The 87583-nt window shown below is 65.6% G+C and carries 88 protein-coding genes (1 of these 88 cut by a window edge); 37 read left to right on the top strand and 51 right to left on the bottom strand.

All coding sequences use genetic code 11. The features are described from left to right. Nucleotides 1-393: 393 nt before the first annotated feature. The 6 genes from DRB17_RS06960 to DRB17_RS06935 all read right to left on the bottom strand — a co-directional run bounded on the left by DRB17_RS06960 (nt 394) and on the right by DRB17_RS06935 (nt 6535). Nucleotides 394-831 (bottom strand): DUF1489 family protein, encoded by a 438-nt coding sequence (locus DRB17_RS06960; RefSeq protein ID WP_114581467.1) that lies wholly within the window; start codon nt 829-831, stop codon nt 394-396. A gap of 40 nt (nt 832-871) precedes the next feature. Continuing rightward, the gene (locus DRB17_RS06955; protein ID WP_114581466.1) at nt 872-1777 is read right to left on the bottom strand and encodes a hydroxymethylglutaryl-CoA lyase; all 906 of its coding nucleotides are present in this window, start codon (nt 1775-1777) and stop codon (nt 872-874) included. Further along, entirely contained in the window at nt 1774-3792 is a 2019-nt protein-coding gene (locus tag DRB17_RS06950) for an acetyl/propionyl/methylcrotonyl-CoA carboxylase subunit alpha (protein WP_114581465.1), read from the bottom strand. The genes DRB17_RS06955 and DRB17_RS06950 overlap by 4 nt, the downstream gene beginning before the upstream one ends. After that, nucleotides 3792-4583 (bottom strand): enoyl-CoA hydratase-related protein, encoded by a 792-nt coding sequence (locus tag DRB17_RS06945; protein ID WP_114581464.1) that lies wholly within the window; start codon nt 4581-4583, stop codon nt 3792-3794. Before DRB17_RS06945 ends, DRB17_RS06950 begins: the two co-directional genes overlap by 1 nt. An 8-nt stretch (nt 4584-4591) precedes the next feature. After that, on the bottom strand, nt 4592-6199 hold the full coding sequence (locus DRB17_RS06940) for a carboxyl transferase domain-containing protein (RefSeq protein ID WP_114581463.1): 1608 nt from the start codon (nt 6197-6199) through the stop codon (nt 4592-4594). Between the two features lie 93 nt (nt 6200-6292). Next, on the bottom strand, nt 6293-6535 hold the full coding sequence (locus DRB17_RS06935; RefSeq protein ID WP_114581462.1) for a helix-turn-helix transcriptional regulator: 243 nt from the start codon (nt 6533-6535) through the stop codon (nt 6293-6295). 187 nt (nt 6536-6722) lie between these two features. On the opposite strand from DRB17_RS06935, the gene DRB17_RS06930 reads away from it, so the two are divergent. Then, a complete protein-coding gene (locus DRB17_RS06930; protein ID WP_114581461.1) occupies nt 6723-7097 on the top strand; it encodes a hypothetical protein in 375 nt (124 codons plus the stop codon). A gap of 83 nt (nt 7098-7180) precedes the next feature. Then, the gene (locus DRB17_RS06925) at nt 7181-8377 is read left to right on the top strand and encodes an ankyrin repeat domain-containing protein (protein WP_114581460.1); all 1197 of its coding nucleotides are present in this window, start codon (nt 7181-7183) and stop codon (nt 8375-8377) included. A gap of 15 nt (nt 8378-8392) precedes the next feature. On the opposite strand, the gene DRB17_RS06920 is transcribed toward DRB17_RS06925, so the two are convergent. The 13 genes from DRB17_RS06920 to DRB17_RS06865 form a co-directional block, all read right to left on the bottom strand. Further along, nucleotides 8393-8860 (bottom strand): flavodoxin family protein, encoded by a 468-nt coding sequence (locus tag DRB17_RS06920; protein WP_114581459.1) that lies wholly within the window; start codon nt 8858-8860, stop codon nt 8393-8395. Nucleotides 8861-8972: 112 nt separating this feature from the next. After that, entirely contained in the window at nt 8973-9098 is a 126-nt protein-coding gene (locus DRB17_RS20825; RefSeq protein WP_277738566.1) for a hypothetical protein, read from the bottom strand. 26 nt (nt 9099-9124) lie between these two features. Further along, nucleotides 9125-10447: a c-type cytochrome gene (locus DRB17_RS06915; protein WP_114581458.1), complete on the bottom strand. Its 1323-nt coding sequence runs from the start codon at nt 10445-10447 to the stop codon at nt 9125-9127. After that, nucleotides 10444-11061, bottom strand: coding sequence for a hypothetical protein (locus DRB17_RS06910; protein ID WP_114581457.1), 618 nt, complete (start codon nt 11059-11061; stop codon nt 10444-10446). Before DRB17_RS06910 ends, DRB17_RS06915 begins: the two co-directional genes overlap by 4 nt. A 28-nt stretch (nt 11062-11089) precedes the next feature. After that, nucleotides 11090-11461 (bottom strand): PepSY domain-containing protein, encoded by a 372-nt coding sequence (locus tag DRB17_RS06905; protein ID WP_114581456.1) that lies wholly within the window; start codon nt 11459-11461, stop codon nt 11090-11092. Nucleotides 11462-11469: 8 nt separating this feature from the next. After that, complete coding sequence (locus tag DRB17_RS06900) at nt 11470-12618, bottom strand: formate dehydrogenase subunit gamma (RefSeq protein ID WP_114581455.1); 1149 nt, start codon at nt 12616-12618, stop codon at nt 11470-11472. Nucleotides 12619-12680: 62 nt separating this feature from the next. Beyond that, complete coding sequence (locus tag DRB17_RS06895) at nt 12681-12875, bottom strand: hypothetical protein (protein WP_114581454.1); 195 nt, start codon at nt 12873-12875, stop codon at nt 12681-12683. 169 nt (nt 12876-13044) lie between these two features. Beyond that, nucleotides 13045-13641: a formate dehydrogenase FDH3 subunit beta gene (gene fdh3B / locus DRB17_RS06890; RefSeq protein WP_114581453.1), complete on the bottom strand. Its 597-nt coding sequence runs from the start codon at nt 13639-13641 to the stop codon at nt 13045-13047. Between the two features lie 21 nt (nt 13642-13662). Beyond that, nucleotides 13663-16533: a formate dehydrogenase subunit alpha gene (locus tag DRB17_RS06885; RefSeq protein WP_114581452.1), complete on the bottom strand. Its 2871-nt coding sequence runs from the start codon at nt 16531-16533 to the stop codon at nt 13663-13665. A 60-nt stretch (nt 16534-16593) separates the two neighbouring features. Beyond that, nucleotides 16594-16797 carry a ubiquinol-cytochrome c reductase iron-sulfur subunit N-terminal domain-containing protein gene (locus tag DRB17_RS06880; RefSeq protein WP_114581451.1) on the bottom strand — a complete coding sequence of 68 codons (204 nt, stop codon included), beginning with the start codon at nt 16795-16797 and terminating at the stop codon, nt 16594-16596. A gap of 77 nt (nt 16798-16874) precedes the next feature. Further along, a complete protein-coding gene (locus tag DRB17_RS06875; protein WP_241503761.1) occupies nt 16875-17480 on the bottom strand; it encodes a TorD/DmsD family molecular chaperone in 606 nt (201 codons plus the stop codon). Nucleotides 17481-17822: 342 nt separating this feature from the next. Then, nucleotides 17823-18467: a DUF3306 domain-containing protein gene (locus tag DRB17_RS06870; protein WP_114581449.1), complete on the bottom strand. Its 645-nt coding sequence runs from the start codon at nt 18465-18467 to the stop codon at nt 17823-17825. After that, nucleotides 18464-19027 carry a DUF3305 domain-containing protein gene (locus DRB17_RS06865; protein ID WP_114581448.1) on the bottom strand — a complete coding sequence of 188 codons (564 nt, stop codon included), beginning with the start codon at nt 19025-19027 and terminating at the stop codon, nt 18464-18466. The genes DRB17_RS06870 and DRB17_RS06865 overlap by 4 nt, the downstream gene beginning before the upstream one ends. A gap of 165 nt (nt 19028-19192) precedes the next feature. Here DRB17_RS06865 and DRB17_RS06860 point away from each other — a divergent pair, with 165 nt between their 5' ends. Next, complete coding sequence (locus DRB17_RS06860) at nt 19193-20161, top strand: DMT family transporter (RefSeq protein ID WP_114581447.1); 969 nt, start codon at nt 19193-19195, stop codon at nt 20159-20161. After that, on the top strand, nt 20115-20639 hold the full coding sequence (gene cdd, locus DRB17_RS06855) for a cytidine deaminase (protein WP_338322690.1): 525 nt from the start codon (nt 20115-20117) through the stop codon (nt 20637-20639). The genes DRB17_RS06860 and cdd overlap by 47 nt, the downstream gene beginning before the upstream one ends. On the opposite strand, the gene DRB17_RS06850 is transcribed toward cdd, so the two are convergent. Together DRB17_RS06850 and DRB17_RS06845 are read right to left on the bottom strand one after the other, a co-directional pair. Then, the gene (locus DRB17_RS06850; protein ID WP_147274832.1) at nt 20636-22474 is read right to left on the bottom strand and encodes a cation:proton antiporter; all 1839 of its coding nucleotides are present in this window, start codon (nt 22472-22474) and stop codon (nt 20636-20638) included. The genes cdd and DRB17_RS06850 overlap by 4 nt on opposite strands. Nucleotides 22475-22592: 118 nt before the next feature. Continuing rightward, nucleotides 22593-23180: a 2OG-Fe(II) oxygenase gene (locus DRB17_RS06845; protein WP_161958729.1), complete on the bottom strand. Its 588-nt coding sequence runs from the start codon at nt 23178-23180 to the stop codon at nt 22593-22595. Between the two features lie 144 nt (nt 23181-23324). Here DRB17_RS06845 and DRB17_RS06840 point away from each other — a divergent pair, with 144 nt between their 5' ends. Then, nucleotides 23325-24086 (top strand): SDR family oxidoreductase, encoded by a 762-nt coding sequence (locus DRB17_RS06840; RefSeq protein WP_241503760.1) that lies wholly within the window; start codon nt 23325-23327, stop codon nt 24084-24086. A gap of 73 nt (nt 24087-24159) precedes the next feature. After that, the gene (recQ, locus tag DRB17_RS06835) at nt 24160-25989 is read left to right on the top strand and encodes a DNA helicase RecQ (RefSeq protein WP_114581442.1); all 1830 of its coding nucleotides are present in this window, start codon (nt 24160-24162) and stop codon (nt 25987-25989) included. Nucleotides 25990-26002: 13 nt separating this feature from the next. Here the strand turns inward: recQ and DRB17_RS06830 are convergent, their stop codons facing one another. Both DRB17_RS06830 and DRB17_RS06825 read right to left on the bottom strand, forming a co-directional pair. Beyond that, complete coding sequence (locus DRB17_RS06830) at nt 26003-26740, bottom strand: CDP-alcohol phosphatidyltransferase family protein (protein WP_114581441.1); 738 nt, start codon at nt 26738-26740, stop codon at nt 26003-26005. A 192-nt stretch (nt 26741-26932) separates the two neighbouring features. After that, nucleotides 26933-28942: a CocE/NonD family hydrolase gene (locus DRB17_RS06825; RefSeq protein WP_114581440.1), complete on the bottom strand. Its 2010-nt coding sequence runs from the start codon at nt 28940-28942 to the stop codon at nt 26933-26935. Between the two features lie 103 nt (nt 28943-29045). On the opposite strand from DRB17_RS06825, the gene DRB17_RS06820 reads away from it, so the two are divergent. Further along, the gene (locus DRB17_RS06820; protein WP_114581439.1) at nt 29046-31079 is read left to right on the top strand and encodes a CocE/NonD family hydrolase; all 2034 of its coding nucleotides are present in this window, start codon (nt 29046-29048) and stop codon (nt 31077-31079) included. Between the two features lie 25 nt (nt 31080-31104). On the opposite strand, the gene DRB17_RS06815 is transcribed toward DRB17_RS06820, so the two are convergent. From DRB17_RS06815 to DRB17_RS06800, 5 genes are all read right to left on the bottom strand, one after another. Continuing rightward, complete coding sequence (locus DRB17_RS06815; RefSeq protein WP_114581438.1) at nt 31105-32130, bottom strand: D-alanine--D-alanine ligase family protein; 1026 nt, start codon at nt 32128-32130, stop codon at nt 31105-31107. Between the two features lie 135 nt (nt 32131-32265). After that, nucleotides 32266-32418 (bottom strand): hypothetical protein, encoded by a 153-nt coding sequence (locus DRB17_RS20175; protein ID WP_153242363.1) that lies wholly within the window; start codon nt 32416-32418, stop codon nt 32266-32268. 129 nt (nt 32419-32547) lie between these two features. Beyond that, complete coding sequence (gene sodC / locus DRB17_RS06810; protein WP_114581437.1) at nt 32548-33102, bottom strand: superoxide dismutase family protein; 555 nt, start codon at nt 33100-33102, stop codon at nt 32548-32550. A 132-nt stretch (nt 33103-33234) separates the two neighbouring features. Next, nucleotides 33235-33513: a GYD domain-containing protein gene (locus DRB17_RS06805; RefSeq protein ID WP_114581436.1), complete on the bottom strand. Its 279-nt coding sequence runs from the start codon at nt 33511-33513 to the stop codon at nt 33235-33237. A gap of 184 nt (nt 33514-33697) precedes the next feature. Beyond that, nucleotides 33698-34657 (bottom strand): SAM-dependent methyltransferase, encoded by a 960-nt coding sequence (locus DRB17_RS06800; RefSeq protein ID WP_114581485.1) that lies wholly within the window; start codon nt 34655-34657, stop codon nt 33698-33700. A gap of 298 nt (nt 34658-34955) precedes the next feature. On the opposite strand from DRB17_RS06800, the gene DRB17_RS06795 reads away from it, so the two are divergent. Both DRB17_RS06795 and DRB17_RS06790 read left to right on the top strand, forming a co-directional pair. Then, entirely contained in the window at nt 34956-35471 is a 516-nt protein-coding gene (locus tag DRB17_RS06795; RefSeq protein WP_161958728.1) for a PAS domain-containing protein, read from the top strand. Between the two features lie 123 nt (nt 35472-35594). Then, on the top strand, nt 35595-36131 hold the full coding sequence (locus DRB17_RS06790; RefSeq protein ID WP_114581434.1) for a glycine cleavage system transcriptional repressor: 537 nt from the start codon (nt 35595-35597) through the stop codon (nt 36129-36131). 86 nt (nt 36132-36217) lie between these two features. On the opposite strand, the gene DRB17_RS06785 is transcribed toward DRB17_RS06790, so the two are convergent. Next, on the bottom strand, nt 36218-36664 hold the full coding sequence (locus DRB17_RS06785) for a pseudoazurin (protein WP_114581433.1): 447 nt from the start codon (nt 36662-36664) through the stop codon (nt 36218-36220). A 460-nt stretch (nt 36665-37124) separates the two neighbouring features. Between DRB17_RS06785 and DRB17_RS06780 the strand changes: the two genes are divergently transcribed. Next, complete coding sequence (locus tag DRB17_RS06780; protein ID WP_114581432.1) at nt 37125-37532, top strand: putative zinc-binding protein; 408 nt, start codon at nt 37125-37127, stop codon at nt 37530-37532. Nucleotides 37533-37632: 100 nt separating this feature from the next. Continuing rightward, nucleotides 37633-38118 (top strand): manganese-binding transcriptional regulator MntR, encoded by a 486-nt coding sequence (mntR, locus tag DRB17_RS06775; protein ID WP_114581431.1) that lies wholly within the window; start codon nt 37633-37635, stop codon nt 38116-38118. Between the two features lie 2 nt (nt 38119-38120). On the opposite strand, the gene DRB17_RS06770 is transcribed toward mntR, so the two are convergent. Together DRB17_RS06770 and argS are read right to left on the bottom strand one after the other, a co-directional pair. Beyond that, the gene (locus DRB17_RS06770) at nt 38121-38426 is read right to left on the bottom strand and encodes a hypothetical protein (protein ID WP_114581430.1); all 306 of its coding nucleotides are present in this window, start codon (nt 38424-38426) and stop codon (nt 38121-38123) included. Between the two features lie 99 nt (nt 38427-38525). Then, nucleotides 38526-40322 (bottom strand): arginine--tRNA ligase, encoded by a 1797-nt coding sequence (gene argS, locus DRB17_RS06765; protein ID WP_114581429.1) that lies wholly within the window; start codon nt 40320-40322, stop codon nt 38526-38528. Between the two features lie 607 nt (nt 40323-40929). Between argS and DRB17_RS06760 the strand changes: the two genes are divergently transcribed. After that, the gene (locus tag DRB17_RS06760; protein WP_114581428.1) at nt 40930-41538 is read left to right on the top strand and encodes a TetR/AcrR family transcriptional regulator; all 609 of its coding nucleotides are present in this window, start codon (nt 40930-40932) and stop codon (nt 41536-41538) included. Between the two features lie 132 nt (nt 41539-41670). On the opposite strand, the gene DRB17_RS06755 is transcribed toward DRB17_RS06760, so the two are convergent. After that, a complete protein-coding gene (locus DRB17_RS06755; RefSeq protein ID WP_161958727.1) occupies nt 41671-42435 on the bottom strand; it encodes a DVU3141 family protein in 765 nt (254 codons plus the stop codon). A 43-nt stretch (nt 42436-42478) separates the two neighbouring features. Then, the gene (locus DRB17_RS19890) at nt 42479-42793 is read right to left on the bottom strand and encodes a hypothetical protein (RefSeq protein ID WP_147274830.1); all 315 of its coding nucleotides are present in this window, start codon (nt 42791-42793) and stop codon (nt 42479-42481) included. Nucleotides 42794-43014: 221 nt separating this feature from the next. Here DRB17_RS19890 and DRB17_RS06750 point away from each other — a divergent pair, with 221 nt between their 5' ends. After that, nucleotides 43015-43419 (top strand): hypothetical protein, encoded by a 405-nt coding sequence (locus DRB17_RS06750; RefSeq protein ID WP_114581426.1) that lies wholly within the window; start codon nt 43015-43017, stop codon nt 43417-43419. Nucleotides 43420-43425: 6 nt separating this feature from the next. On the opposite strand, the gene DRB17_RS06745 is transcribed toward DRB17_RS06750, so the two are convergent. After that, nucleotides 43426-43569, bottom strand: a complete 144-nt coding sequence (locus DRB17_RS06745; RefSeq protein WP_114581425.1) for a DUF3096 domain-containing protein — start codon at nt 43567-43569, stop codon at nt 43426-43428. A gap of 124 nt (nt 43570-43693) precedes the next feature. On the opposite strand from DRB17_RS06745, the gene DRB17_RS06740 reads away from it, so the two are divergent. The 3 genes from DRB17_RS06740 to DRB17_RS06730 are packed head-to-tail and all read left to right on the top strand — an operon-like array spanning nt 43694 to nt 45708. Next, nucleotides 43694-44113, top strand: a complete 420-nt coding sequence (locus DRB17_RS06740) for an SRPBCC family protein (protein WP_114581424.1) — start codon at nt 43694-43696, stop codon at nt 44111-44113. A 30-nt stretch (nt 44114-44143) separates the two neighbouring features. Beyond that, on the top strand, nt 44144-44704 hold the full coding sequence (locus DRB17_RS06735; RefSeq protein WP_114581484.1) for a DUF924 family protein: 561 nt from the start codon (nt 44144-44146) through the stop codon (nt 44702-44704). Between the two features lie 11 nt (nt 44705-44715). After that, nucleotides 44716-45708, top strand: coding sequence for an endonuclease/exonuclease/phosphatase family protein (locus DRB17_RS06730; RefSeq protein ID WP_114581423.1), 993 nt, complete (start codon nt 44716-44718; stop codon nt 45706-45708). Nucleotides 45709-45797: 89 nt separating this feature from the next. Here the strand turns inward: DRB17_RS06730 and DRB17_RS06725 are convergent, their stop codons facing one another. Further along, nucleotides 45798-48788, bottom strand: a complete 2991-nt coding sequence (locus DRB17_RS06725; protein ID WP_114581422.1) for an Rne/Rng family ribonuclease — start codon at nt 48786-48788, stop codon at nt 45798-45800. 606 nt (nt 48789-49394) lie between these two features. Here DRB17_RS06725 and DRB17_RS06720 point away from each other — a divergent pair. From DRB17_RS06720 to DRB17_RS06665, 13 genes are all read left to right on the top strand, one after another. Further along, nucleotides 49395-50609: an N-acetylmuramoyl-L-alanine amidase gene (locus DRB17_RS06720; protein ID WP_114581421.1), complete on the top strand. Its 1215-nt coding sequence runs from the start codon at nt 49395-49397 to the stop codon at nt 50607-50609. A gap of 146 nt (nt 50610-50755) precedes the next feature. Further along, on the top strand, nt 50756-53188 hold the full coding sequence (locus tag DRB17_RS06715; protein ID WP_114581420.1) for a penicillin-binding protein 1A: 2433 nt from the start codon (nt 50756-50758) through the stop codon (nt 53186-53188). Nucleotides 53189-53267: 79 nt separating this feature from the next. Beyond that, nucleotides 53268-54411, top strand: a protein-coding gene (prfB, locus tag DRB17_RS06710) for a peptide chain release factor 2 (protein WP_114581419.1) whose coding sequence is annotated in 2 segments (ribosomal slippage) — nt 53268-53336 and nt 53338-54411 — 1143 coding nt in all. Because the reading frame shifts where the segments join, the coding sequence is not laid out codon by codon here. 57 nt (nt 54412-54468) lie between these two features. Beyond that, complete coding sequence (locus DRB17_RS06705; protein ID WP_114581418.1) at nt 54469-54669, top strand: DUF2905 domain-containing protein; 201 nt, start codon at nt 54469-54471, stop codon at nt 54667-54669. 10 nt (nt 54670-54679) lie between these two features. After that, nucleotides 54680-55600, top strand: coding sequence for a complex I NDUFA9 subunit family protein (locus tag DRB17_RS06700; protein WP_114581417.1), 921 nt, complete (start codon nt 54680-54682; stop codon nt 55598-55600). A gap of 22 nt (nt 55601-55622) precedes the next feature. Continuing rightward, nucleotides 55623-56243, top strand: a complete 621-nt coding sequence (locus DRB17_RS06695; RefSeq protein ID WP_114581416.1) for a glutathione S-transferase family protein — start codon at nt 55623-55625, stop codon at nt 56241-56243. A gap of 152 nt (nt 56244-56395) precedes the next feature. Further along, nucleotides 56396-56863 (top strand): RidA family protein, encoded by a 468-nt coding sequence (locus tag DRB17_RS06690; RefSeq protein ID WP_114581415.1) that lies wholly within the window; start codon nt 56396-56398, stop codon nt 56861-56863. A gap of 154 nt (nt 56864-57017) precedes the next feature. After that, nucleotides 57018-58424: a glutamine synthetase family protein gene (locus DRB17_RS06685; protein WP_114581414.1), complete on the top strand. Its 1407-nt coding sequence runs from the start codon at nt 57018-57020 to the stop codon at nt 58422-58424. 100 nt (nt 58425-58524) lie between these two features. Beyond that, nucleotides 58525-59181: a dienelactone hydrolase family protein gene (locus DRB17_RS06680; protein WP_114581413.1), complete on the top strand. Its 657-nt coding sequence runs from the start codon at nt 58525-58527 to the stop codon at nt 59179-59181. A gap of 76 nt (nt 59182-59257) precedes the next feature. Next, nucleotides 59258-60031, top strand: coding sequence for a DUF427 domain-containing protein (locus DRB17_RS06675; protein WP_114581412.1), 774 nt, complete (start codon nt 59258-59260; stop codon nt 60029-60031). Nucleotides 60032-60303: 272 nt separating this feature from the next. Further along, the gene (locus DRB17_RS20170; protein WP_153242362.1) at nt 60304-60474 is read left to right on the top strand and encodes a hypothetical protein; all 171 of its coding nucleotides are present in this window, start codon (nt 60304-60306) and stop codon (nt 60472-60474) included. 57 nt (nt 60475-60531) lie between these two features. Then, nucleotides 60532-61710, top strand: a complete 1179-nt coding sequence (locus tag DRB17_RS06670; protein ID WP_114581411.1) for a GNAT family N-acetyltransferase — start codon at nt 60532-60534, stop codon at nt 61708-61710. 10 nt (nt 61711-61720) lie between these two features. Further along, entirely contained in the window at nt 61721-62146 is a 426-nt protein-coding gene (locus tag DRB17_RS06665; RefSeq protein WP_161958726.1) for a GFA family protein, read from the top strand. A 43-nt stretch (nt 62147-62189) separates the two neighbouring features. Here DRB17_RS06665 and DRB17_RS06660 read toward each other — a convergent pair whose 3' ends face one another. The 4 genes from DRB17_RS06660 to DRB17_RS06645 form a co-directional block, all read right to left on the bottom strand. Beyond that, the gene (locus tag DRB17_RS06660) at nt 62190-63320 is read right to left on the bottom strand and encodes a CaiB/BaiF CoA transferase family protein (RefSeq protein ID WP_241503759.1); all 1131 of its coding nucleotides are present in this window, start codon (nt 63318-63320) and stop codon (nt 62190-62192) included. Between the two features lie 10 nt (nt 63321-63330). Further along, nucleotides 63331-65724, bottom strand: coding sequence for an ATP-dependent Clp protease ATP-binding subunit ClpA (gene clpA, locus DRB17_RS06655; RefSeq protein ID WP_114581408.1), 2394 nt, complete (start codon nt 65722-65724; stop codon nt 63331-63333). Between the two features lie 7 nt (nt 65725-65731). Further along, nucleotides 65732-66070, bottom strand: a complete 339-nt coding sequence (gene clpS / locus DRB17_RS06650) for an ATP-dependent Clp protease adapter ClpS (protein ID WP_114581407.1) — start codon at nt 66068-66070, stop codon at nt 65732-65734. A 311-nt stretch (nt 66071-66381) separates the two neighbouring features. After that, nucleotides 66382-66918, bottom strand: a complete 537-nt coding sequence (locus DRB17_RS06645; protein WP_114581406.1) for a phasin family protein — start codon at nt 66916-66918, stop codon at nt 66382-66384. Between the two features lie 317 nt (nt 66919-67235). Between DRB17_RS06645 and DRB17_RS06640 the strand changes: the two genes are divergently transcribed. Further along, nucleotides 67236-67997, top strand: a complete 762-nt coding sequence (locus DRB17_RS06640; RefSeq protein ID WP_114581405.1) for a proteasome-type protease — start codon at nt 67236-67238, stop codon at nt 67995-67997. Nucleotides 67998-68022: 25 nt separating this feature from the next. Here DRB17_RS06640 and DRB17_RS06635 read toward each other — a convergent pair whose 3' ends face one another. Continuing rightward, nucleotides 68023-68748 (bottom strand): hypothetical protein, encoded by a 726-nt coding sequence (locus DRB17_RS06635; protein WP_147274829.1) that lies wholly within the window; start codon nt 68746-68748, stop codon nt 68023-68025. Nucleotides 68749-68920: 172 nt separating this feature from the next. On the opposite strand from DRB17_RS06635, the gene DRB17_RS06630 reads away from it, so the two are divergent. Then, nucleotides 68921-70342, top strand: coding sequence for a D-alanyl-D-alanine carboxypeptidase family protein (locus DRB17_RS06630; RefSeq protein ID WP_114581403.1), 1422 nt, complete (start codon nt 68921-68923; stop codon nt 70340-70342). Between the two features lie 81 nt (nt 70343-70423). On the opposite strand, the gene DRB17_RS06625 is transcribed toward DRB17_RS06630, so the two are convergent. The 9 genes from DRB17_RS06625 to DRB17_RS06585 form a co-directional block, all read right to left on the bottom strand. Next, nucleotides 70424-71005 carry a gamma-glutamylcyclotransferase family protein gene (locus DRB17_RS06625; protein WP_114581402.1) on the bottom strand — a complete coding sequence of 194 codons (582 nt, stop codon included), beginning with the start codon at nt 71003-71005 and terminating at the stop codon, nt 70424-70426. Between the two features lie 197 nt (nt 71006-71202). Beyond that, nucleotides 71203-72600 (bottom strand): methyl-accepting chemotaxis protein, encoded by a 1398-nt coding sequence (locus DRB17_RS06620; protein ID WP_114581401.1) that lies wholly within the window; start codon nt 72598-72600, stop codon nt 71203-71205. 112 nt (nt 72601-72712) lie between these two features. Continuing rightward, entirely contained in the window at nt 72713-74107 is a 1395-nt protein-coding gene (pgmG, locus tag DRB17_RS06615) for a phosphoglucomutase/phosphomannomutase PgmG (protein WP_114581400.1), read from the bottom strand. Continuing rightward, nucleotides 74104-75468, bottom strand: coding sequence for a UDP-glucose dehydrogenase family protein (locus DRB17_RS06610; protein ID WP_114581399.1), 1365 nt, complete (start codon nt 75466-75468; stop codon nt 74104-74106). Before DRB17_RS06610 ends, pgmG begins: the two co-directional genes overlap by 4 nt. Before the next feature lie 3 nt (nt 75469-75471). Continuing rightward, complete coding sequence (locus DRB17_RS06605) at nt 75472-76404, bottom strand: UTP--glucose-1-phosphate uridylyltransferase (RefSeq protein ID WP_114581398.1); 933 nt, start codon at nt 76402-76404, stop codon at nt 75472-75474. Nucleotides 76405-76522: 118 nt separating this feature from the next. Further along, on the bottom strand, nt 76523-77581 hold the full coding sequence (locus tag DRB17_RS06600; protein ID WP_114581397.1) for a Leu/Phe/Val dehydrogenase: 1059 nt from the start codon (nt 77579-77581) through the stop codon (nt 76523-76525). 216 nt (nt 77582-77797) lie between these two features. After that, nucleotides 77798-78433 (bottom strand): LysE family translocator, encoded by a 636-nt coding sequence (locus tag DRB17_RS06595; RefSeq protein ID WP_161958725.1) that lies wholly within the window; start codon nt 78431-78433, stop codon nt 77798-77800. Between the two features lie 22 nt (nt 78434-78455). After that, nucleotides 78456-79061 carry a 2-hydroxychromene-2-carboxylate isomerase gene (locus tag DRB17_RS06590; protein WP_114581395.1) on the bottom strand — a complete coding sequence of 202 codons (606 nt, stop codon included), beginning with the start codon at nt 79059-79061 and terminating at the stop codon, nt 78456-78458. Next, nucleotides 79058-80704 (bottom strand): acyl-CoA synthetase, encoded by a 1647-nt coding sequence (locus DRB17_RS06585; RefSeq protein WP_114581483.1) that lies wholly within the window; start codon nt 80702-80704, stop codon nt 79058-79060. The genes DRB17_RS06590 and DRB17_RS06585 overlap by 4 nt, the downstream gene beginning before the upstream one ends. A 102-nt stretch (nt 80705-80806) precedes the next feature. Between DRB17_RS06585 and DRB17_RS06580 the strand changes: the two genes are divergently transcribed. From DRB17_RS06580 to DRB17_RS06570, 3 genes are all read left to right on the top strand, one after another. Then, the gene (locus tag DRB17_RS06580) at nt 80807-81652 is read left to right on the top strand and encodes an SDR family oxidoreductase (protein ID WP_114581394.1); all 846 of its coding nucleotides are present in this window, start codon (nt 80807-80809) and stop codon (nt 81650-81652) included. 10 nt (nt 81653-81662) lie between these two features. Continuing rightward, a complete protein-coding gene (locus DRB17_RS06575) occupies nt 81663-82904 on the top strand; it encodes an MFS transporter (RefSeq protein WP_114581393.1) in 1242 nt (413 codons plus the stop codon). Nucleotides 82905-83000: 96 nt separating this feature from the next. Beyond that, on the top strand, nt 83001-84281 hold the full coding sequence (locus DRB17_RS06570) for an MFS transporter (RefSeq protein ID WP_114581392.1): 1281 nt from the start codon (nt 83001-83003) through the stop codon (nt 84279-84281). A gap of 4 nt (nt 84282-84285) precedes the next feature. Here DRB17_RS06570 and DRB17_RS06565 read toward each other — a convergent pair whose 3' ends face one another. Beyond that, nucleotides 84286-84813, bottom strand: a complete 528-nt coding sequence (locus DRB17_RS06565) for a winged helix-turn-helix domain-containing protein (RefSeq protein WP_114581391.1) — start codon at nt 84811-84813, stop codon at nt 84286-84288. A gap of 26 nt (nt 84814-84839) precedes the next feature. Beyond that, nucleotides 84840-85157 (bottom strand): heat shock protein HspQ, encoded by a 318-nt coding sequence (gene hspQ, locus DRB17_RS06560; RefSeq protein WP_114581390.1) that lies wholly within the window; start codon nt 85155-85157, stop codon nt 84840-84842. A gap of 264 nt (nt 85158-85421) precedes the next feature. On the opposite strand from hspQ, the gene DRB17_RS06555 reads away from it, so the two are divergent. The 3 genes from DRB17_RS06555 to DRB17_RS06545 all read left to right on the top strand — a co-directional run. Then, nucleotides 85422-86315, top strand: coding sequence for a DMT family transporter (locus tag DRB17_RS06555; protein ID WP_161958724.1), 894 nt, complete (start codon nt 85422-85424; stop codon nt 86313-86315). Between the two features lie 49 nt (nt 86316-86364). Further along, nucleotides 86365-87216, top strand: a complete 852-nt coding sequence (locus DRB17_RS06550) for a division plane positioning ATPase MipZ (RefSeq protein WP_114581388.1) — start codon at nt 86365-86367, stop codon at nt 87214-87216. An 89-nt stretch (nt 87217-87305) separates the two neighbouring features. Next, nucleotides 87306-87583 carry the beginning of a vWA domain-containing protein gene (locus DRB17_RS06545; RefSeq protein WP_114581387.1) on the top strand. The gene runs 445 nt beyond the window's last position, so 278 of the gene's 723 nt are visible here — the first part of the coding sequence; the start codon lies at nt 87306-87308; its stop codon lies beyond the right edge, outside the window.

Genomic DNA, 87583 nt, shown 5'->3' with positions numbered 1-87583 from the left:
CTGCAGACAAACAGATCCCAGTCAACACGCCAGACCACCCAACAAAGGCAACCTAGCCAAACCAGGACCGCCGCCCGCGCATCCCTTCCCATAACCACAATGTCAAAGAGCACGGCACACAGCAACCGGGGCTGTATGTGCCCTCACGGAAACCTTACCGGTTTTCGCGAAACCCTAGCGCCGATGCTCGGCGACAAGGGCTGTAGACTATATCGAAGCCGCCGCAGCGTTTCAATCCCGGTAATTCATGTCCGGGATCGTCGCCCGTGGCCTCGTTGTCTGGTGACCGGTGAACGGCGCCGCCGTCCGTCGGTGAGCGGTGATATATGCGATGGACTCAGTTCTGTCCAGACCTGATTTGCATTTTTTGTTACAGCCGGGCTGAGCGGCGCTCTACAGCAGGCCAAGCTCCTTCAGTTCCGCGACCATCCAGTCCGGCATCTCCTCCACGCCTTCGGGTGCGTCGGCAAGGTCGGGCGGCGCCTTCTCCGGCTGCAAATAGCGCCAGCCCTGAAACGGGCGGTGATTGCGCGGCTGCACCCGTACCACCTCGGGGTCGAGTTCGAGGACACAGGCGCGTCGGCCTTCTTCGTCGACGATTTCGCGCACGTCGAGCAGCCGCTCACGCGCGCGGACCTGTCCCTTGATGACCCAATAGAGCGAGCCGCCGTCCAACAGCTCGTCCATGCGCTTGGGCACCATGCGGGTCGTGTGCCAGGCGAATCGCCGGCCCAGTTCCCGCTCGGCCCGGGCGGCCTGCCGACGCTGCGATTCGGTGAGGCTCTCGACCGATTCGCAGCCCACGCAAAGCTTGATGAGGTGCAAGGTCATATCGCGTTGCGAGATAAATCCGCCGGGCGTGTGAGTCGAGTCACCCGCTGCGGGCCGCAAGCGCCTGGGCGACCTTGGACGCAGGCTGCCGCCCCAAACGATCGGAGATGACTCGCCCGGCGGCCGCAACCGAATCGAGGTCGACGCCGGTCTCTATGCCCAGGCCGCGCAGCATGTAGAGCAAATCCTCGGTGGCGAGGTTCCCGCTGGCTCCCTTGGCGTAGGGACAGCCGCCAAGCCCCGCCACGGCCGAATCGACCGTCGCCACGCCCATTTCCAGACAAGCCAGCACGTTCGCTAGCGCCTGCCCGTAAGTGTCGTGGAAATGCACGGCGAGTCGCTCCATCGGAACGTGCCCGGCGACCGTGTCCAGCATCGCGCGCGCCTTGCCCGGCGTACCGACGCCGATGGTATCGCCCAATGAAATCTCGGCGCAGCCCATCTCGAACAGTCGCGCGGACACCTCCGCCACCTTATCTGGTTCCACCGGGCCTTCGTAAGGACAGCCGAGGACGCACGAGACGTAGCCGCGCACGCGCACGCCGTCCGCGCCGGCTTGCTCCGCGACAGGGGCGAAGCGCTCCAGGCTTTCGGCGATGGAGCAGTTGATGTTCCTTTGCGAGAAGGTCTCGGAGGCCGCCCCGAACACCGCGATCTCGTCCGCCCCGGCCGCGCGGGCGCGCTCATACCCCTTCATGTTCGGCACCAGGACCGGATAGCGCACGCCCGGCCGCCGTGTAAGCCGGCCCAGCACCTCGTCGCTGCCGGCCATCTGCGGGACCCACTTTGGCGAGACGAAGGCCCCCGCCTCTACTACCAGCAGCCCGGCGGCAGCCAGCGACTCGATCAGTTCCACCCGATCGTCGACGGAAACCGGCCGCGCCTCGTTCTGCAGACCGTCGCGCGGGCCGACCTCGACCACCGTGACGCGGGACGGGAGGGTCATGCCGCACCCGCCTCCTTTTCCGCCGCCACCTCGAACACCAGAAGCTCCGTGCCCTCCTCCACTTGGTCTCCCATGCGATAACGCACCTCCGCCACCCGGCCCTGCGCCGGGGCCACGATGGTGTGTTCCATCTTCATCGCCTCCAGCACCATCAGGGTTGCGCCCGCATCCACCTCGGCCCCGGCCTCGACGGCGACCTTGGTGATCTTGCCCGGCATCGGCGCCGTCAGCGTGCCATCGACACCCGCATCCGACTCCGCCCCTGCTAGGGGTTGCAGGCGGATCAACCTGTAGGCACGCGGACCCAGTAGGACCGTGAGATCGTGCCCGCGCCTGACCACCGCGCCACGCAGCCTGCGGCCGCCGATCTCGGCATCCAACGTGCCATCGTCCGCCAAGTGCCCGCGCGCGTCCACGCTGCCGGAGGGCAGATCCAGAAGGTAGGCCTCGGGGCGATAGCGCACACGCACGACCTGCTCCACCTCGCGGACCGCGAACCGCAGGTCCAGGTGGGTCTCCACGTTGAGGCGCCAGCCCGTCGTCGTGTGCCAGGGCGAATGCGGGTCGCCCGACTCCGCCGCCTCGACCGCAACCTCCGCCCGCCGGCGCTCAAGCTCCGCCAGCGCCGCGAGTGCCAGCGCACCCTCGGGCAGCGCCTCGCCCGCGGCAATGAGGTCGGCGCGCGCCCGGCCGATGAGGCCGGTATCCGCGCCGCCCGCCCGCACCTCGGGATGGTCCAGCAAGTCGCATAGGAATGCCAGATTGGTCGTCACGCCGCCGACGCCCGTCTGCTCCAGGGCATGGCGCAGCCGCCGTAGCGCCGCCGGGCGGTTGGCACCATGCGCGATGATCTTCGCCAGCATCGGATCGTAGTTCGGCGTTACCGCGTCGCCGGCCTGCACGCCGGAGTCCACCCGCACGCCCGGCAGGCCGTCCGGCAGCCGCAGGTGGTCCAGCCGCCCGGTGGCCGGCAGGAAATCGCGGCCAGGATCCTCCGCGTAAAGCCGCACCTCCACCGCGTGTCCGTCGAGGCTCAGGTCATCCTGCCGCCAGGGCAGCACCTCGCCCGCCGCGACGCGAAGCTGCCACTCGACGAGGTCGAGGCCTGTTACCGCCTCCGTCACCGGATGCTCGACTTGGAGACGCGTATTCATCTCCATGAAATAGAAAGCGTTTCCCTCGGCGATGAACTCCACCGTCCCGGCCCCGACATAGCCGATGGCCTCGGCCGCGGCGACGGCGGCCGCCCCCATTTCCGCGCGCCGGGCCGGGTCCATGCCGGGGGCCGGCGCCTCTTCCACCACCTTCTGGTGGCGGCGTTGCAGGGAGCAGTCGCGCTCGAACATGTGGACGGTGTTGCCATGCGTGTCGGCAAAGACCTGCACCTCGATATGGCGCGGACGCTGAAGATACTTTTCCAGCAGAACACGGGCGTCGCCGAAGCTGGCGCTGGCCTCCCGCTGCGCGCCAGCCAGCGCCTCGGCGAAATCGGCCGGCCGCTCGACCGCGCGCATGCCCTTGCCGCCACCGCCAGCGGAGGCCTTGATGAGCAGCGGATAGCCCACGGCCTCGGCCTCGCGCGCCAGCGTCTCCGTGTCCTGCGCATCGCCGTGGTAGCCGGGGACCAGCGGCACGCCCGCCTTGTGCATCAACGCCTTCGCCGCCGCCTTGGAGCCCATGGCCCGCACGGCGTCCGGCGGCGGCCCGACGAAAACCGAGCCGGCACCGGCGACGGCCTCGGCAAAGTCAGCGTTCTCGGCCAGGAAGCCATAGCCGGGATGCACCGCCTCGGCCCCGCTCGCCTTGATGACGGCCAATAGCGCGTTCTGGTTCAGGTAGCTTTCGACCGCCGGCGCCGGGCCGAGGCGCCAGGCCTCGTCCGCCAACTCGACGTGCAGCGCCTCGCGGTCGGCGTCGGAGTAGACGGCAATCGTACGCAGCCCCATGCGCCGCGCGGTGCGGATGATGCGGCAGGCGATCTCACCCCGGTTGGCGATCAGGAGGCTGGTGAACATCAATCCGCCTGCCACCACGGCTTGCGCTTCTCCAGGAACGCGGCAATGCCCTCCTGCCCCTCGTCACCGACGCGCAGGCGGGCGATGCGGTGGGCGGCGTCCTCCCTGGCCTCCGGCGTTCCCATATAGCCACGCAGGGCGCGAAGTTGGGACTTCGCCTCTCCCTGCGCGTAGGGCCCACCCTTCAAAACCGAGTCGACGATCTTGCGCCCGGCGGCCTGCAAGTCGTCGTCCGGCACCACCTTGTGGACAAGGCCCAGGCGCAGCGCCACCGCCGCCTCGAAGCGCTCGCCGGTCAGCGTATAATAGCGCGTGGCGCGATGGCCGATGGCGGAGACGACATAGGGCTGGATCACCGCCGGGATCAGGCCCAGGCGCACCTCGCTCAACGCGAAGAACGCGCTCTGCGCCGCGACCGCGATGTCGCAGCAGGCGACCAAGCCCATGCCGCCGCCGATGGCCGCGCCTTGCACCAGCGCCACGGTCGGCTTCGAGAAGGCGTCCAGGGTCTCGGCCAATCCCGCCAGCGCGCGGGCGTCATGCAGGTTGTCCTCCTCGCTGGCGTCCGCCATCGACTTCATCCAGGCGAGATCGGCCCCGGCGGAGAACGACTGCCCCTCCGACGTCAGCGCGAGACAGCGCACCCTGGGATCGTCGTCCAGGCCCTGCAGCGCCGAGGTCAGCTCGGCGATCAGCTCGGCATTGAAGGCGTTGTGCTTGTCGGGACGCGTCAACGCGATGTGCGCGACGCCCTCCTCGTCGATCTCCTCAAGAAACAGCGGTCGGTCCATGGCATTCCTCACATCCGAAAGACGGGGCCGCGCGTCGGCTCGACCGGCGCGTTCAGGGCGGCGGATATGCCGAGGGCCAGCGCCATGCGGGTGTCGGCGGGGTCGATGACGCCGTCGTCCCACAGGCGGGCACTGGCATAGGTCGGGTGGCCCTGGTGCTCGTACTGGTCGAGGATCGGCTGCCTGAACGCGGCCTCCTCCTCCTCGGGCCAGCTTTGTCCGCGCGCCTCCATGGCGTCGCGGCGGATGGTCGCCAACACGGTCGCCGCCTGCTCGCCGCCCATGACGGAGATTCGGGCGTTCGGCCACATCCACAGGAAGCGCGGCGCGTAGGCCCGGCCGCACATGGCATAGTTGCCGGCGCCGAAACTGCCGCCCAGCACCACGGTGAACTTCGGCACACTAGCCGTCGCCACTGCCGTCACGAGCTTGGCGCCGTCGCGGGCGATGCCACCGGCCTCGTACTTCTTGCCGACCATGAAGCCGGATATGTTTTGCAGGAAAATCAACGGAATGCCCCGCTGATTTGCCAGCTCAATGAAATGCGCGCCCTTGAGCGCCGATTCCGAGAACAGGATGCCGTTGTTGGCCAGGATGGCGACCGGATAGCCGTGCAGATGCGCGAAGCCACACACCAGGGTGCCGCCGTAATTGTGCTTGAACTCGTCGAACTCGCTGGCGTCCACGAGGCGGGCGATGACCTCGCGCGCGTCGTAGGGCGTCTTCAGGTCGCGCGGGACGATGCCGTAGATCTCCGCCGGGTCGTAGGCCGGCTCGCGCGGGGTGCGCAGTTCCAGCCCGTGCCGCTTCGGCCGGTTCAGGTTGCCGACGATGCGCCGCACGATGGCCAGCGCGTGGGCGTCGTCGTGCGCCATGTGGTCAGCCACGCCGGAAATGCGGGTGTGGACCTCGGCGCCGCCCAGTTCCTCGGCCGAAACCTGCTCCCCCGTTGCCGCCTTCACCAGCGGCGGGCCGCCCAGGAAGATGGTGCCCTGGTTGCGCACGATCACGGCCTCGTCCGACATGGCGGGGACATAGGCGCCGCCGGCGGTGCAGCTTCCCATCACAGAGGCAATCTGCGGGATGCCCTCGGCGGACATGTTGGCCTGATTGTAAAAGATGCGGCCGAAGTGGTCGCGGTCGGGGAATACCTCGTCCTGGTTCGGCAGGTTGGCGCCGCCCGAATCGACCAGATAGATGCACGGCAGGCGGTTCTGCCGCGCCACTTCCTGCGCGCGCAGGTGCTTCTTCACCGTGATGGGATAATAGGTGCCGCCCTTCACCGTCGCGTCGTTGGCGACGATGACGCACTCCCGCCCGGCGACGCGGCCGATGCCGGTGACGATGCCCGCCGAAGGCACCTCGTCGTCGTACATGCCGTAGGCCGCAAGCTGCGAGAGTTCGAGGAACGGCGCGCCTTCGTCCAGCAGCCCGCGCACCCGTTCGCGCGGAAGCATCTTGCCGCGCGCCAGATGCTTTAGCCGCGCCTTCTCGCCGCCGCCTTCTTTGATCCGCGCGACCGTATCGCGAAGGTCGTCGACCAGCGCCTGCATGGCCGCCCGGTTTTCCTGGAACGCCGGTGCGCGGGTGTCGATCGCGCTCTTGAGGACCGTCATCTCCCCCCGGTTTCGCTACGTGCTTACCGTCGTGTCCGGATCATGCGCCGTGACGGTACCGCCGGGCAAGGCGGAATACGGTTCGCGCGCCGCTCAACGTCCGGTCCGCGCGCGTGAGTGCAGGCGCAGCCCCGGCGAATCGCCGTCGAGAAACTCGATGCCGGCGTCTTCCAGGGCGCGCCGCAGGGCGGCGACGGTGGCGCGGACAGGCGTGCGGTCGCCCGCCTCGAAGTGACTGATCGTGCGCACGCTGACACCGGCGGCATCGGCCAGCTGCTTCTGGCTGATCCGCAGAAAGACCCGCGCGGCGCGGCACTGTTCCGGCGTGAGCGACATGGCCGCAGGCTAGACGCGTGCGCGGAAAACGCAACCATGCGCACAACTTGAAGTGCGCATGATCTGCACTTGTGCGCATCAAAAGAATACAATAATGTGTAGGAAGGCTTGGCACACTCAACCGACGCGATGAACGCATCACGCCACGCCGGAGCGGCCCTTCCACCTCGCCTACAGGCGGACCCCAATGTTTCGCTGGCTGACTGGACGCCTTCGACCGAACGACGCGGAATTGCAGCGCCTCTACCGGGCGTGGCGCGAGGCGGGAGAGGCATATCGGCTCCATCGCGAGGAGTTCGACGCCTTCGAAGGCGCACGCAGCGATGTGGCGGACCATCTCCAGCGCGCCTTGGAGGCCGACGAGTCCCGCATGTCGGAGATCGAAAGCCGCATGGCCGCCGTCACGCCCGATTCGCATCACGGCGCACGCCTGCAAGCCCTGGTGCTGCAGCGGGAATTCGAAGCCGCCCCCGGCCGCAGCAACGGTCCATTCGCCAACGAGACGATGGCCCTGTTGGCACAGCGCCTCACGGAGTACATCCTCCGCCGGCGTCGTTGGTAAGGCGCCGCTTCTCTTGGCCCGGAACCATCGCCTGGCATTCGCACTGGTGACGTAGCCGCCCCGTTCGGCGTACCCTCGAAGGCATGAGACGCCTGTCCCTTGCCCTCCTTGCAGCAATCCTCCTGGCCGCGCCCCAGACTCTGGCCGGCACCGAATCGCGGGCCGCGCAGGCTGAAGAACCAGAGGAGGCGGGTCAGGCGCTGTTGCAAGCTGCCCTGTCCGGGAATACGCGCGCCCTCGAAAGCGCGCTCGCGGCTGGCGCCGACACCGAGATCCGGGGGCCGCGCGGGCACACACCGCTGATGCTGGCCACCGGGGCTGGACACGGCGAGGTCGTGGCGCGCCTTCTCGACGCAGGCTCCAAGGTGGGGGCAACGCGCGCCGAGACAGGCTGGACCGCGCTTCATCTCGCGGCCTACGCCAACAAGCCAGACATCGCGGGCAAGCTGCTGGACGCCGGGGCGGAGGTGGATGCGCGCGGTACGCTGCGCGACGCGACGCCGCTGTGGTGGGCCGCACACGAAGGCCATCGCCCCGCGATTGCCGTCCTCCTCGACGCCAAGGCCGATCCGGAGGCCCGTGACAACCGTACTGGCAACACCCCGCTGCTGGCGGCAGCGTCGAATCCGGAAGCGATCGCCGTCGTTTCCGAGCTGATCGTCGCAGGCGCCAAGGTGAACGCGCGCTCGACCCAGGACGGGATGACCGCACTCAGCCTCGCGACCAAGGTCGGCAACATCGCCGCGGTCGACCTGTTGCTGAAAGCCGATGCCGCGCCCGATGCGACCGACGATACGGGCCGCACGCCCCTTCATATCGCCGCCGAGAATGGACAGTCCGAGATTGCGCACCGCCTGATCGACGCCGGCGCGCCGCTCGATCTCCGCAGTGAAAGGGGCGACACGCCGCTGGACCGCGCTGCCGTCCTCGCCCGCGCGGGCTTGGTGAAGCGTCTGCTGGACGAGGGCGCGGATCCGGACCAGCCCGGCCGCGCCGGCCGCCCGCCACTTATCAGCGCGGCGATGACCGGCGACGCCGAGGTGATCCGTACCCTCCTGGACGCCGGTGCGAAGGTGGAGGCGCGCGAGCCGGGCACCGGCAACACCGCCCTGATGCTGGCCGCCAACCGAGGCGCCCTGAATGCCGTCCGCACCCTGGTCAACGCCGGCGCCGACGTGAACGCCAGGGCCAACGACGGCTGGACGGCCCTCCAGGCCGCCGAGATGTTCGGCGCGGGGGAGATTGCGGCGTATCTGAGGGCGAATGGGGCTGGCGACTGAGTTCAGAGAGAAGGTTCAAATCACGCCGGCATCCAGCCCGGCGGCCATATACATCCCCAGTTCCTCGCACTGCTGGACGAAGTCCTCGCGGAACTCGCCGCGACAGATCAGCGGGTCCTGGGCGGCGCGCCAGCGCAGGCCGGTGACGATGCTTTCCACAGCGCGCCTCGTCCCGGTGCCGTCCTGGCCCGCGCGGATGTAAAGCGCGTAGGGAAGGCCCTGGGTGCGTTCCAGGCAGGGGTAGTAGCTGCGGTCGAAGAAGTCCTTCAGCGCGCCGCTCATATAGCCAAGGTTCTCGGTGGTGCCGAGGATGATGGCGTCCGCCGCCAGCACATCCTCGGGCCCCGCTTCCAGCGGCGGGCGATGGACCGTCTCGACATCCTCGATCTCCTCCGCCCGCGCCCCGCGCAACACGGCCTCGCACAGCCGCTGCGTGTTCGGCGACGGCACGTGGGCGATGACGAGCAGGCGTTTCGATGCCATCGACGGACCTCGGTGGACAAGGGTCGGTCGGGGTTCAGGCTCTGCAATTCGCCGCGCGAGGGAAGCGACTGTCGTGTGCTCACCCCCTAAGTCACCATCCCACGCACAAGCCTTAGTTCAGCCGCACCGAGTCGGTGGCGTACTTCTGTCCGGTGGTCCTGTCCGTGGCGTTCAGGATGACCCCGGCCGCCACGGAAATCACGATCACGGCCGCAATGGCCGCCAGGAACGCTCTCATCCGCTTCGTCTCCTCAACTTGCGCATTCACTGCCCGCCCGGCTCGGCATGGCGTTTCAGGTATTGCACCAGCGCGCGGCGGTCATCCGCGTCCGGCATGCGCTGCAACGGCATCTTCGAGCCCGGTGTCAACTCATGCGGGCCAACCTCGAACAATCTCGACACGGTCTCTTCCGTCCAAACGATATCGCTGTCGGCCAATGCCTTCGAATATTTGTAGCCCGGCACGCTGCCGGCCCTGCGGCCGAAAACGTCATGCAGCGTCGGCCCCGCGCGGTTGCCGCCATCCTCGGTCAAGGTATGGCACGCCGCGCACTTGCGGAACAGCCTGGCGCCCCGGCTCCGCGGCTCGGGAATGGACGCGCGCAGCGGCCGGTCGCCAGTTACGCCGATCTCCTGCCCGGTCCTGACATTCCAGACGCGGGCCACCTGATCCGCCCCGCCGGAGACCAGCATCTCTCCCTCCGGCCCAAATGCGAGCGACCATACCGGCCGCGCATGACCCGGCAGGATCAGCTTTTCCTCCCCGGCCTCCAGGTCCCAAAGGCGGATCGTGCCATCGACGCCGCCGGTGGCCGCAAGCCTGCCATCCGGCGCGACGGCGATCGGGCCGACCGGACCGTCATGACCAAGAAAGCTTTCAAGCGTCTCGCCGCTTGCCAGGTTCCAAAGCCGCAACGACTGGTCGACGCCGGTGGTGAGCGCGTAGCGACCATCGGGTGTGAATGCGATGCCGTTGATGCCAAGGCCGTGGCCGGTCAAGCGGCGCAGCTCCTTCCCGTCCGCGACGCGCCACAGCACCGCCGTTCCGTCGTAGCTGCCGCTGAGCAGCTTCGCGCCGTCGGGCGAGAAGGCGATGTCGTTCACCACATCGCTGTGGCCTTCCAGCACACGAAGTTGCGCCCTCTCCGCCAGATTCCAGAGCCGTACCGAACGGTCCCAGCCGGCCGAGGCGGCAAGATTGCCGTCGGGTGAGACCGCCACCGCCGCGACCTTGCCCTGGTGCCCGGTGAACACGCGCAGTTGCTTGCCATAGGCGGCATCCCAGAGGCGCATCGTGCCGTCATCGCCCACCGACACGGCATGCCGACCGTCCGGCAGAAAGGCAACGTCGTTCACCGCCCCCTCGTGCTCGTTCAAGGTCTCCAGCGGCACCTGACGGTCGAGATCCCAGAGCCGCAGGGTGTAGTCGAAACTGGCGGTCAGCACGAGCTTCCCGTCGGGCGAGACATCGACGCCTTTGACGAAACCGCCGTGCCCGGCCATCTCCGCCTGTGCCGCACCGCCGCTGGCCGCAGCAAGTAGACCGGCTGCAAACAGCATCGGGCGCAAGACGCGGAGCGGTGTCATGGCGTTAACGTCACCGTCGTTGCTGTCAGTTTTTCCCCCAGCCGGGCGGCCAGTGCCGGGACGACGCGCATGGCCGCCTCCGCCCGGCCCATGTCGCCAAGCTCGGTCTGCGCCTCGCCGCGCCAAAGGACACGCCGCTCGCCACCCCGCTCGCGCAGCGTGGCCTCAAGCTGGAGGACTGTCGAACGCCGCCCTGCCCGGCCATGAAGGCCGGTCAGCAGACTATCCTCGGTGGATGACCAGACGTTGAACTGCGCCGTCACACCGCCGCCAGAGCCGCCGGATACGCTGCCCAGGGAGGGCTCGGACGCAGCCGGTCCAAGCCGCCGGACCAGGACCTCGAAGCGAAGCAGTAGCGCACCCTCGGCGTCGAGTAGACGGCCCCGCGCTTGCAGGGCTTCCTGGAATGCGCCCCTGATGCGGAGGTTGTCGTGGCTGTCGTCCCAAGGTACGACCGCGATGCCGGCTTCGGTGGGGACAGGGTGATAGGCGAAGGCGCGGACAACAGCCTTGTGGGCTGCATCCACGGCCGGCACGCCGCCGAGCGTGCCAGCGGCTAGCACCAGGACCGCGAGCAGCGTGCGTCGATTCACCGTCGTCCGATTGGTCCGCATAGTCCCGAAGTTTCCAGTGGCCGGCCTCTCAGCGCCACGGGCGGCCGCGCAGCACCTCCGGCCGCTTGTCGATCATCTGCGTGCGCATGCTCTTCACGTTTTCCGCTCCGGGGATCTCACCAATCCGCCCGCGCAGCGGCTCACCGGTTTCGGCGTCGATGGCAACCGTATCAACCTTGAAGGCGGCGTTGTCGTTGCCGCCGTGGCGCATCAGGGTCACCAGCCAAGCCGTGCGACCCGCCACCTTTGCCTCTTCCATCCGAAGCACCTCGGCCCCGAACTCCTCGGCCGTGCGCGATTTGATCTCCTCCTCGGACGGCGCCGCCATGGCACCGCCCGCAAGTGCGACCGCCAGCGCCAGCCCGGCAGCGAGGCACCTTTGCACCCTTATGCCCGCCATGCTCACGCCTACTCCGCCGCCTGGCCGGACGCGCCGCGCCCGGAGCGCCCGGTGAGGCGCGCGTACCAGATGGAGTGGTGCTCTCGCGCCCAGTTCTCGTCCACGCGGCCTGTTCCCATCGCATCGAAGGCGCCCTGCATCCCGATGGAGCCGATGTAGATGTGGGCCAGGATGACCGCGATCATCACGATGGCGACGACGGTGTGCCAGATCTGATTGAGCTGCTGCTCCTGCAGCGGCGCCAGATTGGAGGGCAGGTCCGCGCCCAGCATGTTCAGCGCAGCAAAGGTGCCAGAAAAGAAGGAAAAGCTGTAAGGGAACAGCAAGGCCAGACCGGACAGGCTTACCGAGATACCACCAAGAATGACGACCCAGAAGATGATTTTCTGGCCGGCGTTGAACTTCTCCGCCTCGGGATGGCCTCCGCCGAACAAGCCGCCGCCTTTCGCCAGCCACTTGAGGTCTCGGCCGTTCGGGACGTTGTCCTTCACCCACAGAACGAACATCAGGACAATTCCCAGCATGAAGGCAAAGGCGATGAAGTTGTGCACGTACTTTCCGGCCTGCGTCAGCGCGGCGAACATCTCGGGTCCCAGAACCGGCAGCAGAACATAGCGGCCGTAGAGCACATTGAGGCCCGTCAGCGCCAGCAGGATGAAGCTCACCGCCGTCAGCCAGTGCGCGAAACGATCCACCAGCCCGAATCGCTGCACCGTCCGGCCGCTGACGCCATGGTCGATCTTGACGCGCCCGCGGAGCGCAAAGAACAGCGCCAGCAGGGCGATCACCGCCAGCATCAGCCAGGAGCCGTAAAGAGACAGCGGCCCGTTACGGATGGCGCGCCAGTTCTCGCCCTCCGACTGGATCAGGACGCCCAGCTTCTTGTCGGGAATGGAAACGGTGCCCTCCATGCCCCGGCGGATTTCCCGCCAGAACTGAGAGTCCGAGGTATTGCCGAGCGCCTGTCCGGGAACGTTGCCGCCCGATGCCTCCGGCGGTCGGACGTCCGCGCCCTCGGTCGCCGCGAGTGCATCCAAACCACCGCTCGCGCTCTCGCCCAGGCCCAAGGTCAGGGCCACGAGAATCGCCAGGACCAGCGCCGAAAGCCAGCTCCGGCCACAGCGGCTACTCGTCGCCTGCCGTATCGTTCCGCGCATGCTTGTCCCTGTTTTTCAGTTGTTGCACACCTGCCGTCGGCCGAGGCGGTCGCCGCCAAACGTCAGCCGCGCTGGTTCAGCGCCCGCTGACGAAGCGTGTCGACCGTCTCATCTGCCAGCGGCGAGTCGGGCTCGCCCTGGTAGACTCCTTTATCGTGGTAAAGGACGCGGCCCTGCTCCTGCTCGTTGCAGCCGGCGATCGCCAACATCGCCGCCGACAATGCAACCGCCGTCAACAGTCGTGTCTTGCCACCCATACCGCCTTGCCGTTGCTTGCCCGAAGGAAGGGCCCTCCCCGGTCCGTTCCCGCAGTATGCGTGGTCAGGCCGGGGGAAATCCCCAGTCGAAGCGGGGGCGGCGCAGACCGCCGCCCCCTCGACCTTGGTCATGTCCCGTCAAGCGCGGGACGACGCGTCATGGCGGGTGTCAGGACCCGGCCTTCGAACTGTAGGCCGTGCCCCAACCCCAGGCGCCCGAGCCGAAGCCACGGGCAACGATACGCTCGCGGTAGATGTCGGCCACGGTATCGCCGTCGCCAGCCAGCAGCGCCTTGGTCGAGCACATCTCCGCGCACAGCGGCAGCTTGCCCTCAGCCAGACGGTTCGAGCCGTACTTCTGATACTCGACGGTGGAATTGTCCTCCTCCGGTCCGCCGGCACAGAAGGTGCACTTGTCCATCTTGCCGCGGGAACCGAAATTGCCCGCCTGCGGATACTGCGGCGCCCCGAATGGACAGGCGTAGAAGCAGTAGCCGCAGCCGATGCAGAGGTCCTTCGACCAGAGGACAACACCCTCCGCGGTATCGTAGAAGCAGTCCACCGGGCACACCGCCATGCAGGGTGCGTCCGAGCAGTGCATGCAGGCGACCGAGATCGAGCGCTCGCCGGGCTTGCCGTCGTTGATGGTCACGACGCGCCGCCGGTTCACGCCCCAGGGCACCTCGTGCTCGTTCTTACAGGCCGTGACACAGGCGTTGCACTCGATGCAGCGCTCGGCATCACAGAGGAACTTCATGCGTGCCATGGTTTACTCTCCCTCGGCCGCTTACGCCGCCTCGACGCGGCATAGCGTGGTCTTGGTTTCCTGCATGTTGGTCACCGAGTCATACCCGTAGGTCTGCGCGGTGTTGGACGCCTCGCCGAGGACGTAGGGGTCCGTCCCCTTCGGGTACTTGTCCCGCTGGGACTCGCCCATCCACCAGCCGCCGAAGTGGAACGGCATGAACACGACGCCGCGGCCGACACGTTCGGTCACCAGGGCCTTCACCTTGATGCGCGCGCCCTCAGGGCTGTGCACCCAGACCATCTGGCCGTCCTTGGCGCCCAGCGTGTTCGCATCGTAGGGATGGATCTCGATGAACATGTCCTGCTGCAACTCGGCCAGCCACGGGTTGGACCGGGTTTCCTCGCCGCCGCCCTCGTACTCGACCAGACGGCCCGAGGTGAGGATCAGCGGGAAGTCGCCGCTGTAGTCCTTCTCCTGGATCGAGCGGTAAAGGATCGGCAAGCGATACATCCGGCGGTCCTCGTAGGTCGGATAATCCGCCACCAGATCCCGCTTCGGCGCATAGAGCGGCTCACGGTGAATCGGTACCGGATCCGGGAAGTTCCAGACCACCGCCCGGGCCTTGGCATTGCCGAACGGAGCGCAGCCATGTTTGATCGCGACGCGCTGGATGCCGCCGGAAAGGTCGGTCTTCCAGTTCGTCTTGTCGCCGGCGACGGCCTCGATCGAGGCCCGCTCGTCCTCGGTCAGGTCCTTGTCCCAGCCGAGCTTCTTCAGCATTGCCATCGTGAACTCGGGATAGCCGTCGCGGATCTCCGAGGCCACGGGATAGCTGCCCTCGGCCAGCAGGTTGTCGCCATTGCGCTCCACGCCGAAACGGGCGCGGAAGCACAAACCGCCCTCGGCCACCGGCTTCGAGGTGTCGTAGAGCACCGGCGTACCCGGATGCTTCATCTCGGCATTGCCCCAGCACGGCCACGGCAGGCCGTAGTAGTCGCCATCGGCCGGGCCGCCCAGCGCCCGCAGCGTCGTGCGGTTGAAGGTGTGCTGGTTGACCATGTGCATCTTCAGGCGTTCCGGCGATTGGCCAGTGTAGCCGATGGTCCACATGCCACGGTTGAACTCGCGAGTGAGATCCTCGACCAGCGGCTCCTTGCCGTTGATCTGAATATTCTTGAAGCACTCATCCGCGAAGCCGAGCTTTTCGGCCAGGAGGTACAGAATCTCCTGATCCGGCCTGCTCTCGAACAGCGGCTCGAAGACCTTGTCGCGCCACTGAAGGGAGCGGTTCGAGGCCGTCACGGAGCCGTAGGTCTCGAACTGCGTGGCTGCCGGCAGCAGGTAAACGCCGTCGGTGCGATCCTGCATCACCGCAGTCATCGTCGGATACGGATCGATGACGACGAGAACGTCAAGCTTCTCCATCGCCTTCTTCATGTCCGGCAGGCGCGTCTGCGAGTTCGGCGCATGCCCGTCGAAGATCATGGCGCGGAGATTGTCCGGCTGATCTATGTTGTCCTTGTCCTCGAGTGCAAGGTCAAACCAACGCGATACCGGCACGCCCGCCGATTCCATCAGTTCCTTCGACTGGAAGCGGTTCAGCAGGTACTCGTAGTCGACGTCCCAGACGCGCGCCCAGTGCTTCCAGGCACCCTCGCTGAGGCCGTAGTAGCCCGGCAGGGTATGGCACAGCACGCCCAGGTCGGTTGCGCCCTGCACGTTGTCGTGGCCGCGGAAGATGTTGGCGCCGCCGCCTTCCTGGCCAATAACGCCAAGCGCCAGACCCAGGACGCAATAAGCGCGGGTGTTGTTATTCGCCGAGTGATGCTGCGTACCACCCATACACCAGATGATGGTAAACGGCCGGTTGTTCGCTAGCGTCCTCGCCACGCGCTCGACCTGCGAGCCGGGCACGCCAGTGACCCGCTCACACTCGTCCGGGGTCCATTGCCGCACTTCCTCGCGGATCTGGTCCATGCCCCAGACGCGCTGGCGGATATACGCCTTATCCTCCCAGCCATTCTCGAACACGTGCCAGAGAATGCCCCAGATCAGCGCCACGTCGGTGCCGGGACGGAAGCGCACGTACTCGTCGGCATGCGCGGCCGTGCGCGTGAAGCGCGGGTCGCACACGATAAGCGGCGCATTATTCTGCTCTTTCGCCTTCAGCAGATGCTGCATCGACACCGGGTGCGCCTCGGCGGGGTTGCCGCCGATCAGGAAGATGGCGCGGGAATTGTGGATGTCGTTGTAGCTGTTGGTCATCGCGCCGTAGCCCCAGGTATTGGCCACGCCCGCGACGGTCGTCGAGTGGCAGATGCGCGCCTGGTGATCGACATTGTTCGATCCCCAGAATGCGGCGAACTTGCGGAACAGATAGGACTGTTCGTTGCTGTGCTTGGCCGAGCCAAGCCAGTACACCGAATCCGGTCCCGACTGCTCGCGGATCTCAAGGAGCTTGTCGCCGATCTCGTTGATCGCCTGCTCCCAGGAAACCTGTTTCCACTTGCCGCCTTCCTTCTTTACCGGCGTCTTCAGCCGGCGCTCGCCGTGCGCGTGCTCGCGCACCGAGGCGCCCTTGGCGCAGTGGGTGCCCAGGTTGAACGGGCTGTCCCAGCCCGGCTCCTGTCCCACCCAGACACCGTCGCGCATCTCGGCCAAAACCGTGCAACCCACCGAGCAGTGGGTGCAGACGGACTTGCGAATCTCCACCTTCGCCTCGGCGGTGGCCTGCGCACTGGCTTGGCGCACCATGCCGAAGTCCATCGTGGAGGCCGCCGCCGCGCCGCCGATCGTCAGGCCGGAGCGCTTCAGGAAGCTGCGGCGGTCGAGGGCACCGCCGGCAACCCCGGCAGCCGCCTTCGACAACCGGGAGCTTTTCGCCGCCCCCTTCGCCTTTTTGGTAAGCATCGACCTCTCCTGCGATCTGTATCGTCTGTTATGTCCGCGAAACGGATGGCCGGCTGCGCCCTAGAAGCGCGCCAGCTCGTAGTATTTCTTGACGTGCGCCGTCTCGCGGTAACCCTTCGTCTTCTTGCCCGCCGATCCGTCGATAGCGGCCTCGGCCGACCGGCCGCCCAAGCCGGCCGCCGCGGCGCCCAGCGCACCGGCGCCGAGACCAGCCTTGCGGAAGAAGTCCCGCCTGGCTTTGGACTTGGCTTCCTTGTCCTTCATGACGTCACCTTCCTTCCTTCGCTTCTTGGCCGCTTTCGCCACGTCGGCGCCCGGCCGGGTCCGGAGGCTTCAGGCGGCTAGGCCGCCATGTCGAATGCTTGGTTCTCCACCTCCAGGAACAGCCGGCCGAGCGCGCCGACCGGCATATAGAACGAGGCCCGCTGGGCCGCCTCCAGATCCTCGAAGAACCGCGGCGCCCAGTTGCCGAGATGCTGTTCATAGAAGGCACGCTGCTCGGCCAGGCCCGCCGGTTCGCTGAACGCGCCGGTGATAAGGCCGGCCATCATTTCGCAGACGGCGGCGATGTGATCTTCCGGCTCGTTGATCCCTTCCGCCCGGGCAATACCGAGGCGGCGCATGTCGAGGCGCAGGCGCGCCAGCGGCTTTTCGTTAAGGAAACCCGTCAGGTAATACGAGCCATACGGCTTCAATTCGCTCTCGCCGATGCCGATGAACAGGTCGAAGTATTCCTCCTCCACCGCTTCCGGCGTCGCGGTCTGTGCCACCCGCGCAAGGGTGCGCACGGTCTCTCCGAACTCGCTGTCGTCGCCGTCGAGATTGCGCAGGCGGTCCAGCAGGGCCGCGTCGGGCGCCCTGGCAAGCAACTGCGCCAGGAGTGCGTAGACGTTCGCCCTTAGCGCATCTTCCTCGGGAACATCGTTCGACGGCACCGCACCAGTCACAGAGCGAAGCCTCCTCTCCTGCATAATATCCACCGAGCGCGATTTTTTTCGCGCGGCATACCCCCTTTAGGGGGCTGTTCTTATGCTTCTGCCTCGAATTAGACGCTGCATGAAGGCATCTGTCAACGAATACAAGACCCAGTGCACTGAATGGTGAAAGGCCAAAATCCCTAAATTGAGTCGGGTTACTTGAGCGCAAGGCGCGCTAAACCGCAATCCACATGAAACCAAAAAGAAAAATACAGCGACACCTTATATCTACATGAAATATAACAGGTCCCATAGGGTATATTCAAAATACCAATAAAATTTCCAGGGCCTCGCCCTCAGTGGAATCCACGTTCACCCCCACCGACGGCGTGCGGCCTGCCCGGAGGTCTTTGGACGCGGCCGGTTTTCCGCTGTTGCCTGCGGAGATAATGTTTCTTCCGCCGCACCAGCATCATCGCCGCCGCTCGCAGCATCCGCAGTTTTCAAAGCGTCCGCGCCGGTTTCAGCCCCCCGCTCCGGCAACGGCTCGACAGCGGTTTGCTGATCCGACTCGCCCTCCGATTGTTCTCTGTTTCCCGTTGGCGCAGCCGCCGTGTCGCTCTCGTCTTCCGGCGAAAGATAGCCGCGGCCCACCTGCCACGCGCTCTTCAGATTCTTCACCACCGTCGCGGCGTCGGTATAATCGAGATCGTAGTCGTTCAAGCCGTCCAGGTTCGCGAACACCGGGTTCAACCGCCAAAGCCGGTGCAAGGCCCGCTGACGCAACTCGTCAGGGACACCCTCACGCATGAAGGCGGCGAAGTCCGATTCCTCGCTCAAGCTCTCGACATCGGGCAGCTCATCGACGATCCGCTGCCGCTCCGCATCCGACATCTCTGGGCGCGCGGGCGCGGTGGCGTCCGTATTGGCGGGGCGCTCCGCAGACTCCTGCTCAACCTCGCGCTTGCGCCGAGCCCAACGAGAGAGAAAGCCGTCGCCGCTATCGTCGTCACTCATGACCGGCTCCCTTTCGGTGAAGGCGTGCGCACCGGCGAGTCGGCCGGCGGCTCGAACGGCTGATGCTCCTCACCGACATGAGGCTGGCGCTTGCGCTTCTTGAACGGCTGCTCGACATGATTGCGTTCGACGAAATCGGTGACCCAGCCGACCACGAGTTCGGGCATCGCCACTGCCTCCACCAAATCTTCGCCGTTGTCGAGATAAACCTGCGCCTCGTATGGGCAGGCCGTTACATGAAACGGCCGAAGCTCGTGCGGGCTGTCGGGATCCTCGTCCCGGCGGACGATCACGAAGATGCGCGGCGGATGCTGCGACAGGTTGAGCCGGTAGCCCTCCGTCTCCTTGCGGAAAAGGCTGAGCGTAAGCGTGCCGGCGTGGAAGCGGACGACATCCCCGTCGCGTAACAGTTCCCGCCACGCCACCTTGGGATCGGCCTCCGGCGCCTGCGGGATGACGCCGACAGGGTGCCAGCTATGATCCTGCCAGGGATGGTCGCTCGGCCTGCGTTCCAGCACGATGCCGAGATTCAGCGTTTCTTGTCCTACATAGGTGACCATGCGCGGCCTCCTTCGCCTGCGACGATGCCACAGCGACGCTATTCGTAAAACGCCTTAGTTTCGAGGGTCATTCGGCGGTACGGGCTCTGGTCGGATCCAGACGGCGACAATTCCGCCGATTGTCTCGCTTCCCAGGCCCGACCGGTGCGTGCGAGAAGTCCAGTGATGAAGCAGGATGGACCCGAATCACGCACGCCTCTTGCAAAGGGCCCGGCGAACGGTCTGGCGGCTGGCGACACGCCGCCCGTCACGCCCTATGCCGGCGTCGCCGTGGCGGTGGCGGCGATTTCCAGCTCGGCAATCCTAGTACGCTTGGCGTCGTCGCCGGCGGCGGTTACCGCAACCTACCGGCTGCTGTTCACCGTGGCCCTGATGGCACCATTCATCCTGCTGTTTCATCGCCGGGAACTCCGCCAGGTGCAGGCGCGGGACTGGCTGTTCTGTTTCGTCTCCGGCCTGTTCCTCGCCTTTCATTTCGTCTCTTGGTTCGAGTCACTGGACCTGACCACCGTGGCCAGCTCGACCGTCCTCGCCACGCTGCAGCCGCTGTTCGCCTTCGCCGGGGCCTTCCTCGTCTTCGGCGAGCGGCTGGCGTTGCGTGCTATCGGCGGCGGCCTGCTGGCAATCGCCGGCAGCATGGTGATCGGCTGGGGCGACCTGCAAATCAGCGGCGACGCCTTCCTGGGCGACGCGCTGGCCCTCCTGGCGGCCCTGCTGGCGGTGGGATACTTCATGTTCGGCCAGTCGGTGCGCCAGCGTCTGTCGTTGATGGTCTACACCTTCATCGTCTATGGCATGGCCACCGCCGTACTGCTGATCTACGACGTGGCGAACGGCTATGCGTTGACAGCCTACCCGACCACCGACTGGTTCTATTTCCTGCTGATGGCCATCGGGCCGACACTGCTGGGCCACTCCATGCTGAACTGGAGTGTGAAATGGCTCGGCGTGTCCGTCATCTCGATGGCGGTGCTGCTGGAGCCCATTGGCGCGTCGGTCCTGGCCTACATCATCCTGGACGAGGCGCCGCACCTGACGCAGTACATCGGCGGCGCCATCATCCTGCTGGGAATCTTCGTGTTCCTCTATTACGGCCGCCCGCCGGGGCGCCCGTCCGAAACCCTGGGCGAGTAGAACAGCGAGAGCTATCCTGGCACGGCAGCACGAGGGGTTCGGCATGGACGGCAACACGGGCGGGACCGCCCTGACACAGAAGCACCGGGAGCTTATTGAGGCGGCGCGCGCCGCGACAGCGCAGGCCTATGCCCGCTATTCCGGCTTCCGCGTCGGCGCCGCGCTTTTAAGCGAGCAAGGCAACGTCTACACCGGCTGCAACGTCGAGAACGTCTCCTACCCGGTCGGCGTCTGTGCCGAGCGCAATGCCATCGGCGCCGCCGTCCGGGCCGAAGGCCCCGGCCTGCGCGTCGCGGCCGTCGCCGTCGTGGCCTTCAACCGCCGCGACGAGCCCTCGGCCTGCAGCCCCTGCGGCGAGTGCCGCCAGGCGATCCGCGAGTTCTCTGGTTCCGCCGAGGTCATCTATATGGGTCGGGAAGGCGACATGACGGTACGAACCATCGCGGAACTGCTGCCGGACGCGTTCGGCAGCGGTTAGCCGCCGGCTTCCTCCTTCCGCGCGCGTCGCTTGCGCAGCCGGGCGCAATCCTGAAGCCGTTCGCGCTGCCGGGGCGCGGCGAAAATAAGGACGGCGTCGCCATCGCCCGGCGCGAACTTCGCCTCGGCCGAGCGGAAATGAACCTCGCCGCCCGGCGAGATCCAGGCGACGGCGGTGGCGTCTTCCTCCTTCCAGACCGGCGCCTTGCCCTTGGCGATCCGCTGGCAGCCGAAAGTCCAGCCCTCGGCAAGTCGCGCGTCGAGCTGGTCGCTGTCCAGCTCGGCACTGATCAATTCCCGGCCTCGCGCGCCCTGGCGCAACTCCTGCGGCTCCACCTCGGGATGGGAAGCAAGCTGGAACGTGCGGTTGGTGCCGAGTTCCGGCGCGAACTGTGAGGCCACGAGCGCGTTGTAGGCATCGTTGTCCGTCGCGGCGACCAGATGCTCGAAACGCGTCAGGTCCAGCCGCTGATCGGCAAGTTCCGAGAGGATCTCGCCACAGAAGGTATCGAGCCCCGCCTCCTCGGCAGCGACAAGGTGGTGTGGGTTGGTATCGGCCAGAAGAACCGGAAGCCCCAGGTTGCGGAGCGCCTGCGCAAGATGCGTCGACCACGGCGTGGCGCCGACGATCAGCACGCCATGCTCCGGCCCCGCCGCGAGGCCAAGGCGGCGGCCCAGCCATTTCACGGTGGCGCCGTGCGCGACGACGGTGGCGAAGACCACGGCGAAGGCCAGCGGCACCAGCGCTTCGGCGCCGGCGTAGCCCTGCCTCGCCAGTGCCGGCGCGAACACGCCGGTGACCGCGACAACCACGATCCCGCGCGGCGCGATCCAGCCGACCAGCAGCCTGCGCCGCCAGTCCAGGCCGCCCCCGAGTGTCGCGAGCCAGACCGACAGCGGCCGGATCGCGAACAGCAAGAGCAGCACGAAGCCGGCGATGCCCCAGTCCAGCTCCGCCAGCATCCCGGCTTCCAGCGTTGCCGCCAGGACCACGAACAGCGCGGAGACCAGCAGGACGCCGACATACTCCTTGAAGCGGCGGATCTGCTCGATGCTGGCCAGGCCCTTGTTGGCCAGACACGCGCCCAGCAGCGTCACCGCGATCAGCCCGGCTTCGGCCTGTACGGCGTTCCCCAGCGCGTAGGCCGCCGCCACCAAGCCAATCAGTGCCGGCGCCTTCAAGAACTCCGCGATATGGCCCCGCCGTGTCAGCCACGCGAAGCCAAGCCCGAGACCAAGGCCCACCGCGGCGGCAACCGCAATGCCGACCGCCGCGCCGATCGCGAACCTGGCCGGGGTGTCGGCGTGCGCAGCCGTCAGCGCCTCGAACACCAGCACGGCCAGGATGGCGCCCAGCGGATCGTTGAGGATTCCCTCCCATTTGAGCATCGCGCTGGTGTCGCGCTCCAGCTTCGCCTGGCGGAGCAACGGGCCGATTACGGTGGGCCCGGTGATCACCAGTAATGCGCCAACCAGAATTGCGATGCTCCAGGAAAAGCCGGCGACATAATGCCCCGCCAGCGCGGTCAGGCCCCAGGTGATCGGCGCGGCCAGGAACAATAGACGGGGCACGGCGGTTCCGACGCTGCGAAGCTCGCGCAGCTTCAGGTTCAAGCCGCCCTCGAACAGGATCACGGCGACGCTGAGCCCCACGAACGGCCCCAGCATCGGCCCGAAATCCTCGGCCGGACGCAGCCAACCCAGGACGGGACCGATCAGGATTCCGCCGAGCGCCAGCAGAATAACCGCCGGGGCGTGCAGTCGCCACGCAAGCCATTGCGCACCGACGCCGACGCCAGCGATCAGGGCCAGCTTCGCGACGAGGAGGTGTTCCACTGTTCGCGGCTCCAGCCTTGCATTGGGATGAAACGAGGGCGGAGAGATAAAGGTCCCCGGCGCAAAACGCCATGGGGAAATCAAGGTTCGTTTGCTGGCCGACTCCCGAACGCGCCGCCTAGGTGAAATCGGGGCCGTGCAGCCACGCCGTCAGGGAAAAGCGAATGCCATTGGTCACAGGTGCGACGCGGTGCAGCGCATAGGCCGGAAATGCGATGGCCGTGCCGCGCTGGCGCGGTGCCTCGCGCACGATGCCGTCGACGTTGAGCTCCAGCGCCCCACCCTCGTAGCTGTCCGCGTCCGACAACTGCACGACCAGCGCCAGCTTGCGCCGCCCACCCACGGCGCGGCCGCCGCGATCGACGTGCCAGTCGTAGTGCCCCGCCACCTCCGCGCGGTAGCGGGCAAGCTGGAACTCCTCCTCGAAGCCGTCGAGGGCGAAACGGAAGTTGTCATGGTTCAGCCGGCTGGCCGCCTGCGTCAAGTGCATATAGAGCGCCGCATTATCGGGCGTATCGGCAAGCCAAGTGACGTCGCTGCGCCGCACGCCCGCTTCCCCGCGCCCACCGACAAGGTGACCGGCAAGCGAAACCACGCCGTTCGCCTGCGCGATCAGTGCGTCGCATTCTTCCGGCGAGAGGACTTCCAGCAATGTGGCCCACCGCCGCTGTCGGAACAGTGGGTCCGGGCCCGGCAACACGCGCATCGACGTGTCAACCTCCAAGGCCGCCGACCCCAGCGCCGGCAGCATGCCCTGGCTTATAGTCCAGGGCGACACACACGGCTATCGGTTTGTGAACGATACCAGTGCATGGCCGATGCGCTGCCGACGCAGGGATGACGCAGTGGCTTGCCGCCCTACTTCAATCGCATGATCAGCGATGCCGAATCTGTCACTTACGAAGACCTCGCCTCTTTCCCGGCGGGCGGCGATGCCGTGGTCATCGGTGCCACAGGCGGTCTCGGCACCGCTGTGGCGACGCATCTGTTACGCAGCGACACCTTCAATGCCGTACATCGCTTCGCGCGCGGCACGTCGCGCCCACTCGATCTGGGCGAAGAGGCCAGCATCGCCGCCGCCGCGCAGTGGCTGAAGGACAGCGGACGCGACTTGCGGCTGGTCGTGGACTGCACCGGCTTCCTGCACGGCCGCGGCTTCATGCCCGAGAAAAGCTGGCGGCAGATCGATCCCGCGCACATGGCACACGCCTTCGCCGTCAACGCCATCGGCCCGGCGCTTTTGATGAAGCATTTCCTGCCCCTGCTGCCGCGCGAGGGGAAGTCCGTCTTTGCCACGCTATCGGCGAAGGTCGGCAGCATCGCCGACAACAGCTACGGCGGCTGGTATTCGTACCGTGCATCCAAGGCGGCGTTGAACCAGCTTGTCCACACGGCCGCCATCGAGCTGACCCGCAAGCGCCGGGAGGCGATCTGCGTCGCCCTGCATCCCGGCACCGTTGCGACCGACCTGTCCGAGCCGTTCTCGAAGGACGGTCTGACGGTTCGGCAGCCGGACGCGGCGGCGGCGCGGCTGTTGCGCGTGATTGATGGCCTGACGCCGGAGCAGACCGGCGGCTTCTTCAGCCACGACGGCATGCCGCTGCCCTGGTGAGCTGCCCCTCAACATTGGACATTCAAGCTATCGACGGCTAGTTGGGGCGATCAGCGAACCTACAGTCGATTCGATGCCCGAGGCCGCCACACCGCTCGCCAGCGATACACGTTCCGTCCTGAAGACCGTGTTCGGCCATGCCGATTTCCGACCCGGTCAGGGGGAGATCGTGGATCATGTCGTGGCCGGCGGGGATGCGCTGGTTCTGATGCCCACCGGCGGCGGTAAATCGATCTGCTACCAGGTTCCCGCCCTGGTTCGTCCCGGCCTCGCGGTGGTGGTTTCGCCGCTAATCGCCTTGATGCAGGACCAGGTGGCGCAGTTGCGCCAGATGGGCGTGCCGGCGGCGGCGCTCACTTCCTCGCTGGAGCCGGAGGCGGCGCGCGACGTCCGCCGGGCAATCGACGCGGGCGAGCTGGACCTCCTCTACGTCTCGCCGGAGCGACTGACGGCGGGCAGCCTGCTGGACCAGCTCGCGCGGGTGCCTCTTGCCCTCTTCGCTATCGACGAGGCCCATTGCGTCAGCCAGTGGGGCCATGACTTCCGCCCAGAGTATCGCCGCCTGCCCATGCTGGCCGAGCGCTTCCCCCAAGTGCCGCGCGTGGTGCTTACCGCGACCGCCGACGCGGTGACCCGGCGGGACATCCGCGCGCAGCTATGCCTGGAAGGCGCGCGGGAATTCGTCGCCAGCTTCGACCGGCCGAATATCCGCTACCGCGTGCAGGTGAAGACGAGCGCGAACCGCCAGCTTCTGGACTTCATCAAACGCTCCCACGCGGGAGAAAGCGGCATCGTCTATTGCATGAGCCGCAAGCGCGTCGAGGAAGTGGCGGAGATGCTGCGGCGCGAGGGCATCAAGGCGCTCGGCTACCATGCCGGCATGCCCGCCGAGGAGCGGGCGGACCGCCACCACCGCTTCGTCAACGAAGACGGGCTGGTGATGGTCGCCACCATCGCCTTCGGCATGGGCATCGATAAGCCCGACGTGCGCTTCGTCGCGCACCTCGACATGCCGAAGACCTTCGAGGCCTATTACCAGGAAACCGGCCGTGCCGGGCGCGACTCCCTGCCCGCCGAAGCGCTCATGCTCTACGGCCTGCAGGACGTGGCGCGGCTGCGCCGGCTGGTCGAATCCTCCGACGCGCCCGATGACATCAAGCGCCTGGAGCAGCGCAAGCTCGAGTCCCTGCTGGGGTATTGCGAAACCGCGCGCTGCCGCAGGCAGGTCCTGCTGGAATATTTCGGCGAAACGAGCGAGGCCTGCGGCAACTGCGACACCTGCCTTACACCGGTGGAAACCGAGGACGGCACGCACGAGGCGCGGCTGCTGCTTTCCGCCATCTACCGCTGCGGTCAGTCGTTTGGCGCGGGTCATATCGTCGACGTGCTCACCGGCAAGGAGACCGAGAAGGTCACCCGCCGGGGCCACGACACGCTGGGCGTGTTCGGCGCCGGCAAACACCTTCCAGCGAAGCGCTGGCAAGGCATCGTCCGACAGCTCGCCGCCGCGGGCCTGGTCGTTGTCGACGTCGAGAATCACGGCGTGCTGCGGCTGGCGGATCGCGAGCGGGTGGTCCCGGTCCTGCGCGGAGAGGCTGGCGTCACCCTGCGCAAGGAGCCCGAAGGCGGCGGCCGGCGGCGCGGCCGCGCGGAGACGAGGGCCACGCTGCAATCGCTGTCGCCGGAGCAGGAACAGCTTTTCCAGAAACTGCGCGGCAAGCGGGCGGAGCTTGCCGGTGCCCAGGGGGTGCCGCCCTACGTCGTCTTCACCGACGCCACGCTGATCGAGCTGGTGCGCCAGCGGCCGCGAAACCGCGACGCCTTCGCCGCCATCCCCGGCGTGGGCCGCAGTAAGCTGGACCGTTACGCCGATATCTTCCTGACGGCGTTGAGCGAGGAATAGCAGGGCGGTCGGCCTATCCCAGCCGCCCGCGCAACGAGCGCCAGACACTCAACCCCAGGAAATACAGCGACACGACGATGAAGACCCAGTAGGCCGTTGGGGACGCTGTCGCCGCCTCGGCGGCGCCCCGGCTTTCCAGAACCAGATGCACGGCCAGGGCCGCCCACACGAGGGTCAGGGGAATTGTCACCGGCCGCAGGCGGTGGACCCGGAAGGGGTGCACGAACTTCATCGGCACGAAAATCAGCACGCCACAGACCAGCACGACGATCAGGTTCAGCACGGGGTCGCTGTTCAGGATGTAGAAATAGAGGACCGCGACGTTCCAGGTAGCTGGGAAGCCGGAGAAGAAGTTGTCCCCCGTCTTCATCTCCTTGTTCGCGAAGCAGTAGAGCGAAACCACCATGATGAAGCCGGCGGCGGGAAGCTCGAAACCAGCGGGAACCAGGCCGAAGCGATAAAGGAAAATCGCGGGGATCAGCGTGTAGGTCGTGTAATCGACGACATGATCGAGGATTGCCCCATCGATCCGGGGCAGTACCTCTGTCACCCGGTAACGTCGCGCCAGGGGACCGTCCAGGCTGTCGACCGCCAGGGCGATGCCGAGCCAGATGAGCGCAAGCGGTGCATCGTTCTCGAAAATCGCCGCGAGGGCCATCAGGCCCGGCAGCATTCCGATTGCCGTCAGAATATGAATCGACCAGGCCCGCAGCCGCTCCCGCCCGCCGGCCTCGCCTTGTTGGTTCGCCATAATCGCTCCATGATCCCCTGGGAAAGGCCGCGAGACTGCTACAAAAGGCCCACCCGCGTCGACTCCCGGCTGATTGATTTGTTCGTGAATCTGTCAGGCTTCGCCAAGGGCATTTTGGCTCAAGCGTCGCGTTGGCTCACACGGACCGCCAAATAGCAGGGAATCCCGGGCATCGGGAAGTCTACCGGTGATTCACATATTATCGCGCGCAATCGTCTCGTCCCAGTTCCTTGAGAAGATGCGGTCCTCTCCTTCATACGCATCGACGGCGGCGTGAATCCGGAAGTGAGTCGATGTCGATGTCAGAATCGTGCGCGTCGTCGTCGCAATGCTCCAGTCGCCGCGTTCGAACGAGCGCCTGTTGGTGACCTCACCGCAAACAGTGGTGTAGTCGTCGTTGCAGTAGGCATATCGCTCGTTCACATCGTAGCCGATGGCGAGGCCGATATCGTCGAGCCGCCAGCGGCCATCGTTGTCAATGACCTGTAGCACCGCTTCATTGGTGGCCAAGTTGAAAAGCACCGTCCACTCGCGATGCGCCGGCGTCAGGAGCGTCGTCGGCGGCCCGGCCGCCGTTCTTGGAGCACCCAGGTCGTACATGCCCGCATCCAGCCCGCTTTCCGGCCGCACCGGCAGAACGAGCCCGCTACCGCCGGTATGAATCGTCAGGGTCGCCGGTTCCGGCGAAGGCCAGGCAAGCGGCCAGTACGATGTCGAGACCGCCACCCTGATGCGGTTCCCGGCGGGGAAGCGCTGCCCGACGTTGTTCAGCCGGACAGTGACCCTGTAACGCTCGCCTGGAACGACCGGCTGTGGCTGGGCATGGCCCTCGCGGTGGCTGAGGTTCAGAAGGCCGTAGGTTACCAGCGTGACCGTTCCGTCGGGTCCGATATCGGAAAGACGCACGGCGACCATCGCCTGCGGCCTGTTCGCCGATAACTCAAGTTCAACCAAAGGCTGCCCGAGGATCTCCAGATCCTCGGGCAATGGCGGGCTGTCGAATGTCAACGAGCCCCCATCCTCCAGCCGCTGATCGGTGGGAAGGTCGGTGCTTTCGGAATAGCTGCACCATTTGCCGGCGAACAGACCCACACTGAGGGGGCTCCGAATTGACAGATCTGCGCCGGCTGTCTCACCCGCATCTCGATGCAGTCCGGTGGGCGTCAAAGAATAGGTCTCATTGCCGATCCGAGCGCTGGGCCAATCTTCCTCTGCTACCCAACGGCCTGGACGGTCGTCACTGATCGGGGACACGGTGTCCTGCATCCAGGCGCGCAGCATGGGTTCGTCATCCAGCCCGTTGTCGATCTCCTTCAGCCAGCGATCCCACCAGCGAACGCACTCCGACAGGAAATCGATGGATGGGCCGGGCCCGCCTATGTGCGGATACTTGTGCCCCCACGGCCCGACAAGGCCCTTGCGGGGTACCCGAAGATTCCGGAGTAGCCGGAAGACGGTATTGCAGTAACCGTCCGCCCAGCCGGAAACCGCGAACACCGGACAACGAATGGCCGCGAAGTCCTCACAAACCGAGCCGTGACGCCAGAAGGCGTCGCGGCGCTGATGCTCCAGCCAGTTCTGCAGCCAGAGGCCGCTGCCGTCGAGACGCTGGAGCCACATGTCCCGCCAACGCGCGCCGACGATTTCGGGATCGGGCGGACAGGAATTGTAGGAAAGCATGACCGACGCCCAGGAGAGGTTATCGGTTAACAGGCAACCGCCCATGTAGTGGACGTCGTCCGTATAGCGATCGTCGGAAGAGCAGACGGTGATGACGGCCCGTAGCTCCGGCGACTGCAGAGCAGCAATCTGCAGCCCGTTGAAGCCGCCCCAGGATATTCCGATCATGCCGACGCGGCCGTCGCACCACGGCTGTGTGGCGATCCATCGTATGACCTCGACACCGTCCGCCAGTTCCTGCGGCAAATACTCGTCGCTCAGGACACCCTCGGAATCGCCGCTGCCGCGCAGATCGACGCGAACGGCGGCGTAGCCATGCCGGGCGAAGAAACCGTGGATCTCGCAGTCCCGGATCCGCTTGAAGTCTCGCTTGCGGTAGGGAATATACTCCAGGATCGCGGGAATCGGCCGGTTCGCCGCGTTAACCGGCAGCCAGACCTTGGCGGCCAGGCGGCAGCCGTCCGACATGGCGATCCAAGTATTTTCGATCACCTCGATATCGGCGGCACCACTTTCGTGCATCACGTTTCGACTCCTGACCTTCCGTGCCTCGTGAACGCCAGGGCAAATCAAGGCGTTCCCCTCGTGTAACGGCGCAGACGCCGATGTCGTGACAGGAGATGCCGTGAAGATCGTCAGCGACTTCCCGCGCAAGGTGCGGGTCATCGAGAATGTCTGGATCCCGATGTCGGACGGCTGCCGACTTGCGGCGCGCATCTGGTTGCCCTCCGACGCGGACCAAAGGCCGGTTCCCGCGATCCTGGAGTACATGCCCTATCGCAAACGGGACTTCACGCGCCTGCGCGACGAGCCGCTGCACCGCTATTTCGCCGGACACGGCTATGCCTCGATCCGCCTCGACCTTCGAGGCTCGGGCGATTCCGACGGCCTCCTTCTCGATGAGTACCTGCAACAGGAGCTGGACGACGCGGTCGAGGCCATCGAGTGGATCGTCCAGCAGCCATGGAGCACCGGCGACGTCGGCATGATGGGAATCTCCTGGGGCGGCTTCAACGCGCTGCAGGTCGCTGCCCTCCGCCCGCCTGCGCTCAAGGCCATCATCACGATGTGCTCGACCGACGACCGCTATGGCGACGACGTTCACTACCAGGGCGGATGTCTCCTGAACGAGAACCTGAGCTGGGGGTCGGTGTTTCTCTCCTGCGCGACCTGCCCGCCGGATCCCGACATCGTCGGCCGCGACTGGCGGGCCAAGTGGCGTCACCGGATCGACAACGCCGTGCTCTACCCGCTCGTCTGGATGCGCCATCCGCACCGGGACGACTACTGGAAACACGGATCGGTCGGGGAGGACTACGAATCGATCGCCTGCCCCGTCTACGCGGTCGGCGGCTGGAGCGACGGCTACTCGAACGCCATCCCGCGCCTGATGGAAGGCTTGAAGGTCCCGAGAAAGGCGCTGATTGGGCCGTGGTCTCACGCCTTTCCGCACGCAGCCCTGCCCGGCCCCAGCATCGGGTTTTTCCAGGAAGCGCTGCGCTGGTGGGACCACTGGCTCATGGGCCAGGACACGGGAATCATGGACGAACCGCAGCTTCGCGTGTGGATGGAGGAATACGTCCCGCCGGCCCCGATGTATGAGGAACGGCCCGGCCGATGGGTGGCCGAGGAGGCATGGCCCTCGCCGCGCATCGAATCTCGCCGCTGGTACCTGAACGTCCTTTCGCTGGGCGAGCGGCCCGACAAGGAAGACCGGATGCGCATCGCCTCTCCCCAGACGACCGGTCTGGCGGCGGGCGACTGGTACGGTTTCGGTGCGGAAGGCGAGGCGCCGACCGACCAGCGCGAGGACGACGGCAAGTCCCTGGTCTTCGATTCCGATCCGCTGGACCAGCGCCTGGAGATTCTCGGCTCGCCTGTCGTCTCGCTCGACTTGGCGGTGGACCGTCCCGTTGCTTATGTTATCGTTCGCCTGAACGACGTCGCCCCCGACGGCGCATCAACGCGGGTGAGCTACGGCATCCTCAACCTGACGCAGCGTGAGAGTCGGGAACGGCCGGAACCGCTGGAGCCTGGGCAGCGCTACCGGGTGTCGTTGAAGCTGAACGCGAGCGCCTATGCTTTCAGCCCACACCACACGATCCGCATCTCGGTATCCACCAGCTACTGGCCCGTGATCTGGCCAGCGCCGGAGCCCGTCAATCTGACCGTTTATACAGGTACGAGCTGGTTGGAGCTTCCGCAGCGTCCCCCACGCGAGGCCGACGACAGCTTGCGCCCGTTCGCATTGCCGGAACGCGGCCCCAGGCCCGAGCTGACCACGCTGTCGACGGCGCCCTTCCGCCGCAGGGTGGAACGCGATCTCACGACGAACATGACGGTCTACCGGATCTCCAGCGACGGCGGCGATTTCGGCGGGGCGGCCCTCGCCCGGATCGAGGATATCGACCTTACCGTGGGCTATACGATCTCCAAGACCTATACGATTCACGAATACGATCCCGACTTGGCCGAGGCGGTTATCGAACAGGTGACAACGCACCGCCGCGGGGACTGGTCGACCCGCCTGGAATGCCGAACGCAACTCACGGCGACGGCGCGTACGTTCCGCGTTCGCGGCATCCTGAAGGCTTACGAGGGAACCGACCTCTTTGCCCGTCGGGAATGGGACGAGGAGGTGACGCGCGATCTGCTTTGAGGCGAGAAGGGAATGAACCGTCTCCCTACCGCGCGACGTCCATGCCATAGCGCGCCGCCGCCGCTTCCAGGATAAGCCGCAGCAGTTCGTGGTAGGGGTAACCGGCCCACCCCGCCATCATCGCCAGCTTGCCGTCCCAGTACCATGTCGGGTTCGTGTTGGCATCCAATAGACGCGGCTGGCCGTCATCTCCCTCCCGGTAATCGAAGCGCGCGTAATCCCGCAGCGCCAGCCGGCGGAACAGCCTGACGGAATGATCGACGAGCTGGCTCCACTTCACATCGTCGAGCTCCGCCTGGCGGAAGCGCAGCTTGTTCCAGTAGGGGGACCGCGGGTCGGCTTTCGAACCGTAGGTCAGGATCGGCGGCAGGCCGAAGTCCAGGTCGCTGTAATCGATCTCCAGCGGCGGCAGGACCGTGAAGCCGCCTTGCGGATTGCCGACGAGGCCCACTGTGTATTCCCTCCCGGTCAGGAAATCCTGGATCAGCGCGTCCGGCGTGGTGAGCTTTGCCGCCAGCCAGCGCAGATATTCCTCCGCCTCTGCCGAATCGTGCACCACGCAATCGCGTGTGATGCCAAAGCTGCCGCCACTGCTGTTCGGCTTTATGAGGCAGGGATAGATGCTTGGGAGGACAAGCGGATCAGCGGTGAGGTCGACGTAGGTTTCATTGGGAACAGGCATACCCTGCCCGGCTGCCAGGACGCGCACAAGCGCCTTGTCAGTGCTGATGCTGATCCCCATGGGATCGGCGCCTGTGTATGGAATATCGAGGATTTCCAACAGCGCGGGAATATTGCGCTCTAGTTCCCAGCTATTCCTGAATCCGGTATCGCAGAAGTTCAGGACCAGCCCAGGACGCCGGTTCCGCAGATCGTCGATAAGCGACTTGTGATCGTCGAGGAAAGTGAAACGCCACCCCACAAGCTTTGACAGGGCCGCATTGAGATGCCGGACGGCCTCGATCTCCTCGGTCCCGAACGTCCCGTCGACAGCGTAGGGATAGGGAAGCCGAGGATCGCCGAGCAGCACGCCAACCGTCAGGAGCACCATACCAGGAGCCCTCCTTGACCGCTCAACGGCTCACCATGATCCCAGACGGTGCCGACCGCACCCCGACTACGCGGGGTTGTGCATGAAATGGAATGGCGCAGCCGAGGATACGGCCGCGCCATCGCCTTTGGACGGTCAACCCATGCTGGCCGGCGGCGTCGGTTCTCCCGTAAACCAGAAGTACAGTAGAATGGCCGCGACGGCCGCCGCCATGGCCACGCCGCCAACCCAGTAAGCGGCCTTTTCGTGGCGTTCCAACCAGCCCTTTCCGCCTGTAGTCGTCGTCATCGTCCACCTCCAGCGCGGCACGCGAAGGCCGCGCACCACGCCGGGCACTAGCGCCCAGCGGCTCGGAACTGTCCGGGCACGAAACAAATAAGCAACATTGCGTGCCGCGCAAGAGGCTCATCCGAAAGATCATTCCGGCACGACACCACAGGCAACGCGGGCGCCCCCACCGCCAAGAGGCTCCGGCTCGTCACGGTAATTGTCGCCCTGCGCATGGATCACCAGTGAACGCCCCCTGAGATCCGCCACCTTGAGACGCGGGGCGAGCAGCGGCCGCCGGACCGGCAGGGCGCCATCCTCGTCCACCTCGACATAAATGACCGGCAGATCGCCCAGGTGGCCGGTTCCGCTGGGCCCCATATGCTTGCCGGTCCCTTCCGGATCGAAGTGCCCGCCGGCGGCCAGCCCGGCCACCGGCTCGCCGTCCTTCATGGCGGGCTCGCAGCTTGGGTTTTCATGGACGTGGAACCCATGCGGCCCCGGCGACAACTCGGCGGCGAGGTCCAGCTTCAGCAACAGCCCGTTGTCGGTGTCGGACGCATGCGCAGTGCCGATAGACTTGCCCACGCCCTCCTTGCTGATGAGATGCATCTCGACGGTCAGTTCTTCGGCCACGGCGGGTGTAGCGAACGCAAGCGCCGCAAGTGCCGATCCGACAACAGCAATCTTCAGACCCTGGCTCATTGGCATCCCTCCCATTCGACAGCCCCCAATTCGAGAGCCCCCAATTCGAGAGCGTCGCTGACGCGCCGTCACCTCGATAACGTCGAACGCCCGGCCGCGGATGCCGCAGCCTTCGCACAATCCCGGAAAAGGTCAGATCCTGTCGACCGCGTCGGCCATCGCCGACTCGTCCAGCGCAGGGGATGCCTCGATACGACCGAACTTCTTTTTCAGATACCAGAGGGCAAAGGCCTCGACCACATAAGGGTCGGACGCGCTGATCAGCGCGATGAAGTCATAAGGGCCATGCGTGTAGTAAACGGCCTGGATCTCTATGCCGAGTTCCTTGGCCTTCTCCCGCGCGGCGGAAACCCGCTCGCGCTGACGGCCGGCCCATTCCGGATCGAGCTTGCCCAGCAAAATATAACGCATGAAACCGCTCCGTGCCTCCCTGGTGCCTGCTCCATCGTCCGGGCAGTGGAGAAATCGCGGCTCTCGATATCATAGTGCATGCTGGCCTCGCGCCGCCGCAAGAGCGATGTCTACTGCAAAATCGATTCCTGCAACGCAGCCTGAATATAAAATTTGATAAACGTTTATTTACAGAACCAGCATTTCAGCGCTCACCTTGGTATGCCTGCCCACCTCCTGCATTACCCCGCTCGGCCTGCAGATTTACCCAGGTCAATTCGTGCTTGTTATGGTGCAGGTGCATCAGCCGGCTGCCTGGAATGGCGGCGAAGGCTGCCTGGGTCTCGAAATCCGTCTCGCCCTGGAACTTGATCGTGCAGACGAAGTTGCGAACCGTGCCGGCTTCCAACCAGCGCCGGACCAACTCCAGCAGCTTCGCCGGATAGCAGATGACGTCCGAGCATAGCCAGTCCACTGGCCCGATATGCTGCGGGCGCAGACCGAAGGCGCTATCGCGCCGCGCCTCAACGCGCGGCAGGGCCTCCACCGCCGGATCCAATGGCGCCTTGTCGACGGCAATCACATCGGCGCCAAGACCGTGCAACACCCAGGTCCAGCCGCCAGGCGCCGCGCCCAGGTCGAGACAGAGGTCTCCTGGTCCGGGATGCGTGCCGATCAGCGTAAAAGCTTCCCACAACTTCAGGTAAGCCCGGTTCGGCGGGTTCTCACGATCCTCTACGAAGCTGACCTCGCCATGGGGAAACGGGCTGATCGTTCGCGCCGCCGCCAGCATCCGATCCGGCGCCAGCAGGGTCCAACCGCCCAACGGCGCCTTCGGGACCTCCGCCGGGAACGGCAGCGGCTTCGCCGAAACATGCGGAAGCTGTTCGGCGATCAGCGCGGCGCGGCGGTGGCTCGTCACCGGCAGAAGCGCCCAGTTGCGCTGTATCCCCCGCAGGGTCTGCGCCGCCTTCTTGATCGACGCTACCGGCAGGTCCTCCGGACACTGCCAGACATTCCGCGCCCAGGCGGGACGCTGCTCCGGTCCCTCCGCCAGCACAAGGCGACCATGCGTAGCCACGACACGCACACCCGAAAGGTCCAGTTCATGGCGAAGCTCGGCCTCGAAGCCCTTGCCCGCGATATAGCCCGTCAGTCCGTTCATTTCGGCGGCCCCGGCCTGCGGCGCGGGCGAGGAACAGCTGGAAGCGGACATCATCGATAGTGGCAGGGGTCGTTGCGAAGGATGGCGGGACAATATCGCGTGCGGGCCATGAAGTGTACCCGCCTGGACACGACGGTTTACCTTCAAATGGAACATCACCCCCTGATATTGGCGGACTGCGCGTGCTAGCGTAGCGTCGCGAATTGGACAAGGTAAACAAAGCGTAAGATTTGTGCCATCAGAGGTTGCAGCTGCTTTGACGACGATGTGCCCGCTCAGGTCGGGGGCCCTGCGTACAGTGACGCGCTGGTGGACGCGGGCCTGCGACGAGAAGACCCTGCCGAGCCGCCATCACATCGACCTGAACGAGATCCGGCGCGTCCTCGACCGAGTGTGGCTGGTGGAATACGTGGTCGAGGAGGAGGCCTATCGCTACCGGTTGGCGGGCGAGCATATCAACGCCACCTTCGGCTTCTCGCTGCGCGGAAAGTACCTGCAAGACGTCATCGAGCCGCACATGCTGCCGACGGTGCTGCACCGCTTCGACCACGTCCTGCGGGGCCCGGGCGCGGTCCACGCGACCGGCCGCGTCTACTCGCGTGTTGACCGGCACCGCGAAGGCGAGCGGCTGATCCTGCCGCTTGCCGATGACGAAAGAACGCCCACCCATCTCTTCGGTGTCACCGACTACTGGTCGAGCAACGTCGAAAACACGAACGCGCTCTCCCCGCCGGAGTGGATGGAGGAAAACTTCCTCTCGCTTGACGAGGTGCGGCGCTGGCACGAGGCCCTCGCCGCCGATCCGGTGAGATAGCCTAGGATGCCGGAGCCACCCGATTGCATCCCAATGGCGCTGCGTCCACGATAAGGCCGCAACGGGCGCCGCCGGCGACCCGCCGCCCCAACAGCATGACAGCCGAGCCAGGGAGAACCGCACATGAGCACGAAGTACGTCATCGCCGTCGTCGGTAACGACCGGCCAGGGCTCGTCGAGCTTCTGGCAAGCGCGGTGGCGGACCACCAGGGCAGCTGGCTGGAAAGCCGGATGTCTGTCCTGGCCGGGCAATTTGCCGGCGTCGCGCTGGTACAGGTTCCCGACGAGCAGGCCGCGGCCCTGGAAAAGAAGTTGCACGATCTGAGCGACGAGACCTTGCGGCTCACCCTGGCGAAGGCGGGCGCGCGAGAGCCGGCGCGGCCTCACCGCACGGCCTGCCTCGAACTCGTGGGCCACGACCGACCGGGTATCGTGCAGGAGATTACCCGCGTCCTACGCGAGAAGGGCGTCAACATCGACGACATCGTAACGGAGCGCATGAGCGGCGCCATGTCCGGCGGTCACTTGTTCCGCGCCGTCGTCGAGCTCCAGATTCCCGACACCATCGAGCTGGACAGGCTGCGCGACGACCTGGAGGGCCTCGCGAATGAGTTGATGGTGGATATCCACGTCCGGGAACTCTTGGACGAGGGGGCATAGCCTTCCAAGCGGAAAAGGAAAAGGGCGCTCGTTACGAACGCCCTTTTCCGCGCATCCCCGAGGGAACCGGGGCCGTCGATTGGCCGTCAATCGACCTGACCCAGCATGCGTGCGAAGCGGGTCTTGGCACGGCCAGGGGCCTTCGCCGCCGCCGCCTTTGCTGCATCCAGGTTGACGCTGGCGTCACCCACGACCACCACGCCGGCCATGCCCATGGCGTAGTGCGGCATGCACTTGTAGCCGTAAACCCCTTCGGCATCGAAGGTGATCTCGAAGTCCCGGTTGAACTTGCCCTTGAAGGGCTCGGCACCGTCGGGAAGCATGCCGGGAATGGTCTCGGCGTTATGGCCCTTGTCGGTGGCCACGAAGCGCACGGTGTCGCCCGGATCGATGGTGACGAGCGCCGGCTCGAACACCATCATTTCGCCGTTCGGGCCGCTGTTCAGCATCTCTACCTCGACGGTCTTGGCCATGACTGGCGTCGCGGCGACAAGGGCAGCCGCGGCGCACGCGGCGGTCAGCATCTTACGCATCTGATCTCTCGCTGTCTGACGTGGACGGTGATTCGGGATGTGGGGCGCGCGCCATGCGGCGGTCAGAGCGTGTCCGGAACCTGCCAAGCGATTCCGGTTGTTCTCTTCCGTAAGTGCCTGCATCGCATTTGCCCCTTCATCCCCATCCGGCGGGTTTGCCGCCGTCTGGAAGGACATATGCGTCCGACACCCTAGGGACGGTTTGTTGCAGCGCAAACTCGCGCGACTTTCCGTGGTGCGCCGCGTCTGCTGGGCGCCAGCCTGCCGCTGCGGCTACAAGTCGCATGTTATGCACAGCCCCAGACCAAAATCAGAAGTGTCAGATAGTTGGCGGCTACAATTAAATAGCTCTAACTCTATTCAATTAGACCGGTACAGCTCTCTTCTGGACAACGAAAATCCGTGCATAATAACTGTAATTACTGACACAAACCGTCACAATTGGGGAGATTGGGAGCGTATGGGAACCACTGGCAAAACACCGCCACCGCTCGTCTACTCCTGTTCCGGCTGCTCGAACGCGGCGCAGATGGCGAATACCGTGGCAATATGGCTGGACCGCGCAGGGACGGCCGAGATGTCATGCATCGCCGGAGTCGGGGGCGACGTCCGCTCTCTCGTCCGGGTGGCCCAGTCCGGACGTCCGATTGTCGGTCTCGACGGTTGCCGACTCCACTGCGTGCGCAGTTGCCTGCAACGGCACGGGGTCGATCCCTCGATACACGTGACGCTGTCCGACCTTGGCGTGCGCAAGCGTTACCATCAGGACCCCGACCCCGCCGAGGCGCGCACTGTCTTCGAGCACGTGTCCGCACGTCTGCGGGAAGAGCTTGGCGAAGTCGAGGAAGTGTCCAGCGAAACGGCCTGAACGGCTAGACGATAGCTCAAGGCTTGAGCAGGCTGCCGAGTGTGCGTTTCTTGCTAAATGTGTCGCGGCCAAGTAAATCCGAGCCGGGAGGAGACGGACCATGGCGGCTCGGCGGAAAGGCGCGAACCTGACGCATGTCTCGACCAGCAGTCGGCCGAACGAGATGCTGGAACCGGAGGTGCACGCGCGCCAGCATGCCCATGTCCGCAAGGCGCACGAAACCGAGCTGATCGAGGACTACGTCGAGCTCATCGCGGACCTAAGCGACGCCAAGGGTGAAGCTCGCGCCGTGGAAATCGCCCGCCGCATGGACGTGCGCCAAGCGACGGTCAGCAAGATGCTTCGCCGTCTGCAAGAGCGTGGCCTCGTCACCAGCGAGCCCTATCGCGCCGTCTTCCTGACGGACCAGGGCCGCAGCATGGCCGAGGAATCACGGGCCCGCCACGCCGTCGTCCTGGAATTCCTCCGCGCCATCGGCGTGCCGGAGGAAGCCGCACTGCAGGACGCCGAGGGCGTGGAACACCACGTCAGCGACGAAACCCTCGACGCCATGCGCCGATTCCTGAGGCAGCCCGACACCGACTGAACCTAACCTCCATCACGGCGATTCGCCCGCGGCCCCGGCACATAAGGGGGCCCGCAATTCCTGGAAACACCATAGCCCAGGGCCTCCTGCCCGGCCCGGCGCGGCGGGTCCGCCATCTCGAAAATGGCCGCAAGCGGTGCCGCCATCGCCACCGTCGCCACGCAGGCGGGCACTTTGAAAGCAACCAGAAACGGCGTTCCCACTGCCCTGACCGTCGCGTTGCCGCCTTCATGGCCGCCCGCGCCGCCATCGGCCGCGCAGGCGGCCAGTGCGAGGGCCAGGGCTGGTATCACTGCCTGCCGCAACATGCGCGCACTCCCACGGCTGGTCACGCGCCGCCGACGGTAGTTTACCCGAGCATGCCCGGTCAGCGCATGGGCATTGTTGTGAGCCCCGCCTGCGCTTCCCTACATGCGCGCCGGCACCTCGATGCCTAGGAGCTCCAGCACCAGCGTCAACGCCCGGGCGCTGACGTCCACCAACAGCGTCAGATGGGCCCGGCGGCCAGGATCCGGCTCCTGATTGACCGGCACCTCGTGATAGAAGGCGTTGATCTGCTGAGCCAAGTCATAGGCGAAGTCGCATAGTACGTTGGGCGCTCGCCGCTCCTCCACCCGCTTCAACACCTCGGGCAGCGTGGCGATACGGATCAGCAGGTCGCGTTCCACCTGCGTCGAGAACGCTGTGAAGCGGGCATCCGCCGGCACGCCGCCACCCTTGGCCAAGACGCTGTTCAAGCGCACCACCGTGTAGAGAAGGTACGGCCCTGTCTTGCCCTCGAAGCGCGTAAAGTTGGCGAGGTCGAAAGCATAGTTCGCCGTGCGCTGATGGTTCAGGTCCGCGAACTTGATCGCCGCGAGGCCGACCTTGTGGGCGATGTCGGCCCGCTCCGCTTCGCCGAACTCAAGGCCGAGCCGGTGTTCCGCAAGCCGCTTGCCAGCCTCCTCGTTCGCTTGATCCAGCAGGTCCCCCAGGCGCGGCACACCGCCGGAGCGGGTTTTCAGCGGCTTGCCGTCGGGGCCGTTCACCGTGCCGAAGCCGATGTGCTCCATCCCCATGCCGTCGTTCAGCCCAGCCCGCTGCGCGGCCTCGAACACCTGCCGGAAATGCAGGCCTTGCCGGCTGTCCACGACATAGAGGCTGAGATCCGGCGACAGCCGCGCAACACGATCCTGGATCGTGGCCAGGTCCGTTGCCGCGTAGGTCACGGTGCCGTCCGAGGTGACGAGGATCAGGGGCGTAAGTTCTTCCTCATCCCCTTCCCCTTCTTCCTCGCTCCCGTCGTCTTCCGCCGGCTTGAAGCGGATCAGGATGGCGCCTTGATCCACCTCGGCGATGCCGCGCGCCTGCAGGTCGCGCACTAGCGGCTGCACCAAATCGGCGACGTCGCTTTCCCCGCGCCACAGGTCGAAGCTGACGCCCAGGCGGTCGAAGTCGCCGGCCTGCGAGGCACGCGAGGTCTGCATGAAATGCCGCCATAGCGCGATGTAGCCAGGCCGGCCGTTCTGCAGTTCCGCCGTCTTGCGCCGAGCAGCCTGCATGTCGTCGTCATTCTCGCGGCAGCGCGACACAGCGGCCGGATACATCTCCTCCAGGTCGTCGATTGTGACCGGCGACTCCTCGGGAAAGCCCTCGGTCTTTGCGGCGTCGAAATAGGGAAGACCCGGCTGGCGCAGCGACAGCTCGTGGATCAGCATGCCGATCGGCAGGCCCCAGTCGCCCAGGTGAACGTCGCCGACGACATCGTGCCCGCGGAAGCGCATGATCCGCTTCAGCGCCTCGCCGATGATGCTGGCGCGAAGGTGGCCGACGTGCATCGGCTTCGCAACGTTCGGACCGCCGTAGTCGATCACGACCTTTGCCGGCGCCTCCACCTTCGGGAAGCCGAGGCGCGCGTCGCCGGCCATGTCATTCGCCCGCACCGCCAGAAATTCGTCCGTGAGGTTAAAGTTGACGAAGCCCGGCCCGGCGATTGCCAGGTCGGTGATGAAAGGCACCGCGCCCAGCGCGGCGACCAGACGCTCGGCGATGTCGCGAGGCTTGGTCCGGTGCGTCTTCGCAAGCTGCATGGCGGAGTTACACTGGAACTGTCCCAGTTCCGGCCTGCGCGAGGTTTCGACAATCACCGTTTCCGGGTCGAAGCCGGCCGTTTCGAACGCCCCGCGAAGCGCGTGCCGAAGCGTGGCCAGCAAGCTGGTCGTCACCGTGCAACCTCCGTGAAAATCTTGCTATCCTGGCGTGACCCCGTCGTCGGGGTAGGTCGTTTTATCGACTCATGTCGTGGCTGTCACGGGTGGCGAGACCAAGCGTGCGGCGCGGAGTGGGATCGTCGCTTCGAATGGTACATTGGAGATCCGTTGTGCTAGGCCGCTCGCAGGCTGCGGCGGCGTCATGCACACCCCATCCAAGTCGAAATTGCCTTTAACGCACATGAATGCGCCATATTTTCTATAACTAATCTCGCATTGCTTCTGCTTTCAATAAATGTATTTGGTATAAAGCCTAACATTTATTCCGCATAATAGATATTTTACGGCATATTGTTATTTCACTTTAACTATTTATTAGTAGTTTTTATTTAAAAACAAAACGATTTTTCGATATACGGATAGATTTTTCAGTATCCAAAACAAACTGCTAAGCTCCATCTTAAAGTTCTTTTTAGGAACGTTTGATCTGATACCTTGCCCTGACACGGTCCCGTGACAAATGTCCGACCCCGTGACAAGATTGTGGGGAGAATGACTGGTCTCACTTTTCCCGGGTGCAGCGGGAGATGGTGTTGACCATCAGTTCCAGGAGAACGCGCTTATGACCAACGCTACGCATCGACGCCGCAGCCCCGCCCGCGACCGGCTTGTCGAGGCCGCTTCGCAGCTCTTCTATCAGGAAGGCCTCAATCGCGTCGGTGTCGAGCGAATCATCGAAACGGCCGGCGTCGCGCGTATGACCTTCTACCGGCACTTCCCGTCCAAGACCGATTTGGTCGAAACGGTTCTGGAAGAACGCTCCAAGCGAATCTCCGAGTGGCTGATCGAAGAAACGAACGCATCCGTGGCGGATCCATACCAGCGGCTCCTGGTGATGTTCGACAAGCTGGAGAACCGCCTCGCCGTACCCGGTTTCCGAGGCTGTGCGGCGCTCAATTTCGCCAGTGAGGTTGCGGATTCGGGTTCAAGGGTTTCCGACATCGCGCGCCGCCACAAAGAGACGGAGCGCCAATACATCGAAGATAACGCCCGCGCAGCCGGCCTCGCCAATCCAGCCGAGCTCTCCCATACCCTGATGCTCCTCATGAACGGCGCGCTGAGCCTGGGCCAACTCCAGAATTCTCCGGAGCCCGCCCGTCATGCCCGCCGCACGGCGGAACGGCTGGTCGAGGAAGCAAGACCACCGCAAGTGCGCGAAGAGTCTGCATAAAGCCGAAAGACGCATTGGGCAATTGCGGCTCATGGCTCGCTGGCAACGAAAGATCGGGCCGCCCGAAGGCGGCCCGGTTCGGGGAGAGAGGAGACTGAGACTTAATGGTCGCTCGCCACGCGCGGCGCTGCGCTAATCGACCAGTTCCCATGATCCATCGGGCTGCCGGCAGGCCGTGCCATAGACTTGCTGCGAGCGGCCCGCGACCGTGGCAGTGGTGATATACTCACGACAGTAGCGACCGGCGGCCGTCTGATACGTCCGCTGTGGAATCGCTTCGTAGCGTGCGTCGAAATCCGGATTGCGCCAGACGACGCTCTGGCCCGAGGGCACGTGCTCCAGCGTCTGGTTCACGCAGGACCGGTCGAGGCGATCCATGTGCCGGCCCACTTCGCCACCGGCCAGCACACCGATCAGGGCGCCGCCGGCGACGGCATAGAGTTGCCCGCTACCCTTGCCGATATTAGAGCCCCCGAGCGCCCCCACAGCGCCGCCCACCACCTGGCCGACCAGTTCCCGGTTGCAGGTTAGCGTGCCGTGGTCGGCATAGGCAGGCGCGACAGAGCGCCATTCCGGTGCTTGGCGGCCGTATTCACGATGATGACGGTGCCGCTGGCGGTAAGCATGCTTATGCGAGCCGCCCCTGTAGTGCCCCTGGCGGCCATAGCGGCACTTGCGCTCTTCCTTGTAGCCGTGTGGGCCGCGCTTGATTTCCACCTTGCAGCGCCCATCGCGGTACTCGTACTTCTCATAAGCCCCGCGCCGGTGCCCATGATGCTTGTGGCGATGACCGTGACGGTATCCGTCGTCATCATCGGCCCACGCGGCACCGGTGACCCCAAGTGGCGTGACGAACGCCATCACGGCCGCAAGGCCGAGGGCAAGCCATCTGCGCATGGATCTGCTCCTGCTTGAACCGTCTGCGTTGTGCTGTCGCGCGTCAATGCCGGCCACGGTGTCCGCGATGCCGGCCATACCCCCGGTCGCGGTGCTTATGTTTCCAATATCGGTTGGGGCCATGGAAATGCCGCTTCGAGTAATAGCGGTGGCGGTAGTCCGGTCTGTAGGCGTAGTGCCGCTTCTGGAAGCTGGGATAGCCAAAGAAGAAGCCGAAGTACGGCTTACTGAAATACCCGTGATGGTCGCGGTAACGGCCGCGATCCCCGGCTCCGGCCTCGCTCGGCACCACCGTCGACAGGGTCACGGCGGCGAGGATGGCGAACAGCGATGTCCGGATCGATGGTTTGCGTAACATGGCGATCTGCCTCCCGTCGCCGTGGGTGAAGCCTCGATCATGGGGCTGCTTGGGTAAGATGATATATGCATGCAACTATGCATTCAATAGTGCATATAATTGTCACACCGGCTGGGCTGTTGTCGGCTTCGCGCGCGCGGAGCGAGGCTTGACCCGGACCGCGAGCCAAAGTACACGCAAATGTGAATGCAAATTCAGTCGTAACAGCCGGACGGGCAGGAATGGCGCACGGCCACCGGGCGCGACGCGCCTATCTAGAGATGATCGACCGCGTCACTGGGCGCTGGCTCGAACTCTTCGCGGGCAACACTGAGCTTTATTCCACAGCCTATTGGGACCTGCTGACCGCACTCTGGTCGGCCGACGCCCCCGTGCGCAAGACCGACGCCCTGGCCGCGATCAAGGGGATCAAAAGCGCGCACACGGCCGGCAAGTACGTGGATGCGGCGATTCGCCTCGGCCTGGTCGTGGAAACCGAGAACCCGGCGGACGCGCGCTCCAAGCTGCTGCGCCTCGCACCCGATATGCGCGAGCACCTGGACCGTTTCTTCGACCAGGCGCTCGACGAGGTCGAAGCGACGGCCCAGCGCGTGGCAAGACAGCGCGCGGCCGAGGATCGCCGCTGACGGCGATTAGAAATAGGGCGCCAACCCCAGCACGCCAACCACGATCAGATAGATCGCCACGATGTAGTTCAGAAGCTTTGGCTGGATCAGCACCAGGACTCCGGCGACAAGGGCGATCAGCGGCTGGATCATGCCGGGCGTGATTTGCATGGGATGGGTGCTCCTGTCCTTCTCTCGATTGGCGCCGCCGCACGCCGCGGGGGCAGGTATGGTGGTTCCCGCCGCCCTATGGCACCTTCATGCGATGAGGTAAAGACACGGAAGGACATCGCGGATGACGCTTGTAAGCGAGGCGGCCAAGCTCTATGTCCCCGCTCGCCGGGTTTGGGAGACGATCGGCGACTTTGTGGAGGTCGCCCGCTGGCATCCAAGCGTGCACGAAAGCGAAGAGGACTGGGACGGCGCGCAACGCCTGCGCAAGCTTGACATTCTTGCCGGAGAACCGCTGGTCGAACGGCTGGAGAATCACGATGACGATGCGATGCGTTACAGCTATACGATCGTCAGCGGCCCCCTTCCCGTCCGCGACTACGAATCCACACTCAGCGTTCATCGCGACGACGCGACGAGCTGCACGGTGGAATGGAACGGCCGATTCGCGCCCGATGGCGCACCGGAAGCCGAGGCGGTCGAACTGGTTCGCGGCATCTATCGCAAGGGTCTGGAGCATCTGCGATTCACGCTGGGCGGCTGAACGCGACGCGGTATACCCTGGGGGCCGATGATGGACGAACAAGCACGCGCCGCAATCGACAACATCCTGGCGTTCTGGTTCTCGGACCGCGTCAAGGCGCATTGGTTCGACAGCACACCGGATTTCGATACGGAGGTTGCCGAGCGGATGCTGCCTCTGCACGTCAGCGCCGCCGAGGGCCACCTGGATGCCTGGAAGGACACCGCGCGCGGGTGCCTCGCCCTCGTCATTCTTCTGGATCAGGCGCCGCGTAATATCTTCCGTGATCGCCCCGAAACCTATGCGACGGACGCTCTGGCGCTGCAAGTCTCGAAGCACGCCCTGTCGCGCGGCTTCGACAGTGAACTGGACCAGCCGGAGCGGCTGATGCTCTACCTGCCGCTGGAGCATAGCGAGAACCTGGACGACCAGGAACTCAGCGTGCAGTTGATCGAACAGCTCGACCGCGAGCCGAGCTGGGCCGACTATGCCCGCAAGCACCGCGACGTGATCGCGCGCTTCGGCCGCTTCCCGCATCGCAACGCCCTTCTGGGCCGGACAAGCACGGTCGAGGAAGCGGCCTTCCTCGCCGAGCACGGTACCGGCTGGTAAACGGCGGCGGCATGGGCTCTCGGCTGCGGATCGCCACGTTCAACCTTGAAAACCTGGACGACCGCCCGGACGCCGACCCGCCGCTGGACACCCGCATCGCCGTTCTCCGCCCGCAACTCGAACGTCTCGACGCGGACGTCCTATGCCTGCAGGAGGTCAACGGCCAGCAGCCGGTGGGCGGCGGACCGCGTCAGCTTCGCGCGTTGGACAGCTTGCTGGCGGAGACGCCCTACGCCGGGTTTCACCGGGTTGCCAGCACCAATCCCGCCGGGCCGCAGCGGGGCGTGGCGGACAAGCACAACCTGGTGATCCTCAGCCGCCACCCTTTTAGCGACTGGCACGAAATCCGGCACGACCTCGTCCCGGCTCCGTCCTATCGCCGGATGACGGCGGAGCCGTTGGCGGAAACGGACGAAGCGGTCGGTTGGGAGCGCCCGGTTCTGACGGCCACGGTCGAGCTACCCGGCGGCCAGCGACTGCACATCCTGAACCTGCACCTACGCGCACCGCTGGCTGCACACATCAAGGGACAGAAAGAGGACGCCTTCGCCTGGAAGACGGTCAGCGGCTGGGCGGAAGGGTTCTTCCTGGCGGCCGTCAAGCGGATCGGCCAGGCCTTCGAGGCGCGGCTGGCGGTGGAGCGGATCTTCGACGCGGACCCGAACGCCTGGATCTGCGTTTGCGGCGACTGCAACGCCGAGGAACGGGAAATGCCGCTTCGAGTCCTGCGCGCCGACGTCGGCGATACCGGCAATGCCCGCCTTGCCACTCGCAGCCTGATCTCGCTTGAGCAGGAAATACCGCCCGACCGGCGCTATTCGGTGTTGCATGCGGGTTACAAGGCGATGCTGGACCACCTGCTGGCCTCTCGCGCCCTGCTAACCCACCTGCGCGGGGTCGAGATCCACAACGAGGCACTGGGCGACGAACTGATCGGCTACGCCAGTGCCCACAAGAGCCCCGAGAGCTACCACGCCCCGCTTGTCGCCGAATTCGCGGTGTGAGGACCAGGCATCGCCTCCCTCCATAACAAGCGCAAGGCGCGCGGGTCGATCACGCCAGACTCGCGTGATCGACCCTATACCCTAGAAGCTTAGCTCATCAGCCGTTGCCACCAGCCACGGCGCCTGGGCTGCCGGTCTTCTTCCGTCTGATCACCGCCCTTATCCGCACCTTGTGGCTCGGCAACCTCACCACCCGCGGTGTCCGAAGCGGGCCCCCCAAAACCCTCGCCAGTACTCGAAGCGGCCGTTGCCGGTTCGGGTTGGGGCTGCGATGGCTCGGCCCGCTCCGAGGGTTCCACCGGCGCCGTTTCGGATGCCGGTTCCGCCGTCTTCTCTTCCGCAGCCTTGGCCTTGGACTTCGTCGTGCGCCGGGTCCGGGTTGTGGTCGTCTTGGTGCCCGACTTCGCGGAGGTGCTGCTGGTCGTCGCCTTCTTACGGCCGGTCGTCTTGCGGTCGGTCGTCTTTGCGGTCGACCTTGAACGCGACTTCGGCTTGCTGTCCGCCTCGGTCGCCGCGGATTCGGCGGCCGCCTCACTCTCGGTCCCGGAGACGTCGGCGGCTGCTTGAGGTGCAGCCTCCTGCGCAGCCTCGCCGGTATCGGCTTCCGCGGCAGCGGCCTTGGCCGGCTTGCGCCGCGTCGTCCGCCGGCGTGCCGGTTTGGCCGGTTTGGCCGGTTTGGCGGCCGCCTCCCCCTCGGCCTCCTCGCCGCCGACCGTGGCGGCCTTGGCCGGTTTGTCTGCGTCCTCTGCCGGGGCTTCGGCCATCGCGGGCTCGGGCGACGGTCTTTCGGCGACGCTCTCGGCCTCGGCAGTTGCTGTCGCCGAAGCAACCTCCGCCTCTGTCACCGCCGATTCCGCTTCACCCTCGGCAGGCGCGGCCGCGGCCGCCTCGCCAGGCTCTGCGGCAACGGCATCCTCGCCGCCCGGAGTCGCCTCGGCGGACTCCGTCATCGCGCCCTCGTCCTCGCGACGCTTGGAGCGGCGACGGCCCCCGCGCTTGCCCCGACGACGGCGGCGCTTAGCCTTCTGATCTTCGTCCTCTTCTCCAGCGGCGGCGGGCCCGGCCTCGACGCTTTCCTCCTGAACGGCAGAGTCGGTCGACTCGGCGGCCGCGACGGCGGCGGCTTCTCCATCCTCCTCACTGGCGGGCTGGGCGGCCTCGGCAGCCTCCGCGCCTTCCGCCGTCTTGCGGTTCTTGCGCCCGCCGCGGCGGCCGCGCTTGCGCGACTTCCCGGCAGCTTCCTCCGCATCCTCGCGCTGAGCCGGCGTTTCCCGCTCCACAGCTTCGCCAGCTTCCGCCGGGATCTCTTCTTCGGCAGCGATCTCTTCCTCGGCCGCCACAGTGCTCAAACGGTCCAGGCGGTAGGCAGGCGGCACCAGATGGTCGTCTGTCTGCACGCGCACCCGGAAGTTATAGCGCCGCTCGATCTCGAAAAGACGGCTGCGCTTTTCGTTCAGCGTGTAGAGCGCGACGCCCGCGGGCAGGGTCAGCATGACCTCGCCGCCGCCCCCGCGGATGCCCTCTTCTTCCAGCGCTCGCAGGACATGGAGCGCGGTCGACTCTGGTGAACGGACGAAGCCGCTGCCGCCGCAGCTTCGGCACACCTCGGTCGAAGTCTCGTGCAGGCTGGGACGCAGCCGTTGGCGCGACAGCTCCAGCAGGCCGAAGGGACTGATGCGGCCAAGCTGGATGCGGGCGCGATCCTGACGCATCGCCTCTTTCAGGCGCTGCTCCACCTCGCGGTTGTTCTTGGCCGCGTCCATATCGATGAAATCGATGACGATGAGCCCGGCCAGATCGCGCAGCTTGAGCTGACGGGCCACCTCTTCCGCCGCCTCAAGATTGGTCTTCAGCGCCGTTTCCTCGATATGGCGCTCTTTCGTCGCCTTGCCGGAGTTCACGTCGATGGCAACCAGCGCTTCTGTCTGGTTCATCACGATGTAGCCGCCCGACTTGAGTTGCACCGTCGGGTTATGAATGTTGTCGAGCTGCGACTCGACCTGATAGCGGTGAAACAGCGGCACCTTCGGGTCGTCGTACTTCTGCACCTTCTTGGCGTGCGAGGGCATGAGCGAGCGCATGAACGCCTTGGCCGCCTTGTAACCCTCTTCACCCTCGACCAGGACTTGGTCCATGTCCCGGGTGTAAAGGTCGCGGATGGCCCGCTTGATCAGGTTCGCTTCCTCGTAGATCGCGCAGGGCGCCGTCGATTGCAGCGTGGTTTCGCGGATATGATCCCACGTGCGCAGCAGGTACTCGTAGTCGCGCTTGATCTCCGCCTTGGTGCGGTTGCTGCCCGCTGTGCGCACGATCACGGCAATGCCATCGGGAATATTCAGCTCCGACAGGACGCCCTTCAGCCGCCGCCGGTCCTTGGTGTTGGCGATCTTGCGCGAGATACCTCCGCCCTTGTTGGTGTTGGGCATCAGCACACAGTAGCGTCCCGCCAGGGAGAGATAGGTGGTAAGCGCCGCGCCCTTATTGCCGCGCTCTTCCTTGACGACCTGAACCAGAATGACCTGACGGCGCTTGATCACCTCCTGGATCTTGTAGCGACCCAGAAAAGCCGCCCGGCGGCGCGCAGCATCCTCGATCTCGTCGCCCGCGAGAGTTTCGACCGAGTTGCCGGTTTCGAGCTGCTCCACCTCGGGATCGCTGCTATCGGCCTCGCCGTCGGCCGAGACGCGACGCTTGGCGCCCGCCGCCGCAGCCTCGGCCTCGCCATCCGGCTCGGTCGAGTCGACGCCGTTACCGGCCTCGCCGTCCGCGTCGCCGTCGTCCTCGCGCTTCTGCGCGGCCTGCTCTTCCTCCAGCAGCGCCTCACGGTCGGCGATGGGGAGGCGGTAGTAGTCGGGATGAATCTCGGAGAACGGCAGGAAACCATGACGATTGCCGCCGTAGTCGACGAAGGCGGCCTGCAGCGACGGCTCGACGCGGGTTACCTTAGCCAGATAGATATTACCCTTAAGCTGCTTCTTTTCTTTCGTCTCGGAATCAAATTCGTCCAGGCGGTTGTTCGACAGCACCACCACCCGCGTCTCTTCCGGGTGGCTTGCATCCAAAAGCATGCGTTTCGTCATCGATTGATATCCCTGGTTCGCGTCCTGCGCTACCGGCGCAAAGACCGGCTCGCGGCGCGAGTTCGTTGGCGGCGTCGCGACGTCGCGCGTCGCGAACGCGTGTTCTGAGGCACTCGAGTGCGGTATGCGGGCTGACTGCGTAGACGCCGATAAGGCGCGCCGCCGTACCGGCGTGGCAGCCGGTCAGGTCTTCGTTGACGTTGGCGGTCGGTCGAGCCCGCAATATCCCCTCTCGAACGAGAGTCGGTTCGTGTCTTTTACTCGGTGCGGCATTCAGGCGGCGGCCGATAAGCACACCGTCATCGGTGCCTTCAGCCTGCCGCCGGGCCCGCGCTCGCGGGTCCAACCTCTGCCAGGGCCGCCCAGCGGCACAGGCAGGATCGCCGCACATCCGACCCACCAGGTACGGCAGTCGGACGCCATCCGGCTCAAGACACTATTTAAGCTATTACGTCAAGGGCTTCGACCACAACGGTAAAAATCCATGCGGCGTTTGATGGCTTCCCCGAAATCTGGTCGGGATTTCGGGCATTTGTTATTTAGCTTTAACCCTTTTTGCGATATAAGCTGTGGATAACTCTTGAGGGGCAGCTAGAGTCACATCGCATGCTGGAGCGCGTTACCCGCTGGATCGGGCGCCTCACCGCGGTTGTGCCGGTGCTTCTGGCGCTGGCCGCAACAGCCGCGGCGCAGCCCAGTGTCAGCGCCGTGCGGCTGGGCCAGCATCCCGACAAGACCCGCTTCGTCATGGAGATCGACGAGGCGCCGGCGTACAGGATCTTCACCCTGCCCGACCCCTATCGTGTCGTGATCGATCTGCCGCAGGTCGACTGGCAGGTGCCGGAGGAGACGCTCGGCAAAACGAATACCGGCGTGGTCGAGGCACTGCGCTTCGGCCTCTTCGCGCCTGGAACCAGCCGCGTGGTGCTCGATGCCAAGTCGCCGGTCAAGGTGGAGCAGGCCTTCGTTCTGCCGCCCCGGGGCGACTTTCCGCACCGCCTTGTGGTCGATCTCACGCACGTCAGCCAAAGTGCGTTTCAAAAAACCTCCAGTCGCACCATCAAGTCGGAGAAGAAGCTGCCCACGCCCGGTCCGCGCCGGCGGGACGCCGCACCGGGCAGCGACGGGCGCCCCACCGTGATGATCGATGCCGGCCACGGCGGTGTCGATCCGGGCGCCGTCGGCGTTTCCGGCACGCGAGAGAAGGACATCGTCATCGACTATGCCCGGCACCTGAAGGAGATATTGGAGAGCACCGGGCGCTACCGGGTTGTGATGACGCGCGACAAGGACATTTTCCTGCGCCTGCGCCATCGCGTCGAACTTGCGCAGCAGGCACAGGCCGACCTGTTCATCTCGCTGCACGCGAATACGCACAGTTCGGGCAGGATTCGCGGCGCCTCGGTCTACACGCTCTCGGAGAACTCCTCGGACGCCGAAGCCGCGGCGCTGGCGACGAAGGAGAATAAGGCCGACATCATCGCCGGCGTGGACCTGAACGGCCAGACGGAAGTCGTCAGCCAGATTCTGATCGACCTTGCGCAGCGCGAGACGATGAATGCCTCGAAGAACTTCGCCAACATGCTGGTGAAGGAACTGGACGGCCGGGTCAAGCTGCTCAACAACACGCACCGCTATGCCGGATTCGCAGTGCTGAAATCGCCCAACGTGCCCTCGATCCTTTTCGAGATCGGCTATATGTCGAACCCCAGCGAGGAGCGCCAATTGCGCTCGAATGCGCATAAGCAGAGGGTCAGTGCGGCAATCCACGATGCCGTCGACCGTTTCTTCGAGTGGCAGGAAGCACGCAACCGGCTTTGACGAACGGAATCATAGCGCTTGGCGCGCGGCCACACCCGCGCCAAATTGTGGCGTGATCGTTCACCCGAACCGTAACAGGTCGAATCGAGGCGGCGGGCCGGAGCCAAAGCGGGCCGGCCGCGCAACACCGGGACGGACTTGACGACGTGCGCACACTTGCAGGCATCCTGGCGACGCTTTTGCTGCTTGGCCTGATCGGCATCGGCGGCACGCTCTATGTGTTTTATACCTTCGGCCGGGATCTGCCCGACTACACACAGCTTGCCGACTACGAGCCGGCGACGGTGACGCGCGTGCATGCCGGCGACGGACGGCTGCTGGCGGAGTACGCCAAGGAAAAGCGCGTTTTCGTGCCCATGGAGTCGATCCCGCGCCGGGTGGTCAACGCCTTCCTCTCCGCCGAGGACAAGAACTTCTATAGCCATCCCGGCATCGATTTCCCGTCGATCGCGCGCGCGGTCGTCACGAACCTGGCGAACCTGGGCACCGACCGCCGGCCCGTCGGCGCCTCGACGATCACGCAGCAGGTAGCCAAGAACTTCCTGCTGTCGAACGAGGTCTCGATCGCCCGCAAGGTGAAGGAAGCCATCCTTGCCTTTCGGATCGAGCATACCTTCGGCAAGGACCGCATCCTCGAACTCTATCTGAACGAGATCTACCTTGGCGGCGGCTCGTATGGCGTGGCGGCGGCAGCCCTCAATTACTTCAACAAACCCCTGGACGACTTGACCATTGCCGAGGCCGCCTATCTGGCCGCGCTGCCGAAGGCGCCGAACAATTACCACCCCGAACGCAACCGAGACGCCGCGGTTTCCCGGCGGAACTGGGTGGTTTCGCAGATGGTCGAGAACGGCTACATCACGCCCGAGCAGGCCGAACGCGCACGCGGGGAACCGCTGAAGACGCGCGAGCGCGACCCGGCGGAGGTCGCCGAGGCCGCCTATTTCGCCGAGGAAGTGCGCCGTGAGCTGGAAGAGCTCTACGGCGAAAGGCAACTCTACAAGGGCGGTCTTTCTGTGCGCACCACGTTGGATCCGGCGCTGCAGAACCATGCGGAGGAGGCCTTGCGCGACGGCCTGATCGCCTACGACCACAAGCACGGCTGGCGCGGCCCCCACGCGACAATCGATCCGGAGGCGGACTGGCGCGTCGCGTTGAAACAGGTAAAACCGCCCGAAGGCATGCCCGCCGACTGGCACCTCGCCGCCGTGCTGGAAGTTGACGCGAAGTCGGCGTCCATCGCACTCGCTGATGGCCGCCAGGGCCACATCCCGATGGACCACATGAAGTGGGCGCGCCAGCACCTGCCCAAACAGCGCATCGGTCACCGCCCGCAGAAACCGTCCGACGTCGTTGCTCCAGGGGATGTGGTGGTCGTCTCGGATGCCGGCGACGATGCCGAGGTCTTCGCGCTGGAACAGATGCCGGACGTGTCCGGCGCCATTGTCGCGCTCGATCCCCATACCGGGCGCGTGCTCGCGATGCAGGGTGGCTTCTCCTTCGCGCGCAGCCAGTTCAATCGCGCGACGCAGGCGGCGCGCCAGCCGGGCTCGGCCTTCAAGCCCTTCGTCTACCTGACCGCCCTGCAAAACGGCTTTACGCCATCCACGATGATCCTGGACGCCCCCTTCGTCATCGATCAGGGCGAGGGGTTGGGCAAGTGGAAGCCGGCCAACTACAGCCAGAAATACTACGGCCCCACGCCGATGCGCGTGGGCATCGAACGCTCGCGCAACCTGATGACGGTGCGTTTGGCGCAAACCGTGGGCATGGACAAGATCACGGAGACTGCCGAGGCGTTCGGCATCTACGACGATCTGAAACCCCGCCTCGCCATGGCGCTTGGCGCGGGCGAGACCACGCTGCTGCGCCTGGCATCGGCCTACGGCATGCTGGTGAACGGCGGCAAGAAGATCCAGCCGACGCTGATCGACCGGGTACAGAACCGCCACGGGGAGACCGTGTTCAAGCACGACAAGCGCCCGTGCGAGGGCTGCGACGCCGACCTGTGGCTGGGCCAGGAGCCACCGGAGATCCCCGACACGCGTGAGCGGATCGCCGACCCGCAGTCCGCTTACCAGGTCGTCTCCATGATGCACGGCGTCGTGGAGCGCGGGACAGGCCGGCGGATGCGCTCTATCGGCAAGCCGCTGGCGGGCAAAACCGGCACGACGAACGACAGCTTCGACACCTGGTTCATGGGTTTCACCCCCGATCTGGTCGCCGGCGTCTACGTCGGCTTCGACGACCATCGCACGCTGGGCCCGCGCGACTATGGTTCCAACACCGCCGGCCCGATCTTCAAGGCATTCATGGAAAAGGCGCTGCAGGGCAAGCCAGGTATCCCATTCCGCATCCCGCCGGGCATCCGCTTGGTGCGCATGGACCTCGATACCGGCAAGCGCGCGGGTCCGGGATCGGAAACCGTCATCCTGGAGGCGTTCAAGGCTGGCCAGGGCCCCGGCGACGATCAGGTGGTGATCCGCGGCGGCACGCCCGAGGGCGGCGGCAGCGAGGCCGGTTCGGCCGCGACGAGCACGTCGGCGCCGGCCGTCGGCGGCCCGGAAGGCCTGTACTGACCCTTGCCGTCGGCCGGGACGGAGCTTAGAACACGCCCCGGAACACGGATGGATTCGAAGAGCTTAGGGAGGACCGCCAATGCGTGCGGAAACCGAGAGCTTGGCCAGCGACGTGCGTCAGTCGCTGACCTTGCTGAGGAGGCATCTTTGACTGGGATAACGCGCTACGCCGTCTCGACGAACTGAACGCGCGGGCGGAGGATCCCAACCTCTGGAACGACCCCGACAACGCCCAGAAGCTGATGCGCGAGCGCGAGCATCTAGAGCGCCAGATCCAGGCCGTTCGCGAAATCGAGCAGGAGCTGGACGACGCGCTCACGCTGGAGGAATTGGGCGACGCCGAGGGCGACGACGACACCGTGGGCGAGGCTCAGGGCGCGTTGCGCAAGCTGCGCGAGCGCGTCGCCAAGATGGAGCTGCAATCGCTGCTCTCCGGTGAGGCCGACGCCAATGATGCCTATCTGGAGGTAAACGCCGGCGCCGGCGGCACCGAGGCCCAAGACTGGGCGCAGATGCTGCTTCGCATGTACACCCGCTGGGCGGAGGACCAGGGCTACAAGGTCGAGTTGATCGACGAGAGCCAGGGTGAGGAAGCCGGCATCAAGTCCGCCACGGTCAAGGTGGCCGGCCACAACGCCTATGGCTGGTTGAAAGGAGAAAGCGGCGTGCACCGCCTGGTGCGGATATCCCCGTTCGATAGCCAGGCACGCCGCCACACCTCGTTTGCCAGCGTCTGGGTCTATCCGGTGATCGACGATCGGATCGAGGTGGACATCGAGGAAAAGGACCTGCGCATCGACACCTACCGATCGTCCGGCGCGGGCGGCCAGCACGTCAACACCACCGACTCGGCCGTGCGAATCACGCACATGCCCAGCGGCATCGTGGTGCAGTGCCAGACGGAGCGCTCGCAGCACAAAAACCGGGCGCAGGCGATGTCGATGCTGCGCTCGCGCCTTTACGAGCGCGAGATCAAGAGGCGGGAAGAAGAGGCGCAGGCCACCGCCGACCAGAAGACCGACATCGGCTGGGGCCACCAGCTCCGCTCCTACGTGCTGCAGCCCTACCAGATGGTGAAGGACCTGCGCACGGGCGTGGAACGCGGCGATGCGCAACGCGTGCTGGACGGCGATATCACCGGCTTCCTGGAGGCGGCGCTGGCCCACAAGGTCACCGCCGAGGACAAGAGCGAGGGCGGTCACAGCGAGCTTGCGCGCGGTTAGACTACTTTCGGATGAGGTGGCTTTGTCCGCGCAGAAAGTCAGCCCCACATAGGGTCCATGTCGCGTTTTCTGATCACGCTCGGCCTGATCCTGCTGGTGGCGGGACTGCTCTGGCCGCTGGTGCAGAAGCTTGGGCTGGGCCGCCTTCCGGGCGATATCGTCATCGAGCGGGACAACTTCACCGTCTACATCCCGCTTGGCACGTCCATTCTCATCTCGCTCGCCGTGAGTTTGGTCCTGTGGCTGCTGAGCCGTTGACGGGGAGACGATGATTCCGCGGCGCGTGACGATTCTGGGCGGCACCGGCTTCGTCGGCCGAGCACTCGCCGCGCGGCTGACGGCACATGGCGCCGCTGTCCGCGCCGCCTCCCGCCAAGCGCACATGGCCGACCTGCCGGCTGGCGTTGAGCCTTTCACCGCCAACGTGCGCGATACCGAGCAGGTGCGCAGCGCCGTCTCCGGCGCCGAGGCCGTCGTCTACCTGCCCGGTTTGGTGCAAGCGCGTGGGGCGCATGTGTTCCGGGCACTGCACGTCGAGGCGCCGCGGCAGTGCGCCGAGTTATACCGGCGCGCCGGGGGCCGGCACTTTGTCTTCGTTTCCGCCCTTGGGGTGCGCCGCGACGCGCCGGCAATGGCCGACCGCACCAAGGCCGAGGGTGAGGCCGCCGTTCGCGAGGTCCTTCCAGAGGCGGTGGTCGTCCGGCCAAGCCTGGTATTCGGCGTGGGCGATCATTTCGTCACGGCCACGGCACGGATGCTGCGCACTCTTCCCGTGTACCCGCTCATCGGCGGCGGACGTACGCGGGTGCAGCCGGTGCATGTCGACGATCTGGCGCATGCATTGGCAGCCTTGATCGAGCACTCGGGCGCCGGCGGACAAATCTACGAGATCGGGGGCCCGCAGATCTTCACGCTGCGCGCCATGGTGGAGATGATCCGGGCTGCGGCGGAAACGCGCTGCTGGCTGCCTGCCCTGCCCTATCCGGCCTCGATGCTACTGGCGGCGGCGCTGGAATTGCTCCCGAACCCGCCGCTGATCCGCGATCAGGTGCGGCTGCTCAAGACCGACAAGATTGTCGGCGGGGAGCATTCGACGCTTCGCGACCTTGGCATTTCGCCACACAGGCTGGAAGATGCATTGCCGGAGATCGTGGCGGCGGCGCTGCGCCGGACGGCGAAGACGGGATAGCGTTCAGGGGGAAGGAAGTTTCATGCTTCAGGTCTATGGCCGGGAGAACTCGGTCAACGTCCAGAAGGTCATGTGGACGGTGGGCGAGCTGGGGCTGGCGCACCATCGCCACGACGTCGGACGCGGGTTCGGAGGAAACGACCAGCCTTGGTTCCTGGCGCTAAACCCGAACGGGACAGTGCCGACGATCGACGACGAAGGAACCGTTGTCTGGGAATCCAACGCCATCGTCCGCTACCTTGCGGCGCGATATGCTGCCGGCACTTTGTGGCCGCAGGATCCGGCCGCGCGGGCGGCGGCGGACATCTGGATGGACTGGCAGCAAACAGCCGTGAATCCCGCAATCCATCCGGTATTCTGGAATCTCATCCGCACGCCCGAGGCGCAGCGCGACATGGCCGTCGTCGAGGCCGGGCGGGAAAAGCTGGACCGGCTCTTCGGCATCTTGGACCGGCACTTGGCGGACCGTCGCTATATCGCGGGCGACAGCTTCACGATGGGCGACATTCCGCTGGGCGCCATGACCTACCGCTGGCTCCACCTGCCCATGGAGCGTGAGGAGGCGCCGAACGTCTCGGCGTGGCACGACCGCCTGGCGGAACGGTCGGCTTTCCGCGAGCATGTGATGCTGCCCCTGACGTGAAGGCCGCCAGGGGGTAGTACTGGCGCTCTTGCTCGCCCTGCCGTCGCGGCTGGGCGATTGCGTCCGGCGAGCGTGCCGCTATGCTCCGCACGGGCCGATATCAGACGACAACACCAAGACCAGACATTGTATCTTACACGGAGGAACCGAACATGGCCGGTCAGATCGAGGCGCGCCTCAAGGAAAAGGGCATCGAGCTTCCCGCCGTCTCCAAGCCGCAGGGCAGTTACGTCCCCTACATCATCTCGGGGAACCTGGTGTTCCTGTCCGGCCAGCTTCCCATGGCCGACGGCGAGATCAAGGTGAAGGGCAAGCTGGGCCAGGACGTCAGCCTCGAAGAGGGGCAGAAGGCGGCGCGGCTGTGCGGGCTCAACCTGATCGCTCAAGTGCGCGAGGCCTGCGGCGGCGACCTGGATCGGGTGAAGCGCGTCGTGAAGCTCGGCGGTTTCGTCAACGCGACCCCGGACTACACCGACCAGCCGAAGGTCGTGAACGGCTGCTCCGACCTTATGGCCGAGGTATTCGGCGACCGCGGCCAGCATGCGCGCGCGGCCGTGGGCGTGGGCTCGCTGCCGCTGAACGTCGCGGTAGAGATCGAGGGCATCTTCGAAATCGAGTGACGCTTGGCACCGGGACGGTAAGCCGCCTTCCGCCACCTGCCTCTTGATTACCGCCGCTCGACGCGCTCAAGTAACGGGAAGCGGCGGGAACACGGAGGACGGGGTCGCCCGGAGGCGGCAGCCGTCCCATGCCGCCACGCGAATACGAGGGCTCATGCCGGACAGCCATTCCACTTCCGACGACGATTATCCGAGCGACAGCCGCCTGCCCGAAGTCGCCGCGTTCCTGAGCGATAATCCCGAAGTTCGCGCCGTCGACGCGATCTTCGCCGATCTGAGCGGCGTCGTCCGCGGCAAGCGCTACCCCATCGACGACATCGACAAGATCTTCGAGGAAGGGCTGGCGTTTCCCGGATCGGCCTTCCTGCTCGACGCCAAGGGAGAAAGCCACGATCCGGCCGGACGCGGCTTCTCCGACGGCGATCCCGACGTTCTGGCCCGCGCCATTCCCGGCACGCTCAAGCGGGTTCCCTGGGCGCCGAAGCCGCTGGCCCAGGTGCTGCTGAACTTCCACACGGCCGACGGCGACCTCTACACCTTCGACCCGCGCAACGTCCTGGCCCGTGTGGCCGAGCGCTTCGGCGAGTTGGGCTTGCGGCCGGTCGTGGCGTTCGAGCTGGAGTTCTACCTGATCGACGCGCAGCGGGTGCAGGGCTACATCCCGCAGCCGCCGGTCTCACCCCTGACGGGGCAGCGCGACGACGCCACGCAGGTCTACGGCATGGCGGACGTCGACGCCTTCGACGAGTTCCTCGAAGAGGTGACGCGCGCCTGCGCCATGCAGGACGTCCCGACGGGGGCGATCTCCGCCGAATACGCGCCAGGCCAGTTTGAGATCAACCTCGGCCATGTCGCCGATCCGTTGATGGCCGCCGACCATTGCGTGCTGTTCCAGCGGGCGGTGAAAGGCGTGGCCCGCCGTCACGGCATGCAGGCCACCTTCATGGCGAAGCCCTACCCGGATCTTGCCGGCTCGGGTATGCACATGCATGTCAGCGCCCTGGACGAGAACGGCGATAATGCCTTCGACGGCGGCAAGACGGATCCGGCCAGTCCGCTGTTGAAGCATGCCATCGCCGGCATTCTGGACACCATGCCCGAGGCGATGGCGTTCCTGGCCCCCAACCCCAATTCCTACCGCCGCTTCGTCCCCAATATCTTCGTGCCAATCCGCCGCACCTGGGGATTCGAGAACAGGTCGGCGGCGATGCGCATCCCGCTTGGCAAGGGCAGCGCGCGGCGGATCGAGCATCGCGTCGCGGGCGCGGACGCCAACCCCTACCTGGCCCTGGCGACGATGCTGGCAGGCATGCACCACGGCATGGCGAATAAGTTGGACCCTGGAAAGTCCTTCAAGGGCAATGCGGGCTACGCCTTCGACGAGGATCTGCCTTGGCGGCCGCGCCGGGCCTTCGAGGTGCTGGGCGACGCCGACACACTGCGCGATTACCTCGGCGCCGGCTATGTCGATGCCTATGCTGCCTGCAAGCTGGCGGAAATGGACAAATACGAAGCCGAGTTTCCGCCGCAGGAGTATCGCTGGTATCTGCAGGCCGATTGACCGTCGACACTCCACCGCATTTCACTTCGATGCCGTCGCCATGATGCGACTCTGATCTCGCTCATTGCGGTGCATGCTTGGCGTCTGGTGATCTGCCGGCATGACTGAAACGCCTGCCCCCATCGAGCAACGCGAAGTCGTGCTGCCGCCCGTCGAGTTGCCGGGCATCCTGAGCGTACCCGCCGGCGCGCAGGGCCTGGTCGTGTTCGCACACGGCAGCGGCAGCAGCAGATTGAGCCCGCGCAACACCTACGTAGCCGAGGTTTTGCAGCGTGCCGGACTGGCCACGCTTCTCTTCGACCTGCTTACCGAGACCGAAGGGCTGGATCGGCACAATGTCTTCGATATCCCGCTCTTGGGCGAGCGGCTGGAATCGGCGGCGGGTTGGATCACGCGCCAGCCGGACATCGGCAGCCTTTCCCTTGGCCTTTTCGGGGCCAGCACCGGCGCTGCCGCGGCGCTGGTGGCCGCGGCGCGGCTGGGTACGGCCGTTGGCGCCGTGGTATCCCGGGGTGGCCGGCCCGATCTGGCCGCGGGCCACCTGGAGGATGTAAGAGCGCCCACGCTGCTGATCGTCGGCGGGCGCGACGAGGCGGTCCTGCAACTCAACAGGAATGCTCTGGCGCGGCTGACCTGCGCCAAGGAATTGCGAATCGTCGAGGGCGCGACGCACCTGTTCGAAGAACCGGATACATTGGGTGAGGTTTGCCGCCATGCGCGCGATTGGTTTGTCGAACACCTGAAACCATCGGAATGACCCGGACGGCCTTGCGAAAGGCGTCGGACGCGGCTAACTGCGAAGGTGAATGGAAATATCGGAGTCGAAAAGTGTTATGACTCAAATGATCAGGGAAAGATCGAATCTTTGGCCAGGAAGGCCGGACTACCGCATCGACTTCGTTCCAAGCGAGCGGCGTGTCCGCGCTACCCTGGCCGGGGAAACGGTGTTCGACACCACGCAGGCACGGCTGATGGTGGAAACCGGCTATACCCCCGTCTACTACATACCGCGCGCAAACGTGTGCACGAACCTGCTCCAGTCCAGTGCACGCACGACCTTCTGTCCGTTCAAGGGCGAGGCCCGTTACTGGCATCTGATCGCCGGCGACCGCCGGGTCGAGAATGCCGTCTGGTCCTATGAGGCGCCATTTCCGGAGATCGGCGAGATCAGGGATTGGATGGCTTTCTACTGGAACGCCCTGGACCACTGGTACGAGGAGGACGAGGAAGTCTTCATCCATCCGCGTGATCCCTACGTCCGCATCGACATCCTGCCGTCAAGCCGACAGGTACGTGTGCTGGCCGGGGCCGAGACCGTCGCCGAGACACGGCGGGCATGCTTTCTGTTCGAGACCGGCCACCCGCCGCGCTTTTACATTCCCGCGGAAGATATCCGCACGAATCTGCTGCAGCCCAGCAACACGCGCACCGGCTGTCCGTACAAGGGCTTCGCCCGGTACTGGTCGCTGCACATGGGCGATCAGGTCTGGCCAGACGTTGTCTGGAGCTATCCGAATCCGTTCGACGAAGCAGGACGGATCAAGGATCTGCTTTGCTTCTACGAAGAGCAAGTGGATCGTATCGAGATCGACGGCGAAGCGCGGTAAGCGTTCGCAAGCAAAGGCAGAAGATCGCACCGAAACTCATGGCTTCAGCGCGATTTGGCGCAAGCTTCGCCAGTTACTGGCGTGCTTCGTAACTCAATATCAACTTCTAACATCCATCCTGCTCCTACCTATATAGAACGAGCAATTATAAGTGGAAATATACCTCGCTTGCCCGCAGGCAAATTAACGTTGTGTTAGTGGGTTCACGCTAAATATGGCGTCACTACGATCCTAGACCACGCGATCTTGTGCACAGGATTGGGGAAAAGGCTGTGAACAGTTCTGCTAAACATCTGTACTCCCAGAGAATCAGCCCCTACCTGCTGCGCCGCCGCCGCAGCCTGGAAGAAGCCGAGGCCGAGAAGGGTCATGGCCAATCCTCCGCCCAGATGGAGTCGGAGGAGGAGCCCGAGCGCGTCGACAACCGCGCCTTCCACGAATAGTCCGCCAAAGCCGCGTGCCGCCTTGTTCCGGCGTTGCCGCCGCGCCACCTTAGGGCCATGCCGGAAAGTGCCGACACCACCATCCTGGAAGTCGTCTCGGATATCGCGCAGATCCCCTCCGAGGGGTGGAATGCCTGCGCGGGTAGCGGTGACCCGTTCGTTCGCCACGCTTTCCTGAAGGCGCTGGAAGCAAGCGGTTCGGCGGTGGCAAAGCGCGGATGGCTGCCGCAGCACTTGGTCCTCCGCGGCGACAATGGCGGGGTGCTTGGCGCCGTGCCGCTGTATCTCAAGGGTCACTCCTACGGCGAATACGTGTTCGACTGGGCCTGGGCGGACGCGTATGAACGGGCCGGTGGCGCGTACTATCCCAAGCTGCAAAGCGCCGTGCCGTTCACGCCGGTCACCGGGCCACGCCTCCTCATCCGTAGCGATCTGCCGCCACGGAAGCAGGCGCACGTCGCCGATACCTTGATTGCCGGCCTGATCCGGGCCGTGCAGGAGCACCACGTTTCTTCCCTGCACGTCACCTTCCCGCGCGAATCCGAATGGAACCGCCTGGGTGAGCATGGCTTCCTGCGGCGTCTGGGCATCCAGTACCACTTCGAGAACCCGGGCTACCGCGACTTCCACGATTTCCTCGACGCGCTGAGTTCGCGCAAGCGGAAACAGATCAGGCGCGAGCGGCGGGAGGTGGTGGAGAGCGGCGTCACGATCCGCCGTCTCACGGGCGCCGACATCCAGCCGGGTCACTGGGAAGCGTTTTACGATTTCTATCTGGCGACCGCCGACAAACGCTGGGGATTTCCCTACCTGACGCCAGAGTTCTTCGAGGAGATCGGCGAAACCATGGCCGAGCGGATCCTGCTGGTCATGGCCGAGGATGCCGCCGGCCGCCCTGTGGCCGGGGCGCTCAACCTGATCGGCTCCGAGGCGCTTTACGGACGCAACTGGGGCTGCCTGGACGATCACCGCTTCCTGCATTTCGAAGCCTGCTACTACCAGGCCATCGAGTACGCCATCGAAGCGGGCCTGAAGCGCGTCGAGGCCGGTGCCCAGGGCGAGCACAAGATCCAGCGCGGCTATCTGCCGGTGCTGACCCACTCGGCCCACTGGATTGCCGATCCGGCGCTGGAGCGCGGCGTAGCCGACTTCCTTGAGCGGGAGAGGCCGGCCGTGCGTGCCCAGCTTGCGGCACTCATGGAACACAGTCCCTATCGAGCGCCCGATTATGGTTGAGGCTGAAGGGATGAGAATACGGACGGGCGGCTGCCAGTGCGGCGACATCCGCTACGAGATCCACGGCGATCCGGTCGAGGCGTATGTCTGCCACTGCCGCGAATGCCAGAAGCAGTCGTCTTCGGCGTTCGGGATTTCGGTGATCGTGAATAGCAGTCAGTTGCGACTGTCGTCCGGCACGCCAAGCGTCTGGACTCGCCCGGCGACCATAGGCGGCTCACTCGATTGCGCGTTCTGCCCGCGATGCGGTTCGCGCCTCTGGCATGGCAACCCGGAACGTGACGACATCGTCAGCGTGAAGGGCGGATCACTCGACACGCCGCCCGACCTGTCGGCCGCCAAGCATATATGGACATCCCGCAAGCTGGCCGGCGTCCTTATCCCGGAACACACCGAAACTCACGCGGAAGAACCGCCAAGCTCCAAGGCGGACTGACGACAGGGTACGCCCGCTGCGATCCCAACAGGCGGGACGCGCTCTAGTGCGACCAAATCCCGGGAAGTTGATCCGCTTCGAGCTCACACACCGGCTTCCGCCCGCTTGGCGACGATCCATCGACGAATACGGGTGACAGGACTTCGACCAGATCGCCTTGCGGACGCACCAGCCCGCGACTCTGAATGTGCGGGTGCTCGGCCACCTCATCGAACGCCAGGACCGGCTGGAAGCAGCAATCCACACCTTCCAGCACCGAGATCCAGTGCGCGAGTCCGGCGGAGGCGAGAAGCGCCTCCACATCGCTTATCAATGCCGCTTGCGGGAACGGCTCGTCCTGTCGCACTACCCACTCCGGGCGTCCCACCGACTCGCAGAACGCCCGCCAGAAGACCGGCTCCAGCGCGCCGAGGGCGGCAAAGCGGCCGTCGGCGCAGCGGTAGACCCGATAGGAGGCCGCGCCGCCGTTCAGGATTTCCTCCTCGCGTCGGGGCGGGCGCGCTTGCCTCGCTTGGGTCAGGCTGCCGGCCTGCCATGCGAGCACGGTTTCCATCATGCTGACGTCGAGGAACGCGCCCTGACCCATCCGCTCCCGCCGAAACAGGGCACTGACTGTGGCGAAGGCCGCCTGGATCGCGGCGGCGTAGTCGGCCACCGGCGGAAAGGCCATTACCGGCCGCTCCCCCGGCCCCGAGGCCGCCAGCCCGCCGCCCAGCGCCATGTAGGTCACGTCGTGCCCGGCGGCGCCGGCCATCGGTCCGCTCTGGCCATAGCCGGAAAGCGCACAATGCACCAGCTTCGAGTTGAGGGCCATCAGCGCCGCATGCCCGAAGCCCAGCCGCTCCAGCACGCCCGGGCGATACGATTCCAACAGCACGTCCGCCCGCGCGATGAGATCGCACAGCGCCGCCCGCCCCTCCTCCTGCTTGAGGTCCAGGCGTACCACCGACTTGCCGGCGTTGACGAGGCGGTAGAATGCCGACAGTCCATCATCCCCGAGCGGGGGAAACCGCCGCATCGGGTCGCCGGCCGGCGGCTCGACCTTGATCACCTCGGCACCTAGGTCGGCCAGAAGCTGCGTGGCGTAGGGACCCGGCAGATATTGCGAGAGGTCCAGAACGCGAACGCCGGCGAGGAGGCTATCCTCCCCGCCGGCGCGCTTGTCCCGCGACACTGTGCGCCTTCTACTGCACCAGTTCCGGCGTCTGGCTCTCCTCGCTCTCGGCGGAACCGCCGCCGGAGCCGGAGTCGCCATCCTTGCCGGACTTGCGACGGCCGCCGCCACCACCGCCGCCCGAGCCGCGGCCCTTGCCGGAGCCCTGCTCGTCAAAGGCGAAGGTCGGCTTGTCCGTCTCGGGGTCGATGGAAACCCGCACGACGCCGCCCTTGGTCAGCTTGCCGAACAGCAGTTCCTCGGCCAGCGGCTTCTTGATGTGCTCCTGAATGACGCGGGCTAGCGGCCGGGCGCCGTAGAGCATGTCGTAGCCGTTGTCGGCCAGCCACTTGCGAGCGTCGTCGCCCAACTCGATCGTCACGTTGCGGTCGGCAAGCTGGGCTTCCAGCTCCATGATGAACTTGTCGACGACGCGGCTGATGATCTCCTCGGTCAGGTTGCCGAAGGGGATTACCGCATCCAGGCGATTGCGGAATTCCGGCGTGAACATGCGGTTGATCGCATCCTCGTCATCGCCCGAGCGCGCCTCTCGAACGAAGCCCATCGCGGGCTTGGCCATGTCGGCGGCGCCGGCATTCGTGGTCATGATCACGACCACGTTGCGGAAGTCCACCGTCTTGCCGTTGTGGTCCGTCATCTTGCCGTAGTCCATGACCTGCAGCAGGACGTTGAACAGATCGGGATGCGCCTTCTCGATCTCGTCCAGCAGCAGAACGCAGTGCGGGTGCTGATCGATCGCATCGGTCAACAGACCGCCCTGGTCAAAGCCGACATAGCCTGGCGGCGCGCCGATCAGGCGGCTGACGGAATGCCGCTCCATGTACTCCGACATGTCGAAGCGGGTCAGCGGGATACCCAGCGACCGGGCAAGCTGTCGCGCCACCTCCGTCTTGCCCACACCGGTGGGGCCGGAGAACAGGTAGCTGCCGATCGGCTTCTCGGGGTCGCGCAGGCCGGCGCGGGAGAGCTTGATCGCCGCCGACAGCGCCTCGATGGCCTTGTCCTGCCCGAAGACCATGGTCTTGAGGTCGCGTTCCAGCGTCTGCAGCGCCTCCTTGTCGTCCTTGGACACCGACTTGGGCGGAATGCGGGCGATCTTGGCGACGATGGCCTCCACCTCCTTCACCCCGATGGTCTTGCGGCGCTTGGAGTCGGGAACCAGCATCTGCGCCGCCCCCACCTCGTCGATCACGTCGATGGCCTTGTCGGGCAGCTTGCGGTCCGAGATGTACTTGGAGGACAGCTCCACCGCGCTGCGAATCGCCTCGTTCGTGTAGCGGACGCGATGGTGCTTCTCGTAGTACGGCTTCAGGCCGCGCAGAATCTTAACCGAATCCTCGACGGTCGGCTCGGCCACGTCGATCTTCTGGAAGCGGCGGACCAGCGCACGGTCCTTCTCGAAGTGCTGGCGGTATTCCTTGTAGGTGGTCGAGCCGATGCAGCGCAGCGTGCCCGACTGCAGGGCCGGCTTCAGTAGGTTCGAGGCGTCCATCGCCCCGCCCGACGTCGCGCCGGCGCCGATCACCGTATGGATCTCGTCGATGAACAGAATCGCGTGGTCCTGCTGCTCAAGCTCGCCGAGGACAGCCTTCACCCGCTCCTCGAAGTCGCCGCGGTAGCGCGTGCCGGCGAGCAGCGCCCCCATGTCGAGGGCGAAGATCTGGGCGTCGGAGAGCACTTCCGGTACCTCGCCCATCACCACCCGACGGGCCAGCCCCTCGGCCAGGGCCGTCTTGCCCACGCCGGGATCGCCCACGTAGAGCGGATTGTTCTTGGTGCGCCGACACAGGACCTGGATGGTCCGCTCGATCTCCGAATCGCGGCCGATAAGCGGATCGATCTTGCCCTCTTCCGCCTTGCGGTTGAGGTCAATGCAGTAGGCGTCCAGCGCCTCGTGACCCTTGCGCACCACTTTCTCGCTCTGAGCGTCGTCGTCCGTGCCGTCGACGTTGCGGGTGTCGCCCCGGCCCTGCACCTTGGCAATGCCGTGGCTGATGTAATTGACCGCGTCGAGCCGCGTCATCTCCTGCTCCTGCAGGAAATAGACGGCGTGGCTCTCGCGCTCGGAGAACATGGCGACCAGCACGTTGGCGCCGGTCACCTCCTCGCGCCCGGAGGATTGCACGTGGATCGCCGCCCGCTGCAGCACGCGCTGGAAGCCGGCGGTCGGCTTGGCATCGCCGACCTGGGCGGTGATCAGGTTCGACAGTTCGTTGTCGAGATAGTCGCCCAGATCGCTGCGCAGCCGGTCCAGGTCCACGCCGCAGGCGCGCAAGACCGCGACAGCATCCGGGTCCTCCAGCAACGCCATCGCCAGGTGTTCGAGCGTTGCGTACTCGTGACGGCGCTCGTTGGCGTAGGCGAGGGCTCGGTGGAGCGTCTGTTCCAGGTTTGCCGAGAGCATGCGCGGCCTATTCCTTCTCTAGCGTACACTGAAGAGGGTGCTGGTGTTTGCGCGCATAGTCTATGACCTGCGTCACCTTGGTTTCGGCCACTTCGTAGGTATAGACCCCGCAAACACCCACGCCACGTTGATGGACGTGAAGCATGATACGGGTCGCCTCCTCCCGAGATTTGCCGAAAAAGCTTTCCAGCACGTGAACGACGAACTCCATCGGCGTGTAGTCGTCATTCAACATCAGCACTTTGTACATCGAGGGCTTCTTCGTCTTCGGTCGGGGTTTCACCACCACGCCCGTGGACGATTTGCCGCCCGGGATGTCCGGCTCCTGATTGCCTCGTTCGCTCATAAGTGCTGCTCGCAACGGCTTTGCTTCGGCCTTTGCGACCGTCGTCAGGGATGCCATCGGGTTGATGATATGGGAAATGCCCGCCCATGGGGAAGCCCCCGAGGCGTCATTCGCCGCCTAATCCAACGAACGGGCATCGACGGCCGCCCGGCGCCGCCGTTTCCAGCCGTCATGGGGAGATGGGGATAGCAAGGGCGTTTCGCCAGCCCCGATGGCGGCATGGACATACGCTGAAAAAACAAGAGACCCGGTCGAATGACCGGGCCTCTCGTCATAATGCGACTGCGGGTCGCGGAAGGCGGGATCGGCCGTTACGCGGCCGGCTTCATCACCTTCTCGGCCGCCGCGTTGGTCTGCGCCTGGATCGGCTGCAGCGCGTCGTTGGTCACCTTGACGGACATCTCGGTCACCTTCGCGCTCTCAGCCAGCAGGCGGTCGAAGTTCTGCCGGGCGAAGTCGGCCTGCAGGTCGAAAAACTCCTGCAGGGTCTTGGCGCCGAACAGCTTCTTCGTGGTCTCGACGTTGGTCTCGATCTGCTTCTGGGTAAAGTCCACCAATTCGCGGCTGAGGGACTCGAAGCCCTTCGTGGCGATGGTTGAGGCCTTCACGACGGCGTCGATGTTCGCCTTGTTCAGCATCGTCGCCTCGCCATAGCCCTTGAACATCGCGCTGGAGCCCTTCTCGATCTGCTCCTTCGCCAGGTTCGCGGCCTGCTCGTACTGCTTCGTGGCGGCATCGTTGCCGACCTTGACGACGTTCTCGAACTGCTCCTTGCCGGCCGTCACGGCGTCCTCGACGGGCTTGAGCACGTCCTGGCTCTGCGTGGTCTTCTTCTGCGCGGTGGTCATGATCTCGTTCTCCTTCGCGTCCCTTCGTTTTCGGGGGTAATCGTTGGGTCGCTATGTTCCCCTGGCGGCACACGGGCCGCCGCGTCTCGCTTCGCGCAAGCTATGTTGCGCTGCATCATGTCCGGTTATATTTGTCCAGCTGTCATGCTGTCAAGAGGTTATTGTGCAGTGCACAATAAATAACACCGGCGAGCCGATAACCCGCTCGTCCCTGCGTGTTGCCGCCTTGCGGCCCTGCTGGCAGACTGCTGTAAAGTGTCGATTCGGCGGTGAGGGGCATCTCGGCCGGCACGGGCAGGAACGGGACTACGCAACCTATGACATACTGCCTCGCGATCTGCGTCCGGGAGGGGCTTGTCTGCCTCGCCGATGGCCGCATCACCAGCGGCAGCCAGGTTTCCGTTGCGCGCAAGGCGACGCTGCACGGCCCCGCCGGCGCGGACGTGCTGATCATGACCTCGGGGCTCCGCTCTCTCAGGGACAAGACGGTCGCCTATCTCGACCGTGCGATGCGGCGCGAGCATGTGACCGGATTCACCTGCCTTCTCGACGCGGTCGACGCCTACGCCGCCTGCCTGCGCCGCACGGCGGAAGAGGACCGCGCGGCGCTGGAGTCCTCGCGGCTGAACTTCAACCTGAATACCATCATCGCCGGACAGCTTGCCGAGGATCCGGCGCCGACCGCCTTCCTGGTCTATCCGGAAGGCAACTGGATCGAGGTGAACGAGCGCACGCCCTATCTGTCCATCGGCGCAACCGGCTATGGCAAACCGATACTGGATCGCACGCTTACCTTCGACACGCCGCTCGCGATGGCGCTGAAAAGCGCCTACCTCTCTTTCGACTCCACCCGGGTGAGTTCCGCCGACGTCGGTTTCCCTGTGGACATCCTGACCTACGGCGCGGGTGAGCGGCACTGGCATTCCGCTCATTTCGTGTATGACGACCTGCGCGAACAACGCGAATGGTGGAACCACGAGTTGACCGAACTGGCCGCGCGGCTTCCCGACGAACCCTGGCGCGATCAACTGCTTCCGGCCGACCCGGCAGCGCCCGTCAGCCTGGTACGCAAGGACTGAAACGGGACTGCGCAAGGCTTTCACGCTAGAACAGTTGCGTCGTACCCTTCAGGCCATTTTCACCCACTTGCAAGTTGAAGCGGATTCGAGACCCCTTCTCGTCATACTGGCTGCGCTGGCTTACCCTCGCCTCCGCCGCCGGGATCGGCTTGGTAAAGGCTACGCCGGTGTCATCATATGCCAGCAGGATGTCCCGGAAGTTCTGCTTCTCCCATCGCTTCGACGGATACAACCAAGCGTTGTAGAACACTTGGCCGTCCTTGCATACCGTCGCTGTCCAGTACCACCCCCAGGAAGGCAAGCGTAGCCCGCTCGGTGCCTTCTCGTAGAGACCGCTGTCGCGCAGCTTGGCTTCAAGCGTCGCCCGAGCGTCGGGGGAGATGCGGGTCTGCGACGTCTTCCAGCGAACGGCAGCCAGCGGATCACTCACGGAAAGCACAGTGACGCTGCCATAGTCGTCCGGCGTGGCCTGCGCGGAAACGAAAGCACCGCCGCTCCCGTCACTGACGATATGATAGCTGCGCAACTGCTTTTCATAGTTGCCGTTATAAACCAGCCGCACTTCCCATTCGCTGGCCGATGTCCCGCAGCGCTTGCGGATGTCGTCCCCGTTGAGGAAACTGAACCAAGTAAGCTTTCGGCTGACCGGATCGTCGACACGCCCCGAATAGGTACAGGCGGAAGCCGTGGCAAGAGACGCGAATGCCAGCAAAACCGCAAATCGCGATACCGATTTCTGCCATCCCCTCATTCGGTTTCCCTCTCCATGACAAACGCCCCAAAGAGCGCATGCACCGGGTGTCAAAGGCAATAGGTTAAATCGACGTTAACCATTAACCCCATAGTATGGACACAGATTCCACAATTACTTAGACTTAACGCGATTCGCAGTGCCGCGCGTTTCTCGGGGGGTTAATCAAGTGATGGTAACAGCGCCGCGCGTTCATGCCGTCTGCCGCTGGTTTAGAGGCGCGTTCGCACGTGCACACGGTATCTCGGCTGCGCTTGCCGTGATCGTTGTGGCGCTCGCGGTGCTTGTCACACTCCCCGGCCAGGCGCAGGCACGCTACGCCTCGATCGTCATCGACACCGAAACCGGCCGGGTCCTCCATGAGGTGAATGCGGACACCCGTAATTACCCGGCGTCGTTGACGAAGATGATGACGCTCTACATGACGTTCGAGGCGCTGGAGGAGGGCCGGCTCAGCCTACACCAGCGCCTGCCCGTCTCACGCCGGGCACAGGGCATGACCCCTTCGAAGCTGGGCCTGCGGGTTGGACAGACCATCACGGTCGAACAGGCGATCCTGTCGCTCGTGACGAAATCTGCGAACGACGTGGCCGTGGTGCTGGCCGAATCGATGGCGGAGAGCGAGTTCAAGTTCGCGCTGAAGATGACGGAGAAGGCGCGGGAGCTTGGCATGAACCGCACGCGGTTCCGCAATGCGTCCGGCCTGCCGAACCGGCGGCAGCTTTCGACCGCGCGCGACATGGCCAAGCTGGCGATGGCGCTGATCTACGACTATCCGCAGTACTACGAATATTTCTCGGTCCGCAGCTTCAAGTACGGCAAGCACCGTTACCGCAACCACAACAACCTGCTTGGCCGCTATGACGGCACCGACGGCGTGAAAACCGGCTACACCCGCGCATCCGGCTTCAACCTTGCGGCATCCGTCGTGCGCAACGGCCGCAGGCTGATCGCCGTGGTGTTCGGCGGCAAGACCGCCCGCTCGCGCGACCGGCATATCATGACGCTTTTGGACCGCGGTTTCCGCAAGGCGCGTACGCTTGAGCCGCTGCCCGTCCTGACCCCGCCGCCGCACAAGCCGGTACAGGCGATTCGCGAGGCGATGGCGCGCACCAGTGGCCAGCCCGCCGCGAAGGCGACGCCCGCCGAACCGGTCGTCGCGCAGGGCGATGCAGCGACTCCCGCGGCCAAGCCGCTCGACAAGCTGATCGCCAGGATCAGCGAACCGGCGCCGGAGGCCCCTGTCCCGCCGGCGACGACGCGGCCGCGCGAGGTCAAGCTGGCGGCGCGCGAGCTGGCGCTGGCGCAAGGCGACTGGGCCGTACAGGTTGGTGCTTACAGGGATTCCGATTCAGCACGGCAGGCAGCCACGCGGGCACTCGAACGCGTTCCGCAGATCCTGGGCAGCAGCCGAATCTCGGTGACGCGTATCCGCGGCGACCGAGGGCCGATCTTCCGCGCCCGTCTGGTCGACCTGGCCCGTTCCCGTGCTCAGCAGGCTTGCCGGCTTCTGGAATCCGTGGGCCAGGACTGCCTGCCGATTCAACCCCGCGGCGGTGTGGAGGTTGCCGCCAACACCGAGCGGCGAGGCTGACGCCATTTCACTCCGGCCCGGGGTGGCACCGATACCGGCGAGCCTCATTCGCCCGCTATCGCACGAAGAAGCGTTTCAGCGCTATTCCGCGGCCGCGCCGAGCCCCTCATCGTCGGCGTGGATGGGGCTACACCCTGTAAGGCCCAGGTGCGGATTCGGCCTGGGCTGGTCGTTGCCCAGTCGGACGGCTGCCCAAAGCCGCCGCCGGGACAGCCACGGCGCGTCGAGCGCTAGGGGACGCCCGCCATCGACATGCAGCAGCCAGTTCTGCATCAGGCGGCGCACGGCCGGCTTGTCGTGACGTTGCCAAGCCTGCAAGTCCCACGGCTCACGGCTGGCATCCTGCCGGGTCAGCGGCATGAAGGCCCAGGGACGCAACCGCTGTCCGGCATGGTCCACGGCGCTGACGCGGGCCGGGACATAGCCAGGGCCTTCGTAGTGCGCGATCCACAGCGCAAGATGGGCGTCCACGCCTTCCACGAAGAGACCGCTTAGCCGCCCACCGGGCTGCGGTATGACGACGGGGTAGTTGCCGAAGCGCGCCCTGCACCGCCGGTGGTTCAGCAGCGTGCCCGGCGTGATTCGCAGCGTCGCGTCCTTCGCGCCCGCCAGGGCGCCACGCAACTCGTCGTCCATCAAGGTTCCGTAAAAGAAGAACAGCATGCCGCTTCCCCATCACGACACCTGACAGCCGGTGGTTGTTCTCCCGACAGCCAAGTGAGGCAACTTGGGCTTGCAGCAATGATATGTAAACCCACGAACGCCGGCTTGGGCACACCCCTTGTCACGCACGATGTCCTGTCCGCGACCCGATCGGATACGGTCGCTGCCGAAATCCCTGGTCAAATGCCTCGCGCCCGTCAGGCCTTGTAGGCGAGGCGCACGCCGCCCCAGTGCCGGCCATTGACGAAGACCGGAGCGGAGACGTCCTTCATCATCACGAAGGTGCCGCCCATGTCGCGGCGATAAGCCTGCAGCAGGAAGGGCTGTGTGTTCTGCCCGGCGGCAAGCCCCACCCTGTCGTCGAAAATGCGGCGGTTACGCGAGTTCGCCGCGTTCCAGACCGGATCGTCGCCTTGCGGCTTGGAGAACTTCAAGTTGTGTGTCGGCAGATAGCCGTTACGGTCCACCGTCGCACAGAACACCACCTTGTCGTCGAACGACAGCAACGGCTCCTGGATGTCCGGTAGCAGGCGATCCGTCAACTCGGTATAGGGCGCCATCTTCTGCACCGGATCGGTCCCCGAGATATCGGTGTAGGTCTGGTCGAACAACTGGCGCTCGGTGATCTCGCCATTGGCGAGCGCGGACTCGAATGCGCCGCCGACCTGCACGGCAACCTCTCGAACCTTCTCGATAAATGGTGTGTCGATCGTTTCGACGTTCCCCTGGGCAGTCAGGCCGATCAGGCGTTGGGCCACGGTCGTCAGGTTGTTGATACGATCGCGCGCCTCGGTCAGCGTGTTGCCAGAGACATCGACACCCGTGTGCAGGCTCTGCACCGTATCGACGAAGCCGTCGCAGCGCGCCTCGATCGTCTCTGCCGCCTCCGCGATCTCGCCCGACCGGCTCTGCATGGCACTCATGGCCTGTCCCACGGTGTCGATGACGCCGCCGATGGCTTGCGTACCCTCGCGCACGGCTTCGGCGCGACGGGTGGAGTCCTGGCCCTGGCTGATCAGGCGCTCGGCCTGATCGGTAAGCTGCTGAAGGGTGGAGTCGATCTCGGCTGTCGCGCGGCTTGTCTGACCTGCAAGCTCCTTCACCTCGCCCGCGACCACGGCGAAGCCCTTGCCCGCCTCGCCGGCGCGCGCGGCCTCGATCGTGGCGTTGAGGGCCAGGAGGTTCGTCTGCTTCGCGATGGCGTCGATGCCGGAAGCCACCTCGGCGACCTTGTTCAGCGCTTCCTGCAGGCCGTTCAACTGCTGCTGGATAACGTTTACCGCCTCCACGAGGTCGTGGATATCCTTCAGCGACTCCTCGACGGTCGAGCGGGAGGTTTCCACCTCCTTCGCGGCACCTTCCGCCTCCTCCCGGCTGGAACGGGCCGCCTCGGCGATGCGGCTGTTGTTCGTCGACACTTCGGTGGCGCTGTTCAGTAGGCCGTGCAGCTCCTGCGCCTGCTCGCGGACGCGGCCGCTGATGTCATCGACGTTCCCGGCGACATCGGCGATCTCGATTCCGAGGCCGCCGGTTTCTTCCGCCAGTTTCTGAAGCAGGTCATCCTCGCGCGCCGCGTTCGCCGCGTGCTCTGCCATAAGCGTGTCCCCGTCCCTTGCGTAGGCCTTTGATTATCGTCAAAGACATTACGAAGACAGGGTTAAACACGCGTAAAGAGATAAATTTTCTACCTCAGCTAAACCTTCGAGTTCAAAGCTCTGCAGGCACCTCGACACCGCTTGCTTCCAGTTGGTCGCGCAGCAACGCCTTAAGGCGTGCGAGCCCCTGTTCGTCCCGCGCCTCGCAGCGCGCCACCAGGACATCCTGCGTGTTCGAGGCCCGCAGCAGCCACCAGCCGTCCTCGGTATTGACCCGCACGCCGTCGATGGCCACGACATCGGCCCCGCTATCGGCAAGTCGCTGTTTCACCTCGTTGACGGCGGCGAACTTGCGTTCCTCGGAACAGGGAAAGCGGATCTCAGGCGTATTCACCACGCGCGGCAGCGAGTCCCGGAACGCCGCCAGGCTCTCGCCACTTCTGCCCAGGATGTCGAGAATCCGCACCGCCGCGTAAAGCGCATCGTCGAAGCCGTACCAGCCATCGGCGAAGAACAGATGCGCACTCATCTCGCCGGCGAAGGGGGCGTCCTCCTCCACCATCTTCGACTTAATAAGCGAATGGCCCGTCTTCCACATCAAGGGCCGGCCGCCCGCCGCGGCGATCTCGTCGAACAGCACCTGACTGGCCTTCACATCCGCGATGATCGTGGACCCGGGCTTGCGCTTCAGGATGTCGCGGGCAATCAGGATCATCAGTTGATCGCCCCACAGGATGCGCCCCTGCCCGTCCACCGCGCCGATGCGGTCGCCATCGCCGTCGAAAGCGAAGCCCAGGTCGCAGCCCTTTTCACGCACCGTCCGCTGCAACTGCTCCAGGTTCTCCGGCACCGTGGGGTCGGGATGATGGGCCGGAAATGTCCCGTCCACGGTTTCGTTCAGCATGTAATGCGTACCGGGCAGGCGGCCGACGACGTCCACCATGGCGTCCCCCACGGCACCGTTGCCGGCGTCCCAGGCAACCGTCAGGCCCTTGTCCGTCGAGAGATCGCGCAGGATTCGGGCGACATAGGCATTCATCAGCGGCGCGTCATGGCCCGCACCCTGCCCTTCGGCGTAGCTGCCATTGGCGGCGATTTCACCCAACCTCTGGATATCGCGGCCGAAGAAGGCGCGCTTGCCCAGCATCATCTTGAAGCCGTTGTAGTTCGGCGGGTTGTGCGAGCCGGTAATCTGGATGCCACCGTCGGTTTCCAGGTGGTAGACGGCGAAGTACAGCATCGGAGTCGGGCCGCGCCCGATCCGTGCCACGTCGATGCTGGCCGCGCGCAGGCCCCGCTCCACCGCCGCTGCCAGGTCCGGCGAGGACAGTCGGCCATCGTAACCCACGGCCACTTTCCGCCCGCCGTTCTCCCGCACGATGGTGCCGAAGGCCCGGCCCAGCGCCTCGGCATCGGCCTCGAACAGGGTTTCGCCGACAATGCCGCGGATGTCGTACTCGCGCAGGATCGTCGGATCGAAGCGGTGCGTGAGGAGGGTTTCGCTCATGTCGCGGCCTTCGCAAGGTGACTGGGAATGACGTCGGCCCCGGCGGCCTCGCCACTGCTGGGCCGCCCGATGCTGTCGTAGTGGAAGCCGGCAGCGGCCATCTCGGCGGGATCGTAGATGTTGCGCAGGTCCGCGACGACCGGGGCCCGCAGCAACTGCTTGGCGCGATCCAGATCCAGGTTCCGGAACTCGTTCCACTCGGTCAGGATGACCAGCGCGTCTGCACCCTCCATCGCCTCATAGGCATTGGTGCAATAGACGACATCGGAAAGCGACTTCCGCGCCTCGTCCATGCCCTCGGGATCGAACGCCCGCACCGTGGCGCCGGCCCGCTGTAGCGCCGGCACGAGCGACAGGCTGGGCGCTTCGCGCATGTCGTCGGTATTCGGCTTGAAGGTCAGGCCCAGAACGGCGACCGTCCGGCCGTCCAGCGAACCGCCGCAATGGGCGATCACCTTCTCCGCCATGCGCGCCTTGCGGGCGTCGTTCACGGCCACCACGGTCTCGACGATGCGCAGCGGCGCGGCCGCTTCCTCGGCGGTGCGGACCAGCGCAAGGGTGTCCTTCGGAAAGCAGGACCCGCCATAGCCGGGACCGGCATGCAGGAACTTCCGACCGATTCGTCCGTCCAGGCCGATACCGCGGGCCACGTCGTGGACGTTCGCGCCAACGCTTTCGCAAAGATCGGCGATCTCGTTGATGAAGGTAATCTTGGTCGCCAGGAAGGCGTTGGCCGCGTACTTGGTCAGTTCCGCCGTCTCCAGCTCGGTGAAGATCACCGGTGTCTCGATCAGGTAGAGCGGCCGGTAAAGCGCATGCATGACCTCGCGGGCGTGGTCGCTGTCCGTGCCGATCACCACGCGGTCCGGGCGCATGAAGTCGTTGATCGCCGACCCCTCGCGCAGGAATTCCGGGTTCGAGGCAACATGAAGCGCCTTCTGCGGTGCCACCTCGCGCGCGATCTCGCCGACCTTGCGGCCGGTGCCGACGGGAACCGTCGACTTGGTGACAATCACCGTTCCGCTGCCCGCCGCCGCCGAGATCTCGCGCGCCGCCTGGTAGACATAGGTGAGATCGGCATGTCCGTCGCCGCGCCTTGTCGGCGTGCCGACCGCGATGAAGACCGCGTCCGCGCCCTTGACGCCCTCGCTCAGGCTCGTCGTGAAGCTGAGCCGCCCCGCCTGCACGTTGCTGGCGATCAGGTTGTCCAGGCCCGGTTCGTAAATCGGCACCTCGCCGGCGCGGAGCCGGTCGATCTTGCCCGCGTCGCGGTCGACACAGACGACCTCGGTCCCGAATTCCGAGAAGCAGGCGCCGGAAACCAGACCGACGTACCCCGTGCCGATCATCGCAATACGCATTCGTCAGCTCCTGTTCGGGGTCTTGGCGGCCGCCTCGCGCGTGCTGGCGGCCGTTGGCATGTCGAGATCGTCCGCATAGCGCCGCAGGAGATCGCGGGTCGCTTCTGCCGTCTCCTCGTGCACGAGGGCATGGGCGAGGATCGCCTCGATATAGCCGGCCTTGTTGCCGCAATCGAAGCGCTGGCCCTCAAAGCGCAGGCCGTGGAAGGGCACCTCGCCGATGGTCCGCGCCATGCTGTCGGTCAACTGGATCTCGCCACCCTGCCCCGGCTCCTGCCGGTCCAGTTCGCGCATGACGCTTGGGTCGAGCACGTAGCGGCCAATGATGGACAAAGTGGACGGGGCGCTCTGAGGCTCGGGCTTCTCTACGAGCCCCTTGGCCGCCGCCAACCGGCCGTCGTCCGAGGTAACGTCGAGAATGCCATAACGATCGGTGTGCTCGCGCGGCACGTCGATCACGGCCACGATATTCCCCCCGACCTCGGCGTGAGCGTCCAGAAGCTGTGCCAGACAGGGCCGGTCCGCCATGATGAGATCATCGGGCAGGAGAACGGCGAAAGGCTCGTCCCCGATTACCGTGCGCGCGCACCACACGGCGTGGCCCAGGCCGAGCGGCTGCTGCTGACGGGTGTAGACGACGCGGCCGGGGTCCAGCACCGGATGGCGCACCGCCGACAGCTCCCGCGTCTTACCCTTCGATTCCAGCACGCCTTCCAGGTCGAGCGCGCGGTCGAAGTGGTCCTCCATCGCCGTTTTGTTCCGTCCGGTGACGAAGACGAACTCCTCGATCCCGGCGGCGCGCGCCTCCTCGACGGCGTATTCGATCAGCGGCCGGTCGACAACGGGCAGCATTTCCTTCGGGACGGCCTTGGCGGCGGGAAGTACACGCGTTCCCAGCCCGGCGACGGGAAAAACAGCCTTACGCACGCGTGGCATGGGTAATACCAGGGAGTCCAATAATGATAACGATGCGCTGTCTCATGCCACAGCCCATCCTATCAGACAAGCTAGCGCCCGGTAGTAGTCCAAAATCGACGTGGCTCAACGCCGAAAGCTACGCAGCGGCCGCCGCGGCCGGCCGGGGATGGGTGAACCGCTCCTCGGCCAGCCGGTCAGCGGCCTCGGCCGTGGACACCCCGGCACGGTCGGCGCGGCGGAATATCTCCAGCAAAGTGTCGTGGATCCGGCCGACGTGCCCGAACGCCTTCGACTTGTCGTAGTCCGGCCCTTCGTGGCTGATGTTTATGATGCCGCCGGCGTTGATGACATAGTCCGGCGCGTAGAGGATACCGCGATCCTTGAGGGCCTGGCCGTGCCGCGGTTCGGCAAGCTGGTTGTTGGCGGAGCCGGCGACGATCCCCGCCCGCAGGCGTGCCAGATTGCGGTCGTCGATGATACCGCCCAGGGCGCAAGGGGCGAACACATCGGCCTGCGCGGCAACAATGTCGTCGACGTCAACAAGCCGCGCATCGACGTCATGGGCCACGCGCTTTGCACGGTCGTTATCAATGTCGGCGATCAGTACGTCCGCCCCGTCGTGTGCCAGGTAGCGGCACAGATGCGCGCCGACATGGCCCGCGCCCTGCACGGCGACAGTGACGCCCCTGAGGTCGTCGCGGCCAAGCTTGTGCGCCACCGCAGCGCGGATGCCCATATAGACGCCGTAAGCCGTCGCCGGCGAGGGATCGCCGGCGCCGCCGGAGGAAACGCCGGCGACGTGGCGGGTTTCACGGCCCATCTCCTCGACGTCCTCGACCGAGATGCCGACATCCTCGGCCACTGTGTAGCTGCCGCCAAGCACCTGCACGGCCCGGCCCATGGCCCTGAACAGGGCCGGCGACTTGTCGCGCGCCGGGTCGCCGATGATGACGGACTTCCCGCCACCGTATGGCAGTCCCGCCAGGGCGGACTTGTAGGTCATGCCGCGCGACAGGCGCAACACGTCAGCGAGGGCCGCAGACTCGTCGGCGTAATTCCACATACGGCAGCCGCCGAGTGCCGGTCCTCGGCTAGTGTTGTGGATGGCGATAATGGCCTTCAGACCGCTGTCGGCATCGCATGAAAAAACGACCTCCTCGTGCGCATCGAAAGCGGGATTGTCGAATACGGACATGGCCTTCGCCTCTCGTTTCCGCTCAACAACTTCCAATGTCGGCAAGAAAAACCCGCGACGCAACGCCGCAGTCCAACATGCCGCACAAAAAGACGGAATGTTTATTTTGCGGCTGTCTCGAGAATACCCAAATTCCGAGAACGGTATGCCAGTCGGTAATATCGTTTCGTGGCAGGAGCCGACGGCTACTTCGCCCCTCTGAGCGCCCGAAGCCATTCAAGCGGCGGCTACACCTCGGCGCACAAGCGCCAGCGCGGCGGCGGCCAGAAGGTAAATCGTTCCGCTTGCCCGGTGCACCAGCGCGGGCCGGGCACGCATGACCTGCCAGCCGCCAAGGCGCGCGGCAAGCAGGATGTAGCTGCAGTGGACCGTCACCGAGGCCGCTGCCGCGATCCCACTGAGGAGCGCGAACTGCTGCCAGGCGGTGCCGCCGGGTTCGATAAATGCCGGAAAGATCGCGGCATAGGCCAACGCCGCCTTCGGGTTCGACACCATCACGACGAAGGCCTGCAGGCATACGACGGGCCCCGTCTTCGGCTTGACGGGCGTGGCTGCCAGTCCGCTTCGCCCGGCCGCCTGCCACTGACGCACGCCAAGCCACACGAGGTAGGCGACGCCAACCCATTTCACCACGGCGAACGCCTCGGCCGAGGCCTTGAGGAGCGTGCCCAGCCCCGCCGACACCCCGAGGGCATAGACCAGCCCGCCAAGACCGATCCCCACAGGCGCCAGCAGCGCCCTTGGCAGCGGCGTCGAAAGCCCGGTCGCTATCGTGAACGCCACGTTCGGACCGGGAGCCGCCGCCGCGAGCAGCCAGATGAGGTAGAAGCTTATGCCGGTTTCGAAGGTCATCGGCGCTTTCGCCAGTGCGGGCCTAGCGCACCGGGCCTGCCAGCTTGCGCTCGACGAAGTCCAGCCGGTCCTGGCCCCAGAACGGCTCGCCATCGACGACATACCAGGGAGAGCCGAAAACGCCACGGTCGATGGCTTCGCGAGTCACCCGCTGGAACTCGGCCTGCGTATCCTCCTTTCGCGCCTGCTCGACCAAGGCGGCGCCGTCTAGTCCGACTGCGTCGGCAACCGCACCTACGGTCGCGGCATCGGAGATATCGCGCTCTTCCGCCCAGCAGGCGCGCAGCAAGGCATGCGCCAGCGTCAGCGAATCGCTGCCGTTCCGCCCCGCCGCGATGATGGCGCCCGCGGCAAGCGCATCCAGGACCGGGAAGTGCGCCGGCTCCAGGTTCAGCGGCAAGCCGCGTGCCTCATGCCAGCGGCGCAGCTCGACGAAGCGGTAATCCTGCCGCACCTTCGGCCGCTTTGCGGGCGGGACGCCACCAGTCTCGCCGAAGACCGTCTTCACCTCGATGGGCTTCACGTTCACCTGGACGCCGTGCTCGCGCACGATACGCTCCAGCTCCTGGCTGCCCAGGTAGGCGAAAGGCGAGATGACGAAGAAGTAGTAGTCGATGGTCCGGCTCATTCACTTCCTCCCGGCGCGCAGGCGGCCGCCCCGCGCTCGCGCAGTTCCTTGCGTTTGATCTTGCCCGTCGGGGTCAGCGGCAGTCGGGGAACGAACTCGACATCTCGCGGATATTCATAGGCGGCCAGACGTTCCTTGACGTATTGCTGGATAGACCGGACAAGGTCGCCGTCGGCATTGTAACCGTCGTTCAGGACGACGAAAGCCTTGACCCGTTCCGTGCGCACCGGATCGGGCACGCCCACCGCGGCAGCCATCGCCACAGCCGGATGCTTGATCAGGCAATCCTCGATCTCGCCGGGACCGATGCGATAGCCGCCCGAGGTGATGACATCGTCATCGCGGCCGACGAACCAGAGATAGCCGTCCTCGTCCATGCGCGCCGTGTCGCCGGTCAGCAGCCAATCGCCAACGAACTTCTCCGCCGTCGCCTCGGGTTTGTTCAGATAGGCCAGGAACATCGCCGGATCGGGCCGATGGACGGCGACCGCACCCTCCTGGCCCGCCGGAAGCGGATTGCCTCCAGCGTCCACGATGGCGACCCGGTGGCCGGGAACCGGCCGGCCCATGGAGCCCGGCTTCACCGGCATGATGCCGGCGCAGTTCGCGACGATCAGGTTGCACTCGGTCTGGCCGTAGAACTCGTTGATGGTAACGCCGAAGGTTTCGCGGCCCCATTCCAGAAGGCCGGGGCCCAGCGTTTCCCCGCCGCTGCCGATGGAGCGGACGTTGAGGTTGTAGCGCACCCACGGCTTCGGCACCTGACGCATCATCTTCAGGGCCGTCGGCGGCATGAAGGCGTTGCGCACGCCCAGCTCCGCCATCAAGGCGAAGGCATATTCGGGGTCGAACTTCGGGAAGCGATACGCCAGCACCGGCACGCCGTGCGCCAGACTGGGCAACAGCGCATCCAGAAGACCGCCGATCCACGCCCAGTCCGCCGGCGTCCAGAACAGGTCGCCCGGCTTCGGAAACAACTCCTGCGGCATCTCCACACCCGGCAGATGCCCCAGCAGAACGCGATGGGCGTGCAGCGCCCCCTTGGGACTGCCGGTCGTGCCAGAGGTATAGATGACCAGCGCCGGATCTTCCGCGGCGGTATCCACCGGCATAAAGGAATCGCTCGATCTCTCCAGCAGATCCTCGAAGTCGTGGGAATCCGCCGCGAGGTCGCCGACGCAGATGGTTTCGCTCAGGTCCGGCAGGTTGTCGCGGACCGCCGCCACGCGCGACAATCCATCCGGCGTGGCGATCAGCGCCCGCGCCCCGCTGTCGCCCAGGCGGTAGGCCAGCGCCTCCTCGCCGAACAACGTAAACAGCGGCACGGCAACCGCGCCCAGCTTGTAGACCGCCAGATGGGCAATCGCCGCTTCTGCGCACTGCGGCAACAGGATGCCGACGCGGTCGCCGCGGCCGATGCCAAGCCCGGCAAGGGCATTGGCCAGCCGGTTGGAGCGGGCGCGGAGCGTCGCGAAGGACATCGCCGCACGGCTGCCGTCCTCGTGGATCTGGATAAGGGCAGTCCTTTCGGGCGCCCGCGCCGCCCAGACATCGCAGGCGGCGACCCCGATATTGAAGCGCGCCGGGATATCCCACCGGAACCGGTTGCAGAGTTCCTCGTAGCTGTTCGCCGCGGGCAGCATGCCCCCTCCCGTTTTCTTGAGCCCGTCGATGTTTCGCGGCATAGCATGACCGCGCCGGACGCGTTTAATGTTTCGGCGTCATTCCATGTCACGGGGGCTTAGATGTTCGATTCAAATCTCCTTGCAGGCAAGCGCATCCTGATTACCGGAGGCGGAAGCGGATTGGGAAAGTCGCTTGCGCATCGCTGCCTTGAACTGGGCGCGGACCTCGCCATTTGCGGGCGGCGCGAGGAGGTCCTGCAAGCCACCAAGGCCGAGTTCGACGCCGAATTCCCCGGAAAGACAGAATACCAACGATGCGACATCCGCGACAGTGAGCAGGTCGAGTCGATGCTTTCGGCCTTCTTCGAATCGCAGCCCCTGGACGCCGTGGTGAACAATGCGGCCGGCAACTTCCTGGCCCGCAGCGAAACGCTCAGCCCGCGCGGATTCGACGCCGTCACGCGAATCGTCCTGAACGGCACCGCCTACGTCACGCTGGGCACAGGCCGACGCTGGCTGGAGTCGGGGCGTACGGGATCGATCCTTTCGATCGTGGCGACCTATGCGTGGACCGGCTCGCCCTATGTCGTCCCCTCGGCCTGCGCCAAGGCGGGCGTCAACGCGCTGATGCAGTCGCTGGCCATCGAATGGGGCGGACGCGGCATTCGCTGCAACGCCATCGCGCCAGGGCCGTTCCCGACCGAGGGTGCGTGGTCGCGCCTGGTGCCGGACGACAGGATGGACGCGGCCTGGAAAAAGCGGATTCCGCTGGGACGCTTCGGCAAGCACGAGGAACTCGCCAACCTCGCCTGCTTCCTTCTGTCCGACATGGCCGGCTACATCAACGGCGAGACGGTGACGATCGATGGCGGTGAATGGCACAAGGGCGCCGGCCAGTTCAGCCTGATGGAAGACCTCACCGAAGAGCAATGGGGCGCCATGAACCCCAAGTCGCGTAAGGGGTAAGTCCAGCGCCATGAGCGCCGTCATCGCACCGGTCAGCGCCCTGCTGCTCAGCGTCGCCCTGTTGCTCATGGGGCACGGGCTGCAGGGCACCCTGTTGCCGGTGCGCGCGGAACTGGAGGCTTTCGGGACCTTCAACATCGGCGTCCTCGGCAGCGCCTACTTCATCGGCTTCGCCGGCGGATGCCTTCTGGGGGCGCGGGTGGTCCGGCGGGTCGGCCACATCCGTACCTTCACGGCGCTGACGGCCATCGCGGCCGCGGCAGCCCTGGTCCACGCGCTGGCGGTGGATATCTACGCCTGGTGGGGTCTGCGCGCGGTCACGGGTTTCTGCCTGGCCGGCCTCTACCTCGTCATCGAAAGCTGGCTGAACGAGCGGGCGACGAACGCCACGCGCGGGATGATCCTGTCGATCTACACGATGATCAACCTGACGGTCATGACCCTGGGCCAACTCATGATCGTGCTTTACGATCCGCAAGCTTTCCCTCTGTTCGCGCTGGCCTCGATCCTGGTATCGCTGGCCGCCGTGCCGGTGGCGCTGACGACCTCCGCCGCCCCGACGCCGCCGGAAACCGTGCAACTACGGCCCCAGCGCACCTACAAGGCCTCACCGGTTGGCCTGATGGGCTGCTTCGCCGCAGGTCTCGCGAACGGGCCGTTCTGGGCGCTGGGGCCGGTGTTCGCGGTGGGGGTCGGCCTCGATACGCGTGGCGTGGCCGTCTTCATGGCGCTGGTCGTGATCGCCGGGGCGATCGGACAATGGCCACTGGGCCGGCTGTCCGACCGGATCGACCGCCGCAAGGTCATCGTTGCCGCCTGCGTCCTGGCCGCGATGGCCGGTGCCGGGCAGTTCATCACCAGCGCCTACTGGACGCAGGGCGTTCTGGCGATGGCGTTCGCCTTTGGGCTGTTTGCCATCCCGCTCTATGCGCTCTGCGTGGCGCACGCCAACGACTTCGTGGATCCGCGCGAGTTCGTGGAGGCATCGGGCACGCTGCTGCTGGCCAACGCGCTGGGCTCGATCCTGGGGCCGCTATTGGCCGCGTTGGCGATGGCGCGGCTGGGACCGCCCGGCCTGTTCGCCGTCTCGGCGCTGGCACATACAGGCATGGCCGCCTTTGCCATGCATCGCATGCGTCAACGCGCGGCCCCGGCCCCGGAAGAGCGGACGCCCTTCGTGCCGGTGCCAAGGACCACGCCCGAGCTGGCGGAGCTCGATCCGCGCTCGGAAACGGAACTGCGCGGCGAGTAAGCCGGTCCGCGCGCGGCCTGATAAGCCCGCTTGCCGGGCGCGAATGCGCGGCCTAGGCTTCCGCGCAACAGCTTATCAACCGTTCGTCGAGCCGGAATGCCTTCCACCAAGACAGCGGAGGCGGACACCACCGCCCCGCAGCGTGTCGCCCTGCGCGCCGTCCTGACCGTTTTCCTGCCGTTCGCGGGCGGGTATTACCTGTCCTATGTGTACCGCTCGGTGAACGCGATCATCGCCGGCCGCCTGCAGGCGGATGTTGGGTTGAGCGCCGCCGAGTTGGGCGTCCTGACGAGCGCCTACTTCGTCGCCTTCGCGGCGTTCCAATTACCGCTAGGCCTGCTGCTGGACCGCTACGGGCCGCGGCGGGTCCATGGGGTCCTGCTCGTGATTGCTACCGCCGGGAGCGCGCTGTTCGCCGTTGGCGACACGCTCCTGGAACTGTGGCTGGCGCGCGCCCTGATTGGTCTGGGGGTGGCCGCCGGACTGATGGCGGCCTTGAAGGCGATCACGCAGTGGTTTCCCGAGCGTCGCTGGCCGCTTGTCAACGGCTGCTTCCTGGCGATGGGCGGGCTCGGCGCGATGTCGGCGACAGCACCGGTGGAGGCCGTGCTTCAATTCACCGACTGGCGAGGACTGTTCCTGGGATTGGCGCTGGCGACGCTGGCGGTGGCGCTGGCCGTCTTCCTGGTCGTGCCCGAGCGCCGCCGCACCTCGGCACCGCCGGACCTGAAGACACAGATCTCCGGCCTTAAATCGATCTACGGCGACCCGTTCTTCTGGCGTCTGGCGCCGATGTCGGCGCTGGCGATGGCCACCAGCCTGTCGATCCACGGCCTGTGGGCGGGGCCGTGGTTGCGCGACGTGGCCGGCCTGGACCGGGCCGGAACCGCTTCGACGCTGCTGTTCATGGCGGCCGCCATGACGGTGGGGTTCGTCCTGTGGGGTAGCGTCGCCGACCTGCTGCAGCGGCGCGGCGTGCGCCTGACGCAGACGCTTGGCGTCGGTATCGTCGGCTATCTGTTGGCGCTGGCGGCGATCCTGGGCAAGCTGGCGCCGGAATCGATCGTGCCCTGGTTGACATTCGGCCTGATCTCGAACATCTCGTCGCTGTCGTACACGGTGCTGTCCCGCCACTTCCCGATCCAGTACGCGGGGCGCGCCAATACGGCTTTGAACCTGCTTGTGTTCCTCTTCGCCTTCGGTGTTCAGGCGGCCATCGGCGCCATCGTCGACCGCTGGCCGGCCGAGGCGGACGGCGGATACCCGGACGCCGCCTACCAGACCGCTTTCGGCTGCTTCTGGGGCCTGGTCCTGCTGGCGTTCGTCTGGTTCATGCTCGGCGCCCGCCGCGCCCCGATGGACGGTTCCAAGCGATAAGCAATCACCCCCGAGGCGTATAGCCGTTGTCCGCGTCCTCGTCGCGGGCCTCGAACCAGCCGTTCTCCCAGGCCAGATGCTCCGCCGAATCGAAGGGATAGGGGTTGTCGGCCACACCCGCGCCACGGCGATAGGCCATGTGGCCGGAATCGTACACCGTCATGCGTGCCTCTTGCGCCGGGCCGCCCGACGTGCGCGCGATGAAGTTGCGGAACTCGGGGAAGGCTGCCAGCACGCTGTCGTCGATGCCGCCGGGGTGTTCCCGCAGAACCTGCCGGCCGCGGTCGGTGACACGGTACCGGCCGTCGGCCTGGTCCTCCACAAGGCGCGCCTCGGCGAGATACCGTCTCGCCCGTGCCAGGCGTTCGCGCATTTCCTCGCCCGAGATGGGCGGGTTCTCGCGGGCGAGGCTGAGATCCCTGCGCAGCCGCGCGGCTGCGTCGTTCAGGCTGGCCGGGCCGCTTTCCGCGGTCTTCAACAACGTGTGCATCAGATCCGCGTAGTGCAGGAGAGGGTATTCCTCGAACTCCATCGCCCCCTATACCCCGAGAGCCTTCCTCAGTTCCGCCGGCCGCGCGTCGTATACCCGCCGTTGCAGAAAGTGTCGAAGAACTCGCCCAGCTCCGGATGGCTGATCTGCTCGCCGGAGGCATCCGGCTCCAGATGCCGCTCCGCCACGTAGGTGCGGTGCGTGGCGTCGTGGACCAGCACATGATACCAGGGCTTTTCCTTCGGCGGTCGGCTTTTCGCCATCACCCGGTACCATTCCTCGCTGCCCTGGTACGACGGGTCGACATCGACGATCACGCCACGATAGCCGAACTTCTTGTGGTGGACGAGTTGTCCCACCGAAAACTGCGCTTTCTGCTCGCTCATTCCCGCGCCCATGAGACCTTGGTGAGCCTGGACGTCGATACGGTCATTGCGCGCCGCTCCGACCTCGCCCTCGCTGCGATGGGCACCCTAGCACGTCGCACCCTTCGCGACGAATCGAGTCGAATACACCGAAAACACGAGCGACCGCGTTTCGCGTTTGCCGTATCCCGTGCCGGTCGAGCCTGCTATGCCGGCAAAGGGGTTTGTCCGCACGTCATGGCATGGCATACCCCCGGCTTCGGCTGGAAACTCGGGGAGCGGCGCATGTCCAATCTGTCGGATCACATGAAGGGGCTTTCGATCACCGCGTTCGGCGTCCTGGTACTCTCGCCCGACGCCCTGTTGCTGCGGCTACTGTCGATCGATCCCTTCACAACGGTGTTCTGGCGCGGCGTGCTGATGTTCCTGACGCTGGCGGCCGCGATGGCGGTGGTGTATCGCGGCCGCGTCGACCTGGCCTTCCGCGCCGTCGGTCGTTGGGGACTGCTGTCCTCGCTCATCTATGCTGCCAACCTTGTCGCGTTCATCTACTCCATCGCCAACACGGCCGCGGCGAACACGCTTGTCATCATGGCCGCCGCGCCGCTGCTGGCGGCGATCTGGTCCAGGCTGTTCCTGCGAGAGCCGGTCGCGCTGGAGACCTGGATCGCCACCACGCTGGTCATCATCGGTATCGCCGTCGTGTTCTGGGACGGCCTGGGGCGCGGAACATGGAATGGCGATCTCGCGGGCCTGGCCGTCGCCCTCTGCCTGTCCGCCAATTTCACGGTGCTGCGCCACCGCAAGCACATCAACATGGTGCCAGCAACGGCACTTGGCGGCCTTTGGGGCGCCATCGCCGTGTTCCTGCTTGGCCTGACAATACCGCTGTCGCTGAACGCGCAGGACGTGGTGGTGATCGCGGTGCTGGGCCTCTTCGTGGCACCGGTCGCCTTCGGCCTTATTACCATGGGCCCACGCTACATCACCGCACCAGAGGTCGGGTTATTGATGCTGCTGGAGACCATCCTGGGGCCGCTGTGGGTCTGGCTGGCGCTGGGCCAGCGGGCCAGCGACGTGGCGCTCTCCGGCGGCGCGCTCGTGGTCGGCACGCTGCTTGTCTACTTCACCATCCGCCTGCGCCGGCAGACCGTTGTCACACCGCAGACAAGCGGGTAGCCTCTTGAGCACGCAATATCTAGCGTGACTAGCGAGGGGAACCGACGACATGGATGGGGGCAGCAATCCAGGCGGCAGCGGCGGCGGGCCGCACGTCATCGTCCTGGGCAACGAGAAGGGCGGCTCCGGCAAGTCGACGACGGCGATGCATCTGGTGGTCGCGCTAATGAAGGACGGCCACCGCGTCGGTACCATCGACCTGGACGCCCGCCAGGGCACGCTCTCCCGCCAAATCGAGAACCGGCGCGCCTTTGCCGAGGCGAACGGCCTGAAGCTGGAACTCCCGGAACATTGCCGGGTCCACCGGGCCGAGGCCGATACGCGCGAGGCGGCGGAGGCCGACGAAAGCGCACGCTTGCAGACGGCGCTGGGCGAGCTGTCCGGCTGCGACTTCGTCGTCGTGGATACGCCGGGCAGCGACAATCACCTCTCCCGCCTGGGCCACACGTTGGCGGATACGCTGATCACGCCGCTGAACGACTCCTTCCTCGACCTCGACCTTCTTGCCCGCATCGACCACGACGCGCGCAAGATCCTCTCGCCCAGCGTCTATTCGCAGATGGTCTGGGAGCAACGCCAGTTGCGCGCCGCCAAGGGCGGCCGGCCCATCGACTGGATCGTCATGCGCAACCGGCTGAGCCATATCGACGCCCGCAACAAGCGCGACGTCGGCCGCCTGCTGGAGGATCTGGCAAGCCGCATCCGCTTCCGTCTCGCCCCCGGCTTCGGCGAACGGGTAGTCTTCCGCGAGCTGTTCCCCAAGGGCCTGACCCTGCTCGACCTTCGCGAAAAGGGCGCGGGGGTTGCAATGTCGATGAGCCACGTGGCCGCGCGGCAGGAGGTGCGGGCGCTGCTTGCCGCCATCGGTCTGACGAGCGAGGTGCCTTCCGCGGCGCAGTGACATAGTGGGACGGAGTGAACTGGACGACCGGGGCGCGGACGCCTACCTTTTCCGGTGAAGGTACAACACACGCCCGCAATCGAGCCGTCATGCCCCGCGAGCACAAGCGCGACAACAACGTTCCGACGACCGAAGGTGCCTCCGACCAGCAGGTTCAGAAATTCCTGAACAAGGTCGCGGCCACGCCGGCCGTGCGCCGGCCGGGCGAGGTCGGACGGCTGATCTTCGCCATGGACGCCACCGCCAGCCGGGAGCCGACCTGGGACCAGGCCAGCCACATCCAGGCCGAGATGTTCCAGGAGACGGCGGCGCTGGGCGGCCTGCATATCCAGCTTGCCTACTACCGCGGGTTCGGCGAGTTCGACGC

The organism is Ferruginivarius sediminum, assembly GCF_003344765.1.
GTDB classification, from domain to species: domain Bacteria; phylum Pseudomonadota; class Alphaproteobacteria; order Kiloniellales; family Rhodovibrionaceae; genus Ferruginivarius; species Ferruginivarius sediminum.
Note: the sequence above shows the minus strand (reverse complement) of the source record. Positions and strands in the feature narration are given on the sequence as shown.

Bases quoted from the DNA above. Each gene is read 5' to 3' on its own strand.
- DRB17_RS06740 (WP_114581424.1), top strand. From the start codon at position 43,694: ATGACGCTTGTAAGCGAGGCGGCCAAGCTCTATGTCCCCGCTCGCCGG.
- DRB17_RS06945 (WP_114581464.1), bottom strand. From the start codon at position 4,583: ATGGACCGACCGCTGTTTCTTGAGGAGATCGACGAGGAGGGCGTCGCG.
- DRB17_RS06685 (WP_114581414.1), top strand. From the start codon at position 57,018: ATGCCGGACAGCCATTCCACTTCCGACGACGATTATCCGAGCGACAGC.
- DRB17_RS06625 (WP_114581402.1), bottom strand. From the start codon at position 71,005: ATGCTGTTCTTCTTTTACGGAACCTTGATGGACGACGAGTTGCGTGGC.
- DRB17_RS06700 (WP_114581417.1), top strand. From the start codon at position 54,680: ATGATTCCGCGGCGCGTGACGATTCTGGGCGGCACCGGCTTCGTCGGC.
- pgmG (WP_114581400.1), bottom strand. From the start codon at position 74,107: ATGAGCGAAACCCTCCTCACGCACCGCTTCGATCCGACGATCCTGCGC.
- DRB17_RS06925 (WP_114581460.1), top strand. From the start codon at position 7,181: ATGAGACGCCTGTCCCTTGCCCTCCTTGCAGCAATCCTCCTGGCCGCG.
- sodC (WP_114581437.1), bottom strand. From the start codon at position 33,102: ATGAGCCAGGGTCTGAAGATTGCTGTTGTCGGATCGGCACTTGCGGCG.
- DRB17_RS06565 (WP_114581391.1), bottom strand. From the start codon at position 84,813: ATGGAGTTCGAGGAATACCCTCTCCTGCACTACGCGGATCTGATGCAC.
- DRB17_RS06880 (WP_114581451.1), bottom strand. From the start codon at position 16,797: ATGAAGGACAAGGAAGCCAAGTCCAAAGCCAGGCGGGACTTCTTCCGC.
- DRB17_RS06630 (WP_114581403.1), top strand. From the start codon at position 68,921: ATGGTAACAGCGCCGCGCGTTCATGCCGTCTGCCGCTGGTTTAGAGGC.
- DRB17_RS06605 (WP_114581398.1), bottom strand. From the start codon at position 76,404: ATGCCACGCGTGCGTAAGGCTGTTTTTCCCGTCGCCGGGCTGGGAACG.
- DRB17_RS06920 (WP_114581459.1), bottom strand. From the start codon at position 8,860: ATGGCATCGAAACGCCTGCTCGTCATCGCCCACGTGCCGTCGCCGAAC.
- DRB17_RS06780 (WP_114581432.1), top strand. From the start codon at position 37,125: ATGGGAACCACTGGCAAAACACCGCCACCGCTCGTCTACTCCTGTTCC.
- DRB17_RS06785 (WP_114581433.1), bottom strand. From the start codon at position 36,664: ATGCGTAAGATGCTGACCGCCGCGTGCGCCGCGGCTGCCCTTGTCGCC.
- DRB17_RS20175 (WP_153242363.1), bottom strand. From the start codon at position 32,418: ATGACGACGACTACAGGCGGAAAGGGCTGGTTGGAACGCCACGAAAAG.
- DRB17_RS06935 (WP_114581462.1), bottom strand. From the start codon at position 6,535: ATGTCGCTCACGCCGGAACAGTGCCGCGCCGCGCGGGTCTTTCTGCGG.
- DRB17_RS06760 (WP_114581428.1), top strand. From the start codon at position 40,930: ATGACCAACGCTACGCATCGACGCCGCAGCCCCGCCCGCGACCGGCTT.
- DRB17_RS06815 (WP_114581438.1), bottom strand. From the start codon at position 32,130: ATGGTGCTCCTGACGGTTGGCGTGCTGCTCGGCGATCCTCGGCTTCCC.
- DRB17_RS06730 (WP_114581423.1), top strand. From the start codon at position 44,716: ATGGGCTCTCGGCTGCGGATCGCCACGTTCAACCTTGAAAACCTGGAC.
- DRB17_RS06570 (WP_114581392.1), top strand. From the start codon at position 83,001: ATGCCTTCCACCAAGACAGCGGAGGCGGACACCACCGCCCCGCAGCGT.
- DRB17_RS06590 (WP_114581395.1), bottom strand. From the start codon at position 79,061: ATGAGCCGGACCATCGACTACTACTTCTTCGTCATCTCGCCTTTCGCC.
- DRB17_RS06800 (WP_114581485.1), bottom strand. From the start codon at position 34,657: ATGAACGGACTGACGGGCTATATCGCGGGCAAGGGCTTCGAGGCCGAG.
- DRB17_RS06550 (WP_114581388.1), top strand. From the start codon at position 86,365: ATGGATGGGGGCAGCAATCCAGGCGGCAGCGGCGGCGGGCCGCACGTC.
- DRB17_RS06745 (WP_114581425.1), bottom strand. From the start codon at position 43,569: ATGCAAATCACGCCCGGCATGATCCAGCCGCTGATCGCCCTTGTCGCC.
- DRB17_RS06735 (WP_114581484.1), top strand. From the start codon at position 44,144: ATGGACGAACAAGCACGCGCCGCAATCGACAACATCCTGGCGTTCTGG.
- clpA (WP_114581408.1), bottom strand. From the start codon at position 65,724: ATGCTCTCGGCAAACCTGGAACAGACGCTCCACCGAGCCCTCGCCTAC.
- DRB17_RS06885 (WP_114581452.1), bottom strand. From the start codon at position 16,533: ATGCTTACCAAAAAGGCGAAGGGGGCGGCGAAAAGCTCCCGGTTGTCG.
- DRB17_RS06755 (WP_161958727.1), bottom strand. From the start codon at position 42,435: ATGCGCAGATGGCTTGCCCTCGGCCTTGCGGCCGTGATGGCGTTCGTC.
- DRB17_RS06905 (WP_114581456.1), bottom strand. From the start codon at position 11,461: ATGGCGGGCATAAGGGTGCAAAGGTGCCTCGCTGCCGGGCTGGCGCTG.
- DRB17_RS06575 (WP_114581393.1), top strand. From the start codon at position 81,663: ATGAGCGCCGTCATCGCACCGGTCAGCGCCCTGCTGCTCAGCGTCGCC.
- DRB17_RS06620 (WP_114581401.1), bottom strand. From the start codon at position 72,600: ATGGCAGAGCACGCGGCGAACGCGGCGCGCGAGGATGACCTGCTTCAG.
- DRB17_RS06600 (WP_114581397.1), bottom strand. From the start codon at position 77,581: ATGTCCGTATTCGACAATCCCGCTTTCGATGCGCACGAGGAGGTCGTT.
- DRB17_RS06555 (WP_161958724.1), top strand. From the start codon at position 85,422: ATGTCCAATCTGTCGGATCACATGAAGGGGCTTTCGATCACCGCGTTC.
- DRB17_RS06695 (WP_114581416.1), top strand. From the start codon at position 55,623: ATGCTTCAGGTCTATGGCCGGGAGAACTCGGTCAACGTCCAGAAGGTC.
- DRB17_RS06825 (WP_114581440.1), bottom strand. From the start codon at position 28,942: ATGCACGAAAGTGGTGCCGCCGATATCGAGGTGATCGAAAATACTTGG.
- DRB17_RS06670 (WP_114581411.1), top strand. From the start codon at position 60,532: ATGCCGGAAAGTGCCGACACCACCATCCTGGAAGTCGTCTCGGATATC.
- DRB17_RS06870 (WP_114581449.1), bottom strand. From the start codon at position 18,467: ATGAGTGACGACGATAGCGGCGACGGCTTTCTCTCTCGTTGGGCTCGG.
- DRB17_RS06910 (WP_114581457.1), bottom strand. From the start codon at position 11,061: ATGCGGACCAATCGGACGACGGTGAATCGACGCACGCTGCTCGCGGTC.
- DRB17_RS06595 (WP_161958725.1), bottom strand. From the start codon at position 78,433: ATGACCTTCGAAACCGGCATAAGCTTCTACCTCATCTGGCTGCTCGCG.
- DRB17_RS06770 (WP_114581430.1), bottom strand. From the start codon at position 38,426: ATGTTGCGGCAGGCAGTGATACCAGCCCTGGCCCTCGCACTGGCCGCC.
- fdh3B (WP_114581453.1), bottom strand. From the start codon at position 13,641: ATGGCACGCATGAAGTTCCTCTGTGATGCCGAGCGCTGCATCGAGTGC.
- DRB17_RS06640 (WP_114581405.1), top strand. From the start codon at position 67,236: ATGACATACTGCCTCGCGATCTGCGTCCGGGAGGGGCTTGTCTGCCTC.
- DRB17_RS06725 (WP_114581422.1), bottom strand. From the start codon at position 48,788: ATGACGAAACGCATGCTTTTGGATGCAAGCCACCCGGAAGAGACGCGG.
- DRB17_RS06915 (WP_114581458.1), bottom strand. From the start codon at position 10,447: ATGACACCGCTCCGCGTCTTGCGCCCGATGCTGTTTGCAGCCGGTCTA.
- DRB17_RS06585 (WP_114581483.1), bottom strand. From the start codon at position 80,704: ATGCTGCCCGCGGCGAACAGCTACGAGGAACTCTGCAACCGGTTCCGG.
- DRB17_RS19890 (WP_147274830.1), bottom strand. From the start codon at position 42,793: ATGTTACGCAAACCATCGATCCGGACATCGCTGTTCGCCATCCTCGCC.
- DRB17_RS06940 (WP_114581463.1), bottom strand. From the start codon at position 6,199: ATGACGGTCCTCAAGAGCGCGATCGACACCCGCGCACCGGCGTTCCAG.
- DRB17_RS06610 (WP_114581399.1), bottom strand. From the start codon at position 75,468: ATGCGTATTGCGATGATCGGCACGGGGTACGTCGGTCTGGTTTCCGGC.
- DRB17_RS06860 (WP_114581447.1), top strand. From the start codon at position 19,193: ATGAAGCAGGATGGACCCGAATCACGCACGCCTCTTGCAAAGGGCCCG.
- DRB17_RS06635 (WP_147274829.1), bottom strand. From the start codon at position 68,748: ATGAGGGGATGGCAGAAATCGGTATCGCGATTTGCGGTTTTGCTGGCA.
- DRB17_RS06960 (WP_114581467.1), bottom strand. From the start codon at position 831: ATGACCTTGCACCTCATCAAGCTTTGCGTGGGCTGCGAATCGGTCGAG.
- DRB17_RS06845 (WP_161958729.1), bottom strand. From the start codon at position 23,180: ATGCGCGTGTTGCCGGGCCCGGACCCACTGTTCCGACAGCGGCGGTGG.
- DRB17_RS06705 (WP_114581418.1), top strand. From the start codon at position 54,469: ATGTCGCGTTTTCTGATCACGCTCGGCCTGATCCTGCTGGTGGCGGGA.
- DRB17_RS06895 (WP_114581454.1), bottom strand. From the start codon at position 12,875: ATGGGTGGCAAGACACGACTGTTGACGGCGGTTGCATTGTCGGCGGCG.
- DRB17_RS06830 (WP_114581441.1), bottom strand. From the start codon at position 26,740: ATGGCGAACCAACAAGGCGAGGCCGGCGGGCGGGAGCGGCTGCGGGCC.
- DRB17_RS06805 (WP_114581436.1), bottom strand. From the start codon at position 33,513: ATGCGTTATATTTTGCTGGGCAAGCTCGATCCGGAATGGGCCGGCCGT.
- recQ (WP_114581442.1), top strand. From the start codon at position 24,160: ATGCCCGAGGCCGCCACACCGCTCGCCAGCGATACACGTTCCGTCCTG.
- DRB17_RS06750 (WP_114581426.1), top strand. From the start codon at position 43,015: ATGGCGCACGGCCACCGGGCGCGACGCGCCTATCTAGAGATGATCGAC.
- DRB17_RS06900 (WP_114581455.1), bottom strand. From the start codon at position 12,618: ATGCGCGGAACGATACGGCAGGCGACGAGTAGCCGCTGTGGCCGGAGC.
- DRB17_RS06675 (WP_114581412.1), top strand. From the start codon at position 59,258: ATGACTCAAATGATCAGGGAAAGATCGAATCTTTGGCCAGGAAGGCCG.
- DRB17_RS06720 (WP_114581421.1), top strand. From the start codon at position 49,395: ATGCTGGAGCGCGTTACCCGCTGGATCGGGCGCCTCACCGCGGTTGTG.
- DRB17_RS06950 (WP_114581465.1), bottom strand. From the start codon at position 3,792: ATGTTCACCAGCCTCCTGATCGCCAACCGGGGTGAGATCGCCTGCCGC.
- DRB17_RS06955 (WP_114581466.1), bottom strand. From the start codon at position 1,777: ATGACCCTCCCGTCCCGCGTCACGGTGGTCGAGGTCGGCCCGCGCGAC.
- DRB17_RS06930 (WP_114581461.1), top strand. From the start codon at position 6,723: ATGTTTCGCTGGCTGACTGGACGCCTTCGACCGAACGACGCGGAATTG.
- DRB17_RS06865 (WP_114581448.1), bottom strand. From the start codon at position 19,027: ATGGTCACCTATGTAGGACAAGAAACGCTGAATCTCGGCATCGTGCTG.
- mntR (WP_114581431.1), top strand. From the start codon at position 37,633: ATGGCGGCTCGGCGGAAAGGCGCGAACCTGACGCATGTCTCGACCAGC.
- DRB17_RS06645 (WP_114581406.1), bottom strand. From the start codon at position 66,918: ATGACCACCGCGCAGAAGAAGACCACGCAGAGCCAGGACGTGCTCAAG.
- DRB17_RS06690 (WP_114581415.1), top strand. From the start codon at position 56,396: ATGGCCGGTCAGATCGAGGCGCGCCTCAAGGAAAAGGGCATCGAGCTT.
- clpS (WP_114581407.1), bottom strand. From the start codon at position 66,070: ATGAGCGAACGAGGCAATCAGGAGCCGGACATCCCGGGCGGCAAATCG.
- DRB17_RS06665 (WP_161958726.1), top strand. From the start codon at position 61,721: ATGAGAATACGGACGGGCGGCTGCCAGTGCGGCGACATCCGCTACGAG.
- DRB17_RS06790 (WP_114581434.1), top strand. From the start codon at position 35,595: ATGAGCACGAAGTACGTCATCGCCGTCGTCGGTAACGACCGGCCAGGG.
- DRB17_RS06680 (WP_114581413.1), top strand. From the start codon at position 58,525: ATGACTGAAACGCCTGCCCCCATCGAGCAACGCGAAGTCGTGCTGCCG.
- DRB17_RS06580 (WP_114581394.1), top strand. From the start codon at position 80,807: ATGTTCGATTCAAATCTCCTTGCAGGCAAGCGCATCCTGATTACCGGA.
- DRB17_RS20825 (WP_277738566.1), bottom strand. From the start codon at position 9,098: ATGAGAGCGTTCCTGGCGGCCATTGCGGCCGTGATCGTGATTTCCGTG.
- hspQ (WP_114581390.1), bottom strand. From the start codon at position 85,157: ATGAGCGAGCAGAAAGCGCAGTTTTCGGTGGGACAACTCGTCCACCAC.